The sequence below is a fragment of the Mycobacterium vicinigordonae genome, assembly GCF_013466425.1.
Taxonomy (GTDB): Bacteria; Actinomycetota; Actinomycetes; order Mycobacteriales; family Mycobacteriaceae; genus Mycobacterium; species Mycobacterium vicinigordonae.
Genome location: NZ_CP059165.1, coordinates 2,752,662 through 2,868,004 on the forward strand (window position 1 = coordinate 2,752,662; position 115,343 = coordinate 2,868,004).

The 115,343-nt window shown below is 66.5% G+C and carries 93 protein-coding genes, 3 pseudogenes and 1 riboswitch (1 of these 97 only partly in view); of the genes and pseudogenes, 53 read left to right on the forward strand and 43 right to left on the reverse strand.

Translation table 11 applies throughout. The features are described from left to right. Positions 1 to 42 precede the first annotated feature (42 nt). On the reverse strand, positions 43 to 6,252 hold the full coding sequence (gene pks2, locus H0P51_RS12620; RefSeq protein WP_246398797.1) for a sulfolipid-1 biosynthesis phthioceranic/hydroxyphthioceranic acid synthase: 6,210 nt from the start codon (positions 6,250 to 6,252) through the stop codon (positions 43 to 45). Between the two features lie 168 nt (positions 6,253 to 6,420). Then, positions 6,421 to 6,789 (reverse strand): SpoIIAA family protein, encoded by a 369-nt coding sequence (locus H0P51_RS12625; protein WP_180918377.1) that lies wholly within the window; start codon positions 6,787 to 6,789, stop codon positions 6,421 to 6,423. Positions 6,790 to 6,861: 72 nt separating this feature from the next. Between H0P51_RS12625 and H0P51_RS12630 the strand changes: the two genes are divergently transcribed. The 5 genes from H0P51_RS12630 to H0P51_RS12650 all read left to right on the forward strand — a co-directional run bounded on the left by H0P51_RS12630 (position 6,862) and on the right by H0P51_RS12650 (position 14,217). Beyond that, positions 6,862 to 7,449 (forward strand): carboxymuconolactone decarboxylase family protein, encoded by a 588-nt coding sequence (locus H0P51_RS12630; RefSeq protein WP_180918378.1) that lies wholly within the window; start codon positions 6,862 to 6,864, stop codon positions 7,447 to 7,449. Positions 7,450 to 7,569: 120 nt separating this feature from the next. Continuing rightward, positions 7,570 to 8,688: an NAD(P)H-dependent flavin oxidoreductase gene (locus H0P51_RS12635; protein WP_180918379.1), complete on the forward strand. Its 1,119-nt coding sequence runs from the start codon at positions 7,570 to 7,572 to the stop codon at positions 8,686 to 8,688. A gap of 164 nt (positions 8,689 to 8,852) precedes the next feature. Beyond that, positions 8,853 to 9,023: riboswitch (M-box (ykoK) riboswitch) on the forward strand. A gap of 267 nt (positions 9,024 to 9,290) precedes the next feature. Continuing rightward, the gene (locus tag H0P51_RS12640) at positions 9,291 to 9,521 is read left to right on the forward strand and encodes an Rv1535 family protein (protein WP_180918380.1); all 231 of its coding nucleotides are present in this window, start codon (positions 9,291 to 9,293) and stop codon (positions 9,519 to 9,521) included. A gap of 304 nt (positions 9,522 to 9,825) precedes the next feature. Continuing rightward, positions 9,826 to 12,936, forward strand: a complete 3,111-nt coding sequence (ileS, locus tag H0P51_RS12645; protein ID WP_180918381.1) for an isoleucine--tRNA ligase — start codon at positions 9,826 to 9,828, stop codon at positions 12,934 to 12,936. Positions 12,937 to 13,002: 66 nt separating this feature from the next. Further along, a complete protein-coding gene (locus H0P51_RS12650; RefSeq protein WP_180918382.1) occupies positions 13,003 to 14,217 on the forward strand; it encodes a peptidoglycan DD-metalloendopeptidase family protein in 1,215 nt (404 codons plus the stop codon). On the opposite strand, the gene H0P51_RS12655 is transcribed toward H0P51_RS12650, so the two are convergent. Further along, positions 14,207 to 15,172, reverse strand: coding sequence for a hypothetical protein (locus H0P51_RS12655; RefSeq protein ID WP_180918383.1), 966 nt, complete (start codon positions 15,170 to 15,172; stop codon positions 14,207 to 14,209). The genes H0P51_RS12650 and H0P51_RS12655 overlap by 11 nt on opposite strands. 122 nt (positions 15,173 to 15,294) lie before the next feature. Here H0P51_RS12655 and H0P51_RS12660 point away from each other — a divergent pair, with 122 nt between their 5' ends. Both H0P51_RS12660 and H0P51_RS12665 read left to right on the forward strand, forming a co-directional pair. Then, on the forward strand, positions 15,295 to 16,248 hold the full coding sequence (locus tag H0P51_RS12660) for a dTDP-glucose 4,6-dehydratase (RefSeq protein WP_180918384.1): 954 nt from the start codon (positions 15,295 to 15,297) through the stop codon (positions 16,246 to 16,248). Positions 16,249 to 16,298: 50 nt separating this feature from the next. Then, positions 16,299 to 17,711, forward strand: coding sequence for a DNA polymerase IV (locus tag H0P51_RS12665; RefSeq protein WP_484549466.1), 1,413 nt, complete (start codon positions 16,299 to 16,301; stop codon positions 17,709 to 17,711). Here the strand turns inward: H0P51_RS12665 and H0P51_RS12670 are convergent. Further along, positions 17,676 to 18,602, reverse strand: a complete 927-nt coding sequence (locus tag H0P51_RS12670) for an asparaginase domain-containing protein (protein WP_246398600.1) — start codon at positions 18,600 to 18,602, stop codon at positions 17,676 to 17,678. The genes H0P51_RS12665 and H0P51_RS12670 overlap by 36 nt on opposite strands. 76 nt (positions 18,603 to 18,678) lie before the next feature. Between H0P51_RS12670 and lspA the strand changes: the two genes are divergently transcribed. Next, positions 18,679 to 19,287, forward strand: coding sequence for a signal peptidase II (gene lspA, locus H0P51_RS12675; RefSeq protein WP_180918929.1), 609 nt, complete (start codon positions 18,679 to 18,681; stop codon positions 19,285 to 19,287). Further along, positions 19,284 to 20,210 carry an RluA family pseudouridine synthase gene (locus tag H0P51_RS12680; protein WP_180918386.1) on the forward strand — a complete coding sequence of 309 codons (927 nt, stop codon included), beginning with the start codon at positions 19,284 to 19,286 and terminating at the stop codon, positions 20,208 to 20,210. The genes lspA and H0P51_RS12680 overlap by 4 nt, the downstream gene beginning before the upstream one ends. Here H0P51_RS12680 and H0P51_RS12685 read toward each other — a convergent pair. The 3 genes from H0P51_RS12685 to H0P51_RS12695 form a co-directional block, all read right to left on the reverse strand. Next, positions 20,193 to 20,969 (reverse strand): class I SAM-dependent methyltransferase, encoded by a 777-nt coding sequence (locus tag H0P51_RS12685; RefSeq protein WP_180918387.1) that lies wholly within the window; start codon positions 20,967 to 20,969, stop codon positions 20,193 to 20,195. The genes H0P51_RS12680 and H0P51_RS12685 overlap by 18 nt on opposite strands. Continuing rightward, positions 20,966 to 21,724 (reverse strand): class I SAM-dependent methyltransferase, encoded by a 759-nt coding sequence (locus tag H0P51_RS12690; RefSeq protein WP_180918388.1) that lies wholly within the window; start codon positions 21,722 to 21,724, stop codon positions 20,966 to 20,968. The genes H0P51_RS12685 and H0P51_RS12690 overlap by 4 nt, the downstream gene beginning before the upstream one ends. 137 nt (positions 21,725 to 21,861) lie before the next feature. After that, entirely contained in the window at positions 21,862 to 22,518 is a 657-nt protein-coding gene (locus H0P51_RS12695; protein WP_180918389.1) for an MliC family protein, read from the reverse strand. A 192-nt stretch (positions 22,519 to 22,710) separates the two neighbouring features. Between H0P51_RS12695 and H0P51_RS12700 the strand changes: the two genes are divergently transcribed. Together H0P51_RS12700 and H0P51_RS12705 are read left to right on the forward strand one after the other, a co-directional pair. After that, positions 22,711 to 23,727: an SDR family NAD(P)-dependent oxidoreductase gene (locus tag H0P51_RS12700; protein WP_180918390.1), complete on the forward strand. Its 1,017-nt coding sequence runs from the start codon at positions 22,711 to 22,713 to the stop codon at positions 23,725 to 23,727. A gap of 4 nt (positions 23,728 to 23,731) precedes the next feature. After that, positions 23,732 to 24,535, forward strand: coding sequence for an SDR family NAD(P)-dependent oxidoreductase (locus tag H0P51_RS12705; protein WP_180918391.1), 804 nt, complete (start codon positions 23,732 to 23,734; stop codon positions 24,533 to 24,535). A 39-nt stretch (positions 24,536 to 24,574) separates the two neighbouring features. On the opposite strand, the gene H0P51_RS12710 is transcribed toward H0P51_RS12705, so the two are convergent. The 8 genes from H0P51_RS12710 to H0P51_RS12745 are packed head-to-tail and all read right to left on the reverse strand — an operon-like array spanning position 24,575 to position 37,901. Continuing rightward, positions 24,575 to 26,245 (reverse strand): hypothetical protein, encoded by a 1,671-nt coding sequence (locus H0P51_RS12710; RefSeq protein WP_180918392.1) that lies wholly within the window; start codon positions 26,243 to 26,245, stop codon positions 24,575 to 24,577. Further along, positions 26,242 to 26,961, reverse strand: coding sequence for a hypothetical protein (locus H0P51_RS12715; protein WP_180918393.1), 720 nt, complete (start codon positions 26,959 to 26,961; stop codon positions 26,242 to 26,244). Before H0P51_RS12715 ends, H0P51_RS12710 begins: the two co-directional genes overlap by 4 nt. Before the next feature lie 59 nt (positions 26,962 to 27,020). Further along, positions 27,021 to 28,712 carry a serine/threonine-protein kinase gene (locus H0P51_RS12720; protein ID WP_180918394.1) on the reverse strand — a complete coding sequence of 564 codons (1,692 nt, stop codon included), beginning with the start codon at positions 28,710 to 28,712 and terminating at the stop codon, positions 27,021 to 27,023. Positions 28,713 to 28,740: 28 nt separating this feature from the next. Then, on the reverse strand, positions 28,741 to 30,573 hold the full coding sequence (locus H0P51_RS12725; RefSeq protein ID WP_180918395.1) for a serine/threonine-protein kinase: 1,833 nt from the start codon (positions 30,571 to 30,573) through the stop codon (positions 28,741 to 28,743). Positions 30,574 to 30,594: 21 nt separating this feature from the next. Then, positions 30,595 to 32,487: a serine/threonine-protein kinase gene (locus tag H0P51_RS28945; protein WP_281374008.1), complete on the reverse strand. Its 1,893-nt coding sequence runs from the start codon at positions 32,485 to 32,487 to the stop codon at positions 30,595 to 30,597. A 22-nt stretch (positions 32,488 to 32,509) separates the two neighbouring features. Then, positions 32,510 to 34,180 carry a hypothetical protein gene (locus H0P51_RS12735; protein WP_180918396.1) on the reverse strand — a complete coding sequence of 557 codons (1,671 nt, stop codon included), beginning with the start codon at positions 34,178 to 34,180 and terminating at the stop codon, positions 32,510 to 32,512. After that, positions 34,177 to 36,042, reverse strand: coding sequence for a serine/threonine-protein kinase (locus tag H0P51_RS28950; RefSeq protein ID WP_180918397.1), 1,866 nt, complete (start codon positions 36,040 to 36,042; stop codon positions 34,177 to 34,179). The genes H0P51_RS12735 and H0P51_RS28950 overlap by 4 nt, the downstream gene beginning before the upstream one ends. Next, entirely contained in the window at positions 36,039 to 37,901 is a 1,863-nt protein-coding gene (locus H0P51_RS12745; RefSeq protein ID WP_180918398.1) for a serine/threonine-protein kinase, read from the reverse strand. The genes H0P51_RS28950 and H0P51_RS12745 overlap by 4 nt, the downstream gene beginning before the upstream one ends. A gap of 58 nt (positions 37,902 to 37,959) precedes the next feature. Between H0P51_RS12745 and H0P51_RS12750 the strand changes: the two genes are divergently transcribed. Next, the gene (locus H0P51_RS12750; protein ID WP_180918399.1) at positions 37,960 to 38,391 is read left to right on the forward strand and encodes a type II toxin-antitoxin system Rv0910 family toxin; all 432 of its coding nucleotides are present in this window, start codon (positions 37,960 to 37,962) and stop codon (positions 38,389 to 38,391) included. Between the two features lie 121 nt (positions 38,392 to 38,512). Next, positions 38,513 to 42,052: a DNA polymerase III subunit alpha gene (gene dnaE / locus H0P51_RS12755; protein WP_180918400.1), complete on the forward strand. Its 3,540-nt coding sequence runs from the start codon at positions 38,513 to 38,515 to the stop codon at positions 42,050 to 42,052. Here the strand turns inward: dnaE and H0P51_RS12760 are convergent. After that, complete coding sequence (locus tag H0P51_RS12760; RefSeq protein ID WP_180918401.1) at positions 42,049 to 42,489, reverse strand: PPOX class F420-dependent oxidoreductase; 441 nt, start codon at positions 42,487 to 42,489, stop codon at positions 42,049 to 42,051. The genes dnaE and H0P51_RS12760 overlap by 4 nt on opposite strands. Before the next feature lie 56 nt (positions 42,490 to 42,545). On the opposite strand from H0P51_RS12760, the gene H0P51_RS12765 reads away from it, so the two are divergent. The 5 genes from H0P51_RS12765 (at position 42,546) to ilvA (ending at position 48,575) form a co-directional block, all read left to right on the forward strand. Continuing rightward, positions 42,546 to 43,016 (forward strand): MerR family transcriptional regulator, encoded by a 471-nt coding sequence (locus H0P51_RS12765; protein ID WP_180918931.1) that lies wholly within the window; start codon positions 42,546 to 42,548, stop codon positions 43,014 to 43,016. Beyond that, positions 43,013 to 44,842 (forward strand): fatty acid--CoA ligase FadD11, encoded by a 1,830-nt coding sequence (gene fadD11, locus H0P51_RS12770; protein ID WP_180918402.1) that lies wholly within the window; start codon positions 43,013 to 43,015, stop codon positions 44,840 to 44,842. Before H0P51_RS12765 ends, fadD11 begins: the two co-directional genes overlap by 4 nt. 13 nt (positions 44,843 to 44,855) lie before the next feature. Beyond that, on the forward strand, positions 44,856 to 46,733 hold the full coding sequence (locus tag H0P51_RS12775) for a lysophospholipid acyltransferase (protein WP_246398602.1): 1,878 nt from the start codon (positions 44,856 to 44,858) through the stop codon (positions 46,731 to 46,733). Positions 46,734 to 46,760: 27 nt separating this feature from the next. Next, entirely contained in the window at positions 46,761 to 47,198 is a 438-nt protein-coding gene (locus tag H0P51_RS12780) for a nitroreductase family deazaflavin-dependent oxidoreductase (RefSeq protein WP_180918404.1), read from the forward strand. A gap of 93 nt (positions 47,199 to 47,291) precedes the next feature. Then, on the forward strand, positions 47,292 to 48,575 hold the full coding sequence (gene ilvA, locus H0P51_RS12785; RefSeq protein WP_180918405.1) for a threonine ammonia-lyase: 1,284 nt from the start codon (positions 47,292 to 47,294) through the stop codon (positions 48,573 to 48,575). Positions 48,576 to 48,579: 4 nt separating this feature from the next. Here the strand turns inward: ilvA and H0P51_RS12790 are convergent, their stop codons facing one another. Next, the gene (locus H0P51_RS12790; protein WP_180918406.1) at positions 48,580 to 49,215 is read right to left on the reverse strand and encodes a pyridoxamine 5'-phosphate oxidase family protein; all 636 of its coding nucleotides are present in this window, start codon (positions 49,213 to 49,215) and stop codon (positions 48,580 to 48,582) included. Positions 49,216 to 49,254: 39 nt separating this feature from the next. Here H0P51_RS12790 and H0P51_RS12795 point away from each other — a divergent pair, with 39 nt between their 5' ends. After that, positions 49,255 to 50,580, forward strand: a complete 1,326-nt coding sequence (locus H0P51_RS12795) for an aminotransferase class I/II-fold pyridoxal phosphate-dependent enzyme (protein WP_180918407.1) — start codon at positions 49,255 to 49,257, stop codon at positions 50,578 to 50,580. Position 50,581: 1 nt separating this feature from the next. On the opposite strand, the gene H0P51_RS12800 is transcribed toward H0P51_RS12795, so the two are convergent. The 5 genes and pseudogenes from H0P51_RS12800 to H0P51_RS12815 form a co-directional block, all read right to left on the reverse strand. Continuing rightward, positions 50,582 to 50,866, reverse strand: a complete 285-nt coding sequence (locus H0P51_RS12800; protein WP_180918408.1) for a DUF4190 domain-containing protein — start codon at positions 50,864 to 50,866, stop codon at positions 50,582 to 50,584. A gap of 134 nt (positions 50,867 to 51,000) precedes the next feature. Continuing rightward, positions 51,001 to 51,099 (reverse strand): annotated as a pseudogene (locus tag H0P51_RS29230) (cytochrome); the annotation flags it as partial. Positions 51,100 to 51,117: 18 nt separating this feature from the next. Then, entirely contained in the window at positions 51,118 to 52,038 is a 921-nt protein-coding gene (locus tag H0P51_RS12805; protein WP_180918409.1) for a TIGR03619 family F420-dependent LLM class oxidoreductase, read from the reverse strand. Continuing rightward, positions 52,035 to 52,283 (reverse strand): SDR family NAD(P)-dependent oxidoreductase, encoded by a 249-nt coding sequence (locus H0P51_RS12810; RefSeq protein WP_180918410.1) that lies wholly within the window; start codon positions 52,281 to 52,283, stop codon positions 52,035 to 52,037. Before H0P51_RS12810 ends, H0P51_RS12805 begins: the two co-directional genes overlap by 4 nt. Beyond that, entirely contained in the window at positions 52,280 to 52,999 is a 720-nt protein-coding gene (locus tag H0P51_RS12815) for a hypothetical protein (RefSeq protein WP_180918411.1), read from the reverse strand. Before H0P51_RS12815 ends, H0P51_RS12810 begins: the two co-directional genes overlap by 4 nt. 698 nt (positions 53,000 to 53,697) lie before the next feature. On the opposite strand from H0P51_RS12815, the gene H0P51_RS12820 reads away from it, so the two are divergent. Next, positions 53,698 to 54,447, forward strand: coding sequence for an SDR family NAD(P)-dependent oxidoreductase (locus H0P51_RS12820; protein ID WP_213016738.1), 750 nt, complete (start codon positions 53,698 to 53,700; stop codon positions 54,445 to 54,447). 246 nt (positions 54,448 to 54,693) lie between these two features. On the opposite strand, the gene H0P51_RS12825 is transcribed toward H0P51_RS12820, so the two are convergent. From H0P51_RS12825 to H0P51_RS12855, 7 genes and pseudogenes are all read right to left on the reverse strand, one after another. Next, entirely contained in the window at positions 54,694 to 55,788 is a 1,095-nt protein-coding gene (locus H0P51_RS12825) for an alpha/beta hydrolase (RefSeq protein ID WP_180918413.1), read from the reverse strand. Positions 55,789 to 55,935: 147 nt separating this feature from the next. After that, positions 55,936 to 57,660: a malto-oligosyltrehalose trehalohydrolase gene (gene treZ, locus H0P51_RS12830; RefSeq protein WP_180918414.1), complete on the reverse strand. Its 1,725-nt coding sequence runs from the start codon at positions 57,658 to 57,660 to the stop codon at positions 55,936 to 55,938. Beyond that, positions 57,653 to 59,953: a malto-oligosyltrehalose synthase gene (gene treY / locus H0P51_RS12835; protein ID WP_180918415.1), complete on the reverse strand. Its 2,301-nt coding sequence runs from the start codon at positions 59,951 to 59,953 to the stop codon at positions 57,653 to 57,655. The genes treZ and treY overlap by 8 nt, the downstream gene beginning before the upstream one ends. A 3-nt stretch (positions 59,954 to 59,956) precedes the next feature. Then, positions 59,957 to 62,149 (reverse strand): glycogen debranching protein GlgX, encoded by a 2,193-nt coding sequence (glgX, locus tag H0P51_RS12840; protein WP_180918416.1) that lies wholly within the window; start codon positions 62,147 to 62,149, stop codon positions 59,957 to 59,959. 95 nt (positions 62,150 to 62,244) lie between these two features. After that, positions 62,245 to 64,401 (reverse strand): acyltransferase family protein, encoded by a 2,157-nt coding sequence (locus H0P51_RS12845; protein ID WP_180918417.1) that lies wholly within the window; start codon positions 64,399 to 64,401, stop codon positions 62,245 to 62,247. A 333-nt stretch (positions 64,402 to 64,734) separates the two neighbouring features. Next, positions 64,735 to 65,400 (reverse strand): annotated as a pseudogene (gene ripD / locus H0P51_RS12850) (NlpC/P60 family peptidoglycan-binding protein RipD); the annotation flags it as partial. Between the two features lie 321 nt (positions 65,401 to 65,721). Further along, on the reverse strand, positions 65,722 to 66,234 hold the full coding sequence (locus H0P51_RS12855) for a hypothetical protein (protein ID WP_180918419.1): 513 nt from the start codon (positions 66,232 to 66,234) through the stop codon (positions 65,722 to 65,724). A 154-nt stretch (positions 66,235 to 66,388) separates the two neighbouring features. Here H0P51_RS12855 and H0P51_RS12860 point away from each other — a divergent pair, with 154 nt between their 5' ends. Genes H0P51_RS12860 through H0P51_RS12875 form a run of 4 tightly spaced genes read left to right on the forward strand, consistent with a single transcriptional unit; the run spans position 66,389 to position 70,007 of the window. After that, complete coding sequence (locus H0P51_RS12860) at positions 66,389 to 67,690, forward strand: adenosylmethionine--8-amino-7-oxononanoate transaminase (protein ID WP_180918420.1); 1,302 nt, start codon at positions 66,389 to 66,391, stop codon at positions 67,688 to 67,690. Positions 67,691 to 67,696: 6 nt separating this feature from the next. Next, entirely contained in the window at positions 67,697 to 68,839 is a 1,143-nt protein-coding gene (locus H0P51_RS12865; RefSeq protein ID WP_180918421.1) for an 8-amino-7-oxononanoate synthase, read from the forward strand. After that, complete coding sequence (gene bioD, locus H0P51_RS12870; RefSeq protein ID WP_180918422.1) at positions 68,836 to 69,510, forward strand: dethiobiotin synthase; 675 nt, start codon at positions 68,836 to 68,838, stop codon at positions 69,508 to 69,510. Before H0P51_RS12865 ends, bioD begins: the two co-directional genes overlap by 4 nt. Then, positions 69,510 to 70,007 carry a 2'-5' RNA ligase family protein gene (locus H0P51_RS12875; protein WP_180918423.1) on the forward strand — a complete coding sequence of 166 codons (498 nt, stop codon included), beginning with the start codon at positions 69,510 to 69,512 and terminating at the stop codon, positions 70,005 to 70,007. The genes bioD and H0P51_RS12875 overlap by 1 nt, the downstream gene beginning before the upstream one ends. 6 nt (positions 70,008 to 70,013) lie before the next feature. Here the strand turns inward: H0P51_RS12875 and H0P51_RS12880 are convergent, their stop codons facing one another. The 5 genes and pseudogenes from H0P51_RS12880 to H0P51_RS12900 form a co-directional block, all read right to left on the reverse strand. Then, complete coding sequence (locus H0P51_RS12880; protein WP_180918424.1) at positions 70,014 to 71,393, reverse strand: mechanosensitive ion channel family protein; 1,380 nt, start codon at positions 71,391 to 71,393, stop codon at positions 70,014 to 70,016. After that, positions 71,390 to 73,528, reverse strand: a complete 2,139-nt coding sequence (locus tag H0P51_RS12885; protein WP_246398799.1) for an adenylate/guanylate cyclase domain-containing protein — start codon at positions 73,526 to 73,528, stop codon at positions 71,390 to 71,392. The genes H0P51_RS12880 and H0P51_RS12885 overlap by 4 nt, the downstream gene beginning before the upstream one ends. An 86-nt stretch (positions 73,529 to 73,614) precedes the next feature. Next, positions 73,615 to 74,928 carry a hypothetical protein gene (locus H0P51_RS12890; RefSeq protein WP_180918933.1) on the reverse strand — a complete coding sequence of 438 codons (1,314 nt, stop codon included), beginning with the start codon at positions 74,926 to 74,928 and terminating at the stop codon, positions 73,615 to 73,617. After that, the gene (locus H0P51_RS12895; protein ID WP_180918425.1) at positions 74,922 to 75,284 is read right to left on the reverse strand and encodes a hypothetical protein; all 363 of its coding nucleotides are present in this window, start codon (positions 75,282 to 75,284) and stop codon (positions 74,922 to 74,924) included. Before H0P51_RS12895 ends, H0P51_RS12890 begins: the two co-directional genes overlap by 7 nt. Before the next feature lie 2 nt (positions 75,285 to 75,286). Further along, positions 75,287 to 77,090 (reverse strand): annotated as a pseudogene (locus H0P51_RS12900) (hypothetical protein). A gap of 568 nt (positions 77,091 to 77,658) precedes the next feature. On the opposite strand from H0P51_RS12900, the gene H0P51_RS12905 reads away from it, so the two are divergent. Together H0P51_RS12905 and H0P51_RS12910 are read left to right on the forward strand one after the other, a co-directional pair. Further along, positions 77,659 to 78,843 carry a PPE family protein gene (locus H0P51_RS12905; RefSeq protein WP_180918426.1) on the forward strand — a complete coding sequence of 395 codons (1,185 nt, stop codon included), beginning with the start codon at positions 77,659 to 77,661 and terminating at the stop codon, positions 78,841 to 78,843. Between the two features lie 51 nt (positions 78,844 to 78,894). Continuing rightward, the gene (locus H0P51_RS12910; protein WP_180918427.1) at positions 78,895 to 80,022 is read left to right on the forward strand and encodes a PPE family protein; all 1,128 of its coding nucleotides are present in this window, start codon (positions 78,895 to 78,897) and stop codon (positions 80,020 to 80,022) included. Positions 80,023 to 80,220: 198 nt separating this feature from the next. On the opposite strand, the gene H0P51_RS12915 is transcribed toward H0P51_RS12910, so the two are convergent. Further along, the gene (locus tag H0P51_RS12915) at positions 80,221 to 80,451 is read right to left on the reverse strand and encodes a hypothetical protein (RefSeq protein ID WP_425489000.1); all 231 of its coding nucleotides are present in this window, start codon (positions 80,449 to 80,451) and stop codon (positions 80,221 to 80,223) included. 110 nt (positions 80,452 to 80,561) lie between these two features. On the opposite strand from H0P51_RS12915, the gene bioB reads away from it, so the two are divergent. The 3 genes from bioB to H0P51_RS12930 all read left to right on the forward strand — a co-directional run bounded on the left by bioB (position 80,562) and on the right by H0P51_RS12930 (position 82,648). Beyond that, positions 80,562 to 81,611 (forward strand): biotin synthase BioB, encoded by a 1,050-nt coding sequence (bioB, locus tag H0P51_RS12920; RefSeq protein WP_180918428.1) that lies wholly within the window; start codon positions 80,562 to 80,564, stop codon positions 81,609 to 81,611. After that, a complete protein-coding gene (gene bsaP / locus H0P51_RS12925; protein ID WP_180918429.1) occupies positions 81,611 to 81,838 on the forward strand; it encodes a biotin synthase auxiliary protein BsaP in 228 nt (75 codons plus the stop codon). Before bioB ends, bsaP begins: the two co-directional genes overlap by 1 nt. 138 nt (positions 81,839 to 81,976) lie before the next feature. Next, entirely contained in the window at positions 81,977 to 82,648 is a 672-nt protein-coding gene (locus H0P51_RS12930; RefSeq protein WP_180918935.1) for a DUF2567 domain-containing protein, read from the forward strand. A 28-nt stretch (positions 82,649 to 82,676) separates the two neighbouring features. Here the strand turns inward: H0P51_RS12930 and H0P51_RS12935 are convergent, their stop codons facing one another. After that, positions 82,677 to 84,026, reverse strand: a complete 1,350-nt coding sequence (locus H0P51_RS12935; protein WP_180918936.1) for a lipase family protein — start codon at positions 84,024 to 84,026, stop codon at positions 82,677 to 82,679. A gap of 196 nt (positions 84,027 to 84,222) precedes the next feature. After that, positions 84,223 to 84,927: an NUDIX hydrolase gene (locus tag H0P51_RS12940; RefSeq protein ID WP_180918430.1), complete on the reverse strand. Its 705-nt coding sequence runs from the start codon at positions 84,925 to 84,927 to the stop codon at positions 84,223 to 84,225. A gap of 46 nt (positions 84,928 to 84,973) precedes the next feature. Between H0P51_RS12940 and nadA the strand changes: the two genes are divergently transcribed. From nadA to nadC, 3 genes are read left to right on the forward strand one after another with little or no spacing between them, the layout of a single operon-like run. Then, entirely contained in the window at positions 84,974 to 86,023 is a 1,050-nt protein-coding gene (nadA, locus tag H0P51_RS12945) for a quinolinate synthase NadA (RefSeq protein ID WP_180918431.1), read from the forward strand. Next, positions 86,020 to 87,597, forward strand: coding sequence for an L-aspartate oxidase (locus tag H0P51_RS12950; RefSeq protein WP_180918432.1), 1,578 nt, complete (start codon positions 86,020 to 86,022; stop codon positions 87,595 to 87,597). Before nadA ends, H0P51_RS12950 begins: the two co-directional genes overlap by 4 nt. Next, entirely contained in the window at positions 87,597 to 88,454 is an 858-nt protein-coding gene (nadC, locus tag H0P51_RS12955; RefSeq protein ID WP_180918433.1) for a carboxylating nicotinate-nucleotide diphosphorylase, read from the forward strand. The genes H0P51_RS12950 and nadC overlap by 1 nt, the downstream gene beginning before the upstream one ends. Positions 88,455 to 88,473: 19 nt before the next feature. On the opposite strand, the gene H0P51_RS12960 is transcribed toward nadC, so the two are convergent. Continuing rightward, positions 88,474 to 89,046, reverse strand: coding sequence for a TetR/AcrR family transcriptional regulator (locus H0P51_RS12960; protein WP_180918434.1), 573 nt, complete (start codon positions 89,044 to 89,046; stop codon positions 88,474 to 88,476). Positions 89,047 to 89,086: 40 nt separating this feature from the next. Here H0P51_RS12960 and H0P51_RS12965 point away from each other — a divergent pair, with 40 nt between their 5' ends. Then, a complete protein-coding gene (locus H0P51_RS12965) occupies positions 89,087 to 90,115 on the forward strand; it encodes a zinc-dependent alcohol dehydrogenase (protein WP_180918435.1) in 1,029 nt (342 codons plus the stop codon). A gap of 24 nt (positions 90,116 to 90,139) precedes the next feature. Here H0P51_RS12965 and H0P51_RS12970 read toward each other — a convergent pair whose 3' ends face one another. Further along, a complete protein-coding gene (locus H0P51_RS12970; protein ID WP_180918436.1) occupies positions 90,140 to 90,553 on the reverse strand; it encodes a nitroreductase family deazaflavin-dependent oxidoreductase in 414 nt (137 codons plus the stop codon). A 101-nt stretch (positions 90,554 to 90,654) separates the two neighbouring features. Between H0P51_RS12970 and hisD the strand changes: the two genes are divergently transcribed. Genes hisD through hisI form a run of 8 tightly spaced genes read left to right on the forward strand, consistent with a single transcriptional unit; the run spans position 90,655 to position 97,131 of the window. Beyond that, positions 90,655 to 91,965 carry a histidinol dehydrogenase gene (gene hisD, locus H0P51_RS12975; protein WP_180918937.1) on the forward strand — a complete coding sequence of 437 codons (1,311 nt, stop codon included), beginning with the start codon at positions 90,655 to 90,657 and terminating at the stop codon, positions 91,963 to 91,965. Then, positions 91,962 to 93,182 (forward strand): histidinol-phosphate transaminase, encoded by a 1,221-nt coding sequence (locus H0P51_RS12980; protein ID WP_180918437.1) that lies wholly within the window; start codon positions 91,962 to 91,964, stop codon positions 93,180 to 93,182. Before hisD ends, H0P51_RS12980 begins: the two co-directional genes overlap by 4 nt. Next, the gene (gene hisB / locus H0P51_RS12985; protein WP_180918438.1) at positions 93,179 to 93,799 is read left to right on the forward strand and encodes an imidazoleglycerol-phosphate dehydratase HisB; all 621 of its coding nucleotides are present in this window, start codon (positions 93,179 to 93,181) and stop codon (positions 93,797 to 93,799) included. Before H0P51_RS12980 ends, hisB begins: the two co-directional genes overlap by 4 nt. After that, on the forward strand, positions 93,796 to 94,416 hold the full coding sequence (gene hisH / locus H0P51_RS12990) for an imidazole glycerol phosphate synthase subunit HisH (RefSeq protein ID WP_180918439.1): 621 nt from the start codon (positions 93,796 to 93,798) through the stop codon (positions 94,414 to 94,416). Before hisB ends, hisH begins: the two co-directional genes overlap by 4 nt. A gap of 3 nt (positions 94,417 to 94,419) precedes the next feature. Continuing rightward, on the forward strand, positions 94,420 to 95,154 hold the full coding sequence (priA, locus tag H0P51_RS12995; RefSeq protein ID WP_180918440.1) for a bifunctional 1-(5-phosphoribosyl)-5-((5-phosphoribosylamino)methylideneamino)imidazole-4-carboxamide isomerase/phosphoribosylanthranilate isomerase PriA: 735 nt from the start codon (positions 94,420 to 94,422) through the stop codon (positions 95,152 to 95,154). 14 nt (positions 95,155 to 95,168) lie between these two features. Further along, positions 95,169 to 95,981 carry an inositol monophosphatase family protein gene (locus H0P51_RS13000; RefSeq protein ID WP_180918441.1) on the forward strand — a complete coding sequence of 271 codons (813 nt, stop codon included), beginning with the start codon at positions 95,169 to 95,171 and terminating at the stop codon, positions 95,979 to 95,981. Further along, positions 95,981 to 96,778 carry an imidazole glycerol phosphate synthase subunit HisF gene (gene hisF / locus H0P51_RS13005; protein WP_180918442.1) on the forward strand — a complete coding sequence of 266 codons (798 nt, stop codon included), beginning with the start codon at positions 95,981 to 95,983 and terminating at the stop codon, positions 96,776 to 96,778. The genes H0P51_RS13000 and hisF overlap by 1 nt, the downstream gene beginning before the upstream one ends. Next, positions 96,775 to 97,131 (forward strand): phosphoribosyl-AMP cyclohydrolase, encoded by a 357-nt coding sequence (gene hisI / locus H0P51_RS13010; RefSeq protein ID WP_180918443.1) that lies wholly within the window; start codon positions 96,775 to 96,777, stop codon positions 97,129 to 97,131. The genes hisF and hisI overlap by 4 nt, the downstream gene beginning before the upstream one ends. A 6-nt stretch (positions 97,132 to 97,137) precedes the next feature. On the opposite strand, the gene H0P51_RS13015 is transcribed toward hisI, so the two are convergent. After that, complete coding sequence (locus H0P51_RS13015; protein WP_180918444.1) at positions 97,138 to 98,640, reverse strand: serine/threonine-protein kinase; 1,503 nt, start codon at positions 98,638 to 98,640, stop codon at positions 97,138 to 97,140. A gap of 304 nt (positions 98,641 to 98,944) precedes the next feature. Here H0P51_RS13015 and H0P51_RS13020 point away from each other — a divergent pair, with 304 nt between their 5' ends. Next, the gene (locus H0P51_RS13020) at positions 98,945 to 100,033 is read left to right on the forward strand and encodes a calcium:cation antiporter (protein ID WP_180918445.1); all 1,089 of its coding nucleotides are present in this window, start codon (positions 98,945 to 98,947) and stop codon (positions 100,031 to 100,033) included. On the opposite strand, the gene H0P51_RS13025 is transcribed toward H0P51_RS13020, so the two are convergent. Beyond that, entirely contained in the window at positions 100,030 to 100,485 is a 456-nt protein-coding gene (locus H0P51_RS13025) for a peroxiredoxin (RefSeq protein WP_180918446.1), read from the reverse strand. The genes H0P51_RS13020 and H0P51_RS13025 overlap by 4 nt on opposite strands. Before the next feature lie 129 nt (positions 100,486 to 100,614). On the opposite strand from H0P51_RS13025, the gene H0P51_RS13030 reads away from it, so the two are divergent. The 10 genes from H0P51_RS13030 to H0P51_RS13075 all read left to right on the forward strand — a co-directional run bounded on the left by H0P51_RS13030 (position 100,615) and on the right by H0P51_RS13075 (position 113,356). After that, entirely contained in the window at positions 100,615 to 102,162 is a 1,548-nt protein-coding gene (locus H0P51_RS13030) for an anthranilate synthase component I (RefSeq protein WP_180918447.1), read from the forward strand. Continuing rightward, positions 102,155 to 102,802, forward strand: a complete 648-nt coding sequence (locus tag H0P51_RS13035) for a TIGR02234 family membrane protein (RefSeq protein WP_180918448.1) — start codon at positions 102,155 to 102,157, stop codon at positions 102,800 to 102,802. The genes H0P51_RS13030 and H0P51_RS13035 overlap by 8 nt, the downstream gene beginning before the upstream one ends. A gap of 89 nt (positions 102,803 to 102,891) precedes the next feature. Beyond that, complete coding sequence (gene trpC, locus H0P51_RS13040; protein ID WP_180918449.1) at positions 102,892 to 103,710, forward strand: indole-3-glycerol phosphate synthase TrpC; 819 nt, start codon at positions 102,892 to 102,894, stop codon at positions 103,708 to 103,710. Between the two features lie 35 nt (positions 103,711 to 103,745). After that, entirely contained in the window at positions 103,746 to 104,999 is a 1,254-nt protein-coding gene (gene trpB, locus H0P51_RS13045) for a tryptophan synthase subunit beta (RefSeq protein WP_180918450.1), read from the forward strand. After that, the gene (trpA, locus tag H0P51_RS13050) at positions 104,999 to 105,808 is read left to right on the forward strand and encodes a tryptophan synthase subunit alpha (RefSeq protein ID WP_425489001.1); all 810 of its coding nucleotides are present in this window, start codon (positions 104,999 to 105,001) and stop codon (positions 105,806 to 105,808) included. Before trpB ends, trpA begins: the two co-directional genes overlap by 1 nt. After that, positions 105,805 to 107,658, forward strand: a complete 1,854-nt coding sequence (gene lgt / locus H0P51_RS13055; protein WP_246398608.1) for a prolipoprotein diacylglyceryl transferase — start codon at positions 105,805 to 105,807, stop codon at positions 107,656 to 107,658. Before trpA ends, lgt begins: the two co-directional genes overlap by 4 nt. Positions 107,659 to 107,749: 91 nt before the next feature. Then, the gene (locus H0P51_RS13060; RefSeq protein ID WP_180918940.1) at positions 107,750 to 108,175 is read left to right on the forward strand and encodes a DUF2752 domain-containing protein; all 426 of its coding nucleotides are present in this window, start codon (positions 107,750 to 107,752) and stop codon (positions 108,173 to 108,175) included. 106 nt (positions 108,176 to 108,281) lie between these two features. Beyond that, the gene (pyk, locus tag H0P51_RS13065) at positions 108,282 to 109,700 is read left to right on the forward strand and encodes a pyruvate kinase (RefSeq protein WP_180918451.1); all 1,419 of its coding nucleotides are present in this window, start codon (positions 108,282 to 108,284) and stop codon (positions 109,698 to 109,700) included. Positions 109,701 to 109,720: 20 nt separating this feature from the next. Continuing rightward, positions 109,721 to 110,587, forward strand: coding sequence for an acyl-CoA thioesterase II (locus H0P51_RS13070; protein WP_180918452.1), 867 nt, complete (start codon positions 109,721 to 109,723; stop codon positions 110,585 to 110,587). 3 nt (positions 110,588 to 110,590) lie between these two features. After that, the gene (locus H0P51_RS13075) at positions 110,591 to 113,356 is read left to right on the forward strand and encodes a TIR domain-containing protein (RefSeq protein WP_180918453.1); all 2,766 of its coding nucleotides are present in this window, start codon (positions 110,591 to 110,593) and stop codon (positions 113,354 to 113,356) included. Here the strand turns inward: H0P51_RS13075 and H0P51_RS13080 are convergent. Beyond that, on the reverse strand, positions 113,353 to 113,841 hold the full coding sequence (locus H0P51_RS13080) for an MTB12 family secreted protein (RefSeq protein WP_180918454.1): 489 nt from the start codon (positions 113,839 to 113,841) through the stop codon (positions 113,353 to 113,355). The two genes, H0P51_RS13075 and H0P51_RS13080, sit on opposite strands and share 4 nt — an antisense overlap. 109 nt (positions 113,842 to 113,950) lie before the next feature. On the opposite strand from H0P51_RS13080, the gene H0P51_RS13085 reads away from it, so the two are divergent. Then, complete coding sequence (locus H0P51_RS13085; RefSeq protein WP_180918455.1) at positions 113,951 to 115,339, forward strand: bifunctional lysylphosphatidylglycerol flippase/synthetase MprF; 1,389 nt, start codon at positions 113,951 to 113,953, stop codon at positions 115,337 to 115,339. Here H0P51_RS13085 and cydC read toward each other — a convergent pair. Beyond that, positions 115,314 to 115,343, reverse strand: the end of a protein-coding gene (gene cydC, locus H0P51_RS13090) for a thiol reductant ABC exporter subunit CydC (protein ID WP_180918456.1). The gene runs 1,626 nt beyond the window's last position; only the last 30 of its 1,656 coding nucleotides appear in the window; its start codon lies off the right edge, out of view; its stop codon occupies positions 115,314 to 115,316. The genes H0P51_RS13085 and cydC overlap by 26 nt on opposite strands.

Below are 115,343 nucleotides of genomic sequence, written 5' to 3' on the forward strand. Positions count from 1 at the left end.
ATACCGCGTGCAATCAGGGTATTTGCTGTGGCCGTCAGATCGTCACATTGAGACCGGAGCGTCTTGGGTGGGTGTGAGTTTCTGGCACAGTTGGTCGGCCAGGTCGCGCACGGTGGTGATGTCGGTGGAACTACAGCGGATTCCGGTCTCCGTCTCAAGGCGGGTGCGCAACTCGAGGTTGCCCAGCGAATCGAGGCCGTAGTCCGACAGCGGCCGGTCCGGGTCGACGCCGCGCCGCAGGATCTGGCTGACCTGATCGGAGATCAGACGTCTGAGCAAACTCGGCCGTTCGTGTCCCGGCAGCTTAATCAGTTCGTCGTGCAGTTGGGACCCGTTATGGCGGGATCCGGTGTTCAGCCCGGCACGGAACATTTCGGCAAACGGGCTGCGTTCGGCCAGTGCCTGTAGCCACGGCGAGCCTCGGCTGGGCGTGTAGCCCGTGTAGCAACGGGTGTGGCGCAGCAGGGCTTGGAAAGCGTACGCACCCTCGTCCGGGGTGATCATCGTAGTGTCACCGGTGTCGGCCAGGATCGCGCCGCGGCCGATCTCGGCCCAAGCGCCCCAGGCGATCACAGTAGCCGGCCAACCCTGAGCGCGCCGCCAGTGGGCGAAGCTGTCCAGCCAACTGTTGGCCGCCGCGTAGGCGCCCTGCCCGGGGGACCCGAACAAGGCTGCCGCGGAGGAGAACAAGCAGAACCAGTCCAGCGGTGCGGAAGCGGTGGCGTGGTGCAGATTCCACGCGCCATGCGTCTTGGCGGTCCAGTCCCTTTCCAGCAGTTCGTCGGTGATGTTGGGCAGGGTCGCGTCCTCGACGACCGCGGCCGCATGCAGGACGCCCTTGAGCGGCAGGCCCGTTGCCGTCGCTACGGCTACCAGACGCTGCGCGGTTCCGCGGTGGGCGATGTCCCCGCACGCGACCACCACGTCGGCGCCTGTGGTGCGAACGAGTTCAATTGTCTCCAGGTTTTTTTGGCTGGGCTTCGTGCGTGAGCTGAGCACGATTCGGCCAGCGCCGGCGGCGGCAAGCTGTTCGGCGAGGAACAGTCCGAGTCCGCCTAGGCCGCCGGTGATGAGGTAGGAACCGTCGGGGCGACACACCGGCAGCTGCTCCGGCGGGACCACCACCTCCGCCGCGGCGCCGGGGGAAATGTCCAGGATGAGCTTTCCGCTGTGTTCGGCGGCGCTCATCGCGCGAACCGCGGCGGCCGCGTCGGTAACCGGGTAGTGGGTGCGCTGCGGTGCGGGCAGGGTGCCGTCGGCAGTGAGCCGGTACACCTCATCCAGCAGTGCGCGGACCCGCCGCGGATGGGTGCGGGCCATTAGCGCCAGGTCCACCACGTGTAGCGAGATGTTGCGCCGCAGCGCGAACAGTCCCAGTTGAGTGTCTCCGTAGATGTCGCGCTTACCGATCTCGATGAACCGGCCGCCGAAAGCCAACACGTCGATTCCGGCGCGCTGGGCCGCACCGGTGAGTGAATTCAGGACGATATCGACGCCGCAGCCGTCGGTGTCGTGCCGGATCTGCTCGGCGAATTCGGTGCTGCGTGAATCGTATACATGATGGATTCCTATGTCGCGCAGTTTTTCTCGACGCCATGGGCTGCCTGCGGTGGCATAGACCCTAGCGCCGAAGGCGCGGGCGATCGCGATCGCCGCCTGGCCGACACCGCCGGTGGCGGAGTGCACGAGCACCCTGTCGTCGGCGCGGATCTGGGCCAGGTTATTCAGGGCGTACCAGGCGGTGGCCGCCGCGGTGGTGACAGCCGCGGCGGCAGCGTCGCTCAGTTCTTTCGGAAGTGGCGCGGCCAGCGCGGCGTCACAGGTGACATAGCTGCCCCAGCAGCCGCCGGGCGTCATGCCGCCGACGCGGCTGCCTATCCGGTGTTCGTCGACATCGGGCCCGACCGCGCTCACCACTCCGGCGAAGTCGAGCCCCAGCTCCGGCCGCCGACCGTCGAAGTCGGGGTAGCGGTCGAATGCGGCCAGCACATCGGCGAAGTTCACGCTGGACGCGTTGACAGCAACCTCGATCTGCCCGCGGCCCGGCGGTGTGCGGTCAACCTTGACGCACTCGATGGACTGCAGGTCGCCGGGCGTGCGGATGCGCAGCCGCAGGCCCGCCGTGCAACCGTGCACGGTGGTGGTGGCGCGTTCCTCGGGCCGCAGCGGGGCCGGGCGCAAGCGGGCCGTCCACCACTGGTCGTTGCGCCACGCGGTCTCGTCTTCTCTTGTGCCGGAGAGCAGCTGGTGGGCGACCATGGCGGAGTTCGTCTGATTGTCGACGTCGATCTGAGTGGGATGCAGGTAGGGGTGCTCGGCGCCGATCACCCGCAACAGTCCGCGCAGGGCCCCGTGGCTGACGTTGACGGCGTCACCGTCGGTGACCTGTAGGGCGTTGCGGGTCACGAGATAGAGCCGGGGCGCTGCGCCGCGGACATGGGGCAGTTCGCGGGCGATGTGGATTAGGTCGCGGATCTGCCCAGTGCCCAGCGGATCCTCGATGTCGGGCGCGGCGACGACCACCACGCCGTCGAAAGCTTTTTCGGCGAGCCGGGAACGCAGGTCCGCCGGATCGCCGGGCCAGGAGAGGGTGGTGCACTGGGTGTCGAGTCGGCACAACTCGCCGGACAGCCCGGCGGTGAACGGCTCGTCATGATCGGGGGAAAGGCTTACCAGCAACCAGTTTTGAGCTGTTGCTGCGACCTGGACTAGTTCGCGTCGGTTCCATTCGATTTCCAGTAGACGCTCACTGAGGAGGCGCTCACGATCATCGGCCTCGGATCGGCCCGTGCCCATCAGAAGTCCACGCACGGTCAGCAGCGTGTTCCCGCGATCGTCGAGGACGTCGATGTCGGCTTGAACGTCGGTGCCACACGCCGTCACCGTGGTGCGGCAGTAGCGGGCTGTGTTGGTGGGGGCGTGGACCCGCAGCCTGCGCACTCGCAGTGGCAACAACAAACCCGCGTGTTGTCGGCCTCGGAGCGCGGGATGCGCGGCGACCGATTGGAAGCAGGCGTCCAGCAGCGCGGGGTGCATCATGTAGCAGGCTTGCTGGGTGCGAATCGGACGAGGGGGTGTCAGCTCGGCCAGAACTGTGTTGGTCAGCCCGTCGGCAACATGCGCGGCCTTTAGACCTGCGAAACCGGGGCCGAACTGAATTCCTCGGTTGCTGAACCACCCTCGCACTTGTTCACCGTCGATGCGGCAGGGGTGCCTGGCCAACAAGATGTTCGTGTCAAGGGCACGCGGCGGGCTGTCATCTTCACTGCGATGCAGGGTGGCGGTGGCCCGCCTGATTTTCTCGCCGTCGAAGTCGGTCTCGACGGCGAACCTGGCGGTGCCGTCAGGTTCGACGACGGCGACGGCTCCGACTGGTGTTTCTTCGTCTAACAACAACATCTTGTCGAAGCTGATGTCGTGGACCTCGCTACGATCGCCGAATACCGCCGCGGCCGCAGCCAGGGCCATCTCGCAGAACGCCGCGCCCGGGACGGCGGCGACATCGTTGATCCGGTGATCGGCCAGCCACGGCAACGCTGCGGTGCCGATGTCGGCCTGCCAGGCGTGCCGCGGCGGCTCCTCCCTGAGCCGGACATGCGCACCGAGAAGCGGGTGTGCTGCGACGGTATTGGCGTTTTGCGTGGTCTTTCGTACGTCGAGCAACAAAGGACGGTTCGCCCACGCCGGAAGCGGCGCATCGACTAGTCGGCCGTTCGCATGCAGCACCGCGAAATCGACAGCGGCACCCGCGGAGTGCAGTTCACCCACCAGATCACACAGCCCGTGCCGCTGCTCGCGGCGCATGGCGGCGATGGCGGCCACCGGCACGTCCAGGCTGGCCGCTGTCTGCTCGACGGCGCGCACCAACAAGGGGTGCGGTGACAACTCGCCGAACACCCGGTGGCCATCCTCGCACGCCGCCTTGACGGCCGCGGAGAACCGCACCGCGTGCCGTAGGTTGTCCACCCAGTAGCCCGCGTCGCACCGCGGCTGCTCGCGCGGATCGAACAGGGTCGCCGAATAGTAGCGGAGTTGCGGCGTCTGCGGTTTCAGGTCGGCCAGCGCCTCGGCCAGCTCGTCGAGAATCGGGTTTACCTGCGGGGTGTGCGACGCGACATCCACGGCGACTTCGCGGGCGAGGACGTCGCGCTCTGTCCAGGTGGTCACGAGTCGGCGAACCGACTCGGTCGCGCCGCCGATCACCGTGGACTGCGGCGCGGCGACCACGGCGATCACGACGTCCTTGACGCCGCTGCGCGTGAGTTCCTCGCGGACCTGCGGGGCGGGCAATTCCACCGCCGCCATCGCGCCGGCACCGGCCAGCCTGGTGCACAATCGGGACCGGCGGCATATTACCTTGACGCCGTCCGCGAGCGAAAGCGCGCCCGCCACAACGGCTGCCGATACTTCGCCCAGCGAATGACCGATCACCGCGCCGGGCCGAACCCCGTATGCCTGCAACGCCTCGGCCAGCGCGACCTGCATGGCAAACAGGGTCGGTTGCACCCGATCGATGCCTGTGACGGTCTGTGGCGCTGTCATGGCCTCGGCGACTGAGAAGCCGGATTCGGCAGCGACCAGGGGTTCGGTGGCGGCGACGGTGGCGGCGAAGACCGGTTCGGTGGCCAGCAGGTGTGCGCCCATCGCCGCCCACTGCGAGCCCTGCCCGGAGAACACCCACACCGGTCCGTGGTGGTCGAGCCCGACGGCGGTGCGAAGCGGATCGTCGCTGTCGGCGAATTGGATTAGTGCGCTTGTGAATTCGTTGCTATCCCTAGCGATCAAGGTTTTGCGCACCGGCCGGTGGGCGCGCCTGCGAGCCAGTGTGTACGCGAGATCGGTTGCTGACGGTTGGTTTTCGTCGACCCAGGCCGCAAGTCGGCGAGCGGTCTCGCGCAGCGCGCAAGCTGAGCTGGCGGAGATGGTGAACACCCGCTGGTTCTCCGACCCCAAGCGTGACTGGGCTGCGCGCATTCGCGGTTGGGTTGCCTTCGCTGAAAAAGAGACCGGAGCCTGCTCGAGGATGGCATGCGCGTTGGTCCCCGACATTCCGTAGGACGACACCGCAGCGCGGCGCGGGCCGGCGCCGGGCCATGGTGTGATTGACCGCGGCACAAACAGCCCGGTGTCCAGCGCGGTGAGTTCCTCGGGTAGCTGGGTGAAGTGCGCCACTGCCGGAAACACGCCATGCTGCAGCGACAGCACGGCTTTGATAATCCCGACCACACCGGCCGCGGCCTCAGTGTGGCCGAGGTTGCTCTTGGCCGAACCCAGCGCGCATGCCCTGTTGAGTCCGTAAACCCTTGCCAAACTGCGGAATTCGATTGGATCACCAACCGGCGTGCCGGTACCGTGCGCCTCGACGAGGCCGACGGTGTCGGCGTCGACCCCGGCCGCCGTCAACGCCGCGCGATAGACGGCGACCTGCGCGTCCAGCGATGGGGTGGTGATGGTGTCAGTGCGGCCGTCCTGATTGGTCGCGGTGCCGCGCAATACGGCCAGGATCCGGTCGCCGTCGCGTACCGCGTCGGGCAGTCGCTTCAGCAGCAGCACGGCGCAGCCTTCGGAACGGACGAAGCCATCGGCGTCGGCGTCGAAGCTGCGGCACCGCCCGGTGGCCGAGAGCATGCCCTGACCAGAGGCGGACGCGAACAGCTGAGGCTCCAGCATCACCATGCAGCCGCCGGCCAGCGCCAGGTCGCTCTCCTTTTCATGCAGACTGCGACACGCCATGTGTACCGCGACCAAGCTGGACGAACATGCGGTGTCCACTGTGAGTGACGGCCCGCTCAGTCCCAGGGCATAGGACACCCGCCCCGACGCCATGCTCATTGCGGTGCCGGTGAACCCATACGCGTCACCCAGCGCACCCGCGGCGTTCGTGACGTGTGTGTAGTCGTCGTGGCACAGTCCGACGAACACTGCGGTCGATGAGCCTTCCAGCGACTTCGGTGGTATGCCGGCGTGCTCGACGGCTTCCCACGAGGTTTGCATCAGCAACCGGTGCTGCGGGTCGATCGCGGTGGCCTCGCGCTCACTGATACCGAAGAATTCGGGATCGAACCCGGTGACGTCGTCCAGAAAGCCGCCCCAGCGCGACACCGATCGGCACGGCATGCCCGGCTCGGGGTCGTAGAGTTCGTCGGCGTCCCAGCGATCCGGCGGAATGTCGGTGACCAGGTCGTCGCCACGCAGCAGTGCCCGCCAGAACTTCTCGGGCGAATCGACACCACCCGGAAGGCGGCAGGCCATGCCGATAACGGCTACCGGCGTGGCCGGGCTGTGGTCCAACACTGTCGCTCACCTCGTCGTAGCCGGGCGCAGCACCCGGCTTCGAGGTCATCTTTCCTGTTCAGTCGCGCTCGGCGGCGGATCAACGCGCCGGAAAAGGCCGGCCGTCGCAGGTTGGCAGGGCTGGTCTCAGCCCGTCACCCAAATCTTCGCGCTCGCCAATTCGTCGAGGCCGAACACCTTGAGCTCGCCAGGCACCATCCACGCCAGCGCGTGCAGCGTGTGGGTGACCCACTCCTTGTCGGTGACGACCGCGATGCGTTTGAAGGCCGAATGGTGCGGTATGACGAGGCCCAGGCCGAGCTTCACGTCCTCGGCGAACCCACCGGGGCCGAACCCCTCGTAGTCGGACTCGATAACCTCGAGGATCCGAACATCACCGGTTTTCAGCCGCTCCTCGATCGCCGGGCGGGCGTCGCGCAGTTCGTTGCCGCTGAGCCGGCCCGACACTCGCACACCCGTCACGCCGTCCGGCATGTCCGACAGCAGTTCGATCATCAAGGTCACCTTCTCTTCGCTGGCTACCATTGCGGTGAATACGACGGCGTCGTCAACCGAGAGTCCTACACCATGACCCAGTCCAGCAAGGCCCGTATACCGCTGCTACCCGTGGACGAGGCCAAGGCCGCAGCAGACGAAGCGGGCGTTCCCGACTATATGGCCGAACTCAGCATCTTTCAGACGCTGTTGAACCATCCGCCGCTGGCGCGGGTGGTCAACGACCTGCTGGCCATGATGCTGTGGCACGGCGCCCTAGACCGGCGGCTACGTGAGTTGGTAATCATGCGTATCGGCTGGCTCACCGAATGCGATTACGAGTGGACCCAGCATTGGCGCGTCGCATCGCGGTTGGGCGTGTCGGCCGAAGACCTACTGGGGGTGCGGGACTGGCCGGCTTACGACGGGTTCGGTCCCGCCGAGCGGGCCGTGCTCGCCGCCACTGACGACGTGGTGCGCGATGGCGTACTCAGTGATGCGAACTGGGCAGCCTGTGAACGCGAATTAGGTGCTGACAGAACAATTTTGATTGAATTGGTAACGGCGATCGGGGCGTGGCGGATGGTTGCGTCGTTGCTGCGAAGCCTGCGGGTGCCGCTGGAGGACGGTGTGGACAGCTGGCCGCCTGACGGCGTGGGGCCATCGGCCCCGTCCGCCTAGCTCTCCTCGGCAGCCTTTTCTCGTCTCGACGAACGTCGCGCAGCGCGAGGGCACGAAGGCCGAAGGGGAGTGGGACGTTCGGCGCAAAGGGTAAAGGCGCGAGGGCGTAGCGTCGGCGACATGCGAACCAGGGTTGCCGAGATGCTCGGCGTCGAGTTTCCGATCTGCGCTTTCAGCCATTGCCGCGACGTGGTCGCCGCGGTGACCAACGCCGGTGGATTCGGGGTCCTCGGCGCCGTCGCCCACAGTCCGAAACGCCTGGAAAGCGAACTGGCCTGGATCGAGCAGGAGACCGGCGGCAAGCCTTACGGCGTGGATTTGCTGTTGCCGCCCAAGTACGTTGGCGCCGACACCGGCGGGATCAACTCGCGGCAGGCACAGGACCTACTGCCCGAAGAGCATCGTGCGTTCCTCGACGAACTGATGAACCGCTACGGCGTTGCCCCCCACGCCGAGGACGAAGAAGCGATCAGAGGCGGCCTCAACATCTCACCCAAGGGCTATGAACCGTTGCTGGAAGTGGCCTTCGGCCACAATATTCGGCTGATCGCCAGCGCGCTCGGACCGCCGCCGCATGATCTGGTCGAACGCGCCCACAGCCAGGACGTGTTGGTGGCCGCTCTAGCCGGAACCACCAAGCATGCGCAGCGCCATGCCGCGGCCGGCGTGGACTTGATCGTCGCCCAGGGCACCGAGGCGGGCGGGCACACCGGTGAGGTGTCCACCATGGTGCTGGTTCCCGAAGTGGTCGACGCGGTGGCGCCGACGCCGGTCCTGGCGGCCGGCGGGATCGCCCGGGGGCGCCAGATCGCCGCGGCGCTGGCGTTGGGTGCCGAGGGCGTGTGGTGCGGGTCGGTGTGGCTGACCACCGAGGAAGCCGAAACCGTGCCGGTGGTCCGGGACAAATTCCTGGCCGCGACTTCGTCGGACACCGTGCGGTCCCGGTCGCTGACCGGCAAGCCGGCGCGCATGCTGCGCACCGCCTGGACCGACGAATGGGCACGATCCGACACCCCCGACCCGCTCGGCATGCCACTGCAGACCGCACTGGTCACCGACTCGCAGCTGCGGATCAACCAGGCTGCTAACCAGCCAGGCGCCAAGGCCCGCGAGCTGGCGACCTACTTCGTCGGCCAAGTCGTGGGCTCGCTCGACCGGGTACGGCCGACCCGGGCAGTCGTGCTCGACATGGTCGAGGAATACATCGACACCATCGGAAGACTCGACCGTCTGACATAGCGAACTCAAATGAAAATGTGACTTCGCACATACGCATGTTTTCGCAGCTCACGAGGCCTGAAGCTGGACAAACGCTGTCCGCGTCCGTAGCAGAAGCATAAAGATCACGAAACGGGGGTACGGCGCGTTGACCCAGCCCGCCCGGTGGTGCATCATCGGTCAGGCAAGCACCTCGTTAGGTGAGGCGGCTACACCGAACACAGGCCACTGACCCCGAACGTCGAAAGACGCCCCGGGTCAGGACAGCTCCTCCCGGCTTAAGGGTTGAGCCCAGGTGGCTTCCGGCTAACCGGACACGTCGGGTAGTGCCAAAGCTCTGACGAGAGGGGTGCGGATTTCCGGCGATCGCCGGATTCTGTCCTCCTTTTTGTGCGCGTAGGTCACGCGGAACGCCGCGTGACAGGTGACCGAGAGGAGGTGAGGGACGCATGAGTTCCAGTGGCAGTCCGGGTCGATATCCGGGCTTTGTTTCGTCCCTGACCGGTCTCCGGCACGACGCTCGCGGTTGAGCCGTTTGACTCGGAACCGTTGCGGGTCGGGACCTCCCAAGAAAGTTTCAAGCTCCCCCTGTCAACGTGTGATTTCCAACCGAGGAGGCGATCATGACCGCTGCACTGTACGACGAAGTTGTTACCTTCCCCAGTGCTCCCACGCTGCGCGTTGTGCGCGATGTTCCGGTGACGCCGGCCGCCAAGAAGACGCCGCGCGTCGACGCAGTCGCCGCCGCCGGCAGCGACCCGCTGATCGAAGGCGCCGCCCGGCTGCTCAGCATCCCGCTGCGGCACGTGTACGCCGCGCTGTGGCGCATCGGCGTACTCGAAGTTCAGGCGTAACGCCGTGGTTAGTGCGCTACCGGGGACTCCGAGGAGCTAACCGACTGCAGGCCCAGCCCTGTGGCCGGTTAGCTCCTCGGAGTCCTTTAAAATCGACACATTGGCGTAGATCCGGCTATCCCCGGGGAGCCTTCGGAAGAACAGCCGATCCGGCCCAGTAGAACCGAACGGGTAGGCCCGTCACAGCCGTCACGAGCGGTCACGCGGATTGCGTGGCAAGCGGGGTGGTACCGCGGCGTTCGCGCACCAGCGCATTCGTCGTCCCCGTGCCTGAAGCACCAGGGCACAACGGGAGCGCCGCAAGATGACTGAGAACTATCCGAAGCTGGCCGCAGGGACACCCGACTTCCCGGCGCTCGAACTGGAGGTGCTCGACTACTGGTTCCACGACGATACCTTCCGCGCCAGCATCGCCAACCGCGACGGTGCCCCCGAGTACGTCTTCTACGACGGGCCCCCGTTCGCTAACGGCCTGCCGCATTACGGGCACCTGCTGACCGGCTACGTCAAGGACATCGTGCCGCGGTATCGGACCATGCGCGGCGACAAGGTAGAGCGCCGATTCGGTTGGGACACTCACGGTTTGCCCGCCGAGCTCGAGGTCGAGCGCCAGTTGGGCATCACCGACAAATCCCAGATCGACTCGATGGGAATCGCCGCGTTCAACGATGCCTGCCGCGCTTCGGTGCTGCGCTACACCGATGAATGGCAGCAGTACGTCACCCGTCAGGCGCGCTGGGTCGATTTCGACAACGACTACAAGACGCTCGATCTGCCCTACATGGAGTCGGTGATCTGGGCGTTCAAGCAGTTGTGGGACAAAGGCCTGGCCTACGAGGGCTACCGCGTGCTGCCGTACTGCTGGCGCGACGAAACCCCGCTGTCCAACCACGAGCTGCGCATGGACGACGACGTCTACCAGAGCCGTCAAGACCCAGCCCTGACGGTCGGTTTCAAGATCAACGGCGGCAACCTGGACGGAGCGTACCTGCTGATCTGGACGACCACACCCTGGACGCTGCCGTCCAACCTCGCCGTCGCTGTGCACCCGGACGTGACGTATGTGCATGTTGCCGTGGGGGATCGGCGCTTCGTGTTGGCCGAGGCGCGGCTGGGCGCCTACGCGCGCGAGCTTGGTGACGACCCCGCGGTGCTGGGCACCTATCGCGGCGCGGATCTGGTAGGGGTACGGTATCTGCCGCCGTTCCCGTATTTTATGGACTCGCCCAACGCTTTTCGGGTGCTGCCCGCCGACTTCGTCACCACCGAGGACGGCACCGGCCTGGTGCATCTGGCGCCGGCCTACGGCGAGGATGACATGACCGTCGGCGACGCGGCCGGAATCGTGCCGGTCACGCCGGTGGACGCAGCGGGTCGCTTTGACTCGTCCGTGCCGGACTATCACGGCCAGCATGTCTTTGACGCCAATCCGCACATCATCCGGGACCTGAAGAACGGTGGCGGTGCGGTGGCGGTCAACGGCGCGGTGCTGCTGCGCCACGAAACTTACGAGCACCCCTACCCGCACTGCTGGCGCTGCCGAAACCCGCTGATCTATCGGGCGGTGTCGTCGTGGTTCGTGCGGGTGACCCAGTTCCGCGACCGGATGGTGGAACTCAACCAACAGATCACCTGGTATCCCGAACACGTCAAGGACGGCCAGTTCGGCAAATGGCTGCAGGGTGCCCGCGACTGGTCGATCTCCCGAAACAGGTATTGGGGCACCCCGATTCCGGTGTGGAAGTCCGACGACCCGGCCTACCCGCGGATCGATGTCTACGGCAGCGTCGACGAACTCGAACGCGATTTCGGGGTGCGGCCGGACAACTTGCACCGGCCCTTCATCGACGAACTCACCCGGCCCAACCCTGACGACCCGACCGGCTCCTGCACGATGCGGCGCATTCCCGACGTGCTCGACGTGTGGTTCGACTCCGGCTCCATGCCGTACGCGCAGGTTCACTACCCGTTCGAGAATCGCGACTGGTTCGACAGTCATTACCCGGGTGACTTCATCGTCGAGTACATCGGGCAGACCCGCGGCTGGTTCTACACCCTGCATGTACTGGCCACCGCTTTGTTCGACCGGCCGTCATTCAAAACCTGTGTCGCACATGGCATCGTGCTCGGTTCCGACGGGCAGAAGATGAGCAAGTCGTTGCGCAACTACCCCGATGTCACCGAGGTATTCGACCGCGACGGCTCCGACGCCATGCGCTGGTTCCTAATGGCCTCGCCGATCTTGCGCGGCGGCAACCTGATCGTCACCGAGCAGGGTATCCGCGACGGCGTGCGCCAGGTGCTGCTGCCGTTCTGGAACGCCTACAGCTTCCTGGCGCTGTATGCGCCGAAAGTCGGTACCTGGCGGGTTGATTCGACCAATGTGCTGGACCGCTACATCCTGGCTAAGCTGGCGGTGCTACGCGACGACCTGACCGCTTCGCTGGATGTATGCGACATCTCCGGGGCCTGTGAACAGTTGCGCCAATTCACCGAGGCGCTGACGAATTGGTATGTGCGGCGGTCGCGTTCCCGGTTCTGGGTGGAAGACGCCGAGGCGATCGACACCCTGCACACCGTGCTGGAGGTCACCGCGCGCCTTGCCGCGCCGCTGCTTCCGTTGATCACCGAGCTGATCTGGCGTGGTTTGACCGGCGCGCGCTCGGTGCATCTGACCGACTGGCCCCAGGCCGCCGAACTACCGGCGGATCCGGACTTGGTCGCCGCGATGGACCAGGCGCGTGAAGTGTGTTCGGCGGCGTCGTCGCTGCGTAAGGCCAAGAAGCTGCGGGTGCGGCTGCCTCTGCCGAAACTCACCGTGGCAGTGGAGAATCCCGGACAGCTTGAACAATTCATCGGGTTGATCGCCGACGAGCTCAACGTCAAGTCGGTCGAGCTGACCGACGCGATCGACACCTACGGCCGGTTCGAACTCACCGTCAACGCGAGGGTGGCCGGTCCGCGGCTGGGTAAGGACGTCCAAGCCGCGATCAAGGCCGTCAAGGCCGGTGCAGGAGTGGTCAACCCCGACGGCACCCTGACGGCAGGCCCCGCGGTGTTGCAGCCCGAGGAGTACAGCTCGCGGCTTGTCGCCGCCGACCCCGAGTTCACCGCGGCACTGCCCGGCGGCGCCGGGCTGGTGGTGCTGGACGGCACCGTGACTCCCGAACTGGAGGCCGAGGGCTGGGCCAAGGACCGCATCCGCGAGCTGCAGGAGCTGCGTAAGTCCAGCGGACTGGAGGTGTCCGACCGGATCAGCGTGGTGATCGCGGTACCCGCCGAACGTGCCGAGTGGGCGCGGACGCACCGCGATCTCATCGCCGGCGAAATCCTGGCCACCAGTTTCGAATTCGGCGAACCGGTGGACGGCACGGAGATCGGCGACGGGGTGCGCGTGCATATCGCCAAAGCCTGAACGGCTTCGGCGCGGTCCAGGCAACGGTAGGCTCCGGCCAGGCACCGCGGAAGAGACGGAGGTGGGATGCGGGTTCTCGGCCTGTTCCGCGTGCACAACGGCGAGGACATCTTGCCCCGCGTACTCGACTCTCTGTCTTGTTGGTGCGACGACATCTACGTGATCGACGACCGCAGCACCGACAGCACCCCTGAGATACTGGCGGGCCATCCGGCGGTGACTAATCTGGTGCGCGCGCGCCACGACCTGCCCGCCACGCCGTGGCTGATCCCTGAACCACCCGGGCTCGAATTGCTCTACCGCATGGCCGATTTCTGCCGCCCCGATTGGATCGCGATGATTGACTCTGATCAGGTGGTGCAGGCGGACGTCGACGTCCGAAGCGTGCTGGAAAACACCCCATCCGACATCGCGGCCCTGATGTGCCCGATGATCCCCACCTGGAACGACCCCGACTACCCGGAAATGATCCCGGTGATGGGACCCGCGGAGTCGGTGCGCGGACCGTTCTGGCGCTGGCGTCCCGGCCTGCGCGCCGGAACCAGGCTGATCCACAACCCGCACTGGCCGGCCAATATCACCGACCACGGACGCATCGGGCTGGTCAACGAGATCCATTTGGTGCACAACGGCTGGTCCACGCTGGCCGAACGCATAGCCAAGGTCGACCACTACGCCAAGATCGACCCGGACTGTCAGCTGAACTACGGTGTCCCGTACGACCGGGCGTTGCTGTTCGGCTACGCGCGCGACGAAGTCGATCTGCTCGTAGCCGACTATCGCCGCCGCTTCCGTAGTGATTTCGACCCGGCCGAACGCGGCGCGCGACTCCCGATCGATCGTGAGCAGCTCGCCGTTGGCGCCGGCTACGGATCCCGGGCCGGCGCCTTTCACCCCGGCGTCGACTTTGCCGCACTGCCGGGCACGCCCGTCTATGCCGTAACCTCCGGAACCGTCAGTCGCACCGAGGTTCTCGACGGCAGCGGCCTGCATTCGGTGACGATATCCAACGCGAATTTGGACCTCGTCTACGTGTTGCGGTCCGACGAAGCCCACGCGCTCGGTGCGCAGGTCGGCGCGGGCTCCCAGATCGGCACGGTCGGCCGCGAAGCCGAATCATCGGATGGCTACTTACATTTCGAAGTCCACCAAAATGGCGCGCACATCAGCCCGGTGCGCTACCTGGCCAACATGGGCCTGCACCCGTGGCCACCGCGGGGGCGTCCACGGCCGGTGTCGGGAACATACCCCGCGGTCACACCGTGCACCATCACGGTGTGACCAGGGCACGCGCCGACCGGATCGCCGAGCGCACCTCCTGCAAGATCTTGGCCGGATGCTGCTCGTCGAACACGCCTAGCCGGTTGTAGCGGTCGACACCGAAACCCGCGGACTGCAAGTGAATTCCGAACGGCAGTGCCAGCGTTCTCAGCGCTTCGAAGTGCAGGTAGGGCAGTACCGGCTGGCCGGCCACCTGCAGGCAGGTGCAGTGCTGCATGCCGACCGTCTGGGCGGCGAAGGTGTACGTGTCGGCGGAGTTGGCGCGCCGATGACCCGGCTCGGGTGACGCTGTTTCCAGCAGGGTGATCGGCACGCCCAAGTTGTTGCTGTCCGGGGAAACCCGCCACACTGCCTGGTCTCGCGGCGGCTGGGATCGGCGGCTGCGCACAACGGCGCGCAGGTCCGCGGCATCGATCCCGAACGATTCGGCGGCCGCGGCGACCACCAGGTCGAACTCGGTGCGGGCCCAGGGCGCGCAAACCTCGATGGCGTCGCGCTCGGAATCCATTACCGCCCGTGACGCCGCCGCCAGCACCACGTGCCCAATGCGTCGACCTATCGCCAGCTCACGCGCGTATCCGATCCGCAGGCGATTGGTGTAGCGGCCGCCGCCGATCACCAGCAGAAAGTCGAAATCCGTTCCGGTGGGTGCGAATTCATCGACCAGCCCGAGGTCGGCGCTCAGCGCCTGGATCCGTTGCAGCTGTGCCTGGGGTCGATCCAGGCGAGGAATCAGCCACCGGACCGCTCCGGCGGCGTCCTGGGTATCCACCCGACCGGCGGTGCGGGCCCGGCCGCGGTAGTCCCACACGGCGCTGAACTCGTCGAGCCACGCCAACCGCGCCACCAGGTCGAGGCCCGCAGGGACGCTGGCTCCGAACATGCGCACCAGCTCAGCCAGGGCCGGACGCGTGCACCAGAATTCCACCTCGCGGCGAACATCGGTCGCAAGCAACCCGGATTCCTCCTTTTGTACGCGCGCAACGCTGTCGGCTAACTAAAATTGTCGTGGAATGACATTAAGGTGTTGGCCGGGTATCCACCCGACAACGACACGATGGGCGGGAGTTTGTTGCGGTGAGAATTCTGGTGACCGGTGGGGCGGGGTTTCAGGGGAGCCATCTCGTCGAAGCCCTGCTCGCCGCGGGTCACCAACTGACCGTACTAAATACGTTGTCAAGCGTGGCCAAGAGAAACCTCCGCAATATCGAGACGCACCCGCACGCGGACGTGGTATTCGGCTCGGTTACCGATCCCGAACTTGCCGTGAAAACTGTGCCCGAACACGACGTCATCTTTCACCTTGCGGCAAATGTCAACGTCGACAAATCGTTGAGCGATCCGAAAAGCTTTCTGGACACCAACGTCATGGGCACCTACAACATTCTCGAGGCTGCGCGGACCTGCGACGCCCGCGTCATCTATGCCTCGACCTGCGAGGTCTACGGAGACGGACAAAGCCTCGGGGCGCACGAATTGTTGCACGAGAGCGCCGAATTGATGCCGAACAGTCCCTATGGCGCTTCCAAAGCCGCCGCTGACCGGCTCTGCTACTCGTACTACAAGTCTTACGACATGGATATTACGATCGTGCGTCCGTTCAACATTTTCGGCGAACGACAGAAAAGCGGCGCGTTCGGGGCGCTGATCCCGATCCTGGTCCGCCATGCGCTGTCCGGCAGAAATCTCACGATATTCGGCAAGGGCACCGCGACCCGGGACTACTTGCACGTCTGTGACGTCGTCCGGGCATACCAACTGGTTTTGGACACTCCCACATTGCAAGGCCGGTCCATCAACTTCGCCAGCGGCGCCAATACCAGCGTGCGCGATATCGCCCATTACATCGCCGACAAGTTCGGTGTTCGAGTATTCGAAGGTCCGGCGCGACCGGGGGAAGTTACTCGCTACCCGGCCGATATCTCGTTGGCACGCGATATCGGGTTCGAGCCGCACGTCGATATCTGGACCGGGATAGACCGCTACATCGACTGGGCAAAAGGGCAGCCGGACAACGATTTTCAGCACTGAACACCCGGCCGTCCGGCATGGCCGAGAGCATGCCAATAGCATCAAGACCTGTGGATCCCCGTTGGGTGCTGCACCTGGACATGGATGCGTTCTTCGCGTCCGTCGAGCAGCTGACCCGTCCGACGCTGCGGGGTCGTCCCGTGCTGGTCGGTGGGCTGGGGGGCCGGGGAGTGGTGGCCGGGGCCAGCTACGAAGCGCGGGTGTTCGGGGCTCGTTCAGCGATGCCGATGCACCAGGCACGCCGACTCGTCGGCGTGTCGGCGGTGGTGTTGCCGCCGCGCGGCGTGGTGTACGGCGTCGCCAGCCGCCGCGTTTTCGACACCGTGCGCAGCCTGGTCCCCATCGTGGAACAGCTGTCCTTCGACGAGGCGTTCGGCGAGCCGGCCGAACTGGCCGGCGCGTCCTCCGACGACGTCGAGAAGTTCTGTGAACACCTGCGACGACGGGTGCGTGACGAGACCGGACTGACCGCCTCGGTGGGCGCCGGCTCGGGCAAACAGATCGCCAAGATAGCCTCCGGTCTGGCCAAGCCGGACGGAATCCGGGTGGTCCGCCGCGACGAGGAACGCGTCATGCTCGACGCCCTGCCGGTGCGGCGGCTGTGGGGGATCGGGCCCGTCGCCGAAGATAAGCTGCACCGCCTCGGGATCGACACCATCGGACAGTTGGCCGCGCTCACCGACGCCGAAGTAGCCGACATCCTCGGCGCCACCGTCGGACCCGCGCTGCACCGGCTGGCCCGCGGCGTCGACGACCGCCCAGTCGCCGAACGCGCGGAAGCCAAACAGATCAGCGCAGAATCCACCTTCGCCACCGACCTGACCACACTGGATCAACTGCGCGAGTCGATCGAGCCGATCGCCGAACACGCCCATCGCCGCCTCCTTAAAGATGGTCGCGGCGCCCGCACGGTCACGGTCAAACTCAAGAAATCCGACATGAGTACCCTGACCCGCTCGGCGACCTTGCCCTATGCGACCACCGAGCTGGGCGCACTGGCGGCCCTGGCCCGCAGGCTGCTGCTGGACCCGCTCCAGATCGGGCCGATTCGGCTGCTGGGGGTCGGGTTTTCGGGTCTGAGTGACGTCCGCCAAGAATCGTTGTTTCCCGACCTGGACCTGGGACCGGAGACGGCCGAGGAAACGCATCAGGATTTCGAGACGATGCGTGCGGCGTTATTGACCGGCCAGGGCGGCACGTCGTGGCGGATCGGGGACGACGTCGCGCACCACGATCTCGGGCACGGTTGGGTGCAAGGCGCCGGGCACGGCGTGGTCACCGTCCGCTTCGAGACCCGCAGCTCCGGCGCGGGCCCGGCCAAGACATTCCCGATCGAGACGCCCGAGCTGGCCACCGCGAACCCGGTAGACAGCTTGGACTGGCCGGACTACGTCGGCGAACTGCTCGTCCGGCGGAATCCGGAGAATTCAGCCCCAGCGGTCGAGGACGTCGGCGACCGCTAGGTTCGCCGCCAGCGCTGCCATCACCAGCACCCGGGCCTGCGACGGTGCCAACCGCGGCACCATCAGCGCGCCCGCCCGCACCAGGTCGTGGCCCGGGCCGTAGCCCGCGCTGACCCGGCCGCTGGGAACCCGGGTGGACACTGCGACCACGACACCGTCGCGGCATACGCGGCGGACTCCGTCGACAACCGCGGCGCCTGCGTTGCCCGATCCCAATGCCTCCAGCACCAGCCCACGCGCACCGGCCGCGGCGAAGGCGTCCAGCGCCACGGCGTCACTACCCAGGTAGGCGGCGACAATGTCTACCCGCGGGGCGTCGGAGGCGCTGACCTCACCCACGAACGGGCGCACCTTGGGTCCGGTGAGGGCGAGGCTGCCGCGCACCGTCCCCAGCAACTGGCCAGCGAATCCGCTCAGGTCCTGGGTGGCGACCTTGCGCATGCCCAGCGGCTGCAATACCCGGCCGGCAAAACAGACCAGCACCCCGAGGTCCCGGGCCGCCGGGCTGGACGCCACCGCCAGCGCGTCCCGCAGGTTGGCCGGGCCGTCGGCGTCGGGGGCGTCGGCGCTGCGCATTGCCCCAGTCAGCACAATCGGGACGCTGCCCCCATAGGTCAGCTCGAGCCACAGGGCGCTCTCTTCCATGGTGTCGGTGCCGTGCGCGATGACGATCCCGGCGGCACCGCCATCCAATGCGGCCCGCACCGCCGCGCTGACCCGGTCCCAGTCGTCGGGCACCAGTTCGGAGCTGTCCACCGCCATCACGTCCACGACGTCGACGTCGAGGCCGGCCGTCAGCTGCGCACCACTGTGCGCGGGCCGGCGCACCCCGTCAGGGCTGGTGCTCGTCGAGATCGTTCCCCCAGTGGTGATGACGGTGACGCGACCCATGCGGAAATCATTGCGCATGAGCGCCCGTTCCCATGTGGCTGCCGGGTACCGACCGTCGCTAGTGGATGATGGTGGGGTGCCCGAGGAACCCACCGGATCCGCTGAACCGCTGACATCAGCCGGTGACGCCGGGGCAGCCCCCGAACCCGGGGCTCCCGCGCCGAAGCCGCCGGCCAAGCGGCTGCGCATGCTGTTGTCGATCGCGGCGGTGGTACTCGCGCTGGACGTGATCACCAAGGTATTGGCAGTCAGGCTGCTGCCGCCCGGGCAGCCGGTGTCGATCATCGGCGACACGGTGACCTGGACGTTGGTACGCAACTCCGGCGCCGCATTCTCGATGGCAACGGGATACACCTGGGTCCTGACGCTGATCGCGACCGGCGTGGTGGTCGGCATCTTCTGGATGGGGCGACGGCTGGTCTCGCCATGGTGGGCGCTGGGGTTGGGGATGATCCTGGGCGGCGCGATGGGCAACCTGGTCGACCGCTTCTTCCGGGCCCCCGGACCGCTGCGCGGGCACGTCGTGGACTTCCTGTCGGTGGGCTGGTGGCCGGTGTTCAACGTCGCTGACCCGTCCGTGGTGGGCGGTGCGATCCTGCTCGTCGTGCTGTCGATCTTCGGCTACGACTTCGACACTGTGGGGAGGCGCAACGCCGACGGGGACGACAGCGACCCGACCGGATGACTGAGCGATCGATGCCGGTCCCGGAAGGACTGGCAGGCATGCGCGTGGACGCCGGACTGGCTCGCCTGCTCGGGCTGTCTCGCAGCGCCGCGGCGGCCATTGCCGAAGAGGGTGGCGTAGAACTGGATGGCGCGAGGGCCGGCAAATCGGACAAGCTGCACCCCGGCGCCTGGCTGCAGGTGCGGTTACCCGAACCGCCGAAGCCACCTGAGAACACGCCCGTCGACATCGAGGGCATGACGATCCTGTACTCCGACGACGACATCGTCGCCGTTGACAAACCGGCGGCGGTGGCCGCGCACGCCTCGGTGGGCTGGACCGGGCCGACGGTACTCGGCGGGCTCGCCGCCGTGGGCTATCGCATCACCACGTCGGGTGTGCATGAGCGGCAGGGGATCGTGCACCGCCTAGACGTCGGCACCTCCGGGGTGATGGTGGTGGCGCGCTCCGAACGCGCCTACACCGCGCTCAAACGGGCCTTCAAGCAACGCACGGTCGACAAGCGTTATCACGCGCTGGTGCAAGGACATCCGGACCCCTCCAGCGGGACGATCGACGCCCCGATCGGCCGGCACCACGGCCCGGAATGGAAGTTCGCGGTGACCTCCGACGGTCGCCACAGCATCACCCACTACGACACCGTAGAGGCATTCGTCGCGGCCAGCCTGCTCGATGTGCACCTGGAAACCGGCCGCACCCACCAGATCCGGGTGCACTTCTCGGCGTTGCATCATCCGTGCTGCGGCGACCTGGTTTACGGTGCAGATCCGAAGTTGGCGAAAAGGCTTGGTCTGCAACGCCAATGGCTGCATGCCCGGTCGCTGGCGTTTGCGCATCCGGCCGACGGGCGGCGCATCGAGATCGTCAGCCCCTATCCGCAAGACCTGCAGCACGCACTGGACGTGCTACGCGCCGAGCACTGACGGCTTGCGGGCCTCGATGAGCACCCGGGTGGGGTGGGTGACGAAGCGCCCGTCAGCCACGATCCGCTCGTGCAGCTCGCGGAGCCGGGCCAAGTAGGGCTCGGCGGTGAAGTCGGGCACGGTCCAGATCAGCTTGCGCAGGAAGTACACCACAGCGCCGATGTCGAAGAATTCCGCGCGCAGCTTCTCCATGCGCATATCGACGATCTGCAGCCCGGCGGCTTGCGCCTCGGCCCGCTGGGTGTGCGGCTCCCACCGTGCCCACAGTTGCGGTTGGGGCCCGAGGATCTGGGTCACCAGTTCCGCCACCGTCGCCGGTCCGGGGTGCTGTGCGAAGTAGCTGCCCCCGGGGCGCAGCACCCGGGCGATCTCGTTCCACCACACCGTAATCGGGTGTCGACTGGTCACCAGGTCGAAGGCCTCGGCGGCGAACGGCAGCGGCGGCTGGTCGCCGGTGGCGACCACCACGACGCCGCGCGGATGCAGCCTGGCGGTGGCTAAGGCCGCATTCGGGGGCCAGGATTCGGTGGCCACCATGGTCGGCGGAAACTTCGGGACCCCGGCCAGTACCTCGCCGCCGCCGGTGTGGATGTCCAGGGCCGCCGACACCGATGCCAGCCGTCGGCCGATCAGCCGTTGATAGCCCCACGACGGCCGCTGCTCGGTGGCCCGGCCATGCAGCCAGGAAAAGTCCCAGCCCTCGACCGAGACCGAAACTGCCTCTGCCACATAGTCTTCAAAGGTATGGTTCGGCGTCATTCGGGTTTTCGTGCCTCGACGAGGACCCGTGCGGCGTGCGCGATGAACGGCCCCTCGGTTTCGATGCGGTCGTGCAGTTCGCGCAACCGCGTGTGGTAACGCTCGATGGTGAAGTCGGGCACCACCCAGATCACTTTGCGCAGGAAATGCACCACCGCCCCGATGTCGAAAAACTCCTGTCGGAGCCGCTCGTGGCGCATCTGCACGATCTGCAGGCCCGCATTCTGCGCCTGAGCGCGTTCATTGTCTGGATGGCGCCGCGCCCAGGCCTGCGGCTGCGGTCCGATGAAGTATTCGACCAACTCGGACACGGTGGCCGGGCCGATGTGCTGCGCCAGATAGGTGCCGCCGGGGCGCAACACCCGGGCGATCTCGGGCCAGTCCACGGTGTTCGGGTGTCGACTGGTCACCAGGTCGAACGCCTCGTCGGCGAACGGCAGTGGCGACTCGGGAGGCGTGACCACCACAACCACACCGCGCGGATGCAACCGCTGGGTGGCCAGCGCCGCGTTCGGCGGCCAGGACTCGACGGCGGCCATTGTCGGCGGGAATTGCTGCGCTCCGGCCAGCACCTCGCCCCCGCCGGTTTGCAGATCGACCGCCGCCGTCGCGGTGGCCAACCGGTCGCTCATCAGCCGCTGATAACCCCAGGACGGTCGCTGCTCGGTGGCGCGGCCCTCAAACCACGAGAAGTCCCAGCCGTCAACCGGCGCCGAGGCGGCTTCGGCTAGAAGGTCCGCGAAGCTGCGATGCATACGGGCATTCTTGTATGTCGACTGGAGAGGACTTCGGGCATCCGGCAGCTCTTAGGCAGCTCTGATTGATTCCTCATGCAACTATTGCGTAGCGCTATTGTCTGCGTAATGCGCGAGCCTTTCGCGATGAGCGTGAATCACTTTGTGTGACATACGAACTGCGTCCCGCCCAGGTTGAGAGAGACCTCGCCCTGATGCTCCCAATACTCCGAGCCCTGACGGCCATACCTGGCGCCGCTGGCGGACTGCTGCAGGAAGAGGATCACCCGATTGCCCTTCCAGTCCAGTACCGCGGTCTTGGGGTCGAAGTCGTTGTAGAAGCGGGCGCTCAGCGTTCCGGCATCGGCGGGGCAGTCATAGCTGACGACCGGCGGGGAGACCGTCGCCGGGTCGGTGATAGTCAGTTCAACGAGGCGGGTTTGGTAGGCCTCGATCACGCAGGTCCGTAGGTCGGGGGCGTCGGCGCAGGCGTCCCGCGTCGTCGCGAACGCGCTCTGCGCCGTGGTGAGAGCGGGCTGGTCGGCACCCGGACGGTTCAGCGCCTGCTGGTACGCGGTTTGCACACGGCGGTCCAGTTCGGTCAATTGCCCGTCGCCGCAAACCAATTGCTGCGCCGTGTTCGCCGGCTTGGCGCAATCGAAAGTCGCAGGCGCCTTGCTGGGCGAGGCGGTTGAGGTGGAGTTGGATGCGGGGCTGGTGTTCGGCGCCGAAGGAGTTGACGGCGCCGGGTGAGTCGGCTTTGCGCCGCAGGCGCCGACCAACAATATGGCCAGCAGGGCCGCAATCAGTCTCATACCTGCTGATTACCGGTTGAGGTTCCGACCCGCCCGTGCGACACGCCAGCGACGCCGGACAAACTTCGATTACCCGGGGTCGACCTCGTAGAGCCGGCGCAAGCCCGGCATTCGGTACCCAATGACCGCGGTGATGTCCTAGGTTGGCTCCATGACCTATGTCACACCGTCCGCCCTCAGGAGCAACTATCAATGAACCTCGGTGACCTCACGAACCTGGTCGAAAAACCGTTCGCGGCCGTGTCCAACATCCTCAACACGCCGAACTCGGCCGGACGGTACCGGCCGTTTTATTTGCGGAACCTGCTCGACGCGGTACAAGGTCGCAAGCTCAGCGACGCGGTCGACGGCAGGACCGTCCTGATCACCGGCGGTTCGTCCGGCATCGGTGAAGCGGCCGCGCACAAGATCGCCGAGTCCGGTGGCACCGTCGTGCTGGTCGCCCGCACTCTGGAAAACCTGGAGAAGGTCGCTGATGATGTCCGCGGCAACGGTGGCGCGGCGCACGTGTACCCGTGCGACCTCTCGGACATGGATGCCATCGCCGCCATGGCCGATCAGGTACTCGAAGATCTCGGTGGGGTCGACATCCTGATCAACAATGCGGGCCGTTCGATCCGGCGATCGCTGGCGCTGTCCTACGATCGGATCCACGACTACCAGCGGACCATCCAGCTCAACTACCTGGGCGCGGTCCAGCTGATCCTGAAGTTCATCCCCGGCATGCGGGAACGCGGATACGGGCACATCGTCAATGTCTCCTCGGTGGGCGTGCAGACCCGAGCGCCTCGGTTTGGCGCCTATATCGCCAGCAAGGCCGCACTGGACAGCCTGTGTGACGCATTGCAGGCCGAGACGGTGAGCGACAACGTACGGTTCACCACCGTGCACATGGCGCTGGTACGCACACCGATGATCAGCCCCACCACCATGTACGACAACTTCCCGACGCTGACCCCGGACCAGGCCGCCGGCGTCATCACCGACGCATTGATCCACCGGCCGCGTCGGGCCAGTTCGCCGTTCGGGCAGTTCGCTGCGCTCGCCGACGCCGTCAACCCGGCGGTGATGGACCGGGTGCGCAACCGGGCGTTCACCATGTTCGACGACTCATCCGCCGCTAAAGGTAGTGAAAAGTCCTCGGACACAACTGATCTCGACCGACGAAGTGAGACCTTCCTGCAGGCGACCCGAGGGATACATTGGTGATCTCATGAGTCTTCCGAAACCGAATAAGACCGCGACCGTCGTCATCACGGGTGCCTCCTCGGGCATCGGCACCGAGCTCGCCAAAGGCCTTGCCCAGCGCGGCTTCCCGCTGATGCTGGTCGCCCGCCGTCGCGAGCGTCTCGACGAACTGGCCGCGAAGCTTCGCGCCGAGCACCAGGTCGAGGTCGAAGTTTTCCCACTCGACCTGGCCGACAAGGACTCCCGCGCCAAGCTGGCTGACCGGTTGCGCAACGAGCCGATCGCGGGGCTATGCAACAGCGCCGGATTCGGTACCAGCGGCCGGTTTTACGAGCTGCCCGAGGACCGCGAAAGCGAAGAGGTCACCCTCAACGCGCTGGCGCTGATGGAGCTGACGCGTGCGGTGCTGCCCGGAATGGTCAAGCGCGGTGCCGGAGCGGTGCTCAACATCGCCTCGATCGCCGGTTTCCAACCGCTACCGTTCATGGCGGTGTACTCGGCGAGCAAAGCATTTGTGCTGACATTCTCCGAGGCAGTGCAAGAGGAGTTGCACGGGACGGGCGTGTCCGTCACCGCGCTGTGTCCCGGGCCGGTGCCCACCGAGTGGGCCGAGATCGCCAGCGCAGAACGGTTCAGCATCCCGATCGCACAGGTGTCGCCGCGGGAGGTCGCCGAACAGGCCATCGGGGGAATGCTGTCCGGCAAACGTGGGGTGGTCCCCGGGCTGGTTCCCAAGATCGTCAGCCAGGGCGGTCGGTTGCTACCGCGCAGCGTGCTGTTGCCGGGGATCCGGATCGGCAACAAACTGCGCGGGGGACCCAGCCACTAGCTGCTCTGGCCGGATTCCTGGCCGCGAGTGCCTGGCGGCTTAGGCGCGGCGCCAGGGATGATCGTCGAGCATCGCGGCGACAACCGAGATGGCCTCGGCGTTCGCATCCGAGTCGAATTGCCGCAACTGCTCGACCACCGCTGAAACCCGTTGCAGCAGAGCGCCATAGGCGGCGGCCGCAGCGGCCGCGTAGTCGTTGGCGGCCTCGACCTGCCACTGTTCGGAGTAGCGGGACGGCAGGTTGTGCAACAACTCGGCCAGATCGCGCGCTTCCTCGTGCGCGGTGTCGACCAGGTTGCGCACCGTCTCGACGTCGATCGGGCGCCGCGCGGGGCCGCCTTCGCTGGCGCCGGCCTCCAAAATGCGGTCGAGTTCGCGCACCGTGGACACCGCCAGTTCGATTGGCCCGGTGTGCGCCGACAAACCCAGCGGCGGAATCGGCAATGTCAGCAGATGCGGCGAGGCGTCGGCAGATGGTGTCGCCTGAGTCGACTGGGCCTCCAACGCGGCCTGGGCGGCTTCAGCCGCCACGGCGCGAGCCTCGGCGACCTCGGCCTGCGCCGCCTCGCGCGTCTTGGTCAACTCGGCGGCGGAATCGGCGCGGAGCTGCTCGATCTCCGCGTGCGCATGGGCGACGGCCGCCGCCGCGTCCTCGGCCTGGGTGCGGGCGTGCTTTACCTCGGCCTCAGCTGCTTTGCGAACAGCCGTCAGCTGGGCGTCGGCCTGTTCGCGCGCGGCGGCCAGCTCGGTGGCTGAGGCCTGGCGGAGCTGCTCGAGCTCGGCTCTGACCCGGGCCACCTCGGTCTCGGCCGCCCGGTGCGCGGAGGTGATTTGCGCGGTGGCCTGCCCGCGCGCGGCGGCCACTTCGGCAGCGGCGTCAGCACGAATGCGTTCGAGTTCGGCTCGCACCTGTTCTAGCGCGCGCTGCGCGGTCCCTTTGGCGGCGGCCCGTTCGGCGATGCGCTGTTCGGCACGGGCTTCGGCGGCGCTGGCTTGTTCTTTGGCGGCGGCAACTTCGGCTTTCGCGTCCGCGCGGACCTTTTCCAGTTCCGCGCGGACCTGCTCGAAAGCCTCACGCGCGGTGGCTCGTTCGGTGGCACGTTCGCCCATCCGTTGTTCGGCGCGGGCTTCGGCCGCATTGAACTGCTCTTTGGCCGCCGCGAGTTCGGCCTTCGCGTCGGCGCGGACCTTCACCAGTTCGGCGCGCACCTGTTCCAGGGCTCGTTGGGCGCTGGCGCGTTCGGCTGCCCGTTCCGCTTCGCGCTGCTCGGCGGCCTTCGCCGCGGCCTCCCGCTCGGTGGCCCACTGTGCCTCTTTCAGTGCGGCCTGCGCCTGCACTTCACGCACCCGCTCACGTGCGGCAGAGGCCGCGCGCGCAGACTGCTCGGCCTCCGCACGCGCCATCGCCGCGGCGGCCTCGGCGTCTTTGCGGCCCTGCTGAGCCTCTTGGGTCTGCTGCTCGGCCAAGACCCGCATGTGGTCGGCCTCCACCAGCCGCATCGCCGGTGACAACCGCTTGCGCCCCGGCCCGAAGCGGTTGCGCTGCTCGACAAGCTCGCGCTCGCTCATCGCCGCGAGCGCGACCAGCTCTGTCGGGGGCCGCTGTCCGAGTCGCTGCGCCGCCGCGACCGAATCGGCTGCGGCGCTCTTGACCAGCGCCGCCCACGCGGCGGGGTCCTGGTCGTCGATGTGTTGCCTGGTCGTGCTCACCTGCGTCGGCGCCGTCCCTCGGCGGCGGATTCGGCAGGCGCAGCAGCGGCGTTGTCGGTGGGTGTGGTTTGCTCGTCGGTAGCTGTCGCAGTTGGCACCGGGAGCGGCTGGTTGGGCTGCTCGCGGCGTCCCTCCCGCCCCGTCGCGGATTCCCTGGCGGGCGGAGCCTGCCGGGCAGCAGGAGCTTCGCGCGGACCCTGGGGTTCACGCCGCTGCGACGACGCAGCCGCGAGTTGCGAAAGCGGACCTGCCTGCTGGGCCAACACTAGGGAGAACTGGTTGAGGTAGACCGACGCCGACTTGGCCAGCGTTTCGTCCCCCAATTGCTCGGCATCGCGCAGTAGACCGCGTAGCAGCTCAAGAGCAAGCTCGGGGCCGAGACCGAGCGTGGCATGTTCATTAGCCGCAGGCTCCAAACCCGCGGTCTCTACCACCCAGACCAGCCGCTGCCAGCACCGGTCGATCGCCGCGGCGCGCTGCTCGTCTTCGCGAGTTTCTTGGTGATGGCGCTCTTGCTGCTCTGACTGCAGCTCGTCGCGCTGCGCTCGCCGGCGCGCGGCGAAGTAGGCGATCAGCGCCAGAATGATGGCGGCCACGACGGCGGCCGAGCCGCCGAAGCCTGCGGACGTCAGGAAGTCACGCGCGGTCGGCAGCGTCGGCATGCTCTGCGGGATCGAATAGCCTTCCGCAGCGGGACGCAGCTCGTGCAAGGTCATGGATCGGACCGTACCAAACTGCCACGTGGAAAAAGCCCGGCAAGCTGGGCCTTGAAACGCTAGGAATCGGGTGCGTACTTCAGCACCTGTCCTGGCAGCACCATCTGCTCGCCTTCCGTTTTGGTCATTGTGGTGCATACGTAGACATTCCCCGCTGCGTCAACCGACACCGCGGTTGCCTTCGTAAGCTGTGGCAGCGCCGCGGGGTCAGTCGCTCCCGGTTGTAGTTCGAATACCTTTCCTGCCCACATATCGGCGACGAAGAGGCCGCCGGCCCCGTCGACGGCGAGTGACGAAGGATCTTTGAGGCCAGCCAGGGGTACCTCAGTCGGGTTGCCGGCGCCGGCAGCCAGCTTGAGTATCTTGCGTTGACCTTTGTCCGCGCTGTTGATGACGTAGATATCGCCCTTGTGGTCGACTGTGATGGCGCGTGGCAATTGCAAGTTAAAGGGCAGGCGTGCGGGCCTGGCGTCGCCCGGGATCAGTTTCAGGGCTAGGTAGTTCACGCCATTACCACCGCCAGTGCCGACAATGTAGACATTGTCGGCGGAGTCGACTGCTATCGACGCGACACTGATGAGATCCCGAAACGGCAGCCGTATTGGCCTGGCAGTTCCCAACGCGAATCGCCAGACATTCTTGTCCTGGGCGATATAGATGTTGTTCCCAGCGTCCACCGCTATTGCCGACGCCAAACTGATGTCGAGGCCCGGGATTTCGATCGTGCTCGGGCCGGCGGCTCCCGGTGCCAGCTTGAACAAGCGCTTCGGCGAGCCGGCGTACTGCTCAGTGGGGGGTTCCCCGCTGACCGAGCTCAGCAAATATAAAGTGCCGTCGCGGCCGACCGCCATGGCTTTCGGCGAATCGAGCACAGGGAATGGCAACGCTGTTGGCTGCGAGCTGTAGGTGTGCGTAGTCGCGGTGCCCGCAGACTGGCTAGTGGTGTGGTGCCGGGTGAGCCGCGGTATCGCGATGACGCCTGCGGTCACCGCGGCAATTACGAGCAACCCGGCCGCCACGGGCAGAGCCCACCGGCGTCGACGTGCGTTGTTGGCCGATGGTGACGGCAAGGTTGGGAGGTCCGGGTATGTCGTTGGCTGTTCGAGAAGGGGGTCCCGCTTCGGTTGCTGGGGGGCGGTCGAGGGCAGGGTCAGCTCGACGGTGGCCGAATCCGCGGGGGTTTGCCTGGTTGGTTTGCTGGGTGTGTTGCTAGTGGGTGCACCGGTCAATGCCTGCTGGGCCGCTGCGGCTAGTTCTGCGGCGCTGGGGTAGCGCTCAGCAGGATTCTTGGCCAGACCCCGCGCGATCACCGCATCGAATCCGGCCGGAAGGTCCTTCCGGTGTTGACTCGGTTGCGGGATTGGCGCATCCAGTCGGGCGGCGATGAGGGCTGCGGTGTCCCCGGTCACCGAGCGATATGGGGGCACCCCGGTCAGGCATTCGTAGAGCACCGCGGTCAAGGCAAAAATGTCGGCGCGGTAGGTCACCGTGTTGTTGGTGACCAACTCGGGTGCTTGGTAGGTCAGGGGTTCGAGGCCGACGGATTTTGTGCCGCCCTCAGCGAGGTATGCGTAGTCGGCTCCGGAAACCAGGATGGTTGCGGGGCGCACGTCTTGGTGGATCGTCTGATGCGAGTGCGCGTCGTCGATCGCGGCGGCGACCTGGCGTACCACGTTGACTGCCCGCGTCGGGTCCAGCGGACCGCCCTCCGCCAGCAGGGTTTTGAGGCTGGTGTCCTGGCCGAGACTCACAGTCCAGACCCTATCCGCTTACGTGGGATTAACTGGCCGGCACTTTCAGGAGCCGGTTGTTCTGCGTCAGGTAAATGTTGGCCGCCGCGTCGACCGCAATCCCGGCGAATTCCTGCATCTCCGGCGCGCCCTGTGGCGTCGAGGTGTCGGCACCGACAGCGAGTTTGACCAACTGGCCCTTGCCGCCGGCGTTGTCGGTGACATAGACGGTGCCGCGCTGATCGACTGCGACGCCTTGGGCGGCGCCGAGCTGAGCGAACGGCAGCTGGGTCGGGGCGGCGGCACCCGGGGCGAGTTTGAGCACACTGCCCTGCTGTGCGACGTAGACGTTGCCGGTGCCGTCTACCGCGATGCCGTGAAATAGCCCGCTGCCGAACGGAAGGATCGTGGGGGCAGTGGCCCCGACGCTGACTTCGAGCACTTTGTCGGAGGTCGATACATAGACGTTGCCGCCGGAGTCGACGGCGACACCGCTCGCGAAGATCGGACCGAAGGGCAACTCAGTGGCGGCACCGCCCCCGGGCGCCAACTTGAGCAATTTGGTTCCGCGGCCTCCGGCGCTTCGGTCCGCGACATACACATTGCCTGGGCCATCAACTGCCACCCACTCTGGATTGGCCAGCTTGGGGAAGGGCACTTCGGTGGCCGCACTGGCACCGGCGGTCAGTTTCAGGACATGCATGGCCGTGCTGTCGACGACGTAGATGCTGCCGGCAGCGTCTACCGCGACGCCCTTGAGGTAGTCCGTCCCGATGATCGGCAAGGGCGTTGCATTGAGTTTCGGAGCAGCTGCAGACGGTGTGGTAGCTAACCCGCGCGATGGCGCGCTGCCCGGCCCTGCGGCGTGCCGGTTGCCGGCCTGGACAAGTCCGATGATCGTGGCCGTTGCGGCGAAGACACCGGCGACGGCGATGGCGGTGGCGAGGCGCCGTCGTCGCGTATTGGTGCGCAAGGGTGCCTTCGCGGGTTGCGGTGCTGACCAGGGCTGCGTCATCGGCGCAGGTCGCCCTGCGGGTGCGGGTTGCCCCGCCGGGGGACTGTTAAGGGCGTTTTGGGCGGCGGCGGCCAGTGCGCCGGCGCTGGGGTAGCGCTGGGTGGGATCTTTGGCCATGCCGCGGGTGATGACGTCGTCGAATCCGACGGGGATGTCGGGTCGTTGCTGGCTGGGCCGTGGTGGTGGGGAGCTTAGGTGCGCGGCGATGATGCCTGGTATCTCGGTTCGGTCGGCGTAGGGCGCTGATCCGGTGAGGCATTCGTAGAGTACGCAGGCCAAGGCGTAGATGTCGGCGCCTGGTGTGATGTGGCCGGAGGCGAGGCGTTCGGGGGCGAGGTAGGCGAAGGAGCCGATGGTGGTGCCTTCGCTGGTGAGTTTGGTGTCGGTGGCGGCGCTGGCTAGGCCGAAGTCGACTAGGCAGGCGAAGTCGTGACCGCTGAGCAGGATGTTGGCTGGTTTGACGTCGCGGTGGATTACGGTTTCGGCGTGGGCGGCGTCGAGGGCGGAGGCGATCTGGCGCACGATGTGGACTGCTCGTGGCGGGGGTAGGGCGCCGTGGTGTTCCAGGATGGTTTGCAGGTCGGTGCCGTCGATGAGCCGCATGTCGATGTAGAGCTGGCCGTCGATTTCGCCGCAGCCGTGGATGGGCACCACGTGCGGGTCGTGCAGTCGTCCGGCGGTGCGGGCCTCGCGGAAGAGTCGTTCGCGGAATGCGGGGTTGTGCGAGTAGCTGCTGGTTAGCACCTTCAAGGCCACCACTCGGTGCATGACGGTGTCTTCAGCGGCGTACACCTCACCAAATCCGCCTGCGCCCAGTAGTCGCTTGAGTAGATATGGCCCGAAGCGCGTACCGGCACGGTCAGTCACGCGACCGCCTGCCTTCCGCCCTCACGAGGGCGAACCCAGCATCAGAACGCGTCCGTTCACACAATGGTCCGCTCTCTCGCAGTCGACGACATAGACGTTGTCATCCTCGTCGGTCGCGACGCCGAACGGATAATGCAGTCCGGGAAAGGGCAGCTCGGTCGAAGAGTTGGCACCGGCGGCCAACCTCAGCACCCGATGCTTGCCCGGGTCGGTGACGTAGACGCTGCCATTTTTGTCGACCGCGACCATGTATGCCCTATCGAGGCCGGCGAAAGGAAGCTCGGTTGGTGTGGTGGCCTCCGGTGAAAGCTTGAGTACGTTGCGGGCATCATTGGCGACCACGTAAACGTTTCGCTGCCGATCCACCGCCACACCCAACGGGTTCTCCAGCGGTGTGGTCGGCATCAGTTGCTTGGGGCCGCTTGCGCCGCTGCGCAACCTCACCAACTGCTTGAGACCCATGTCGACAACGTAGACAGTGCCCTCGTCGTCGACGGCTACATCCATCGGGTCCTGCAGATGCCCGAACGGCAGCATCGCCGGGCCGTGTCCACCTGGCGCCAGCATCCATACCCCGCGGGCATTGATGTCGGCTACATAGACATTGCCGAACTTGTCCGTTGCCACGCCAGACGCGTACAGCTCGCCGAAGGGGAGTTCGCGGGGGGAATTCTCGCTCGGGGTTAGTTTCAGAATGCGGCCTTGCGGCGCATTTCTACCGAGCTCGGCGACGTAGACAGTGCCGCCTTTGTCCACTGTCACGCCCCGGGGTTCGGCCAGCGGGGGAAAGGGCAACGTGGTCGGGGTGGCGGTCGACGGCCGCGGCCGGCTGGCTGTCGTATGAGGGCCGTCGCCGCGCCATGGGGCAATCCAGGCGATCACCGCGGCGATGGCGAGCGCAGTGACCACGCCGACTGCGGCGGCCGCGATCAGCCTGCGGCGAGGTTTGCCCCGTCGCCGTTGTTGAATTGGCTGGCGCTGCCAGGGTGCGGGCGGCGGCAGAGCGCTGCTGAGTGGCTGCGCGGCGGGCGGTTCGGGTGACCACGGCCGGGTCGTCGCGGCGGGCTGGAGCACACGCTGGGCAGCGGCGGCGAACTCGCCGGCACTGAAGAAGCGAGCGTCGGGGTTCTTGGCCATGCCGCGCGCGATCACTTCGTCGAACTCGGCCGGGATGCCGGCCCGCTGGTGGCTGGCTCGGGGGATCGGGGCGCTCAGCTGTGCGGTCATCAGGGCCGACAGGTCGCCGGAGTCGGCGTAGGGAGTCTTACCGGTCAACAGTTCGTAGAGCACGCAGGCCAGCGCGTACACATCGCAGCGATGGTCGACCGGGGTGTTATTGAGGCGCTCCGGCGCGACATAGTCGAAGGTGCCGACGGCTTTGCCGGTTTTGGTCAGCCGGGCATCGCCGGCGGCGTTAGCCAGGCCGAAGTCGACCAGGCTGGCGAAGTCGTCGCCGGAGAGCAGGACATTGGCCGGTTTGACGTCGCGGTGGATCACCGTTTCGGCGTGCGCGGCGTCCAGCGCGCCGGCGACCTGCAGCACGATGGCGACCGCGCGCGCGGGTTCCAATGGCCCTTCGCGCTGCAGCACGGTATCCAGGTCCACGCCGCGCACCAGTCGCATATCGATGTAGACCTGGCCGTCGATCTCCCCGCAACTGTGGATCGGCAGCACGTGGGGCTCGCGTAGTCGCCCGGCGGTGCGGGCCTCGCGAAACAGTCGTTCGCGGAAGACCGGGTCTCGCGAATAGGTGGCGCTTAGCAGTTTCAACGCCACCACACGGTGCATCGCGGTGTCCTCAGCCTCGTACACCTCGCCGAATCCGCCACTGCCCAGCAGCCGCATCAGCCGGTACGGTCCGAACATTGTGCCTACTCGCGCGTCGGGCACATCTTTCGGCGGATCCTCGATCACGTCGCCGAGCGTAGCGTGGCTCTCAGTGGTCGGGTACGAGCTTGAGTGCCTGTCCCGGCCGTGTGAATTGGCCGGACCTGTTGGATTGCGCTGTGGTGAGCACGTACACCGCGTCCCCGGGACCCACGGCCACGGCGTTGGTGTTGGCGCCTAGGGGCACTTTGACCGGGATGCCGCCGCGGGCGGGCAGCATGAAGAACCCCTTGCCGAAGCCGTCGCCGACGAAGACGTTCCCGTCGCTGTCGATTGCGATTCGGTTCGGTTCGATGACACCCGGGATCGCCACCGGTTCGGATGCCGTCGCGCCCGCGGCGAGCTTGACGAGCTGACCTTTACCGGAGTTCTCAAACGAGGTGGAGACGTAGATTGTGCCGGTCTTGTCGACCGCGATCCCGCGCGGCAGGCGCAGACCTCGGAATGGAAGATCGACCGGCCGACTATCCCCGAACCTGAGCTTCGCGGCCTTGTATTCGAGCCGAAGACCAACCCCCGACGTACTCCCTACCGCGTAGGTGTTGTTGGACGAGTCAGTGGCGATCGCTCGGATGGTGGTGAATCCCCGGAATGGCAATCGCATGGGGCCGGACTTGCCGGCCTCTAACACATACACATCTGCGCCGTCGCTGTAGTAAAGATTGCCCGCGGTATCGACAGTGATATCAGATGCCCCGCGAAATTCCGCGCCGGGGAAGTCGACAACGGTGGCAGCCGTTGCGCCCGCGGCGAGTTTGTACAGATTCGTAGCCGCGATGTCGAACACACCGGTGTCCCCGGACTGTAGCGGCGCCGCCAGCACGTAGACGTTGCCGGCCTTGTCGACGGCCACGCTTTTGGAGTCCTTGAAGGCGGGAAACGGAAGTTCGATCGGTTTTGCGGTGTAGCTGCGCCCCTTCGTAACGGTCGGGTGATCGCTGGGTCGGGTGTGGCCGACGAGGCGCGGGATGGCGATGGCGCCGGCCACGACCACACCGATGATGGCGATCGCGGCGATGACGGGAGCGATCCGGCGGTGCCGGCGTGGCTGCGGCGGAGCAGGCAGCGGAACCGGATGCGGATGCGGCATTGCCATGGCGGGCCGGTGAGCAGGCGTGCGCGGTGGGGCATTGACGGTGGCCGAATCGGGTGGAAGTTGCAACGTTCGAGTGGCCGCATCGGAAGGGACGGCGGGCGCGGCAGCCTGAATGGTGGACTTGCTGCTCGGCGTTGCGACGAGCGCGCGGTGGGCGGCGTCGGTCAGCTCGGCGGCGCTGCGGTAGCGGTCATCAGAATTGGCGGCCAGCCCGCGGGCCAGTACGTCATCGAAGGCGGTGGTAAGCCCGGCGCGCCGCTCACTTGCGCGCGGGACCGCGCCGCCGGGGAGTATGGGGTTGGGCGGCTGGCCCGTCAGACACTCGTACAACACGGCGGCCAGCGCGTAGATGTCGGCGCGGTAGGCCGCCTCGGTGTTGACCATCAGTGCGCGAGTGTGGTCGGTGGAGGGCGTGGCGCCGCTGCTGTCGGCTAGATAGACCGAGCCGTCACCGGCAAGCAAGATGGTGGCCGTCGTGATGCCGCGGTGTACGCGGTGATTGGCGTGGGCGTCGTCAACTGCTGCGGCAATGCGGCGCAGGAGGTCGACCGCGCGCCGCGGTTCCAGTGGCCCACCCTGGACCAGTACGGTTTTCAGATCGCTGGTGTGGCCGCCGGTTGTCATTGTCCCGCTCCAAGCTTGAGCACCCGGTTGTATTCGGTCAGGTACACGAAGTGGGCCTTGTCCACTGCCACGCCGCCGAACGGCTGGATCTCCGGCGCGGCCATCAGTTTGGGCGCCGAGGCGCCGGCCGCGAACGTGTAGAGGCGGCCCATGTTGTCGGCGTTGTCAATGACATAGAGGGTGCCCTGGTCGTCCACTGCGATGCCTTGCGCCAGGCCGAGCTGCCCGAACGGCAGCTGCGCGGGGCTGGTCGCGCCGGCAACCAGTTTGAGCACCCGACCTGGCTGCACGGCGAACACGGTTCCGGTTCCGTCGACGGCGACTCCCTCGAACGGTCCCACGCCGAACGGAAGCACCGCGGGAGTTGTCGCTCCGACGGCGAGCTCGAGTATCTGGTCGACAGCGGCGACGTAGACATTCCCGGCGGCGTCCACCGCGATGCCCGTCGGATTGATGCGGCCTAAAGGCAGCTCGACCGCAGCGGTAGCACCGCGATCGAGCTTGACGATTCTGCCGGTGCCCGTGCTCACCATGTCCGAGACGTACACCGCACCAGCCGAATCCACACTCAAGTACTTGGGCTTGGTGAGGCTCCGGATAGGTACCTCGACCGGCGCGGCGGCGTTGGCCGTTAACTCAAAGACCTTGGCGTCATTCGAATTGACGAAATACACCTCGCCGCCCGGACCGATCGCCACACCGACGAGTTCGCCCGTCCCGACGACCGGTAGCCGGGTGGCGTTCAACGGCGGCACGGCATTGCTCTGCTGGGGTGGCGCGGTGCTGGTCCGCGAGGTTGGGCTGGTGGAGTGCTCGGGTGATCGGGTGGCCACCACTACGACCACGGCGACGACGACGGCGGCAACGGTCGCCAGGGCCGCAAGGACCAGGGCGGTGCGGCGGTGCGGTTTTCCGCTGGCCGGCCGTCCGAGGTCCGCCGGCGTCGTCTGTGCCGACGGTCGGTGGCGTTGCGTCACCGCGGCAGGTTTTGCCGTCGGCGTGTCGAGGGCGTTTTGGGCGGCGGCGGCCAGTGCGCCGGCGCTGGGGTAGCGCTGGGTGGGATCTTTGGCCATGCCGCGGGTGATGACGTCGTCGAATCCGACGGGGATGTCGGGTCGTTGCTGGCTGGGCCGTGGTGGTGGGGAGCTTAGGTGCGCGGCGATGATGCCTGGTATCTCGGTTCGGTCGGCGTAGGGCGCTGATCCGGTGAGGCATTCGTAGAGTACGCAGGCCAAGGCGTAGATGTCGGCGCCTGGTGTGATGTGGCCGGAGGCGAGGCGTTCGGGGGCGAGGTAGGCGAAGGAGCCGATGGTGGTGCCTTCGCTGGTGAGTTTGGTGTCGGTGGCGGCGCTGGCTAGGCCGAAGTCGACTAGGCAGGCGAAGTCGTGACCGCTGAGCAGGATGTTGGCTGGTTTGACGTCGCGGTGGATTACGGTTTCGGCGTGGGCGGCGTCGAGGGCGGAGGCGATCTGGCGCACGATGTGGACTGCTCGTGGCGGGGGTAGGGCGCCGTGGTGTTCCAGGATGGTTTGCAGGTCGGTGCCGTCGATGAGCCGCATGTCGATGTAGAGCTGGCCGTCGATTTCGCCGCAGCCGTGGATGGGCACCACGTGCGGGTCGTGCAGTCGTCCGGCGGTGCGGGCCTCGCGGAAGAGTCGTTCGCGGAATGCGGGGTTGTGCGAGTAGCTGCTGGTTAGCACCTTCAAGGCCACCACTCGGTGCATGACGGTGTCTTCAGCGGCGTACACCTCACCAAATCCGCCGCTGCCCAGCAACCGGCGCAACACGTAGGGCCCAAATCGAGAGCCTGCGCGTGGCCACGACGAATTCGGAGCGCCGTGGCTGCCTTTCGACCCCGTCACGGCGCGGCTCCCAATTCCAGAACTTTGCCGTTCGCGCAGTCGTCGCTGCGATGACAGTCCGCGACGTAAAGGTCGCCGTCCCGGTCGACCGCGACACCGAACGGATAGTTCAGCGAGGCGAACGGGACCGGCGCGGCCTGTGTCGTGCCGACAGCCAACTTGAGGACTTTGCGGCCCATCGTGTCGGTGACGTACACGTTGCCCTTACTGTCCACCGCGACGCCGTACGGTTCCTGCAGCCCGGGGAAGGCTAGTTCCGCCGGGGTGTCCGAGCCTGAAGGCAGCTTCAGCACGCGCCGGTCAGCGCTGTCGACGAGGTAGACGTTGCCACCATTGTCCACCGCGATTCCTAGTGGCGTGTTCACCGGTGTGGTCGGCATCAGCACCGTGGGGCTGGTGGCCCCGGGCGGCAGCTTGAGCACCTGCCGCGAACCCGCGTCGGTGACGTAGACGCTGCCGTCGTTGCCGATCGCCACATCCCTTGGGGTGTCGAGGTGCCCGAATGGCAGCTTGATCGGCCCGCGCGCGCCGGGTTCCAGTTTCCACACCGCGTGGCCGTGCAGGTCTGCGATGTACACGTTGCCGGCCGCGTCGACGGACACGCCCTCGGCGTAGACCTCTCCGAAAGTCAGCTCAGAGGGAGCGGGCTGGCCGGGCGGCAGTTTGAGGATGCGGCCCTCGGGGGAGTGGTGGCCAAGCTCGGCGGCATACACGTTGCCGCCGCCGTCGACCGCCACCCCGCGGACTGCCGCCAGCGCTGGGAAGTTCAGGGTGACCGGAACCGTCGACGAGGGATGGGGTGTGGTGGCAACCGGGCGGGTGGGAGCATGCCGGTGCATCACCCCGATCACCGCGACCGCGACAGCGGCGGCGACCACGACCGCAGCAACGGCGATCATGTTGCGGCGGCGCCGCTTTCGCTCGACGGGATGGGCGGGACTTGGCAGCGGGCGAGGCGGAACCGGGCTATTCCACGGCTGGGTGACCGGGGCGGGCGCGGCAGCCCATTGGCGGCCGGCCGGGGCCGGGCCCAGCGCACGCCGGGCATCTGCGGCCAGGTCCCCGGCGCTCGGGTAGCGCGCCTCGGGATTTTTCGCCATGCCGCGCGCGATCACCTCGTCGAGTTCGAGCGGCAGGCCGGCGCGCCGCTGGCCCAGGCGGGGGATTGGGGCGCTCAACTGGGCGTTCATCAGTGCGGGCAGATCGTCGGAGTCGCCGTAGGGCGTTGTGCCCGTCAGCAGTTCGTACAAAACGCAGGCCAGCGCATAGACGTCGCAGCGATGGTCGACGGGGGAGCCATTGAGCCGTTCGGGCGCGACGTAGTCGAAGGTGCCGACGGCTTTTCCGGGCCTGGTCAGTCGCGCGTCGCCGGCGGCGTTAGCCAGGCCGAAGTCGACCAGGCTGGCGAAGTCGTCGCCGGAGAGCAGGATATTGGCCGGTTTGACGTCGCGGTGAATCACCGATTCGGCGTGCGCGGCGTCCAGCGCGCCGGCGACCTGTTCGACAATGGCGACGGCGCGTGTGGGCTGCATCGGGCCTTCCCGCCGCAGCACCGTCTCCAGGTCCACGCCGCGCACCAGTCGCATGTCGAGGTAGACCTGGCCGGCGATCTCTCCGCAACTGTGGATCGGCAGCACGTGGGGCTCACGCAGCCGGCCCGCGGTGCGGGCCTCGCGGAACAGCCGTTCGCGGAATACCGGGTTCTGGGAGTAGGTGCTACTCAACAGTTTTAATGCAACCGCGCGGTGCATGGTGGTGTCCTCGGCCTCGTAGACCTCGCCGTAGCCACCGCTGCCCAACAGCCGGATCAGTCGGTAAGGGCCGAATTGCGTACCCGCCCGATCCTGTTCCACAGCCATCCCTCCACTTTGCCGCAGAGCGTATCGGGGTTCGCCTCGACGCGGTTAGGGTGATGCGATGGCTTCCGTTGAGCTCAGTTCCGACGTCCCGATGACCCCCCAAGACATGTGGTTGCACGTTTCGGATCTGTCCAAGCTGAACGAGTGGCTCATCATGCACGAGGGCTGGCGCAGCGACGTGCCCGAGGAGATCACCGAAGGCACCCAGGTCATCGGCGTGGCGAAATCCAAGGGTCTGCGCAACCGGGTGACCTGGACAGTGACGAAGTGGGACCCGCCGCACGAAGTCGCGATGTCCGGGGACGGCAAGGGCGGAGCAAAATACGGTGTGCGCGTCACTGTGACTCCGAGCAACGACGGCTCGACCATGGGGCTGCGTCTTGAGCTGGGTGGGCGAGCGTTGTTCGGTCCGGTCGGCTCCGCGGCTGCGCGCGCCGTCAGAGGGGACGTGGAAAAGTCGCTCCGTAACTTCGTCGAGAAGTACGCGTAGGTTCGCGGGTTCGGGCCGCCGAGCCGTGTGTGGCCATTGTTTCTGGTGTGAACAACTGGTCGGGACACGCTTTGCGACACGCCCGGAGCCTGTCGGTGGACCGTCCTAGACTTGCGTCCCTATGAGCCAGTCATCCTTCGTGCACCTGCACAACCACACCGAGTACTCGATGCTCGATGGTGCCGCGAAGATCAGCCCCATGCTGGCCGAAGCGCAGCGCCTGGAAATGCCCGCAATCGGCATGACCGATCACGGAAACATGTTTGGCGCCAGCGAGTTCTACAACTCGGCCACCAAAGTCGGGATCAAGCCGATCATCGGCGTCGAGGCATACATAGCTCCCGCCTCTCGCTTCGACACCCGCCGCATCACCTGGGGTGATCCGAGCCAGAAATCCGATGACGTGTCCGGCAGTGGCTCCTACACACATATGACGATGGTGGCCGAGAACGCCACCGGTCTGCGCAACCTGTTCAAGCTGTCGTCGTTGGCTTCCTTCGAAGGTCAGCTGGGCAAGTGGTCGCGGATGGATGCCGAACTCATCGCCGAACACGCCGAGGGAATCATTGCCACCACGGGCTGCCCGTCCGGCGAAGTGCAGACCAGGCTGCGGCTGGGCCACGAGCGCGAGGCGCTGGAGGCGGCTGCCAAGTGGCGCGAGATCTTCGGCCCAGACAATTTCTTCCTGGAGCTGATGGACCATGGTCTGTCCATCGAGCAGCGGGTCCGCGAGGGCCTGCTCGACATCGGGCACAAGCTCGGCATACCGCCGCTGGCCACCAACGACTGCCACTACGTCACCCGCGATGCTTCGCACAACCACGAGGCGCTGCTGTGCGTGCAGACCGGCAAGACGCTCTCGGACCCCAACCGGTTCAAGTTCGACGGCGACGGCTACTACCTCAAGTCCGCTGCCGATATGCGTGAGCTCTGGGACGGCGAGGTACCCGGCGCGTGCGACTCGACGCTGCTGATCGCCGAGCGGGTGCAGTCCTACGCCGATGTGTGGACGCCGCGCGACCGGATGCCTATCTTCCCGGTGCCCGAGGGCCACGACCAGGCGTCATGGTTGCACCACGAGGTGATGGCAGGACTGCAGCGGCGATTTCCGTCCGGGGTGGGCCAGGCGTACCTCGACCGGGCCGAATATGAGATCAAAGTCATCTGCGACAAGGGTTTTCCGGCGTACTTCCTGATCGTCGCCGACCTGATCAACCATGCGAAGTCCATCGACATCCGGGTCGGACCGGGACGAGGTTCGGCGGCCGGCTCACTGGTCGCCTACGCGATGGGCATCACCAACATCGACCCCATCCCACACGGTCTGCTGTTCGAGCGCTTCCTCAACCCGGAGCGGCCGTCGGCCCCCGATATCGACATCGACTTCGACGACCGGCGACGCGGCGAGATGGTGCGTTACGCCGCGGAGAAGTGGGGCTCTGACCGGGTAGCCCAGGTCATCACCTTCGGCACCATCAAGACCAAAGCCGCGCTCAAGGATTCCGCACGGATCCACTACGGCCAGCCTGGGTTCGCGATCGCCGACCGGATCACCAAGGCGCTGCCCCCGCCGATCATGGCCAAGGACATCCCGTTGTCGGGCATCACCGACCCGGCCCACGAGCGGTACAAGGAAGCCGCCGAGGTCCGCGGCCTGATCGAGACCGATCCCGACGTGCGCACCATTTACCAGACTGCGCGCGGTCTGGAGGGGCTGATCCGTAACGCCGGCGTGCACGCGTGCGCGGTGATCATGAGCAGCGAGCCGCTCACCGAGGCGATCCCGCTGTGGAAGCGGCCGCAGGACGGCGCGATCATCACCGGCTGGGATTACCCCTCCTGCGAGGCCATCGGCCTGTTGAAGATGGACTTTCTTGGCCTGCGGAACCTGACGATCATCGGTGACGCGATCGAGAACATCAGGGCAAACCGGGGCATCGATCTCGACCTGGAATCGCTGCCGCTGGATGACAAGCCCACCTACGAATTGTTGGGCCGCGGAGACACACTCGGTGTGTTCCAGCTCGACGGCGGGCCGATGCGCGACCTGCTGCGCCGCATGCAACCCACCGAGTTCAACGACATCGTCGCCGTACTGGCGCTGTACCGGCCGGGTCCGATGGGCATGAACGCGCACAACGACTACGCCGACCGCAAGAACGCGCGCCAGTCGATCAAGCCCATCCATCCCGAACTCGAGGAGCCGCTGCGCGAAATCCTCTCCGAGACTTACGGTCTGATCGTCTACCAAGAGCAGATCATGTTCATCGCCCAGAAGGTCGCCTCCTACACCATGGGCAAGGCCGACGCGCTGCGCAAAGCGATGGGCAAGAAAAAGCTCGAGGTGCTCGAGGCGGAGTACAAGGGTTTCTACGAAGGCATGACCAATAACGGTTTCTCCGAGAAAGCGGTGAAGGCGCTGTGGGACACCATCCTTCCGTTCGCGGGGTACGCGTTCAACAAGTCGCACGCGGCGGGCTACGGGCTGGTGTCCTATTGGACGGCCTACCTGAAGGCCAACTATCCAGGCGAGTACATGGCGGGCCTGCTGACCTCGGTGGGCGACGACAAGGACAAGGCCGCCGTATACCTAGCGGACTGCCGCCGGCTCGGCATCACAGTGCTGCCGCCCGACGTCAACGAATCGGTGCAGAACTTCGCCTCGGTGGGTAATGACATCCGCTTCGGCCTCGGTGCGGTCCGCAACGTCGGCGCCAACGTCGTTGCCTCGCTGATCGGCACCCGCAACGACAAGGGCAAGTACACCGACTTCTCGGACTACCTCAACAAAATCGACATCTCGGCCTGCAACAAGAAGGTCACCGAGTCGCTGATCAAAGCCGGGGCGTTCGACTCGCTCGGCCACCCCCGCAAAGGACTGTTCCTGGTGCACACCGACGCCGTGGACTCGGTGCTGGGCACCAAGAAGGCCGAGGCGATGGGGCAATTCGACCTGTTCGGCGGCTCCGACGGGGAGGGTGGCGGGGACGCCGTCTTCACCATCAAAGTGCCTGAGGACGAGTGGGAGGACAAGCACAAGCTCGCGCTGGAGCGAGAGATGCTGGGCCTGTACGTGTCGGGTCATCCGCTCAACGGGGTGGCTCATCTGCTGGCCACCCAGGTCGACACCGCAATCCCAGCGATCCTGGATGGCGACGTGTCCAACGACACGCAGGTGCGCGTCGGCGGCATCCTGGCTTCGGTGAACCGCCGGGTCAACAAGAACGGGATGCCTTGGGCATCAGCGCAATTGGAAGACTTAACCGGCGGCATCGAGGTGATGTTCTTCCCGCACACCTACTCCACATTCGGAGGGGACATCGCCGACGACGCGGTGGTGCTGGTCAACGCCAAGGTCGCGATCCGCGACGACCGCATCAGCCTGATCGCCAATGAGCTTGTGGTGCCCGATTTTTCCAACGCGCAGCCGAACCGGCCGCTAGCGGTCAGCCTGCCCACCCGGCAGTGCACCGTCGACAAGGTCAGTGCCCTCAAGCAGGTGCTGGCCCGTCACCCAGGCACCTCGCAGGTGCATCTGCGGTTGATCAGCGGCGACCGGATTACCACGCTGGAGCTAGATCAGTCGCTGCGGGTGACGCCATCACCGGCGCTGATGGGGGACCTCAAGGAACTGCTCGGTCCAGGGTGCTTGGGCGCTTAGCCCAGATCAACACGCATGATCGCGCTGTCGGGCCAGACGCGGACGGTGCGTGCGCGCCGCAGCTTCTCCCGGAGCGGCAGGTCCCGGTGCACGTTGGTTATGCCCGGGATCTTAAGCAACGGTATGATGTTCCACTGCCAGCCATACCTCTTGTGCAACAACCTGTTTCCGCGCTCGGCATCAGCGCCGGATAGGACAACGGCGCGGCCGGCCAGTCTTGGCGCGTTCGGTTCCACTCGCCCGCGGTAATCGCAGGCGACTAGTTCGACGTCGGGTCGCGCGGTCAATCGCTTGGTCTTGGGGCCGATTTTTGTGCGAAACACCAGCGCGTCGCCGTCGTAGGCGAACCAGATGGGGGTGTCGACGGGGCTGCCGTCGCGGCGGAAGGACCGCAGCTGCGCGTAGCGGGCGGTGCCCAACTTCTCGAGTGTGTGCATTCAGATAGTCAACGACTTAGAGTTGACTCTAAGTCAAGCTGCGGGAGGTCGTGTTGCTGCTGACCATCGGAGAGGTGGCCCGGCGAGCGGGGATCGCCGCTACCACGCTGCGCTACTACGAACAGATCGGCCTAATCGCTTCGCCCGCCCGCCGGGGCGGTCAACGCCGCTACGAAGACGCGGTTTTGGCGCGTCTCGAGGTGATCCGGCTCTGCAAATCGGCCGGGTTCACCCTGGAGGAGATTCAGCTGCTGTTCGCCGACGATGAGGCTGGGCGGCCGGCCAGCCGCGCCTTGGGGCAGGCCAAGCTTGCCGAGATCGACGCGCAGATGGCTTCGTTGGTCCGTGCCCGGGAGGTTATCGAGTGGGGGATGCGGTGTACGTGTCCTTCGATTGACGCGTGCACGTGTGGAATTCATACCGCGGCCGCGCCGCCGAGCGCAATTGAGGCGACGGCCAACCGGAGTGGCGCGTCGCAGGATTCACCCTCGGCGGGAGGACGCGAAAGACGTAGGCTCACGGAATGACCTCATCCGAGCGTCCGGCCACCATGTGTGAGGCATTCCAGCGCACGGCGGCCATCGACCCCGACGTGATAGCGCTCAGGACCCCTGGCAACACGGTGACCCTAACCTGGGGGGAGTACGCGGAACAGGTTCGCAAGGTCACCGGCGGCCTTCGCGGCTTGGGCGTCAAGCGCGGTGACACCGTTTCGCTGATGATGGCCAACCGAGTCGAGTTCTACCCGCTCGAGGTGGGCGCGCAACATGTTGGGGCTACCTCGTTTTCGATCTACAACACCCTGCCTGCCGAGCAGCTGACCTACGTCTTCGGTAACGCCGGCACCAAGGTGGTGATCTGCGAGGGGCAGTACGTCGACCGGATTCGCGCCAGCGGTGCGCCGATCGAGCACATCGTGTGCATCGACGGAAAGCCGGCCGGAACTCTGTGCGTCGAGGACCTCTACGCCGCGGCACCGAACGGCTTTGACTTCGAATCGACTTGGCGCGCCGTGCAACCCGACGACATTGTCACCCTCATCTACACCTCCGGCACCACTGGAAATCCCAAGGGCGTGGAGATGACGCATACCAACCTGCTGTTCGAGGGGTACGCGCTCGACGACGTGTTGGGGATAGAGCGGGGCGACCGGATCATGTCGTTCCTGCCGTCGGCGCACATCGCCGACCGGATGACAGGTCTGTACTCACAGCAGATGTTCGGCACCCAGGTGACCTCGGTGTCCGACGCCCGTGCGATCGCTGCGGCGCTCGCCGACACCAGGCCGACCGTGTTCGGCGCGGTACCGCGGGTCTGGGAAAAGCTTAGGGCCGGAATCGAATTCGCGGTCGCCAACGAAAGCGACGAGATGAAGCGGGCCGCGCTGCAGTGGGCAATGGCGGTGGCCGCTCGTCGCGCGCAGGTGCTGCTGGCCGAGGCGGACATGCCAGAGGACCTTGCCACCGAATGGGCTAAGGCCGACGAATTGGTGCTATCCAAGCTGCGCGAGAAGGTCGGCCTCGGCGAGCTGCGCTGGGCGGTGTCGGGTGCGGCGCCGATACCACGGGAGACACTGGCCTTCTACATCAGCATCGGTATCCCCATCTCCGAGGTGTGGGGGATGTCGGAGCTAAGTTGCGTAGCCGCCACCTGTCACCCCAGCCAGACGCGGCTGGGCACCGTCGGCAAACTGCTGCCCGGGCTGGAAGGCAAGGTCGCCGACGACGGCGAGTTTCTGGTCCGTGGTCCACTGGTGATGAAGGGCTACCGTCGCGACCCGGCCAAGACCGCTGAAGCGATCGACGAGGAAGGCTGGCTGCACACCGGCGACATCTTCGAGGTCGACGCCGACGGCTACTTGCGGGTGGTGGACCGCAAGAAGGAGCTGATCATCAATGCGGCCGGAAAGAACATGTCCCCGGCCAATATCGAGAACACCATTGTGGCGGCGTGCCCGATGGTCGGGGTGATGATCACCATCGGCGACGGACGCCCGTACAACACAGCCCTGTTGGTCTTCGACGTCGACTCGGTCGCTCCGTACGCGGCCCGCCATGGCGTAGACCCCACGCCGCAGGCCCTGGCCGCGCACCCCGAGGTGATTGCGACCATTGCCGCTGGAGTGGCAGAGGGCAACGCGCGACTGGCGCGAGTGGAGCAGATCAAGCGGTTCCGAATCCTGCCCACGATGTGGGAGCCCGGCGGCGACGAGATCACGCTGACGATGAAGCTCAAGCGCAAACCGATCCACGCCAAATATGCCGCCGAGATCGACGAACTCTACGAGACTGAACCGGGTCCGCACATCCACGAGCCCGCTGCCGCGATTACGCCGGCGGCGCAATCAGCCTAAGGGGGAACAGCCGGTGAATCCAGGCGAAGCCAGTCGAGCCGGGGTGCGAAAGTTGTTGCAGCGCACCGGGATCGTCGATGAGTCGACAGCACCGCTGGCTACCGACCCGGACGCGGTCACCCGCCTACTGACGGCGCAGTGGTTCGAGCAGCGCCTCGATGCCCTCGCCGACGAACTGGGCCGCGATCCCGAAAGTGTGCGGGTGGAGGCGGCCGGCTACCTGCGCGAAGTGGCGGCCTCGCTGGACGATCGCGCGGTGCACGCCTGGCGCCGGTTCAGCCGGTGGCTGATGCGGGCCTACGACGTGCTGGTCGACGAAGACCAGATCGCCGGCCTGCGCAAACTGGACCGCAAGGCCACGCTGGCGTTCGCGTTCTCGCACCGCTCGTATCTGGACGGCATGCTGCTGCCCGAAGAGATCTCGGCCAATCGGCTGTCGGCGGCGTTCACCTTCGGCGGTGCCAATCTGAACTTCTTCCCAATGGGCGGCTTCGCCAAGCGCACCGGAACGATCTTCATTCGCCGCCAAACCAAAGACATCCCGATCTACCGGTTCGTGTTGCGCGCGTACACCGCGCAACTGGTGCAGGACCACACCAACCTCACCTGGTCGATCGAGGGTGGCCGAACCCGCACCGGCAAACTGCGTCCCCCGGTGTTCGGCATCCTGCGTTACCTCACCGATGCCGTCGACGAAATCGACGGTCCTGAAGTCTATTTGGTGCCAACCTCCATCGTGTACGACCAACTGCACGAGGTGGAGGCGATGACCACCGAAGCGTACGGAGCAACGAAGCGGCCGGAAGACCTTCGGTTCCTGGTCCGGCTGTCCCGCCAACAGGGCGAGCGGCTGGGCCGCGCGTATCTCGACTTCGGCGAGCCGCTGCCGCTGCGCAAGCGCCTCGAGGAACTGCGGGCAGATCCCTCGGGGACCGAGACCGTCGTGGAACGCATCGCGCTCGATGTCGAACACCGGATCAACCGCGCCACCCCGGTGACGCCCACCGCGGTGGTGAGCCTGGCGCTGCTGGGTGCCGACCGTTCGCTGTCCATCAGCGAGGTGCTGGCCACGGTACGGCCGCTGGCCAGCTATATCGCCGCCCGCGACTGGGCGGTGGCGGGGGCGGCGGACCTGACGAACAAGTCGCTGATCCGGTGGACGCTGCACCAGATGGTGGCTTCCGGTGTGGTCAGCGTGTACGACGCCGGCACCGAGGCGGTGTGGGGAATCGGCGCCGACCAGCATCTGGTCGCGGCGTTCTACCGCAACACCGCGATCCACATCTTGGTCGATCGCGCCATTGCCGAGCTGGCGCTGTTGGCGGCCTCGGAAGATTCAGCCGATGGCGTGGTGGCCCCCTCCGCGGTGCGTGACGAGGCGCTGCGGCTGCGGGAGTTGCTGAAGTTCGAATTCCTGTTTTCCGGGCGTGCGCAGTTCGAGCGCGAACTCGCCGACGAGGTGCGTTTGATCGGGCCGGTGGAAGACACCACCAAGGAGGTGAGCGCGGCCGAAGTGGGTCGCCTCCTCGAGTCGGCCGATCTGCTGCTGGCGCATCTCGTGTTGCGGCCGTTCCTGGACGCGTACCACATCGTCGCCGACCGGCTGGCCGCCCTCGAGGACGAGCCGCTGGAGGAGGACAGGTTCCTGGCCGAATGCCTCGAGGTGGGCAAGCAGTGGGAGCTGCAGCGCCGCATTGCCAACGCCGAATCCCGGTCGATGGAGTTGTTCAAGACCGCGTTGCGGCTGGCGCGGCACCGCGACCTGGTCGACGGTCCCGATCAAGCCGACCTGGCCAAGCGGCGGCAGGAGTTCGCCGACGAGATCGCCACCGCGACCCGACGGGTCAACGTGATCGCCGAAATCGACCGCCGCCGCACCCTCGGGGCGTAGCGCGGTGCACGCCCTACAGTGGTTGGCATGCCATTAGAAGGTGAGTACGCGCCCAGCCCATGGGATTGGTCCAGGGAACAGGCCGAGAAATACATGGAATCCGGCGGATCCGAAGCCGGGGACATGAAGGGCATGCCGATCATCGTGTTGACCAGCGTCGGGGCCAAATCCGGCAAGCTGCGCAAGACGCCGCTGATGCGCGTCGAACACGACGGCGAGTACGCGGTCGTCGCCTCGCTTGGCGGCGCCCCGAAGAACCCGGTCTGGTACTACAACGTCAAGAAGAATCCCAAGGTCGAGTTGCAGGACGGTTCTGTCACCCGCGACTACGACGCTCGCGAGGTGTTTGGCGATGAGAAGGCCGTCTGGTGGGAGCGCGCGGTGCAGGCCTATCCCGAGTACGCCGATTACCAGACCAAGACGGACCGCCAGATACCGGTGTTCGTGTTGACACCCGCCAGCTGACCCTTCGGACAAGAATTGGCGACCGTAGCCGGGGACTTCACATCGTGATCCCTGGTGAGCGACTGACTCGACCTGGCGTGGCACCATTGACCGGTGTCCGCCGAACTGAGCACCAGCCCGTCGTTGCCGCCGCTTGCTGCGGCCGACATCGAGGCGGCGGCGAAGCGCATCGCGCCGGTGGTGACGCCCACCCCGCTGCAGCTCAGCGACCGGCTCTCGGAGATCACCGGCGCCGAGGTCTTCCTCAAGCGCGAAGACCTGCAGGTCGTGCGTTCCTACAAGCTGCGCGGGGCTTACAACCTGCTGGTTCAGCTGTCCGACGCTGAGCTGGCCGCCGGTGTGGTGTGCTCTTCGGCCGGTAACCACGCGCAGGGTTTCGCCTACGCGTGTCGGGCACTGCAGGTGCACGGCCGCGTCTATGTGCCGGCCAAGACGCCGAAGCAGAAGCGGGACCGGATCCGCTACCACGGCGGGGACTTCATCGAGTTGATCGTTGGTGGGTCCACCTACGACCTGGCCGCCGAAGCCGCGCGCGACGACGTGGCGCGCACCGGCGCTACGCTGGTGCCGCCCTACGACGATCTGCGCACCATGGCCGGCCAGGGCACCATCGCCGTCGAGATCCTCGATGCACTCGACGTCGAGCCCGATTTGGTGGTGGTGCCGGTCGGCGGAGGTGGCTGCATCTCCGGTATCACTACCTACCTAGCTGAACGGACCACTGGCACTTCGGTTTTGGGCATCGAGCCGGCCGGAGCTGCCGCGATGATGGCCGCGCTGGCCGCCGGTGAGACGGTGACGCTGGATCACGTCGACCAGTTCGTCGACGGCGCGGCGGTGGCCCGCGCTGGCGCGTTGCCCTATGCAGCGCTGGCGGCCGCCGGGGACATGGTGTCGATCACGACGGTCGACGAGGGCGCGGTGTGCACCGCGATGCTCGACCTCTATCAGAACGAGGGCATCATCGCCGAGCCGGCCGGCGCGCTGGCGGTGGCGGGCCTGCTGGAAGCGGAGGTCGAGCCCGGCTCCACGGTGGTGTGCCTGATCTCGGGCGGCAACAACGACGTATCCCGGTACGGGGAGGTGCAGGAGCGTTCGCTGGTTCACCTGGGTCTCAAGCACTACTTCCTGGTTGACTTCCCGCAGGAACCCGGCGCGCTGCGGCGTTTCCTCGGCGAGGTGCTGGGGCCCAACGACGACATCACCCTGTTCGAGTACGTCAAGCGCAATAACCGCGAGACCGGGGAGGCGCTGGTCGGTATCCAGCTGGGGTCGGCCGCCGATCTCGATGGGCTGCTGGACCGCATGCGGACCACCGAAATGCACGTGGAAGCGCTGCTACCGGGCTCGCCCGCCTACCGGTATCTGCTGCTCTAGCCGGTCAGCGCAGGTACGCGGGCAGCGGGACCTCGACGTTGCGGTCGGGGATTGGCGTCCCGGGCGTCAGCGTCAGCGGCACCACGCCGGCCCAGTGCGGAAGGTCCAGGTCCTCGGTGTCGTCGGCGACGCCCCCGTCTCGCACCTTGGCCGACACCTCGACCAGGTTGAGCGCGAGCACCGCGGTAGCCGCCAACTCACGTGCGTTCGGTGGCCGGCAATCCGCGGCGCGGCCAAGCCAGATGTGGTCGAGCAGCGCGTTGAACGCTCGCGCCTTCTCGGCCGGGTCGTCGACGACGCGGGCGGTCCCGAGCGCAACGACCGAGCGGTAGTTCAGCGAGTGGTGCATCGCCGAGCGGGCCAGCACCAACGCGTCGACCAGCGTGACGGTGACGCAGACAGGCAGCCCGGATAGGCGTGCGGCCAGCATTGGGCCGCTGCCTGTCGAGCCATGGATGTAGAGGGTGTCGTCGACGCGGGCATGGGTGGTCGGCAGCACCACCGGTCGACCGTCGTGGACGTAGCCGAGGTGGCAGACCAGGGACTCATCGAGGATGCGATGGACGGTCTGGCGGTCGTAGCGTGCGCGCTCCCGGTACCGGGTGGGCGTTGTTTGGGGGGTGGGTGGATAAGCGGCCATGCCTTGCCCTTTAATTTGTACTAGTACATAATAACCAGTGTGCCAGTACAATACAGCATATCCGGGACGGGGGCGGAGTCGATAGCCGCCAGCGTCGAAGATGGCATCTCGCAAGGCGCCCTGGCTCCCGGTGACGCCCTGCCGTCGATCCGCGAAGCCGCCAGCGACCTCGGGGTGAACGCCAACACCGTGGCCGCCGCCTACCGACTGCTGCGCGATCGCGGGGCGATCGAGACCGCGGGACGTCGCGGCACCCGGGTGCGCCATCGGCCGGCAACGACGTCCCGGTCGCTGCTGGGCATCGACGTGCCCGATGGCGCGCGCGACCTGTCCAGTGGCAACCCCGACCCCAAGTTGCTGCCGATTGCCGCCACACACGTAGCGCCGCCGCCCACTGATGCGGTGTTGTACGGGAAACCGGCGATGTCAACCGAGCTGGTCGACCACGCCCGCGCGATGTTGACCGCCGACGGCGTTCCTGCTGATCATCTGGCGGTGACCAGCGGTGCCCTGGACGGCATCGAACGTGTGCTCACCGCACATCTGCGGCCGGGGGACCGCGTCGCTGTCGAGGACCCCGGTTGGGCGAACTTGCTCGATCTCATTGCGGCCCTGGGTCTTTCGGCCGAGCCGGTGCAGGTCGACGATGACGGGCCGGTGGTCCTGAGCATGGCGCGCGCATTGCGCCGCGGGGTGCGCGCGGTCATCGTCACCAGTCGCGCCCAGAACCCGACCGGAGCCGCGCTGTCCAAGGACCGCGCCCGGGCGCTGCGCAGCCTGTTGGCCGGCAAGGCCGACGACGTGCTGGTGGTCGAGGACGACCATTGCGCCGGTATCGCCGGCGTTGCGTTGCATTCGCTGGCCGGCGCGACCCGACGCTGGGCGTTCGTGCGCTCGTCGTCGAAGGCGTACGGACCCGATCTGCGGCTGGCCGTGGTAGCCGGGGACCGTCGCACGATCGACCGGGTGCACGGGAGGCTGCGACTGGGGCCCGGGTGGGTGAGTCATCTGCTGCAAGATCTCTCGGTGCGCCTGTGGTTGGATCCCGAGGTGACCCAGCTGGTGCGCGCGGCGGGGGATCGGTATGCGAATCGTCGCCACGCCTTGCGCGATGCCTTGGCCGATCGCGACGTGGCCGCACACGGCCGTTCTGGACTCAACCTGTGGATCCCGGTGCCCGACGAAACCGCCACCATCACCCGGTTGCTGCAGGCGGGATGGGCCGCCGCGGCGGGCACCCGGTTCCGTATCGACGCACCGCCGGGAGTGCGGGTCACGATCGCAGATCTGACCGTCGAGGAGATCGAACCCCTGGCCGACGCCATCGCCGAGGCCGTGCACGGCACCGGACGTCCCAGCGTGTGACTCACCGCGTGGTGAGCAGCCAGACGAACACGAAGGCGTAGATGGCGAAGTGGGTCAGCGACAGCGTCAGGCCGGCGATCGCGATCCGGCGACCGGTGTCGTCCCGCGTCTGCTGCAGGGCATTGATTCCGACCGGAATCGTGACCAGCCAGCAGGGCAGGAACAGGACGAAGTACTGCAGGATACCGCAGATTAGGCTGACGACGGCAAGGCCGTTGATCTTGGCGGGCTTGGGGCGCCCGAACGAGTAGGCGGGTGCTGTCCGTTGCGGGGCGATCGTCGTCATGCCGGTAGCGTCGCGTACCCCGCTTGGTAGATCCTTGGTGAAACCTCTCGGTTCGAACGGGCTAGCGCCTGCATACGTAGGCCGCCGTGGGAAGCCAAGCGGCGCGGGGGCGACCGTTTGCGACCGAGGCAGCCGGAATTTTCTGCGGCAGAGGACACGTCGCTGCGCAGCGACACTTCTCTGACGTCTCTGTGCTTGGTGACGAGCCAAAATCCACTGTCGCCAAACCCACCCGGGTCAAGCTCCGGTGGCTATTGCAGTTTCGGTTTGATGTCTTTGATGACCCACTGTGCGTAGTCCAGATAGGCATTGACGTCGGCTACGGGTGGGACAGGCAGTCCGCTCATAGTCACGCCCAGCTGTGCGAGCCAACCGATCTGGTCGATGATTTCCTGCGCGCTCATCCCGGGCCGCTGCGTGGGGTCGTCGATGACGACGTGCCCTTCGCCGACGCGTGAGGTGCCAAGACCGTAGACCACCTCGAAGTCGCGACCGTCGTAGGTGGGCTGGGATTTGATGAAGTCGAGTTTGGCTGGAATGTCCACTGGCTTGGTGAGGAACGGGGACCAGCCCGACGCGAAGCGGGCGGCGCGCTCGAGCACCGGTCTTGCATCCCCGCCGATCCAGATGGGCAGATGCGGCTTTTGCACCGGCTTTGGTTCGAACGCCACGTCGTGGAACGAGACGTAGCGGCCGTCGAAGCTTGGCGAATCGCTCGTCCACAGCTCCAGGATGGCGGCGAGGTATTCATCGGCCATGCGGCCACGTTCGCCGAAGGGCACCCCGAGGATGTTGAATTCTTCGGCGTCCCAACCAACTCCGAATGTCACCGTGATCCGGCCGTCGCTCATCCAGTCCGCGGTCGAGAGCGCCTTGGCCATAACGACCGGGTGCTGCAGGGGGAGCACGGTGACGAACGAATTCACCCGAATGCGTTGGGTAGCACCGGCGATGAAGGCCTGCGCCACCGTGGAGTGAAAATAATGCGGGCCAGATAGCTCGACATGGGACTTGGGGACGATGAAGTGTTCAGGCACGACGATCATGTCGTAGCCGAGTTCGTCGACGCGTTTGGCCATGACCGTTTGATCGACCCCGGTCACCGTGAGTTCCCAAGGTTGTGCGAGCGCCTTGACGCGCACCGAGTTGGGCAAGGCGAGTGAAAACTTCATGGGACAGCAAGCCTTTCGGCGCGTGGGCGCGGTGTGGGCCAGTCGCACCCGGTCAGTTCGGCGGATAGTTCCCACAGCTGGCGGGCCACCACCGGGTTGCGCGCCTTCTGACGCAGATTGGTTGCCTTGGGCTTGCCCCACTGGCTAAACCGAGGTGCCAGATAGGTTCCCGCGGGTAGGTCGGAAACCACTGCCTCGATGCTGGCTCGTGCCGCGTTGGCTGGGCTCTGCATGTGAAACGTCACGAATTTGTGCTCGCCAGGGTGAAGTGGTCATCTCGTCGTGGCGTGCCGAAAGGCAGGCCCGCCGACGTGCCTTCCACTCGTCCCTGGTGAGCGAAGGTGAACGCAATCCCGGCCGGGGTGACAAGTGCTGCGGCCCAAGCGTATTGGATGGTGTCGAACCCGCTGTCGTGCGCGTGTCCGGTCAGCGTGTAGGCACCGTTGCTCTGACACGCCAGGTGCGCCGATCCGCCCAGCGGCAGCCCACAGGTGAGCGGGCCCGCGTCGAATGTCTTGACGCTATCGTGCTTGAGGACGAAGACGAAGCCTTCGGCCGCATGGCCACCGCCGCCCGGGCAGACCCCCTTGTCGGGATATCCGTCGAAAAACATTGCGTGGCATTTCCCGCAATAGCGCCACCCACCCTGGTCGAGTGGCGAATCGGGAACGTCGTGGGGCAGGCGAAATTCCCAGCCGCTGGCCCCGTGGCCGCCGCCGGCCGGGCAATGACCCTTGTACGGGTACCCGTCGAAGAACATTGCGTGGCATTTCCCGCAGTAGCGCCACCCCCGCTGATGGTTCGCATCCTCGGGATCGTCCCCCCAAGGCAGACTAAAGTTGTAGCTGTAACCGACCACCGCATGACCGACGCCACTCGCGCAGTGGCCTTTATCCGGGTAGCCGTCGTAGAACATTGCGTGGCATTTCCCGCAGTAGCGCCACCCGTCTTGCATCGGCATCGCGTGCCCCTTCCGAGATGGGAATACATAGTTCCCAGAACCGACCACCGCGGCACCGGATACGGCATCGCATCCGTACGCGATTAGTACAAGCACTGGCATCACGAATGTCCGCTTTTCCGCGGTCGCTGCGTGGAGTACTTGCCTACTCGACTTTGCCTTAACGACTCCACAGATTTTGCATTGCAGCCCCCAGCGTCGAGGAGGCCCCGATGGTTCACGACCTCCTCGACCCACGCGCCGACGGATGGACGAGTTCCAATCCCTGATGCGCACGCGGGTGGTTCGATCCCGCCGCGGTTCGGGCCGATCGCAAGTCTTCCGGCCGACGGCGACACTCATTGTCCGGCAACACTGTCGAAGGTTGAGGTGCAATGCACCCAGTCTTACGGTGCCGCGCGGCCGGTGCACACGCGGTGTGGTGCCAGCGGCGACGCTGGCCGAATCCGCAGGTCTCAAAATGCTACGCGCGCTGTAGAAAAGGTTAACCGAGACGCGGACCGCACCCGCGCTGCGGTCGCCTAGCTGCGCTTTCATACTAAGTACTATATCGAATAGAATGATGATATATTCATTCTAATAGAACGTAGACAATGCTTGTGGTGTCTTGGTGCGGGTGTCTTGGGATCGAGTCGGAAAGGACGGCAGTCGCGGGCATGAATCGTGTTGGGGCAGGCTCGGGAGAAGGCCGATCTGCCGTGCGTGTCGCGGTGTTGACCGGCGGTAGCCGGGGGATCGGTCGTTCGGCCGTGCTCAGGCTGGCTGCCCGTGGTGTGGACGTCATCTTCACCTATCGCGTGGATGCGAGTGCCGCTGAAGCAGTTGTACAAGAGGCCAGTGCGTACGACGCGCGGGTCACGGCGGTAAAACTCGATGTGGCGAAGACCGACTCGCTCGACGGTTTCGTCGACCGTGTTCGGTCAGAATTGGCCACCCGGGGTTTGGCGCGGTTCGATTATTTGGTGAATAACGCCGGGATCTGGCACACCGCTTCATTTGCCGAGACCACGGTCGCCGATCTCGATCGACTCTACGCGGTCAATGTGCGCGGCGTCTTCTTCGTTACGCAGAAGCTGGCTCCGCTGATCGTCGACGGCGGACGAATTCTGAATCTGTCGTCGGGTCTGACCCGCTTTGTGTTTCCTCAGAAGATCGCGTACGGCGCGATCAAGGGCGCGATCGAACCGCTGACGCGCTATCTCGCCGCCGAGTTCGCGCCGCGGGGCATCACCGTCAATACCCTCGCGCCGGGAGCGACGGCCACCGACTTCAGCGGCGGCGTCATTCGTGACGATCCCGATTACCGTGACCGGGTTGCCGACGTCACCGCCTTGGGTCGACCGGCTGACCCCGACGACATCGGGCGCGTGATTGTGTCGCTGCTTTCCGACGACATGGGGTGGGTCAACGGTGAGCGGATCGAAGCCTCCGGCGGAATGAAGCTCTAGCCAGCATCAGCGGCTGCCAAACCTATGCACGCGGCCATCGGCGCGAGCTCAAGGCATCCCGCGATTTCGCGCGCAGCTCAAGTTATGGCCGCGTTGACTGCCGAGCTGGGAAGAGAGGCTTTGCGGGAAGTCCTCCAGCCGTCTTGGTAGCAGCATTGTGGATCATGGCAGGAATTTAGCTATACGCTTGGAGCCCAGGCGAAGTGAACTGACGATCGTCGTTACTGTGGGATGGCATGGCGCTACTCAGGGGTCGGGCCAGGGTTGCGCGGCGGCTAGCCGGGTTTTGAGCTCGCCGACCACGGTGCTGATGGCCGCGGCGCTGCCGCCGCCCAGCGGGGCCAGGCTGGCGAAACCATGGGGCAACGCATCGAACTGCCGGTGATGCACGTCGACGCCGGCGCCACGCAGGGCTTCTGCGTATGCATTGCCCTCGTCGCGCAGCGGATCGAAGCCGGCGGTGAATACTAGAGCGGGTGCCAGTCCGGAGAGGTCCGCAGCCTGCAGCGGTGACACCCGGGCATCGTCGGCGCTGAGGTCGGCGCCGCCCACATACAACTCGGTGAACCAGTCCACTTCGGCCTTTGAGATGAAGTACCCGTCGGCGAACAACGAACGCGATCGGGTCTGCGTGGACAGGTCGAGTGCCGGATAGAGCAGCACCTGCAGCGCCGGTTGCGGTAGGCCTTCGTCGCGGCATCGCTGAGCGACGAGTGCCGCGAGATTGCCGCCTGCGCTGTCGCCTCCGACGCCGATCCGGGCCGGGTCCGCGCCCAACTCGGCCGCATGTTCACATGCCCACCGGTAGGCGGCGACGCAGTCGTCGACGGCGGCCGGTGCTTTATGTTCGGGTGCGAGCCGGTAGTCCACTGACAGCACCTGAATTGCGGCGTCCCGGCATATTATTCGGCACAGGCCGTCGTGAGATTCGATGTCGCCCACGACGAAACCGCCGCCGTGGAAAAACACCAGCAGTGCTGAGGTTTGCGCGCTTGCCGGCCGGTAGTGCCGGATGCGCAGCGGGCCCGCGGGGCCGGGTATCTCCGCGTCCGTTGTCGCAACGTCGATCTCGGGGGCCATCGCGATGTGCGAGTCCCGCATTAGCGCGCGGGCGGCTTCCGGATCCCCAGATGCCCCGAGGCCGCCGGTACCGGTACGTCGTTGTGCGGCCAATACCAATTGGACGGTGGGGTCGAGGGTGTTCCCGTCGAGAGTGATCCGTTTGCCGCCGGACAGCAGAATCTTCAGCCGATCCGGGATCCGCGGCACGATCCGGACGCTCAGGCGCAGCGCGGCGTTGGTGAGCGCAACTGGGCGGGCTTTGAGACGCCGTTGTGTCATGACGGCTCCTTTCGCTTTGATGCTTTCTCCACCCCGTAGCGACATTATGCGGAACATATATTTGGTTCAAGGGGGCGCCACGATCATGTCCGGCAGTCCGGCTGAATCAATCCAACTCGCCGGTTTCCCGCCCGGGGCGCCGTCCCGTTATCCGCAGCGCAGGATCGCCACCGAATGTCCGGGTAGCCGGATCGCTTGAATTCCGACTTCGGGCGCGTCCCATGCCAGCACCGATTCGCCGTTCACCGGCACCTGCGCCGGCGCGGTCCCGAGATTGCAGGCGATCGCCAGGGTGTTGCGCCGCAGCACAATCCAGCGCTGCTCTTCGTCATAGTCGACGAGCAGATGGTCAAGCCAAGGATCGCAAAGGTCAGGCTCGTTGTGCCGCAATGCAATAAGTTCCCGGTAGAACTGCAAGAGCCTCGCGTGCTCGCCGGTACCGAGTTCAGACCAGTCCAATTTGGAACGCTGGAAGGTCTGCGGGTCCTGTGGGTCGGGGATGTCGTCGGCGTTCCAGCCGTGTTCGGCGAACTCCGCTCGGCGTCCGTCCCGGGTGGCCTGGGCCAGCTCGGGCTCTGGATGGGAACTGAAGAATTGGAACGGGCTCGAGGCCCCCCACTCCTCACCCATGAAAAGCATTGTAGTGTAGGGTGATCCGAGCACCAGAGCAGCTTTGATGGCGAGTTGCCCGGCCGCTAGGTTTTGCGACGGACGATCTCCTAGCGCGCGATTGCCGACTTGGTCGTGGGTGCAGGTATAAGCCAGTAGCCTGGTCGCTGGCACCAGCCTGGTGTTGAGGGGGCGGCCGTGGCGGCGGCGCCGGAACGACGAATAGGTTCCGGCGTGGAAGAAGCCGTGGCGCAGCGTCTCCGCGAGTACGGCGAGCGACCCGAAATCGCGGTAGTAGCCTTGCCGCTCGCCGGATACGGCGGTATGGACGGCGTGGTGGATGTCATCGTCCCATTGCGCGGTGAGACCGAAGCCGCCCGCATCACGCGGCAGGATCAGGCGCTGGTCGTTGAGGTCGCTCTCGGCAATCAGCGCCAGTGGACGGTCCAATTGCTGTGCTAGCCACTCGGTCTCGGTGGCCAGCTCTTCGAGAATGTGTACGGCGGTGGTGTCCACCAGTGCGTGCACCGCATCCAGTCGCAGGCCGTCGGCGTGGAAGTCGCGCATCCAGCGCAACGCGCAGCCGATGATGTAGCGGCGCACCTCGTCGGAGTCGGCGTCGGCGATGTTGATGCCTTCACCCCAGGGGTTGCTGGCCGAGGACAGGTACGGGCCGAACCGGGGCAGGTAGCTGCCCGAGGGGCCAAGGTGGTTGAAGACCGCGTCGATCAACACGGCCAAACCCTTTGCGTGGCAAGCGTCGACGAATTCCACGAGGCCGTCGGGACCGCCGTAGGGTTCGTGCACGCTGTACCACAGCACCCCGTCGTACCCCCAGCCGTGGCTGCCGGCGAAGGAGTTGACGGGCATCAGCTCGATGACGTCGACGCCGAGATCGACCAAGTAATCCAGCTTTTCGATGGCGGCAGCGAAGGTACCGGCCGGCGTAAAGGTGCCGACATGCAATTCATAGATCACCGCGCCCTCGACGGATCTGCCCACCCAGTCGGCGTCGGTCCAGGTGGCAGCGCCTGGATCCCACAACTGTGAGCGCTCGTGGACGCCGTCGGGCTGCCGTGCCGAGCGCGGGTCGGGCAACACGGTGGGGTCGTCGTCGAGCAGGAATCCGTAGCGCGCAGCGGTCGGCGCGTCGATGGTCGCGTGCCACCAGCCGTCGTCGGCGCGGGTCATGGCGTGCACGTTGCCCTCGACGTCGAGGCGAACCACCTCGGGTCTGGGCGCCCACACCCGGAACTCAGCCACGATCGCGCTCCATCAGCACTACCGGCAGGTCGGAGAACAACTGCGCGGCCGAGGTGGGTCCGCTTGCCATGGCACCGGTCAACCGGTCGGTCCAGGAACCCTCGGGCAGTGGCAACACCGTGTCGCCCCAACCCGCGTCGGCCAGGCGCACCGTCCACCGGGTGACCGCAACCAGGATGTCGGGGCCGCGCCGGAACGCCACGACATGATCGGCGGACCGCCCAGCGGCTGGCACTGGCACGTAATCGCCGTGTAGGAAGTCGTTCGGACGGGTGCGCCGCAGCCGCAACGCAGTGGTGACAACCCGAATCTTGGGATGCCGCAGTTCTTCTAGCGCCTTCCTCCGGGCCGAGTAGTCGACGTTGCGGCGGTTGTCCGGGTCCACCAAGCTGTCATCCCACAACTCGGTGCCCTGATAGACATCAGGGATACCGGGCACCGTCAGCGCAAGTAGTTTCTGACCCAGCGCGTCACTGGCGGCGTGCGGGTTGAGCTGGCCCACAAGCTTGGTCAGCTCGCCGGCAACCGGACCGTCCAGCACGGCGTCGATCCAGCGGTGCACTGCGTCCTCGAACTCGGTGTCCGGGTCGTTCCACGTGGTGTGCCACGCGGCTTCCCGGATGGCCTTCTCGGCGTAGCCATGTAGCCGTTGCCGCAGCTCACCGCTGACTTCACCGCTGACCGGCCAGACACCGAAGATGTTCTGCCACAGGAACTGTCCGGTGGCGGGGTCGGGCGAGGGTGCGTGATTCTCCCAACGGGAGACGAACTCCGTCCACAACGACGGCACCTGCGAGAGCACCCCGATGCGGGCGCGCACGTCCTCGGCGCGCTTGGTGTCGTGAGTGGTCAATGTCGTCATGGCCGCGGGCCACAGTCGGGCGCGGGTGGCTGCCCTCTGATGGAACTCCGCGGCCCCGACGCCGAACCGGTGCGGTTCGCCACCGACCTCGTTGAGCGACACCAGTCGCGCGTCGCGGTAGAACAGGCAGTCCTCTACCGCCTTGGCGGTCACCGCCCCGCAGAGTTGCTGCAGCCGGGTAGCGGGCTCGCCGCCACGGGCCAGCGCGGTGGTCAACACCTCGAGGGCGGGCCCGTATTCTGGTTGCGCCGCCTCAGTTTTCGCCAAGGCAGTGGGTAGGATCGCGGCCAGACCGCGGTAGTCGCAGCGGTAGACGTCGATGTGTGTCAACAAGGCCGCGATCGCCTCCGGCAGCAACGGGTCGTCGGTGCCGGCGGTGGCCACGATGCTGCGGCGCAGCCGGGCCAGCTCGCTGGCGAGCGTGTCGGTCGCGGCACGGATCTTGAGCTCGGACAACATATTCGGCATCGCCGCATAGTCCAGGCCGGTGGATTCCACCAGCGCTGTGAGTGTTGGTGCGCCAGCGGGGTCGACGAACAGCCCGCCCACCTCCCGCAGCACGTCGTAGCCGGTGGTCCCGGCGACCAGCAGGGTGGGTTCCAGGGCCTCGTCGACGGCCAGGATCTTTTCGATCACGATCCAGGCCTGTGGTCCCACAAGTTCGCGTAGCCACGCCAAATATCCTGCCGGATCGGATAATCCGTCCGGATGATCGATCCGGACACCGTCGACCAGCTCCTCGCGTACCCAGCGGGCTACCTCGGCGTGGCTGGCGTCGAAGACCGCGCGGTCTTCCTGACGCAACCCCGCCAGCGAGGTGATGGAGAAGAATCGACGATAACCGCATACACCGTTGCGCCAGCCCACCAGCCGGTAATGCTGGCGGTCATGCACTTGCGGTCCGCTGCCGCCCCCGGTGCCGGGCGCGATCGGCAGCGCCAGGTCACCCAGCCGCAGCAGGTCACCGTCCGCGTCCAGATCGGCGACGTCGTCGTCGGAACCCAACAGCGGCAGCACGATTCGCCCCGCATCGTCCAGTGACCAGTCGATGTCGAAGAACTCCGCGTACGATGACTCCCGCCCGTGCCGCAGTACATCCCACCACCAGGCGTTCTGCGCGGGCTTGTCGATGCCGACATGATTGGGCACCACGTCGACGACCAGGCCCATGCCGCGGTCTCGCGCCGCGGCCGCCAACCGCGCCAGCGCGTCAGGGCCGCCGAGTTCGTCTGACACTGTGGTGGGGTCGGTAACGTCGTAACCGTGCGAGGATCCCTCAACCGCGGTCAGGATGGGGGACAGGTACAAATGCGACACCCCGAGGCGGTCAAGGTAGTCCAGTAGGTTCTCGGCGTTAGCGAGAGTGAATGCGAAACCGCTGGATGCGCCACGAAGCTGCAACCGGTAGGTTGACGTTATCGGAAAAACCATGCGTCACAAAGTCTTACGAAGTAAGAATACAGAGCGGCCCGGTACGGCGAGTTTCTCGCCGTGCTTGACGAACCGCTCCTCGCCGCCGGTGGGGTGGGTGGTGTCCAGCTCCACGGTCCACGTTGTCGCGTAGTCCTCGCGCGGCATGACGAAGACGACCTCCCCGTCGTGGGCGTTGAAGCATAGTAGGAACGAGTCGTCGACCACGCGTTCGCCGCGTCGGTTGGGTTCGGCCAGTGCCTGACCGTCCAGGAACACCGCGATCGACTTGCCGAAGTAATTGTCCCAATCTTGCGCGGTCATCTCCGCACCCGCAGGTGTCAGCCAGGCGACGTCGTGCACCTCGGTGGTGCCCGGGACCGGTTGCCCTTTGAGGAAGCGCCGGCGCCGAAACACCGGATGCTTCTTACGCAGCGCGGTGACTTTGCGCGCGAAGGCCAGCTGGTCTGAATTCTTCTCGACCAAAGACCAATCCATCCAAGATAATTCGGAGTCTTGGCAGTACACATTGTTGTTGCCCAGCTGGGTGCGCCCAATCTCGTCGCCGTGGGAGATCATCGGGGTGCCCTGGCTAACCATCAGTGTCGTCCAGAAGTTGCGCATCTGCCGGCAACGCAGCTCCTTGATGTCCGGGTCGTCGGTGGGTCCTTCGACGCCGCAATTCCAGGATCGGTTGTGGCTTTCGCCGTCGCGGTTGTCCTCGCCGTTGGCGGCATTGTGTTTCTCGTTGTAAGACACCAGGTCCTGCATGGTGAAGCCGTCGTGAGCGGTGACGAAGTTGATGCTGGCGCTGGGGCGGCGGCCGGTGGCGGCATACAAGTCCGACGACCCGGTCAACCGGGACGCGAACTCGCCCAGGGTCGCGGGCTCACCCCGCCAGTAATCGCGCACAGTGTCGCGGTATTTCCCATTCCACTCGGTCCACAAACCTGGGAAGTTGCCGACCTGGTAGCCGCCTTCACCCACATCCCACGGCTCGGCGATCAGCTTGACCTGGCTGACCACCGGGTCCTGTTGCACCAGGTCGAAAAATGCCGACAAGCGGTCGACGTCGTAGAACTCGCGGGCCAGGGTGGCGGCCAGATCGAAACGGAATCCGTCGACGTGCATATCGAGCACCCAGTAGCGCAGCGAGTCCATGATTAGCTGCAAGGTGTGCGGGTGCCGGACGTTAAGGCTGTTGCCGGTGCCGGTGAAGTCCTTGTAGTGCCGCAGATCTCCGTCGACAAGCCGGTAGTAGGCGGCGTTGTCGATGCCGCGGAAGTTGATGGTCGGGCCGAGGTGGTTTCCCTCGGCGGTGTGGTTGTAAACCACGTCCAGGATCACCTCGATGCCGGCCTCGTGGAAGGAGCGCACCATCGCCTTGAACTCGGCAACCGCACCACCCGGTTTGCGCGTGGCGGCGTACTGGTAATGCGGTGCGAGGAAGCCGAATGTGTTGTAACCCCAGTAGTTTCGCAGACCGAGGTCGACGAGCCGATGATCGTGCATGAACTGATGCACGGGCATCAGTTCGATGGCGGTGACGTTCAACGACTTGAGGTGGTCGACGATGACCGGATGCGCCAGCCCCGCGTAGGTGCCGCGCAGTTCGTGCGGCACGCCCGGGTGTGTTTGCGTCATGCCCTTGACGTGGGCCTCGTAGATTATGGTCTCGTGATACGGCGTGCAGGGTGCGCGGTCTGAGGCCCAGTCGAAGAACGGGTTGATCACCACGCTGGTCATCGTGTGTCCCAGGGAGTCCACCATCGGTGGGATTCCGGTCTCCGAAGGGTCCTGGGCCGCAACCTCCAGGTCGTAGGAGAACAGCGCCTGAGTGAATTGGAAGTCGCCGACGAAGGACTTGCCGTACGGGTCGAGCAGCAGCTTGCTCGGATCACAACGGTGCCCGGCAGCCGGGTCGAACGGGCCGTGCACCCGAAACCCGTAGCGCTGCCCTGGGGTAACTGCTGGCAGATAGCAATGCCATAGGTAGCCGTCGACCTCGTCGAGGTTGATTCGGGTCTCGGTGCCGTCGCGGGCGATCAGGCACAACTCCACCTTGTCGGCAACCTCGGAGAACAGCGAAAAGTTGGTACCGGCACCGTCATACGTGGCCCCCATCGGAAACGGCGCGCCGGGCCACACCGCAGCCACCGAGGGCGAGTCCTCGGCACCGTCGAATGCTTTGTCGGTCCCTTGCTCGGTCCCAGCCATCACTCGACCTTAACGGTGCGCCTGCCGTGCCGTCGCCGAGAGCGACGGCGCCGCCGAATTGGAGCCGGATCTCACAGTCCCCTTACCCGGCCGGCCTACCACCAGCCGGTGGCTGCCGCGATCTGCCGACCCAGCTCGGGCGCCAGGGTGCGCATGTACGTCGGAGTCAGGTGATGCGGGTCACGGTAGATCAAAACATTCCCCTCGGCCGCCTGGCAGAGGTCGGGCCGGCAGATGGCATCGGACAGGTCAAGCGGCTTGAGCAGCGGAAACTGCCCGACGAAATCCAACGTGGTGTTGTGATCGGAGAGCAGGTCGGACCGCTTGATCCCGCAGGATGCCGGAGTGCCGTCCTTGGCCAGGCAGTCGGCCGGGTTGAACGGCTGGCCGTCCTTGACCAGCCACGGCGTGTCCCGGACACCCAGAATTGGAATATTGTTGTCGGACAACGTTTTCCAAATCCCGATGTAGGTCGCCGGCATCACGTCGCCGGGCTTGATGTTCCACGGCCGCGTGGTGGTGGTGAACACGTAGTCGGGACGGTCGGCGACCAGCTTGGCCATCGTTGTCTCCACCCACTGCCGGCATTGTGGATAAGGCGCGTTGTTGCCCATGATCAGCGGCACCTGTTCGGTGGATAGCGCGCAGCCCATCTTCAGGTAGGTCACCACCCGGAAGTGGTGCAGGCGGCCAAGCAGATCGAGGGCGGTTAGCCAGTGCTCGGCGTGTGAACCGCCGGCCAGCGCTATGGTGCGCGGCGCGTCGGTATCTCCGTAGGTGCAGTTCACCACCGCCGGGTTAACGAAATCGCTGATGCAGCCGTCCCGGGTGGAGGCCGGCAGGTCCTCTTTGACTTCGAGCACGGTCGGCCGCATGCGCAGGCTGGGCACCCGTACGTGTTGGGTGAGTGCGCGGGCACCGGGGTAGTCGACGGCGCTGAGGCCGCTGAGTTCTTTGCCCGAGGCGCGTTCGACGATGAGGTGCTCACGCCAGGTGAAGGAGGTCGCGGTCAACGTCACGGCCAGCAACGCGACCGCCGACCCCAGCGCGATCGTCGGCCGGCGCAGCCGCTGCCGCCAGGGGATCGGTGTGGCCGGTTGTGCGGAGGCGCGATAGCGCAGCGGGTCCTCGACCTGACGGGTGGTCACGTAGGCGAGCACTCCGGACACCAGCAGGACGCCCATGCCCTCGACGAAATTGACGTGCTTGTGGCCGGTGTAGGACAGCCAGAAGATGAGTAACGGCCAATGCCACAAATACAGCGAGTAGGCGATTGCCCCGAGGGTGAATAGCGGGCCGACGGCAAGCAGCCGGTTGGGCAGCGGCATGCGGTCGCGGGTGTCGGCCCGGGCCGCCATGTTGGCCCCGGCCAGGATCATCAGCATGGTGGCGCCCACCGGCACCAGCGCCCACGGGCCCGGGAACTCTTCGACGCCGTCGATCAACGCGCCGCAGGACAGGATCGCCGCCAACGCCACCGTGGCGAGAATCGTCCGAAGCCACATCGGCCAGCGGATGTAGGGCACCAAGGCGCCCACCAGCGCGCCCAGCAACAACTCCCAGCCGCGGGCGAAGGTGTTGTAGTACGCAGTCGGCTGATAGTTCTGGTGAGCGACGATCGCGTAGCAGAAGGACGCCACCGTCAGCGCGCTCAGCAGCACCACGAACAGTGTCCTCAGGTGCCTGCCCAGCACGTCCCGGAACAAGTAGGCGCAGCCGCCGACTAGGACCAGGAACGCGACGTAGAACTGGCCTTGTACCGACATAGACCAGATGTGCTGTAGCGGGCTGACAGCTTCGCCGGCGCGCAGATAATCCGCTGCCGAGTTGGCCAGTTCCCAATTCTGGTAGTAGCCCAGACTCGCCAGGCTCTGATCGGCGAACGTCTCCCACCGGGTCTCGGGCTGTACCAGCACAGTCAGCAGCGCGCATCCGGCGAGCACCACGATGAGGGCGGGCAACAGCCGGCGGACCAGCCGGACGAACTCGGTCGGCACCGACAGCGAACCACCGAGACCAGCGCGCAGGATCTTGCCGCCGAAGAAGAAGCCGGACAACGCCAGGAAGACGTCCACGCCACCGGACACCCGACCGAACCAGATGTGGAAGACGGCCACGAGCAGGATCGCGATACCGCGCAGGCCGTCGAGATCGTGTCGGTAGAAGCCCGACGCGCGCGTGCCCATCCCACCCGGATCCCGCAGGCTGGGCCGGGTCTCGCTAGCTGGTGAAGGCGGTGGTGAGGTCGTCATGGTCACCGCCAACTTACCCAAAACCGCCACCCGCTCCGCGTTGTCCGCGCCGGAGCAAGTGGCGGTCGGGGGATTACCGTGCAGCGACTACCTCCCCGTGCCGGCCGCGGGAGCCGGCTGAACTGGAACCAACTGCAGGGGCGCCTGTGGAGCGGGTACCGCCTGTACCGGCGCCTGAGGTGCGGGCACGGCCTGCAGTGGCGCTTGCTGGGTGGTGATGGTTTGCAGCGGTGCCTGCTGGGTGGGCAGGGTCTGCAGCGGGGCTTGTTGCAGCGGCGCCTGTTGGCCCGGAACCTGCTGAACCGGGGACTGTTGGCCCGGAACTTGCTGCAGCGGCGCCTGTTGGCCCGGAACCTGCTGAACCGGGGACTGTTGGCCCGGAACCTGCTGAGCCGGGGCCTGCTGGCCGGGCACTTGCTGTGCCGGGGCCTGCTGGCCCGGCAGCTGCTGAGTCGGCGCTTGCTGGGCCGGTGCTTGCTGGGCCGGCGCGGCCGGGGCGTTCTGGGTCCCCAGGATCCGGACCAGATACGGCGCCATGTTGGTGCTGCGCACCGGCGATACCTGGACCACATCGCCGACCTCAACCATCTGCCCGTTACCGAGGTACATCGCCACCGCCTGAGTGCCCTCGGGGCCATAGAAGATCAGGTCGCCTTTGCGGGCTTGCGCCGGCGACACCCGCTGGCCGACCTTGTACATCTGGCCGGAGGAGCGGGGCAGCTTGAGTCCGGCGCCGGCGTAGGCGTACTGCATCAGACCCGAAGCATCGAACCCGACGGTGTTGATTCCGCTGCCCGTGCCGCGGGTGGGTCCGGTGACGCCGCCGCCCGCCCAGGAGAACGGCACCCCGCGCTGCGACAGCGCACGAGCGACGACCACATCGGTGGCCTGCTGATAGTCCATCGGCTTGGTGGCCGGGTCTGCGGCCGCTATGCCCGTGGCGGCGATCGGCGCCACCATCATGACCAAACCGATCGCGAGGGCGTAGACGCGCTTCATGTGATTCCTCACCTTCCGGGGCCGTTCGGCCCTTCTGTGCCTAAGCGCGGTGACTGCGCGCGGTCGGCCGCCGTTCCAGGCGGGCAAGGGCCGCATCGTCGTGGCCTCGCGCCGCTGGATGACTCTTGGTAGGTGAACCAGTCGGTTAGCCCGAGTTATTCACACCAGTCACTGCAGTCACTTTGGCAACAGAAGAGAGTGGGCGCCAGATCCCCTCGACATTTTTTGTCGTAACGTGACCGGAGGGTGATTAGCGCGGCCAATCTTGTGATGACAGTTGTGATTTCGGTCTCACGAGCGTTGCCGCGGCGTGACCTTGGCTCAATGCCAGTACTGCGCGCTGAAGTCGGTGAGAGCGTGCGCCACGAACGACGTGACCACCAGAACCAATACCGCGATCGCGGGCCAGAAGGACATGAACCAGCCCTTCAGCAGCGACACGAACGGTCCGATACCGCACGCGGCCAGGGCCGCACCGATTCCACCCCACATCACCGGATAGATGTAGTAGTTCAGGCCGAACGGAACCGGCTCGCACGTATCCTGCGGACAGATGTCACTGGTGAAGCCGTAAAGCCTTGTGGGCCAACTGGTTGCGGTCGCGAGCACGACCAGCGCGCCGATCAGCACCACGGTGCAAATTACGTCCAGCGGGGATATCCGCAGCCGCAGTACCGGCTGCGGGGCAGCGTCGAAGTGTTCACCCGGCTCTGTGGGAAAGTCGATCGCGTCGGGGACGTTGGTCGCTGCCGGGACGTCCGCCGCGGCATCGGCGTTGGTCCAGGCCGCGGCGCCACTAGCCGGCGATGGGTCGGGCTCGTGCGGTGCGGCCATATCGGTCAATGCTTCCCGATGAGCGCCCATTGTGCGACTCGGACGTCGATAGGGCGGCGTTCATTGGAGAACGGCGCACGGCATTCGTTCGAAACCCCCCGCGCCTCATGCGCACGGAAGGGCCGGAACACCGGCTGGGCTACTGTCGAACCCCGTGGCGGCACCGCGGCCCGGGTTGACCCCCGAGCAGATCAGCGCAATCGACGCGGCCCATCTGTGGCATCCGTACAGCAGCATCGGCAGCGAGGCCATACCCCCCGTGGTCGCGGTCGCCGCCCGCGGCGCCAAACTGACCCTGATCCGCGACGGCCGGCCCATTGAGGTGCTCGACGCCATGAGCTCCTGGTGGACCGCGATCCACGGGCACGGTCACCCGGCGCTGGACGCCGCGATGACCGCCCAGCTGGCCACCATGAACCACGTGATGTTCGGCGGCCTGACCCACGAGCCGGCGACCCGGCTGGCGCAGCTGCTGGTGGAGATCACCCCGCCGGGCCTCGAGACGGTCTTCTTCAGCGACTCGGGATCGGTGTCGGTGGAGGTCGCGGTCAAGATGGCGCTGCAGTACTGGCGCAGCTTGGGCCAACCGGCCAAACACCGCCTGATGACCTGGCGCGGCGGCTACCACGGCGACACCTTCACACCGATGAGCGTCTGCGACCCCGACGGCGGCATGCACTCGCTGTGGACCGACATCCTGGCCGCTCAGGTGTTCGCTCCCCAGGTACCGCGCGGCTACGACCCGGCCTACAGCGCGGCCTTCGAAACGCAGCTCGCCGCCCATGCCGCCGAGCTGGCGACCGTAATAGTCGAACCCGTTGTGCAGGGCGCTGGCGGGATGCGCTTTCACGACCCCCGCTACCTGGCCGACCTGCGCGACATGTGCACCCGCCACCGGGTGTTGCTGGTCTTCGACGAGATCGCTACCGGCTTCGGCCGCACCGGCGAGCTGTTCGCCGCCGACCACGCCGGGGTGAGTCCGGACATCATGTGCGTCGGCAAGGCGCTCACGGGCGGATACCTCAGCCTGGCCGCCACCCTGTGCACCCGCGACATTGCGCACACCATCAGCGCCGGGCACGGCGCCCTGATGCACGGCCCCACGTTCATGGCCAACCCGCTGGCCTGTGCGGTGTCGGTGGCCAGCGTGGAACTGCTGCTGGCACAGAACTGGAAGTCCCGCGTCGCCGAAATCGGCGCCCAGCTGACTGCCGGACTGCAACCTGCCCGCGCGTTACCGCAGGTGACCGACGTTCGGGTGTGCGGCGGCATCGGCGTCATCGAATGCGACCGCACCGTCGACCTGGCCGTCGCCACTCCCGCGGCGTTGGACTGCGGAGTGTGGTTGCGCCCGTTTCGCAACCTGGTCTACGCCATGCCGCCCTACATCTGCGGGCCGGCCGACATCGCACAGATCACCTCGGCGATGGTGCGCGTGGCCAGCCTCGTAGGCTAATCGTCGATGAAAGCACCGATCGAGGCGTCGCCGCTGGCCTGGCTGGATACCGTCGCGGCCCAGCGCCGCGACGCCGGGCTGCGGCGCGCGCTGCGGCCACGACCGCCGGTGAGCACCGAACTCGACCTCGCTTCCAACGACTACCTTGGGCTGTCCCAGCACCCCGACGTCATCGAGGGCGGCGTGCAGGCATTGCGGGTGTGGGGTGCCGGTTCCACCGGATCGCGGCTGGTGACCGGGGACACCGCGCTGCACGCGCAATTCGAGACCGAGCTCGCCGAATACATCGGTGCCGCCGCGGGGCTGGTGTTCTCGTCGGGCTACACCGCCAACCTGGGCGCCGTGGTGAGCCTGTCCGGACCGGGTTCGCTGCTCGTCTCCGACGCGTACTCGCACGCCTCGCTTGTCGATGCCTGCCGGTTGTCCCGGGCGCGCGTAGTGGTGACGCCCAACCGCGACGTCGATGCCGTAGCCGCAGCGCTGGAATCGCGCCGGGAGGAGCGCGCCGTCGTGGTCACCGACTCGGTGTTCAGCGCCGACGGGTCGCTGGCACCGCTGCGCGAGCTGCACGACGTGTGCCGCAGACACCGCGCACTGCTGATCGTCGACGAGGCCCACGGCCTGGGTGTGCGCGGCGCGGGCCGCGGGCTGTTGCACGAAGTCGGTCTGGCCGGAGCACCCGACGTAGTGGTGACCACGACGCTGTCCAAGGCGCTGGGCAGCCAGGGCGGAGTGGTGCTGGGTCCGGCCGAGGTGCGTGCCCACCTGATCGACGCGGCGCGGCCGTTCATCTTCGACACTGGGTTGGCGCCCGCCGCGGTCGGCGCCGCGCTCGCTGCGCTCCACGTGCTGCAGGACGAGCCATGGCGGCCGGCTGCCGTGCTCTCCCATGCCGCCGAATTGGCCCGTGTCTGCGACGTCCCGCAGGTCCCGGACGCTGCGGTGGTGTCGGTGATCCTGGGCGAGCCCGAGGTGGCGCTGGCCGCAGCGACGGCGTGCCTGGAGGCTGGGGTCAAGGTCGGCTGCTTCCGACCGCCGACGGTTCCGGCCGGGACGTCCCGCCTGCGGCTGACCGCCCGAGCCTCGCTGAGCGCTGAGGAACTGCAGCTGGCCAGCCGAGTACTCGCCGACGTCCTTTCCGGCACTTGACCGTCCTCGTCGTCACCGGTACCGACACCGGCGTCGGCAAGACCGTTGTGACTGCCGCTCTGGCCAGCCACGCTCGCCAACTCGGCGTAGATGTCGCGGTGTGCAAGCCCGCCCAGACCGGCATCGCGGAAGGCGACGACGATCTGGCCGAGGTAGGCCGGCTGTCCGGGGTGACCGCGCTGGCCGGTTTGGCCCGCTACCCGCTGCCGATGGCGCCGGCGGCCGCCGCCGCGCAGGCCGGGTTGTCGCTGCCGACCTGCGACGAGGTGACGGCGCTGATCCGCGGCCTGGAGCGGCCCGGCAGACTGACGCTGGTGGAGGGTGCTGGGGGATTGCTGGTCGAAATCGCCCGCGACGGTGTCACGTTGCGTGATGTCGCCATCGACCTCGGCGCGGCGGCCCTGGTAGTGGTGAGGGCCGGTTTGGGCACCCTGAATCATTCCGCCCTGACCCTGGAAGCCCTTGCAGTAAAAGGTGTTTCGTGCGCTGGTCTGGTGATCGGCAGCTGGTCGGCCAGCGCAGGGCTGGTAGAGACGTCGAACCGGGCAGCGCTGGAACGCCTGGCTGCGGTGCGCGCGGTGCTGCCGGCCGGGGCGGCGTCAGCGACCGATTTCGCCGACATCAGCGCAGCGGCGTTCGACTCCGACTGGGTACGTACGCTGGCCGGCTGATGGCCCACTCGTTGGAACTGCTCTTCGAGCCGGATACCGAGGCCGCGATCCGTGGCATTTGGGACAAGCTGGCCGCCGCCCAACTTGCCGGCCGGGCAGCGGCCGGCCGCCCGCACGTGACACTGATCGCCGCCGAACACATCGAGCCCGCGGTTGACCAGCAGCTGACCCCGATCACCGGACAGCTTCCGCTGCCTTGTGCAATCGGCGCTCCGGTGATTTTCGGGCGCGGCACCTTGGTGTTGGCCCGGCTGGTGGTCCCCACCCGTGAGTTACTGGACCTGCACGCCGAGGTGCACCGGCTCAGCTCCGGGCACCTCACGCCCATGCCCAACAGCCGACCCGGCCAGTGGACCGCCCACGTCACGCTGGCCCGACGGGTTCCAGAAAGCCAGCTCGGTCGTGCAGTGCGCATCGCCGGACCGCCGATGGTAGGCAGCTTTGCCGGTTTGCGCCGTTGGGACGGTGACCAGCGCGTCGAGTACCCGCTCGGCTGAACGCGGCTAGGCCTGCTGCACCCGGGCGCGTCGTTCGTCGATGGCTCGACCTAGCTCCTGCAGCAGCATCGGTTTACCCATCACCAGCTGGGCGATGTGCTCGCGGCCGATCTGCAGCGCAGTCACCTCGTCGATGGCCCGCGCGTCGGTTAGGTTGGGCTGCCGAGTCAGGGCGGTGACACCCAGGAAGGAACTTTCGTCCAGGGTGCCGATCACCACTTCGGACCCGTCCGCCGTTACCGCAGTCAAGCGGACGCTGCCGGCGATCAGGAACGTCATCGCAGTCGGAACCTGATTGGCATGTTCGACGATTTCACCCGCCCCGTAGCGGACAATCCTGGCGTGCGCTGCCAGCGACCGTTGATCCTCCTGGTTGAGCCGCAGCGCCGGCGCCACCAAGGTGCGCAAGGCGCCCTCGATGCGCTGCGGCGTGGAAAAGTCGTCGTCCTGCTCGTCGAGGTGCAAACCCTCGCGCCGAGTCGCGTACCAGAGCCAGCGCAGAAAAGTGGCCTGTGCGGACGAGTCGTCGGCAGGCGAATTCAAAGCGATGGTGACGTGGTATTTGCCGGCGCCCGCTGGCAACGCCGTGGTGGGCACATTCGCCCTGCGCTGCGGCAGCGCGTCGCCGATGCGCGACAATACCGCGCATACTCGGTCCGGAGGGTCGGCGGCCGCGAACGTCGTCGTGACCTTCAGCCGGTGCCCGCCCGGCGGGCGGCTCAAATTGGTGAACGACGTGGTGGCCAGCACCGAGTTCGGGGTGATCTGCAGGCCCCGTCCGGTTTGGATGTGGACCGCGCGCCAGTTCGCCTCCACGATCCGGCCTCGCGCCGCGGGGGTGTCCAGCCAGTCGCCGATGCGGAACGGCTGCTCGAACAACATGAACAGACCGGAAACTATCTGGCCGACCGAGTTCTGCAACATCAGGCCGATGACAACGGACGTGACACCCAGCGCGGTGAAGATGCCGCCGACGCGCACTCCCCAGATATAGGACAGGATCACGGCCAGGCCGACGCCGATCAGCAGGAACCGGGTGACGTCCAGGAAGATTGCCGGCACTCGCTTGCGCCAGGAACCATCCGGTGCGTCCTCGAACACGGTGGCGCTCAGGCCGGACAGCAGCAGCACCAGCATGACGAAGCCGAACACCGTCGCGAGCACCCGCACCGAGGTGAACTGAGCGGGCACATCGGCCACCTGGACGAGTAGCACCCATAACGCGCCCAGCGGCACCACGTAGTTGCGCAACAGCAGCACGGGCGGGCCCAGGCTGCTGTGCTTGCGGCCCAGGATGTGGTGCCATTCGGTCAGGCCGATCAGCAGCAGCGGTAGGCCCAGCACCACGGCCGCGGCCCACCCGAACGACGACCAGTCCTCGCTCACGGTGTCTCCAACAGTCGCCAGATCTGCTGTTCGGCGCCGCCGACGGTGATGGTGCCAGCCGGCTCGAACTTTCGAAGGTCGCCGACGGCATCATGCACGCCGGTGGTCACATAGATTCCGGATTGCCTTGCGCTGCTGCGTATTTGGTGGGCGATATTGACCGCCGCGCCCCACATGTCGTACACGATGCTCGACCTGCCCACCAGCCCGCTGACAACGTTGCCGGTATTGATCCCGGCCCGCAGCGACAGGTGGTAGCCGGTGCGGCCGTTGAATCGTTCGATGATCTGCTGCATCTCGACGGCGAACTCGACCGTGCGGTGCACGCTGTCCAGACGGGGGAAGTTCAGCCCACAGCTGGCCAGGTAACCGTTGTGCAGCGTGCGGATCGGTTCGACGCCAAGGGCTTCGGCGGCGGAGTCGAGTTCCTGGATCAGATCGTCGACTGTGGCCACCAGGTCGTGTCCGGTCAGGTGATTCGAAATATCATCCAGCCCAATGAAATCGGCGAAGATGACGGTGACGTCCTGGTGTTCCTGGGCGATGGTCTGCTCGCCGTCCCGGTACCGTTGCGCGACCGGTTCGGGCATCATCGAACCCAGCAGGCGGTCGTTCTCCTTGCGCTGCTCTTTGAGCAGTTCTTCCTTGATCTGCAGGTTACGGCTCATGTCGTTGAAAGCGACTGTCAGTTCCCCGATTTCGTCTCGTGACGTCACTGGGATCGAGACTTCGTAATTGCCGGCACTGATCTCCTGGGTGCCTGCCTGCAGGCGCCGCAAGGGGCGCACGAACGTCTGCGCGACCAACAACGCCGCCACACAGATCACGAAAACCATTGTCGCCGTGGTCAACAGGAACGTGTGGGCGATCGATGCGACCTGCGCGTTGGCTTCGTCGGTCTCTCTGGTGGCCAGCACTGACCAGTGCAGATCGGAATTGGGCAGTGTCAGTGGCGCGTAGGCGACCAGTTCCCGGCGGCCCAGATAGCTAGTGTCGATCATAGTTCCGGTCTCGCCACGCTGGGCGGCGCGCACCGCCGGGGTCGCGACCGGCTGAACCAGTGTGGTGCCCTTCCAGCGCAGCGCTTGTTCGACGGTGGTCCGTGGAGTGCCCGCCGCCACCGCCTCGGCCTGGTATCGCTGTGGATCTTCCACGAACAACCGTGAGTCAGAACGCATCAGGTTGTCCGGGCCAGCGAGGTAGGTCTCGGCCGTCCTGCCCATCCCCGCGGCTTCCCAGCGCTTGTCGGCGGTCATGATGCGGTTGACCTTGGCGATGGGTAGCGGCAGTGCCAGTACTCCGGCCGGCTTGCCCGGTGGGCCGACGGGTGCCACCAGCCACGCGATCGGAGCACCGAGTTGCGGCTGGTAAGGCTGGAAATCGGTAATCCACACGAAGTTTGTGCTGTTGGCGGCCATTGCCTTCTCGTAGGCGCCGCGCAGGTTGGAAGAGCGGTACGGACCGGTGAGGATATTGGTGCCCAGCGACGGACTCTTCCGCACGGTGTAGACGACGTTGCCGCGGGAGTCGAGCAGCATCGCGTCGCGGTATTCGAATCGAGTGGCGATCTCGCGGAAATAATCGTTGAACCGCGCATTGGCGGCCGACCAAGCGCTGCCGTCGCCGGCGTCTTCGGGGGTGGGGGAGGACCCGCCCGCGGCGACCGTGTAGTGCGCCTGCAGGTATTTTTGCGGGTTGCTGCTCGGCAGCAAGGCATTGAGGTCCAGCTTGGTGCCGGTGTACTGCTCGACGGGTTTAATCAGCTTGTCGTTGTAGTAGTTCACCAGCGCCTGTTGCTGGGCGGGGTCGATGGGCGCATTCGCCAGTTGGTCGAAGCCGGCGGTGAAGGCCTCGACCGCCTCGGCTGCCGTCGTGCCGCGGCTGTAGATAACCAGCGAGTTGCTCAGATCCGCAAACAGCGTCTCCACCGCCCGCTGCTGGGACTCGCGCAGCTGGATCATCCGCTCGGACGCGGTGGGCAACATGGCGTTGCGGGCGGTCACATATCCGACCACCCCGATCACGCCCAGCGAGGTCAGGCTGGCTACCAGCAACATCGCCAGGACCTTGGATTGGATGCTGACTCTAGTCACTGCGCGCAGCCGATGCCGGCGCCGCGGCCGCTCGGTGTTCACGTCGACGGAGTTCGGCTCGGTTGCGTGCCGTGCTGCCAATTCGCTTCCTTTCGCCCGCGGTCGGGAAGCGCGACCGCGCGTTCCACCTAACCACCGAACAGCAGGTACAGACCGGTGAAGGTGTACCCAACCATCACGAGCATCATCGTTAGCTGACCGGTGAGTTGATGGCCGGCCGGCAGCAACCGTAACGCCTTATCGTGTGCCGCGATCACCGCCACGATATGCCCGGTCACCACGCAGGCCACCTTGATGGTGGCCAGCACAGGCGGGTGCATCGACAACACGTAGGCCACCTGCCAGCCGCGACTGAGGGGGTCGGCCACGGCGATCGCGGCCTGCTGTCCGCGCTCCACCAGATAGGTCAGGTAATGCGCGAAGACGTAGCCCACCACTATCGGGATCAGCGAGTGCGCCATCTCGCCGGGTAACGCCCGGCGCCGTGGGGCGTCCAGGCCGCCGGTCGCGCGCGCCGCGAACGAAAACGTCAGCGCGACGACCGAAATGAACACCACCAGACCCAAGCTGCGCAGCGCCGACGAGGCTAGCGGGTCGGCATGGGTCACGCTGTCGGAGAAGTTGCGCCAGGTCGGCGAGGCCGAGAAACTGTCGAATGCCGTGGAGCCGAGCAGTGCCGCTAACACCATCACCAGGCCCGGGCGCACCGGCATCGACGGCAGGTGGTCGAAGGGATTGCCGATGACGATGCGACCGTCGTGTCGGCGAAACGGCGAGAGCCGCGACACCGCCATGCTGTAGACGCCGAATGGGTCGGCCCGTGTCAGACAGCGCCGACCGCACAGCCACGCGCCGCTCAGCAGTGCCACCGTATAGACCAGTAGCCACGCCTTCACACCGCTCAGCGACGCCGAATTCGGGCTCGCCAGTTCCATCCATACGAACGCGAATAACCCGGCCGCCGCCGGCCGGTACCCCCAGCTTTCCGGGTAGGCGAGCCGCGGCTCAGCCAGCCGGTCAGGCAGAGCGCGCCGCAGCAGCAAGTACAGCGTCTGCACCGGTGAGATCACCCGCCACACCGGCCCGAACATCAGCGACAGTGCCACCAATCCCACCCACAACAGCACGTAGAACGCACCGAGCAGGCCGTTGGCCGGGCTCTGCGGCCCCCACATCCCGACCAGGATCACCCACACCGCGAAGGCGAAGGCAAGACCAGCGGCCGTCGCGCGAGCAAAAGGGGAGTCGACCAGCTGGGTCAATACCGCGGGCAGCGGGCGACCGGGTTTGTCAGGGTCGAACCGGGGCCGTTTCCATGCGAACGCCACCAGCGCGAATGTGAATGTCAGCGCCCAGGCCGCACCCACCATGGCGTAGGCGTAGGGGACCGGTAGATCGCCCGAGCCGCCGAGGCCGTGGGCCAGCAGCGACGAGCTCACGATTGCACTTGGATGGTGGCGATCGTCCGGTGCAGGTGGTGCAGTTCGACGTCGACGCTGCCCGGTACGTCGACAGTGAACTGGAAGGTCTGGTCGGGGGTGGCGGCCACGTGAAACTTGTGGTCGGGCGTCGAATGCACGTGCAGTTCGTCGGTGACATCGCTGCTGACACGCAGGTTGATCTGTTGGCCGACCGAGGCATGCAAGGTGGCGTTGGTCGGCGTCACCTGCCCGTTGGCGATGACAACGTCGACGATCAGGGCTTGCGACCTCGGCTTGCTCGGCGACTTACCGCCGCAGCCCACCAACGTCGCGGTCAGTGCGACTACGGCGAGGACTAAACCAAGGACGCGAGCCACAGTTAAGCCGCCCGGGGAAGCGGAGTTTCCTCTTCTTCGGTCAGCCTGGGTTCGCTGGTCCCGCCGTTGATTCGCCCCGCGCCCCAGGTGATTCCCGCGATCACCATCAGTGTGAGGATCAGCACCACGATCGAACCGGCGTTGAACAGCCAAACCGGGGCGTTCTGATCGCGTTCGCGCTGCAGGATGGTGATCTCCTGGACGAACGGTCGTGTGCTGTTGGCCAGTGCCGGCACCTCAGCGGCGGGAATGGCCTCGTCGGCCGGCTCCCAGATCGGCACGGCGGTCATCGTGTAGCCGTCCTGCGCCCGAAGCAACGTCTTCCACTTGCCCCAGACGGGGATCGGCTGGGTGGAGCGGTAGTGGCCGGGACCGACCTTCTCGAGGCGGTCGATCACCAAGCCGCGATTGTTCTCCATGCCGCCCTGCCAGGACAGGATCGTCAGCCAGTTGGGATTGTCGCCGACCACGTTGGCCGGGTTGAGCTGCACGTCGGCCGACACCATGCGTTTGCCCGGTTCGCTCGGCAGGTCGGTCAAGGCGATGGTGGCGCTGTCCTGCTTGGGCACCACGATGTGCAGGCCATTGGCCACCGTTGTACCGATCACCAGCACTGCCAGCACCACCACCGAGATTCCGATCGAGCGGCGCGGTAGGCGCTGCCCGGTGAGCACCATGCCCAGCAGCGCACCGCAAATGCCCATCAGCACCGCCACCGGCACCGCCATGGCCAGCGCTTCACCCCACATTCCCGTCGGCCACGGGTAGTGGTAGACGGTGCCGATCCACAGCGACTCCAGCCAGAGCCCGATAGTGCCGACACCGAGACCGGCCGTCGCGCCGAACACGATTGGACGCGTATATAGGGGTGTCAACGCCACCACCTCGACCACCAGCGCCGGCCCCAGGTAGAGCGGGAACCAGCTGATCGGTGCCCCCAACACGGGACCCACCAGGAGCGCGACACCGCCGCGTAAAGCGATCGCGAACAGCGCGGCGACGATCGCGGCGCCTTTTCCCAGCGTCATACGCGCAACCACCAGACCCAGCGCCGCAACTCCGGCAATCATCATCGGCTGCAGCACCAGGCGGAATTGCTCGACCCCGAAGTCGTACTCGATCTGATATGAAGTCGTACTCGATCTGATATACCGACAGCCCGATCAGCAGGCCACCGCAGGACAGGTAGCGCAGAAATCGGACGAACGGCCGTTCGGTGGGCGCGTCCGGCAGGGCCCGTCCGCCCTCGTATTCCAGCATCAGCACCGCGAACAGGGAGAAGCACGCGCCGCCGATCATCATCAGGTGCGTTGGGCCCCACAGGGTCACGTCCTGGCCGAACAGGCGGTGCCAAATGTCGTCGAGCGGGAATCCGATCAGCGCATACAGACCACACCCGGCCATCAGCACCCCACCCACGGGTGCGTGCCAGGTCTTGGTGATGCGCACCGCCGCTGGACCGGGCTTGTCGAACGGCAGTACCACCGCGATCATTCCCGCCAGGAATATCCCGAACAGGCCGATGATGATGAAGTAGTGCGCGGGATTGGCCAGCGGACCAGGGTCACGGCCTTCGCCGATGTGCCAGCTCACGTCCCAGATGAATCCGAACAGCGCGCAGATGATGAAGGTGGTGAAGACCAGCACCGGTAGCGCCACCCACGGCGGCCGGTTGAACTTGACGCCCAGCCAGTCTGCGAAACGGCCGAACCAGGCTATGCGGTGAGTGCGGTGGCAATAGCCGATCCACAGCATCGCCAAGGCGATCACCATCGCGGCAATGGAAAGCCCGATGACCTGATCCAAACCTGCGCCTCGAGCCGGCGCGTCTTCTGCAACAACTGACAGAACCACCGCTATCGCCTCCCAGTTCGCCGAACCACGGAAACCCCGAAACACGCGTCATCGACCGCCGCCAACTTTTAATTGTGAACCATTGATGCCCATTTGCCGCCTCCGCTAATCCCCGTTTCAACGGGTCTGATGCCGAGGTCCGGAGCGATGTTGGTTGGGGGTAAGTCGTCGCCTGATCCAATGTTTCGCTCACGCAGATCAGAATGGTGCCGGGAGTTTGCACGGCATCGCTTATGTCCGCGGTCATTTGTGGTTCACCGCGACCTAACCCTCAATTTGCCAACTGCTTACGTTTTGCTGCTGCCGCGGCAGCGTGGTGCTGCGCGCGACTCGGTGGCTTTTCTGTGAAGGACTGTCAGCTGGGTCGCATACGTTTCCGGCGGGTTCGCGGCCAGATGCTCGGTCTCGGGTCGATTGAAATTGTTGTCGCCCGACCGCACGGGGGCGTTGGACGTGCTGTTGCCACACCGCAACAGTGCCCGGCGAACCGCAGCGGTCCACTGCAGGAGGGGAGCCGACCTTGCTCGATTTCGGGGCGCTGTCGCCGGAGGTCAACTCGAGCAGGATGTATGCGGGGCCAGGTTCGCTGCCGCTGATGGCTTCGGCATCGGCGTGGCAGGCGCTGGCCGGCCAGCTGGAGTCGGTGCGGCGCGGGTATACCGCGACGATTTCGGAGCTGGAGGGCCAAGCCTGGTCCGGCGATGCATCTGCCAGCATGGCCGGCGCGGTGCAACCGTATCTCGACTGGATCGCCGAGACAGCGGCGCAAGCCGACGAAGCCGCCACAAGAGCGCGCGCGGCGATAGCCGCCTACGAGGCGGCGTTTACTGCGACGGTGCCGCCGGCCGTGGTGGCTGCCAACCGCGCGCAGTATCAGGCGCTGGTACGGGCAAATCTGTTCGGCCAGTACACGGCAGCGGTGGCGGCAATCGAGTCCGACTACGCGGAGATGTGGGCGCAGGACGCTCAAGCGATGTACGGCTACGCGCGGGCCTCCTCGGCGGCGACGGCACTGACACCGTTCACCGAGCCGCCGCAAACCACGAGTGCCGCGGCCCAGGCGAACCAGGGTGCCGCCCTGGCCGCAGTCGCCGCCAGCACGAGCGCGTCGAACTCGCAGTCGACCCTTGCGCAGCTCGTCAACGTCATTCCTCGCGAGCTGGGGAGCCTCGCGGGAGTCAGTTCGACCTCGTCGTCGTCATCGTTGCTCAGCACCGTTAGTGAGTTCAACACGCTTTCGTCGCCATCCAATCTCGGTGCCGGCTTTGCCCGCACGATCTTTAGCGGGGCCAGCTTCCTTGCCGGTGCGTACCGAAGTTTGCTGCAGGCCAAGGACCTGCCTCAGATCGCCAGCGAGGACGCGGCGGCGGCCGCTGCCGCCGGCAGGGGCGCGGTCAAGGCGGCGGCGCTCGCACCGGCCGGGTCGGTAATTGCCGGCGCAGGCCGGGCCGCGCCGATCGGCGGGTTGTCGGTACCGCCCTCCTGGGCTTCCAGCGCGCCGGTGGCCAGCGTCGTCGAAGAACCACATTGGTTGTCGGAAGCGGAGCTGAGTGCGACCCCCGCCGGACTGTCCCACACGCCCGGAGCCGGCCCGATGATGGGCACGAGCGCGTCGGGGAGTCGCTGGGGGCATGCCACGGTCAACAACGTGCTGCGCGTCCCGTCGCGCGGCTTCAAGATGCCGCGCCCGGTCCTTGGCGGATAGTTCTGCGCAGCGTTCCGGCACCAGGGTCTCGCTGTTGTGGAAGGGGCCGTGATGTTTGATTTCGGGGCGCTGCCGCCCGAGATCAACTCGACCCGGATTTATGCGGGTCCGGGCTCGTATCCGATGCTGGCGGCCGCCGCGGCATGGGACGCTCTGGCGGCGCAACTTGAACTCTTCGGTACCGGATACTGCGCCGCGATCGCGACGTTGCAAGGCCAGAGCTGGTCCGGTGCGGCGTCGGCGGCGATGGCCGCGGCTGTCGCACCGTACCTGGCGTGGGTGGCGACGACGGCGCAGCAAGCTGAGCACAGTGCCAATCAGGCGCGTGCAGCGGCGACTGCTTTCGAGGCGGCCTTCGCCGCGACGGTGCCTCCTACGGAGGTCGCGGCCAACCGGGCTCTGCTGGCAGCGCTGGTCGCGACGAATTTTTTCGGACAAAACACGGCGGCGATCGCGGCCGTCGAAGCGGCATATGCCGAAATGTGGGCACAGGACGCCGCGGCAATGTACAACTACGCCGCGTCGTCGTCGACGGCGGTTGTGCTCACACCGTTCTCCGAGCCGCCGCAGACAGCCGGCAATTCGCAGGTCGCCACGTCGCAGTTGATATCGGCGCTACCCCAGCACCTGGAGACCCTCGCGACCGAGGGGGCCGCGCCGTCGGCGACCTCGACCCCTGCGCTGACCATCGTGAGTGAGCTAAACACCCTGACCGGGCCGCTCACCTTGGCGTATCAGATGCCGTACACCACCTTCAGCGGCGGGAGCTTCTTCAACGGCCTCACGCAGTCGAAGATCCAGGCCAGTACCTTCGGGGGCATCGAGCAAGCGGAAACGGAGATCGCCCACGACGTCGAGGGCGAAGCCGCCGCAACGGCTGGCGTTCCGACACCGGTGGCGGCCGGTCTCGGCCAGGGGAAGGCGATTGGCGATCTGACTGTTCCGCAGGGTTGGGCAGGGATCGGCGCGACAACCCCCGGGGCCGAACCCGCGATCGGGTCGTCGGCACCGCAGTCACGGTTGCTGCCGCCGTGGGCGGGCCACCCGGGCGCCAGATCCTGGGCTGACGTGACGGGCGTCGGGCGTCTGGCCGACGGCGGGGAGCGGCGCGGCGCCAACACCGCCTTCCGGATGCGAGACCGCCGCTACCGGATACCGCGGCCCGCACTCGGCGGGTGAGTGCGCGAGTCACCCGGTTCATTGGGCGGTCCCAGCTTCGCCTCGCCTTCGCCGGTCCGCAGACCAACTCCGCCGAGCCTCGCTGAACCACCCGGTTCATTGGGCGGTCCCAGCTTCGCCTCGCCTTCGCCGGTCCGCAGACCAACTCCGCCGAGCCTCGCTGAACCACCCGGTTCGGGCAGTCGGCCCGAGCGACCGCTAATCCCCGTTGGGCGCCGACTTGTCGTCCGACTTTTCACCATGGTCGGCACGCCGATCTCGGATGGCGATATAGGAAATCACACCGACGACGATCACCGCCGGAAAGAACGCCGGAATGGCCAGCAGCAAAGCGTGATGGGCAGAAACCTGGGTTTGGCACTCGACGACGAAGTGATTCATGGCGGTCGGGTGACCCTCCAAACCGGCAACCAAGACGAATCGGTGCATAGGCCGCCCGCTACCCTAACCTGAACGACATTCGCTCAGGCTGCCCGAGGCGCGCGGCTCAGAAACGCGTCCACACAGAGAACATCTACAGATTTCAGGGGAGTAACCCGGTGACTCAAGCGCCAGTTCGACCGACCAGTGCTGCCGGCCAGGATGGCATGGAGGCTTCGGACATTCTCGCGGTCGCCCGCCAGCAGGTGCTGGAGCGCGGCGAGGGTCTGACCAAGGATCAGGTGTTGCAGGTGCTGCTGCTGTCCGACGACCGGCTGGAGGAGCTGCTGGCCCTGGCGCACGAGGTACGGATGCGCTGGTGTGGCCCAGAGGTAGAGGTCGAGGGCATCATCAGCCTCAAGACCGGCGGCTGTCCTGAGGACTGTCACTTCTGTTCCCAGTCGGGGCTGTTCAAATCCCCGGTGCGCAGCGCGTGGCTGGACATCCCCAGCCTGGTCGAGGCGGCCAAGCAGACCGCAAAGTCCGGCGCGACCGAGTTCTGCATCGTTGCCGCGGTGCGCGGGCCCGACGAGCGGCTGCTCGCCCAGGTCGCGGCGGGCATCGAAGCGATCCGCAACGAGGTCGAGATTCAGATCGCCTGCTCGCTGGGGATGCTGACCGCCGAACAGGTGGAACGACTGGCGGCGATGGGGGTACACCGCTACAACCACAACCTGGAGACCGCGCGGTCGTTCTTCACCAACGTCGTCACCACCCACACCTGGGAAGAGCGCTGGCAGACGCTGTCGATGGTGCGCGATGCCGGCATGGAGGTGTGCTGCGGCGGCATCCTGGGCATGGGCGAGACGCTGGAGCAGCGCGCCGAATTCGCGGCCGACCTAGCCGAGCTGGATCCCCACGAGGTGCCGCTGAACTTCCTCAACCCGCGCCCCGGAACGCCTTTCGGCGACCTCGAGGTGCTGCCCGCTAGCGAAGCGCTCAAAGCGGTGGGTGCGTTCCGGCTGGCGTTGCCGCGCACCATGTTGCGCTTCGCCGGCGGCCGCGAGATCACGCTCGGCGATCTGGGCGCCAAGCAGGGCATCCTGGGCGGCATCAACGCCGTGATCGTCGGCAACTACTTGACCACGTTGGGGCGTCCTGCCGAAGCTGATCTGGAGTTGCTCAACGACCTGCAGATGCCGCTGAAGGCACTGAACGCCAGCCTGTAATGACCGGCGATCTGCCGGGCCCGGTGGGTGCCGGCGCCTACAACGTCTATACCGGCGACCAAGCGGGAACCGCGGTGCCTACCGCGGCCCAGCTGGGTCTGGAGCCGCCCCGGTTCTGCGCCGAGTGCGGGCGGCGGATGATCGTGCAGGTCCGGCCCGACGGCTGGTGGGCGAAGTGTTCGCGGCACGGACAGGTGGACTCAGCCGATCTGGACGTGCAGCGCTGATCAAGTCACGCAGCGCCCTGCGAAGGGCAACTAGAGGTCCTTGCCTCATGCCTACGCTCGGTGCCGGGGGCGCAGCGACTATATGCTCGCGAGGGCCATGGAATCGGAGGTGAGTGCGGCGTGACGGATGGGTTGTCGATGACCCAGGAGCAGCCGGTAGGGGCAGAGCCCAGCCCGGCCAGACCGCGGACATCTCGCAAGCGCGCATACCTCGTCGTGATCGCCGCGCTGGCGGTGTGCGGAGTGTTGGTGGGCGCGTTGTGGGCGTGGATTGCTCCGTCAATTCACGCGGTGGTGGCGGTCAGCCGCAAGGGCGAGCGCGTGCACGAATACCTGGGCAGCGAATCGCAGAACTTTTTCGTCGCGCCCGTACTGCTGGCGGGCCTGCTGGGCGTGGTCGCTGTGGTGGCGGCCGTGGCGGTCTGGCAATGGCGCGACCATCGGGGGCCGCACATGGTCGCGGCACTGACGGCAGGCTTGATCGCTGCCGCCGCGCTGGCCGCCACGGTGGGCGCGCTGCTGGTTCGGATGCGTTATGGCGCAGTGGATTTCAACACAGTACCGCTCGCTTCGGGTGAGCACTCGTTGACCTATGTCGAACTGGCGCCGCCGGTGTTGGTGGGCCACTCGCAGATCTTGATAGCGGCCACCTTGATTTCGCCGGCCGGAATCGCGGCGCTGGTCTACGCCATGGTTGCCACCGGCTCGGTGCGCGACGACCTAGGTGGTTACCCGCCGCAGCGTCGGCAAGCTATTTCGTCGATAGTGCTTCCGCCGGTGCCGCCAGCGCCCCCGACACCGGTCCCTTAGCGGCCGCGGCGTCAGAGGGGACAGAGTCTCAGAGCGGGCGGCGGCGGATCCTGCGGCCCAGGACGACCTTCGCTGCGATCACACCCAGCCGTGCCATCCCCGCATATGTCATCGGGTTGAACGCGGTGGGCCAGGTGGTCCGCACCAGGTTGTCGGTCAGCGGGCGGCCGGCGAATCGGTCGATGAGCCAGCGCAGCGTCATCGGAGCCGACAGCGGATGCAGGACCATGTGCTCATTGAACGCGTCCCGGTGGTAGGTGACGCTGGCGCCGCCGGCGATGTACGTCTCGGCGAGCTCGTCGATGTCGTCGACGTCGATGAGGTAGTCGTGGACGGCCTGCACGATCAACACCGGTGGGGACGGGATTGCGGACCCGAGTTTGATGCTGTCGAAGACGTGCACCACTGCGGGCCGCGAGAGCGTCTGCTCGAGCGGTTCGTCGAGGTAGTCGCCCATGTTCTTGTGGGCCATCTTGATGACGGCCTCGGCGGTGGTCATCGTCTCGAGGCTGTCGAGCAGGGCACGGCCCTCTTCGTTGGTGTGCTCCTTGATGACCTCGTCCAGGCCGGGGTAGCTGTGGGTAAGTGCGGCCACCACCAGCGCGGGCAGGCCGGCGAACAACCCGCCGTTGAGGCGGCGGAAGGTGTGGCCCAGGTCGCCGACGGGCGAGCCCAGCACCGCTCCGACGATGTCCAACTCGGGGGCGTACTGACCGCACAACTCGGCTGCCCAAGCGCTGGCCAGACCGCCACCGGAGTAACCCCACAGCCCCACCTTCGCCGACGGCGACAATCCGAGTCGCTCGTAACTCAGCGACGCCCGGATTCCGTCCAGGATGCGGTAGCCGGGCTCGATCGGGGTGCCCCACAGCCCCTGCAGGCCCTCGTGGTCGGGCACCGACACCGCCCACCCCTCCGCGACGGCGGCGGCGACCAGCACCAGCTCCAGCTGGGCCAACGAGCCGACCGCTTTGGCGCGGCGCCGCATCGCGTAGGAGGGAAAGCAGCGCGACGACACCGCGTCAATGGCGCACTGATAGGACAGCAGCGGGATGGTTTTGCCGGGTGCCACCTCCGCGGGCACGATCACCGTCGTGACCGAGGCCTCGGGATTGCCATGCTTGTCCATCGTCCGGAACAGCAATTGGGTGGCCTGCAGGGTCTGCGGAATCAAGCCCATGAATGCCAGCTCGACGTCGCGGGAGCGCAACACCGTCCCGGGCTCGGCATGTTGAAAGCCCGCCGGCGGTTGGTAGAACGGGTCGTCGGTCGGCAGCAACGGCCGGACCTTGCGCTGCAGCTCCTCATGCGGAGCGGCGCCGATCCATCGCAGCCCCTCGGGCCCCGTCGCGCCAGCCAGATTGCCCAGCTCCACCATCAACATTCCCTTCACGTCCACTCGGTTCGCGCGGTGCGCACCGTCGATCCCGGATCAAGTGCAGTGCTGTCAGCCGGAAGAATCCGCCGCGGGCGCGTGGCATGCGTCCGCCGCTTCTTAAATATCTCTTAGACAATGTACAGGCGGTGTACGCCGAACCGAAACCAGCGTGTCGCGTGGCGCCGCCCACAGTTGATCAGCCGGGCGGGCGCAGCGCGGCGAACTCGTCGGTCACCCTCAGTTGGGAGTCGGTGAAACGGTAGAGCGCGGCCGGGCGGCCACCGCTGCGGCCGGACTGGGCGATGGTGCCAGTCTGGGTAATGACCTTGCGGCGGGCCAGCACGCGCTGCAGATTGGTGGCGTCGACCTGATAGCCGAGCGCCGCACCGTAGATGTCGCGCAACGTCGATAGCGCGAATTCCTTTGGTGCCAAAGCGAATCCAATGTTCGTGTAGGACAGTTTGGCCACCAGGCGGGCGTGGGCGTGGGTAACCATCGGCCCGTGGTCGAACGCCATCTCTGGCAGCGTGTCCACCGGATGCCACCGGGTATCGGCCGGTAGTTCGGGCGTCGCGGGGGAGGGCACCAGCCCCAGGAATGTGGACGCGATCACCCGGCTACCCGGTACGCGATGCGGATCGGAGAACACAGCGAGCTGTTCCAGATGGGCCAACTCGCGCAAATCGACCTTTTCTGCCAGCTGGCGCCGCACCGATGTGATCATGTCTTCGTCGGCGCGCAACCGACCGCCCGGCAGCGACCACGCGCCCCGCTGCGGATCCTGGGCACGCTGCCATAACAGCACGTTAAGCTGCGGTTTCCCAGACGGTGTGGGCGCGGTTTCCAGCTGAACCTGGAACACGACCGCAAGCACTTCATGCAGAGTGCTACCATTAGGCATGTTTTCGATTATAAGTCGAAAACCTCCTGGTGCGAAAGGAGCCCCCATGACGGTCGCGAATCGCATGGACACGCTCGCCGACGAATTGGCAGCCCGCATCGTCAGTACGCCTACCGGGTACACCGGCGTCCAAGGCGACGCGCGGTGGGCTGCCGAGGTTCGCCGCCTGGCGCGGCTACGCGGCGCCACCGTGCTGGCGCACAACTACCAGTTGCCCGCGATCCAGGACGTGGCCGATCACGTAGGGGACTCGCTGGCGCTGTCGCGAATCGCCGCCGAGGCGCCCGAGGACACCATCGTGTTTTGCGGGGTGCACTTCATGGCCGAGACCGCCAAGATTCTCAGTCCGGAGAAGACAGTGCTGATTCCCGATCAGCGGGCCGGCTGCTCGCTGGCCGACTCGATCACTCCCGACGAACTGCGGGCCTGGAAGGACGAGCACCCCGGCGCCATCGTCGTCTCCTACGTCAACACCACCGCGGACGTAAAGGCGCTTACCGACATCTGCTGCACGTCGTCCAACGCGGTCGACGTGGTGGCCTCCATCGATCCCGAGCGCGAGGTTCTGTTCTGCCCCGACCAGTTCCTCGGTGCCCACGTACGTCGAGTGACCGGCCGTAAGAACCTGCACGTGTGGGCCGGCGAATGTCACGTGCATGCCGGGATCAACGGCGACGAACTCACCGACCAGGCGCGGGCGAATCCCGATGCCGAACTGTTCGTCCATCCCGAATGCGGTTGCGCCACTTCAGCGTTATATTTGGCGGGAGAGGGCGCCTTCCCCGCTGACCGGGTCAAGATCTTGTCCACCGGCGGCATGCTGGACGCGGCGCACGCCACCCGCGCCCGCAAGGTTCTGGTCGCCACTGAGGTCGGGATGCTGCACCAATTACGCAGGGCCGCACCGGATGTCGACTTTCAGGCGGTCAACGACCGAGCGTCGTGCAAGTACATGAAGATGATCACCCCGGCCGCGCTGCTGCGTTGCCTGCTCGACGGCGCCGACGAGGTGCAAGTCGACCCCGTCACCGCCGCCGCGGGCCGGCGCAGCGTGCAGCGGATGATCGAAATCGGCCAGCCCGGCGGTGGCGAATGACGACCGCCGCGGTCTGGCAGGATCGCGCCGACGTCGTCGTGATCGGGATGGGGGTGGCGGGGCTGGCCGCGGCGCTGGCCGCACATCGCTCCGGTCGCCGGGTGGTCGTCCTCAATAAATCATCCCAGCTGCACGGGGCGACGGCCACGCACTACGCGCAGGGCGGCATCGCGGTGGTGTTGCCGGACAACGACGATTCGGTCGACGCGCATGTCGCGGACACCCTGGCTGCCGGCGCCGGACTGTGCGACCCCGACGCGGTCTACTCGATCGTCGCCGACGGCTACCGCGCGGTGACCGAATTGGTCAGCCAGGGAGCGCGATTCGACGAATCGATGTCGGGCGGGTGGGACGTGACGCGCGAAGGCGGGCACTCGCGGCGCCGCGTCGTGCATGCCGGAGGCGACGCCACCGGCGCCGAGGTGCAGCGGACCCTGGACCACGCTGCCCGCGCGCTGGACATCCGCGGCTCCCACGTCGCGCTTCGGGTGCTGCACGATTCCGCGGTGACCGGGGTACTGGTTACCCGGCCCGACGGCTGCGGCATCATCCACGCCCCGGCGGTGATCCTGGCCACCGGCGGACTCGGCCACTTGTACTCGGCGACGACCAATCCGAGCGGTTCCACTGGCGACGGCATCGCGCTGGGGTTGTGGGCCGGCCTCGCGATCGCCGACCTGGAATTCATCCAGTTTCACCCGACCATGCTCTATTCCGCGGGCAGTGGCGGTCGGCGTCCGTTGATCACCGAGGCGATCCGCGGTGAAGGTGCGATATTGGTTGATCGGCAAGGTAATTCGATCACCGCGGGAGTGCATCCGATGGGTGATTTGGCTCCCCGTGACGTGGTCGCCGCCGCCATCGACGCGCGACTGAAGGCCACCGGCGATCCATGCGCCTACCTCGACGCCCGCCGCATCTCCGGATTCGCGGCTCGGTTCCCGACCGTTACCGCCTCCTGCCTGGCGGCCGGCATCGACCCTGTCCGCCAACCGATTCCGATTGTGCCGGGCGCGCACTATAGCTGCGGCGGCGTGGTCACCGACGTGTGTGGCCAGACCGAGTTGCCCGGGTTGTACGCGGCGGGCGAGGTGGCGCGAACCGGCATGCACGGCGCCAACCGGCTAGCCTCCAACAGCCTGCTGGAGGGTCTGGTGGTCGGCGGGCGGGCCGGGAAACTCGCCGCCGCGCACGCCGCTGCCGCGGGACGTATCCGGGCGGCGATGCCCGAGCCAATCGCCCACACCGCGCCGCCGCGCAGCGATTTGCAATGGGCGATGAGCCGGGACGCCTCGGTGGTGCGCGACGCCGCCGGACTGCTCCGGTTGGCCCAGACGCTGGACGCCGCGCCGGTGCGAGAGGTCTCGGAGCGTTTCGGAGCCGAGGACGTCGCGCTGGCCACCGCGGCCCGAGCTGTGGCGGCGGCCGCCCTCGCCCGCACCGAGAGCCGTGGATGCCACCACCGCGCCGAATACCCGGCCACGAGCATTGAGCAGGGCCGCAGCATTTTGGTCCGGCTGGCCGCCGGATCCTGCGATGCCGTCCAGGCGGAGGCGCTGGCGGCGGTGGGCTGATGATCCTGGACGACGACGAGCGGGCCGACGCCCGCGAAGTGATTCGCCGCGGTCTGGTCGAGGACCTCCGTTACGGACCGGACGCCACCACCTTGGCGACGGTGGCCGCAGGCACGGTGACCACCGCGTCGATGGTGCCGCGGGAGGCCGGCGTGGCCGGCGGGGTGGAGGTCGCGTTGCTCGTGCTCGACGAGGTGATCGGCAGCCACGGCTATCAGGTGCTGCACCGCGTCGAGGACGGCACTCGCCTGCAGCCCGGCCAACCGTTGCTGACCGTGCAAGCCGAGACCCAGGGCCTCTTGACCGCCGAGCGGACCATGCTGAACCTGGTATGCCACCTGTCCGGGATCGCCACCATGACCGCGGCCTGGGTGGAAGCGGTGAGCGGCACCAAAGCCAAAATCCGCGACACGCGCAAGACCCTGCCAGGGCTGCGCGCGCTGCAGAAGTACGCGGTGCGGGTCGGCGGCGGCGTCAACCACCGCCTGGGCCTGGGCGATGCAGCCTTGATCAAGGACAACCACGTGGCCGCGGCCGGATCGGTGGTCGAGGCGCTGCGCGCAGTGCGGGCACACGCACCCGAGCTGTCCTGCGAGGTCGAGGTGGACTCCCTAGAACAACTCGACGAGGTGCTGCCGGAGAAGCCCGAGTTGATCTTGTTGGACAACTTTCCGGTGTGGCAGACACAGATCGCCGTGCAGCGTCGGGACGCGCGGGCGCCGGCAGTGCTGCTGGAGTCGTCCGGCGGACTCAGCCTGGACACCGCGAAGACGTATGCCGACACGGGGGTGGACTACCTTGCCGTGGGTGCGCTGACGCATTCGGTGCGAGTTCTGGACGTCGGCCTCGACATGTGATTGCCGGCCTATTCGTACGTTAAACGGCTTCGGCCAATAGCGCGCGTGCCGCGCTTTTTGCGGCCTGCAGGGCAGCGGTCTCCCCGGCCGTACGGGACAGGATCAGCGCTCCTTCGATGAGAGAGATCACAGCCAGCGCAACATCTCTCGCGGGTTGCGCGGACCAACCTTCGACGCGAAGTCGTTCTTCGATGGCGGCACACCATCCGTGGAAGGCACGCGCGCAGGCGTCGCGGACCAGCGGGCTGGCGTGTACCGCCTCGGTGGCTAGCGGTTCGACGGGGCAGCCATCGCGGTGGTCGCCGGCCAGGCCGGCGACCAGCACGTCGATCCAGCGGTCGATGATGTCGGCGATCGGGGTTCCGGTGCCCAGCAGCCGGCGCAGCAGTTGTTCGATGCCGGCTCCGGTGGTTTCGACGACCGTGGCGGCCAGCTGCTGTTTGCCACGGGGGAAGTGGTGATACAGCGATCCGGGTTTGACGTGGGCCTCGTCAAGGATTTGGTTCAATCCCGTTGCCGCATAACCCTGTCGGCGGAACAGGGCAGCGGCTGTGTCGACGAGCGCCGCACGACTGCGATCCGGACGAGGCATGGCCTTGACCATACTTGAAAGATCACTCAATAATTTGGTGATGAGGCAGCTGTGGCACGTAGAGACCGGACGCTACGCGTGGAGCGAGGTTCGCGATCCGGTGATCTCTGAGCCCGAGCAGGCCTTGGTCCGGCCGCTCTCGGTGGCCTGCTGCGATCTCGACGTGGGTGTTTGTGCAGGCCGGTTGCCGATGCCGCCGGGATACGCGGTCGGTCATGAGGGGGTGGCCGAGGTCGTTGCGGTCGGCGAAGGCGTGCACAGCGTACGGGTTGGGGACATGGTGATCGTGCCGTTTCAACTCAGCTGCGGCAGCTGCCGCGAGTGCCGGCGCGGTGTTACCGGCTCGTGCGGCTCACTGCCGTCGATGGCGATGTACGGGATGGGTCCTATCGCTGGAATGGACGGCGGCGGTTTCATGGCGGACCTCGTGTTGGTGCCCTTCGCCGACGCCATGTTGATCCCGGTGCCCCCCGGCGTCGATCCGGTGGCAATCGCGTCGTTGTCGGACAACATTCCCGACGGCTGGCGCGCCGTGGGGCCGTTCGCGCATGAGTTGGCTGGCCTCGACAAGATCGACCGTCGCGTGCTGGTGGTGGGTCGGCTCTCGATCGGGTTGTACGCGGCGGCCTTCGGCGTTGCGCTGGGCACCCACGTCGACTACGTCGATACCGACCCGCTGCGGCTATCGGTCGCCGAGAAGCTCGGCGCGACGGTCCACGATCAGCCGAAACCCGCCAAAGAGTGGGAGCCATACCCGGTCACGGTGAACACCTCGGCGGACCCTCCGCTCCTGGCCGCGACGCTGCGTGCGACGTGGCCCGACGGTGTCTGCACCGATACCGGCATCTACTTCCAGCCGGGCATCGAAATGGCGCTGCTGCGCCTCTACACCCGCGGCGTCCGGTTCGTCACCGGTCGGGTCAATGCGCGTCCTGCGATTCCGCAGGTTCTTGACTTGATCGCCGCTGGATGCGACCTGTCGCCCGTCGTCGACCGCGTCGTGGCCTGGAACGACGCCCCATCGGTGTGGCCGATGATGACCGGCAAAACCGTATTCACCCGCTCCTGACGGACTATTTCGGGATGCGGCCGGTCAGGTGACGTCGCCGACCAGCACAGCCATGCGCGGCAGCTGCAGCTTCGCCAACCGCGGCAGGCCTTTCCCGTCGGAGCCGGCCGGCAGAATCCGAGGATTTCTGATGTGCACCCGACGGCGGGCGTAGCGCAGGTCCGCCTCGCCGGCGGCCAGCACATTCTTCACCCAGTCGGTTTTGCCGTGGCCCAGCGCGATCGCAAGTGTGTTGCCCGTGCGATAGGTGGTGACGACAGTCTGGTAAGGCTTTCCGGACTTGCGGCCGCGGTGCTCGATAGTCGCGGTGCCGGGGAGGAAGCGAGCGATCGGCTTGACTACCGGGTTGAGGTACTTGACCTGGATGTTCTCGAACCACACCGGATAGACCATCGGGATACCGGGGGCATTGTTTGGGTGCTGATCACGTGCGGACATGGCTGGCTCCTTGTTTCTACCCTGGCTCAGGAGCGACTGTACCGGTGGAATATCGAGTTGAGCTGCTCTGGGACAATGGTCAGGTGACCACATCGCTCCCGCTGCTGTCCCGCATCGATTTGCGGGGCGTCGAGCTGACGGCGGCGCGGTTGCGGGCCGCCTTGCCGCGCGGCGGCGTCGACGTGGAGTCAGTGCTGCCCAAGGTGCGTCCCATCGTCGAGGCGGTCTCCGAGCGGGGCGCCGAGGCCGCCCTGGAATACGGCGAATCGTTCGACGGGGTGCGGCCGGCCACTGTGCGGGTACCGGCCACCGCGCTGGACGAGGCGCTGGCCGGGCTGCAACCGGAGGTCCGCGACGCGCTGCAGGTGATGATCGAGCGCACACGCGCGGTGCACGCCGATCAACGCCGCGCCGACGTGACGACCTCACTTGGCCCGGGCGCCACTGTCACCGAACGCTGGGTGCCTGTCGAGCGGGTCGGCCTGTACGTGCCCGGCGGTAACGCCGTGTACCCGTCGAGCGTGGTGATGAACGTGGTGCCCGCCCAGGCCGCCGGGGTGGAGTCGCTGGTGGTGGCCAGCCCGCCACAAGCGCAGTTCGGCGGTTTGCCGCACCCGACCATTCTGGCGGCGGCAAAGCTGCTCGGCGTGGACGAGGTTTGGGCGGTTGGTGGCGCGCAAGCGGTGGCGTTGCTGGCCTACGGCAGCACCGCCGGGGAAGAACTCGGCTCCGTCGACATGATCACCGGTCCGGGCAACATCTATGTGACCGCGGCCAAGCGCCTGTGTCGCTCGCAGGTGGGCATCGACGCCGAGGCTGGTCCCACCGAGATAGCCATTCTGGCTGACCACACCGCCGATCCCGCGCACGTGGCCGCCGACTTGATCAGCCAGGCCGAACACGACGAGATGGCCGCCAGTGTCCTCGTCACCCCGAGCCCTGAGCTGGCCGACGCCACCGACGCCGAATTGGCCGCCCAGTTGCAGACCACGGTGCACCGCGAGCGGGTGCGGGTGGCGCTGTCGGGTCCGCAGTCGAAGATCATCCTGACCGACGACCTCGACGCCGCCATCAAGGTCGCTAACGCATATGCCGCGGAGCATCTGGAGATCCAGACCGTCGAGGCGGCTCAGGTGGCCGGCCGGATCCGTTCGGCCGGAGCCATTTTCGTCGGCCCATACGCACCGGTCAGCCTCGGTGATTACTGCGCCGGCTCCAATCACGTGCTGCCCACTGCTGGTTCGGCCCGTCACTCAAGCGGTCTGTCGGTGCAGACCTTCCTGCGCGGCATTCACGTTGTGGACTACACCGAGGCTGCGCTCAAAGACGTGTCCGGACACGTGGTGACGCTCGCCGAAGCCGAAGACCTGCCCTCGCACGGCGAGGCGGTACGCCGGAGGTTCGAGCGATGACCCGGCCCACCCTCGACGACCTGCCGCTGCGCGACGACCTACGCGATAAATCACCTTACGGGGCACCACAATTGGATGTTCCGGTGCGGCTCAACACCAATGAGAACCCGCACCCACCCACTGCGGCCCTGGTCGACGATGTCGTGCGTTCGGTGCGCGATGCGGCTGCGGATTTGCACCGTTATCCCGACCGCGACGCCGTAGCGCTGCGCGCCGACCTGGCCGCTTACCTCACCGTTCAGACCGGGGTTCGGGTCGGGGTTGAAAGCGTCTGGGCGGCAAACGGTTCCAACGAGATCCTGCAGCAGCTGCTGCAGGCGTTCGGCGGTCCCGGGCGCAGCGCGATCGGGTTCGTGCCGTCGTACTCGATGCACCCGATCATCTCCGATGCGACACGCACTGAGTGGCTTGAGGCCGTTCGCGCCGACGACTTCAGCCTCGACATAGCCGCCGCCGTCACCGCTGTCGCCGAACGCCGGCCCGACGTGGTGTTCGTCGCCAGTCCAAACAACCCTTCCGGACAGAGTGTTTCGCTACCGGAGCTCCGCCGGCTACTGGACGTGGTGCCGGGCATCCTGATCGTCGACGAGGCTTATGGCGAGTTCTCGTCGCAGCCCAGCGCGGTCACGCTGGTTCAGGAGTACCCGACAAAGCTGATCGTGACCCGGACCATGAGCAAGGCCTTCGCCTTTGCCGGCGGCCGGCTCGGCTACCTGGTGGCCACGCCCGCCCTGGTCGATGCCATGCTGCTGGTGCGGCTGCCCTACCACCTGTCGTCGGTCACCCAGGCGGCCGCCCGAGCCGCGCTGCGCCACGCCGATGACACCCTGGGCAGCGTGGCCACCCTGATCGCTGAACGCGAGCGGGTGTCGGCAGCCTTGGCGGCCATGGGTTTTCGGGTCATCCCGAGCGACGCCAACTTCGTGCTGTTCGGTGAATTCGCCGATGCGCCGGCGGCCTGGCAGCATTACCTGGATGCCGGGGTACTGATCCGCGACGTCGGTATTCCCGGTTACCTGCGCGTCACCACCGGGCTGGCTGAGGAGAACGATGCCTTCCTGCGGGCGAGCGCTCAGATTGCAGCCACCCATAGTTTAGGAGCGATCGCGAGCGCGGCGGAGCCGGGTGAAGCGGGTCGCGACCATAGTTTAGGAGCGATCGCGAGCGCGGCGGAGCCGGGTGAAGCGGGTCGCGACCACAATTTAGGAGCACCGTGACAGCCATCGAGACGCGGCGCGCGCGCATCGAACGCCGCACCAAGGAATCCGACATCGTCATCGAACTCGACCTCGACGGCACCGGTCAGGTCGACATCGACACGGGCGTCCCGTATTTCGACCACATGCTCACGGCGCTGGGCAGTCACGCCAGCTTCGACCTGACCGTGCACACCAAAGGTGACGTCGAGATCGAGGCGCACCACACGGTCGAGGACACCGCAATCGCACTCGGCCAGGCGCTGGGCGAGGCGTTGGGCGACAAAAAGGGTATCCGCCGTTTCGGCGACGCGTTCATCCCGATGGACGAGACGCTGGCGCACGCCGCCGTCGACGTATCCGGTCGTCCGTACTGCGTGCACACCGGGGAGCCGGATCACTTGCAGCACTTCACGATCACCGGGAACTCGGTGCCCTATCACACCGTCATCAACCGGCACGTGTTCGAGTCGTTGGCGATGAACGCTCGCATTGCGCTGCACGTGCGGGTGCTCTACGGCCGCGACCCGCACCACATCACCGAGGCGGAATACAAAGCGGTGGCCCGCGCGTTGCGTCACGCTGTCGAGTTCGATCCCCGGGTCTCAGGAGTACCGTCTACCAAAGGTGTTCTGTGACAGCTAGATCGGTCGTGGTTCTGGACTACGGGTCGGGTAATCTACGGTCTGCCCAGCGTGCGCTAGAGCGGGTTGGTGCCGAGGTCGAGGTGACCGCCGACGCCGACAAGGCCCTGGCAGCCGATGGACTGGTGGTGCCGGGCGTCGGGGCCTTCGAGGCTTGCATGAGCGGACTGCGCAAGATCGGCGGCGAACGGATCATCGCTGAGCGGGTCAGCGGCCGGCGACCCGTGCTGGGTGTCTGTGTGGGCATGCAGATCCTGTTCGCGCACGGCGTCGAATTCGGCGTTGACACAATGGGTTGCGGCCAGTGGCCGGGAGCGGTGACCCGGCTGGATGCGCCGGTGATCCCGCACATGGGCTGGAACGTGGTGCAGGCCGCGCCCGGCAGCGTGCTCTTCAAAGGGTTGAGCGCCGACACCCGTTTTTATTTCGTACACTCCTACGCCGCGCAGCGGTGGGAAGGTTCAGCTGAGGCGATGTTGACGTGGGCGACACATCAGGTGCCGTTTCTGGCGGCAGTCGAGGACGGGCCGTTGTCGGCGACCCAGTTTCACCCGGAGAAGAGCGGGGATGCCGGCGCGGCCGTGTTACACAACTGGATCGAGGGCCTGTAAGCCATGTCGCTGATTTTGTTGCCGGCGGTCGACGTGGTCGAGGGGCGTGCCGTGCGTCTGGTGCAGGGCAAGGCCGGTAGTGAAACCGAGTATGGGTCGGCGCTTGATGCCGCGTTGGGTTGGCAGCGCGACGGCACCGACTGGATACACCTGGTCGATCTAGACGCCGCGTTCGGGCGTGGCTCCAACCGCGAACTGCTCGCCGAGGTGGTGGGCAAGCTCGACGTCCAGGTGGAATTGTCCGGCGGCATCCGCGACGACGACTCGCTGGCCGCCGCGCTGGCCACCGGGTGCGCCCGGGTCAACCTGGGCACCGCAGCGCTGGAGAACCCGCAGTGGTGCGCCCGCGCGATCGCCGAGCACGGCGAGAAGGTCGCCGTCGGTCTGGACGTCCAGATCGTCGACGGCCAACACCGGTTGCGTGGACGCGGCTGGGAGACCGACGGTGGCGACTTGTGGCAGGTACTGGACCGCCTCAACGGCGAAGGCTGCTCGCGCTACGTCGTGACCGACGTGACCAAGGACGGCACCCTGGGGGGTCCCAATCTGGACCTGCTGGCGGCCGTCGCCGAGCGCGCCGAGGCGCCGGTGATTGCCTCCGGCGGGGTGTCCAGCCTGGATGACCTGCGGGCCATCGCGACACTGACCGACCGTGGCGTCGAGGGCGCCATTGTCGGCAAGGCGCTCTACGCCGGGCGCTTCACCTTGCCTCAGGCGCTGGCCGCGGTGCGGGAATAGGGAACCGCCGCACGATGACGCAGAATCTTTCGGTGGACTCGCTTGTCGAACGGGCAGCGGCAGTCCTCGACGAGGCCGTCGAACCGTTCTTGGCCGGCCACCGTGCTGATTCGGCGGTTGCCAAGAAGGGCAACGACTTTGCCACCGAGGTGGATCTGGCGATCGAGCGCCAGGTCGTCGATGCATTGGTTGCGGCCACCGGAATCCAGGTGCATGGCGAAGAATTCGGTGGCGCCGACTTCGACTCGCCTTGGGTGTGGGTGCTGGACCCGATCGACGGTACGTTCAATTATGCTGCCGGTTCACCGCTGGCCGGAATCCTCCTCGGGCTGCTGCGCGACGGCGAACCGGTGGCTGGGCTGACGTGGCTGCCGTTCACCAACCAGCGTTATACCGCCGTGACCGGTGGCCCACTAATCAAAAACGGTGTGCCGCAGCCTAAGCTGGCGCGAACCGAGTTGTCGGACGCGCTGGTGGCCGCCGGATCGTTCAGCGCGGACTCGCGCGGCCGGTTCCCCGGCCAGTACCGCTTGGCGGTGTTGGAGAACCTCAGCCGGATGTCGTCGCGATTACGGATGCACGGATCCACCGGGCTGGATCTCGCCTATGTCGCTGACGGAATACTCGGTGGTGCAATCAGTTTCGGCAGCCATGTGTGGGATCATGCCGCCGGGGTCGCCTTGGTGCGGGCCGCGGGTGGCACCGTCACGGATCTGGCTGGCCGGCCATGGAGTCCGGCGTCGCGGTCGGCGTTGGCGGCCGCGCCCGGGGTGCACGACGAGATGCTGGAGATCCTGCGCAGCACGGGCGATCCGGAGGACTTCTGATGCTAAACGACGTCAATGACCTTGCGGTGCGGGTGATCCCGTGCCTGGACGTCGACGCGGGACGTGTAGTCAAGGGTGTCAACTTCGAAAATCTCAGGGATGCAGGTGATCCCGTCGAACTTGCTGCTGCCTACGACGCCGAGGGCGCCGACGAGCTCACCTTCCTGGATGTCACCGCTTCCTCCTCTGGCCGCGACACCATGCTCGACGTGGTGCGCCGCACCGCCGAGCAGGTATTCATCCCGTTGACTGTGGGCGGCGGGGTACGCACCGTGGCCGACGTCGATGTCCTGCTGCGCGCGGGCGCCGACAAGGTCTCGGTGAACACCGCCGCGATCGCGCGCCCGGAGCTGCTGGCCGAGATGGCAAGAAAGTTCGGGTCGCAGTGCATTGTGCTGTCGGTCGACGCGCGCACGGTGCCAATCAGGCCCGGCGGGCCTAAGCCGACGCCGTCCGGCTGGGAGGTCACTACCCACGGCGGTCGGCGCGGAACCGGCATCGATGCGGTCCAGTGGGCGGCGCGCGGCGCCGAGCTGGGGGTGGGGGAGATCCTGCTCAACTCGATGGACGCCGACGGCACCAAAGCCGGCTTCGACCTGCCGATGCTGCGGGCAGTGCGCGCAGCGGTGACGGTGCCGGTGATCGCCAGCGGCGGGGCGGGGGCCGTCGAGCACTTCGCGCCCGCCGTTGACTCGGGGGCCGATGCGGTGTTGGCAGCCAGCGTCTTTCACTTCCGTGAGCTGACCATCGGGCAGGTGAAGGCCGCCATGGCGGCCGAGGGGATCACGGTGCGATGAGACTGGACCCGCACATCGCTGCGCGGCTGAAGCGCAACGCTGACGGATTGATCGCCGCAGTGGTGCAGGAGCGCGGCACCGGCGACGTGCTGATGGTTGCCTGGATGGACGACGACGCGCTGGCGCGAACGCTGGAAACGCGTGAAGCTACCTATTTTTCGCGATCCCGCAGCGAGCAGTGGATCAAGGGCGCAACGTCGGGGCACACCCAGTACGTGCACTCGGTGCGTCTGGACTGCGACGGCGACACGGTGCTGTTGACCGTCGACCAGGTGGGGGGAGCCTGCCACACCGGTGACCACAGCTGCTTTGATGGCGCGGTGCTGCTCGACGACCCGGGCGCGCCAGCCTGACTCTGGCTAATCGACGTCCAGGCCGTTCGTGGCGGCAAGCGCGGCCTTGACCCAATCGCGTTTGGCCACCGCGGGGGCTATGTGTTCGTGGCCGATCTCCTCGACATCGATGGGCCGACCCGTGGTGATCGCGGTAGCCACCTGGAAGATGAAGGTGCGGCTATCGGTGGCGATTCCGAGCAAGGCGTCGTTGTCGCTGAACTCGTTGTCGTGAATCTCGCGGTCGGCCCAGCGGGCCGGGTTCAGGCCGCCGAAGTTCTTGACGTACACCACCCATAATCGGATGCCGCGCCGCTGGCGGAGGTTGTCGACGGCCGCGTCGACCGCGTCACGCTCGGCGGGCTTGAGGACGTGCGCTTCGTCAGTCAAGTACGGGTTCAGCCGCAGCCCGGGTGGGGGCGAGGCCGAGGCGCTGCTGCCGGGTGGTTCGGCAGACCGCGAGGTGGTGCTGACTGGACTCGACGGCCCGGCCGCCCGGTCACTGGTGTTGGTGCTCATCGCCACCACCCCGAGAATCACCGCAACGCCCACCAGTGCGATGGCCGCCAGCGTCGCGATCAACGTCGCGTGACCGCCGCCGGACGCGGGCGGCGGCGGCACGGGAATGACCCGGGTAGGGCCGGCTACCACCAGGGGCGGTCCTGGAACCAGACCGGGCGGCGCGGCCAGAGCCGCCGCGAACTCCGTGCACGACGCAAACCGCGCCGCCGGGTCTTTGGCGAGGGCACGGGCCATGACCGGGTCGAGGTGCGGCAGGTCGGGGCGGCGGCCGCTGAGCAACGGTGGTGGCGCCGATAGGTGCTGGGTGACGATCGCCGCCGGGCTGGAGTGGTCGAATGGCGCCACGCCGGTGAGCAGCTGGTAGGTGGTACATGCCAGCGCGTACTGGTCGACCCGTCCGTCCAGGACGGAGCCCAGCAACTGCTCGGGTGCGCAGTAGGCGGTGGTGCCCATCGTCATGTTCGTGGCGGTCAGGCCACTGGTCTGGTCTAGCTCGCGGGCGACGCCGAAATCGGCGAGCACTATGCGCCGTCGCGGCCCCGCCTCACCCAACAGGATGTTGGCTGGCTTGATATCGCGGTGCAGCAGGCCGCGGGAGTGCGCGTAGTCCAGTGCGTCAGCGACTGCGGCCACGATCTGCACCACGTCCGGCAGCGGCATTCCGGACGGGAAATGCTCCTGGACCAGTCGGGCGGCGTCGGTGCCCTCCACGTAGTCCATCGAAAGCCACAGCTGTCCGTGGTACTCGCCGCGGTCGTGAATGCCGACGATGTGCTCGTGGTACAGGGTGGCGGCCAGTTCGGCTTCGCGGTTGAAGCGCTGGCGGTACTCCTGATTCACCGTGAGTTCGGCCGGCAGGATCTTCAGAGCATCGCGCCGCGGCAGCCGTGGATGCTGGGCTAGGTACACCTCGCCCATGCCGCCGACACCCAATCGCCGGACGATGGTGTACCCGGCGAACAGCTCGCCCGCCCGCAAGCCGTCGTCCTGACTCTCGCTTGTCGGCATGTGAGCATGCTACTGGCGGTGGTCGTTGATCGGTGCACGAACGGGCCCAGCTAACCGCGCTGCTACACTTAGAAAACTGAAAGGTTCACCGACGGGAACGACCTGGCCGGCTGCAATCCACCAATTTGAGTAGAGCCATCGAGCGAAACCTGTTCTGGCTAAATGTGATCGGGAGATATCGAATCGGTCCTCGTTGCGTCAACGCTGCGCCCCAAGGTGATTGCCAGGTAACCGACTGCGGCTGTAGCGCAATCACTATGTGTGGAAAGCGCTTTGGCGGCAGGGTCGAGGAAGGGAGCGGGTGGTGCTAAAGCGCGTGTCCTGGAACCTGCTGGCCCCCGTCATCGCGGTCATCTCGCTCGCATTCACCTGGGGCGAGGACATCGGGCTGGTGGTCGGTGCGATCGAAGCGGTGCTGCTGGCCGGTGCCGTGCTGGCCGCGGTCCATCACGCCGAGGTGGTCGCGCACCGGGTCGGGGAGCCGTTGGGTTCCCTGGTGCTCGCCGTAGCGGTAACGGTCATCGAGGTTGCACTGATCGTCACGTTGATGACTTCCGGCGGCGAGAAGGCCGCCACGCTGGCCCGCGACACCGTCTTCTCCGCGGTGATGATCACCACCAACGGGATCGCCGGGTTGGCGCTGCTGGTTGGTTCCCGCCGTTACGGCGTCACGCACTTCAACGCGGAGGGCAGCGGGTCAGCGCTGGCCACCATCGCGACGTTGGCCACGTTGGGCCTGGTGTTGCCCGCGTTCACCACCAGCCACCCCGGCCCGCAATTCTCCCCGGGCCAGCTGGCGTTCGCCGCCGTCGCTTCCCTGGCGCTGTACTTGATGTTCGTCTTCACCCAGACCGTGCGGCACCGAAACTTCTTTCTGCCGGTCAAACAGCAGGGCGCCAAGGACCCCGATTCCGAGGACCACGCCGACCCGCCGGGCAACCGGGAGACGCTGCTCAGTCTCGGGTTGCTGCTGGTGGCCCTGGTGGCGGTGGTAGGCCTGGCGAAAGTGGAGTCCCCGATCATCGAGCGCGGGGTAGCCGCCGCTGGCTTCCCGCATGCATTCGTGGGCGTGGTGATCGCCACGCTGGTGCTGCTGCCGGAGACGGTTGCCGCGGTGCGCGCCGCGCACCGGGGCCGCATGCAGATCAGCCTGAACCTGGCCTACGGCTCGGCGATGGCCAGCATTGGGCTCACCATCCCCACCATCGCGCTGGCCTCGATCTGGATTCGCGGGCCACTGAGCCTGGGTTTGGGCCCCACTCAGCTGGTGTTGCTGGCGCTGACTGTCGTGGTAAGCACGCTCACCGTCGTGCCCGGCCGGGCGACCCGGCTGCAGGGCGAGGTGCATCTGGTGCTGCTGGCCGCGTGCTTCTTCCTAGCGATGAGCCCCTAGCGGTTGCGCAGTACTTGCAGCGCCTTGTCGGCATGGGTGTCCATGCTGAACTCGCTGGAGATCACATCGAGCACTCGGCGGTCTTGATCGATGACGAACGTGGTGCGCTTAACCGGCATCAGCTTGCCCAGCAGGCCGCGCTTGACGCCGAACTGGGTGGCCACCGTCCCCTCGGCGTCCGACAGCAGCGGATAGTCGAATTTCTGGGCATCGGCGAACTTGGCCTGCTTCTCTACGGCGTCGGTGCTGATACCGACCCGGTTCGCCCCCACGGCAGCGAATTCGGCGGCCAGGTCGCGGAAGTGGCAGGCCTCCTTGGTGCAGCCCGGGGTCATGGCCGCCGGGTAGAAGAACAGCACCACAGGCCCGTCAGCAAGCAGGTCGCTGAGTTTGCGTGGTGTACCCATCTGGTCGGGAAGCTCGAAGTCGGCCACGGTGTCGCCAGTTTTCATGGCGGCCACGCTACGCCAGTTCCGCCGAGCCGCCACGAGCGTGACCGTGCCGTGGAAAATCAGCGCCAACAACGCACCCTGGTTCTGCTCGCGAGCGCCCTCTGTCGGGCCGTCTGCGAGGATGTGTCGGTGCACGCCAACCTTGCAGCCACGACCACCCGGGAGGATTTCCGGGCACTGGCGGCAGAGCACCGGGTGGTCCCGGTGACTCGCAAAGTCTTGGCCGACAGCGAAACTCCACTGTCGGCGTACCGCAAGCTCGCCGCCAATCGCCCCGGAACCTTCCTGCTCGAATCGGCCGAGAACGGCCGCTCGTGGTCACGCTGGTCCTTTATCGGCGCGGGAGCGCCGACGGCGCTGACAGTGCGCGGCGGCCACGCCGTGTGGCTCGGTGCCGCGCCCAAGGACGCACCCACCGGCGGCGACCCGTTGGACGCGCTGCGCGCCACTCTGGCGGTGCTCGCGACCGCCGCACCCCAGGAGTCCCGGCCCGGGCTGCCGCCGCTGTCCGGTGGCATGGTCGGCTTCTTCGCCTACGACATGGTGCGACGCCTTGAGCGCTTGCCGGAACTGGCCGTCGACGACCTGCAGCTACCGGACATGCTGTTGCTACTGGCCACCGACCTTGCGGCCGTCGACCATCACGAGGGCACCATCACCCTGATCGCCAACGCGGTGAACTGGAACGGCACCGACGATCGGGTCGACTGGGCCTACGACGACGCGGTCGCGAGGCTCGACGTGATGACTGCGGCGCTCGGACAGCCGCTGCCGTCAACGGTGTCGACGTTCAGCAAACCCCAGCCGCGCTATCGCTCGCAGCGCACCGTGGACGAATACAGCAAGATCGTCGACTACCTCGTCGAGCAGATTGCTGCTGGCGAAGCCTTTCAGGTGGTGCCTTCACAGCGCTTCGAGATGGATACCGACGTCGACCCCATCGACGTCTACCGGATGCTGCGGGTGACCAACCCGAGCCCCTACATGTATCTATTGCAGATCCCCGATGGTGATGGTGCACTGGACTTTTCGATCGTCGGTTCGAGTCCGGAGGCGTTGGTCACCGTGCAGGACCGCCGGGCCACTACGCATCCGATCGCCGGAACGCGCTGGCGTGGGGAGACCGACGAGGAAGACGTCCTGCTGGAAAAAGAGCTGCTCGCCGACGACAAGGAATTGGCCGAGCACCTCATGCTGGTCGATCTGGGCCGCAACGATCTGGGCCGGGTCTGCACCCCAGGCACGGTGCGCGTCGAGGACTACAGCCACATCGAGCGCTACAGCCATGTCATGCACCTGGTATCCACCGTGACGGGGCTGCTGGCAGACGGCCAGACCGCATTGGACGCGGTCACCGCCTGTTTCCCGGCCGGCACGCTGTCGGGAGCGCCCAAGGTGCGGGCCATGGAGCTGATCGAGGAGGTCGAGAAAACCCGGCGCGGGCTCTACGGGGGCGTGGTGGGCTACCTGGACTTCGCCGGCAACGCCGACTTCGCGATCGCGATCCGGACCGCATTGATGCGTGGTGGCACCGCGTATGTGCAGGCCGGCGGCGGCGTGGTCGCCGATTCCAACGGGCCCTACGAGTACAACGAAGCCAGGAACAAGGCACGGGCGGTGCTCAACGCGATCGCGGCCGCTCAGACGTTGACCACCCCGGACGTGGGCAGTGGCTGACGCCGCACGCCGCGTCCGGCTGACCGTGGGGCTCGCCCAGCTGCTGCTGGTGGTTGCCGCCGGCACGCTGTGGGCGGCGTCGCGGCTGACGTGGGTGACCGTCCGGTCGTTCGACGGCCTTGGGCAGCCCAAAGAGGTGGCGCTATCCGGCGTCACTTGGTCGACGGCGCTGCTGCCGCTGGCGATCGTGAACCTGGCCGCCGCAATCGCTGCCCTGGCCGTGCGCGGCTGGCAGCTGCGCGCGTTGGCAGTGCTGCTGGCGGCGTCGAGCTTCGCCGTCGGCTATCTGGGTGTCAGCCTGTGGGCGGTGCCGGACGTGGCTGCCCGCGGCGCCGACCTGGCGCATGTCCCGGTGGCGACGCTGGTGGGAAGTGGGCGCCAGTACACCGGTGCGGTGATCACGGTGGTGGCTGCGGTGTGCACGCTGCTTGCCGCGACGTTGTTGATGCGCGCCTCGACCGCCGCCCCGGCACGCTCGCGCAGCACGAAGTATCTGGCGCCCGGAGCACGGCGGTCGATGGCGCGCGATGACACCCCGTCGGGCGAACCCAAGCTGTCAGAGCGCACGATTTGGGATGCTCTCGACGCGGGCCGGGACCCTACGGATGGGTCGCCCGAGGCGGACACCGAGGGGCGGTGACGGACCCTGTCCCGACAGTCGCTACCCTTCTTGCACGTCGGTGAATCCGGCTGGTGAGCGTTGGGTCACGGGAAAGGAACACGGAAGGCATGAGTCCGGCATCCGTGCTTGACTCCATTCTCGAGGGAGTCCGCGCCGACGTTGCCGCGCGCGAAGCCAGCGTGAGCCTGTCCGAAATCAAGGCCGCCGCGGCCGCCGCGCCGCCACCTTTGGACGTCATGGCCGCGCTGCGTGAACCAGGCATCGGCGTTATCGCGGAGGTCAAGCGCGCCAGCCCGTCCAAGGGTGCGCTAGCACCCATTTCCGACCCGGCGAAACTGGCCCGTGCCTACGAGGATGGCGGCGCCCGGATCATCAGCGTACTTACCGAGGAACGACGGTTCCAAGGCTCCCTCGACGACCTCGACGCGGTGCGCGCCGCTGTTTCGATTCCGGTGTTACGCAAAGACTTTGTGGTGCAGCCCTACCAGATTCACGAGGCTCGCGCACACGGTGCGGACATGCTGCTGCTGATCGTAGCGGCGCTGGACCAATCGGCGCTGGTGTCCATGCTCGACCGCACCGAATCCCTCGGCATGACCGCGCTCGTCGAGGTCCACACCGAGGAAGAAGCGGACCGCGCACTCAAGGCCGGTGCCAACGTGATCGGGGTCAACGCCCGCGATCTGGCAACGCTGGAGGTCGACCGGGATTGCTTCGCGCGCATAGCTCCCGGGCTGCCCAGCAAGGTGATCCGGATCGCCGAATCCGGTGTACGTCACACCGGCGACCTGCTGGCGTATGCCGGTGCGGGAGCCGACGCCGTCCTGGTCGGTGAGGGTTTGGTCAAAAGCGGTGACCCCCGCGCGGCGGTCGCCGATCTGGTTACCGCCGGCACTCATCCGTCCTGTCCGAAACCGGCTCGCTAGCTCTTGATGTGCCGCACGCGCGCTGAGTATTTGTGATGGCAGATCTTTCCAACCCGGACCTTCCGCGTACCAGCGCCGCCGTCGTCGAACGAACTCATCACGACCCCGACCAGGGTGGGCATTTCGGTTCCTATGGTGGCCGCTACGTTCCCGAGGCGCTAATGGCGGTGATCGAGGAGGTCACTGTCGCCTACGAAAAAGAGCGCGTGAACCAGGATTTCCTCGACACCCTGGACAAGCTGCAGGCCAATTACGCCGGCCGTCCCTCGCCGCTGTATGAGACGACGCGACTCGGCCGACATGCCGGTTCGGCGCGGATCTTCCTCAAGCGAGAAGATTTGAACCACACCGGTTCTCACAAGATCAACAATGTTCTGGGTCAAGCGCTGCTGGCCCGCCGGATGGGCAAAACCCGCGTGATCGCCGAAACCGGCGCGGGCCAGCACGGCGTGGCCACCGCCACCGCGTGCGCGCTGTTCGGCCTGGAGTGTGTCATCTACATGGGCGCGGTCGACACCGCACGCCAGGCGCTCAATGTGGCGCGGATGCGGTTGCTCGGCGCCAAGGTAGTTTCCGTGGAGACCGGGTCGCGGACCCTCAAAGACGCCATTAACGAAGCATTCCGGGACTGGGTTACCAACGCAGACAACACTTATTACTGCTTCGGCACGGCCGCGGGTCCGCACCCGTTTCCGACTATGGTGCGTGACTTCCAGCGGATCATCGGTCTGGAGGCACGGGCGCAGATCCAGCAGCAGATTGGCCGGTTGCCCGACGCGGTGGTGGCCTGCGTCGGCGGGGGATCCAACGCGATCGGCATCTTCCACGCTTTCCTCGACGACCCTTCGGTGAAGTTGGTGGGATACGAGGCCGCCGGCGACGGTGTCGAGACCGGGCGGCACGCCGCGACTTTCGCTGGTGGCTCACCCGGGGCGTTCCAGGGTTCCTACTCGTATCTGTTGCAGGACGAAGACGGCCAGACCATCGAATCGCACTCGATTTCAGCGGGTTTGGACTACCCCGGTGTGGGTCCCGAACACGCGTGGCTCAAAGACATCGGACGCGTCCAGTACGAACCCATCAACGATACCGAGGCGATGGACGCATTTGGCCTGCTGAGCCGTTCCGAAGGCATCATCCCGGCCATCGAGTCAGCGCACGCGGTGGCCGGCGCCCTGAAGTTGGGTGCCGAATTGGGAAGGGGGGCGATCATTGTGGTGAACCTGTCTGGCCGCGGCGACAAGGATGTGGAGACCGCCGCGAAATGGTTCGGCCTGTTGGACAAGTGATGACGGTGCACAAGAGCGGAACCAGCAGGCTCAAGCCGGTGTTCGGCTCGTGCCGCTCGGAGGGACGGGCGGCGCTGATCGGCTATCTGCCGACGGGTTATCCCGATGTGCCGTCGTCGGTGCAGGCGATGACCACTTTGGTCGAATCCGGTTGCGACATCATCGAAGTTGGTGTGCCGTACTCGGACCCGGGGATGGATGGCCCGACCATTCAGCGGGCCACCGAACAGGCGCTCAGCGGGGGAGTGCGGGTTCGGGACACACTGGCCGCGGTCGAGGCGATCAGCGCGGCCGGTGGACGTGCCGTGGTAATGACCTATTGGAATCCGGTGCTGCGCTACGGGATTGACGCGTTCGCGCGGGATCTCGCCGCGGCCGGAGGCCAGGGGTTGATCACCCCCGACTTGATTCCCGACGAGGCGCAGTCCTGGTTCGCGGCATCCGTTGAGCACGGCTTGGACCGCATCTTTCTGGTGGCGCCGTCGTCGACGTCCGAGCGGCTCGCGGCCACCGTCGAAGCATCACGCGGATTCGTCTATGCCGCGTCGACGATGGGTGTGACGGGGGCGCGTGATGTGGTGTCCCAGGCGGCACCCGACCTGGTGGGGAGGGTGAGGGCAGTGTCGGACATACCCGTCGGTGTCGGTTTGGGGGTGCGCTCGGCGCAGCAGGCCGCGCAGATCGGCAGCTACGCCGATGGTGTGATCGTGGGGTCAGCGCTGGTTTCGGCGCTGGCTGAGGGACTGCCGCGGCTGCGCGCGCTGACCGAGGAACTCGCCGCCGGCGTGCGACAAAGGGTGTCGGCATGACTTTGGCTGCCTCGCAGATGTGGCTCGCATCATTTCCTAGCCCGCCGCGTGGGGTCTGGCACTTGGGGCCGTTGCCGATTCGCGCGTACGCGTTCTTCATTATCACCGGGATCCTGATTGCGTTGGTGATCTCCGATCGGCGCTGGGTGGCCCGCGGCGGTGAGCGCGGTTTGGTCTACGACATCGCGCTGTGGATGGTGCCCTTCGGTTTGGTTGGTGGCCGTTTGTACCACCTGGCGACGGACTGGCGTACGTACTGGGGTCCCGGCGGCGCCGGAACCACTGCCGCGCTACGGATCTGGGACGGCGGGCTGGGCATCTGGGGCGCGGTGGCACTTGGGGTGGTTGGTGCGTGGATCGGCTGCAGGCGCAATGGCGTTCCGCTGCCGGCCTTCGTCGACGCGGTTGCCCCCGGCGTGGTGCTGGCGCAGGCGATCGGCCGGCTCGGCAACTACTTCAACCAAGAGTTATATGGGCGCGAGACCACGCTCCCGTGGGGTTTGGAGATCTTCTACCGTCGCGACCCGTCGGGGATTCTAAGCGAGCATTCCCTCGACGGCGTATCGACGGGGCAGGTTTTTGCCATTGTGCAGCCCACGTTTCTTTACGAATTGATTTGGAATCTGCTGGTATTCGCCGCCCTGCTCTACCTGGACCGGCGGTTCGTGTTCGGCCACGGAAGGCTGTTTGCGGCCTACGTCGCGCTGTACTGCGTCGGACGGTTCGGCGTCGAGTTGCTACGCGACGATACGGCCACCCACATCGCCGGCATCCGGATCAATACGTTCACATCCACTTTCGTGTTCCTCGGCGCCGTGGTTTACATGATCCTGGCGCCTAAAGGGCGCGAGGATCCGGCACTGCTGCGCAGCCGCTTCGCCGACGACGAGACCGAGGACGAGGCGGAGGAGGCCGAGGAGCTTGCGGCTGTCAACACGGGATCGGCGGTCGCCGGTGCCGCCGGCGACGGCGGTGCTGATGCAGAGCCGGTGGATGCCGGGGCTGTCGAGGAACCCGCGGAGGAGGCCGCCTCGGAGCAGGAGGTCTCGGACGAGGCAGTCGCCCAGGTCGGTGAGCCCGTGGTACTCGAGGGAGTTGCGGTCGTAGCGGGCGAGGTGGAGGAGCCCGCGGACGAGTCTGCTGAGCCCGGGGTTGCCGAGGTTGCCGAGGTGGAGCCTGAGGCTGAGGCTGAGGTAGTTGACGGGGCGGAGGTGGCTGAGGCCGAGTCCGCGAACGAGGTGACTGCCGAGGTCGAGACCGCCGACGACTCTGCGGAGGAAACCGAAACTCAGGAGGTGACGGCCCAGGCGGAGGAGCCCGCTGAGCCGGAGGTTACCGAGGTTACTGAGGTTGCCGGGGTGGAGTCCGAGGCCGAGGCTGCTGACGCCGTGGTTTCGGAGGGCGAGGCTGAGGCTGAGGTAGTTGACGGGGCGGAGGTGGCTGAGGCCGAGCCCGGGCCCGAGGTAACGCCGGCACAAGAAGCAGAAGCCGAAGCGGCCGACGCGGCGGAGCCGGAAACTACCGAGGCCGCCGACGCGGTGGCCGAGGTCGCCGAGCCCGATGGGTCCGAGATCGAGCCCGTTGATGCTGCCGCCGATGACGCTGAAACTGCAGAACCCGAAGCCGAATTGTTGCCGGCAGAACCCGAGACCGCGCAACTTGAAGCTGAAACCGAACCCACGGAGGCGGACACCGAGGCGGCGATGCCGGCGGAATCCGAGCCGGCGAAAATCGACGTGCCCTCCGACGAAGCCAGCCTGTCCAGTCTGGAGACGGCGGAAGCGCAAGAGGCGACCGGCGACGACGAGCGCAAGAGATTCAGGCTCCGATTGCGCCGCCGACGCCCGTAAGCGCTGCCGTGATGAACCGGTGATCGCTCGCGCGCGGTAACCGATCTGGCATTCTGAAACGGTGAATGAGCAGCCGCGGCTCTCTGCCAACGTGCGGCCGTCACGGCCCGGCGACGACGAGCACAGCCCGACCCGCAATCGCCTTGCCGTAGCCGGTTCGGCGGTGCTGCTGACCGGTGCCCTGGCTTACATCGGAGTCGCCGACCCGCACAACCCGGACTCCGCCTACCCGCAGTGCCCGTTCAAGTGGCTCACCGGCTGGAACTGCCCGGCCTGCGGAGGTTTGCGAATGACCCACGACCTGCTGCACGGACACTTCGCGGCGAGCGTGCACGACAACGTTTTCTTGCTGCTCACCATCCCGTTGCTGGCGGCATGGATCCTGCTCCGGCGCCACCGCGCAAAGTCCTGGCTGCCGGTCACCACCCTCGTCACCGTCGTGGTGTTAGCCACCGCCTGGACGGTGGTGCGCAACCTTCCCGGCTTTCCTTTGGTGCCAACGGTTCTCGGCGGTTGACCGGTGAAAGCCGCGCATCGATGCCAGGGCCGCGGGGCAACAGCGTTACGCGCGTCGTACGTGTGAGACGCCCCGAATACTTCGACCGCGACTATGCTTTGTCGTCGTGACTAGACGCGGAAAGATCGTCTGCACTCTCGGACCCGCCACGCGGCAGGATGATTTGCTCAAGGCGCTGGTCGAAGCGGGAATGGACGTCGCCCGCATGAACTTCAGCCACGGCGATTACAGCGACCACCAGGCTGCCTACGAGCGGGTCCGGAAAGCCTCGGACGCCACCGGTAGAGCGGTCGGCGTCCTCTGCGACCTGCAGGGCCCGAAGATCCGGCTGGGCCGTTTCGCGTCCGGTCCCACCTACTGGGCCGACGGTGAAACGGTTCGCATCACCGTCGCAGACTGCGAGGGAACCCACGACAGGGTCTCTACCACCTACAAGAGGCTGGCCAAGGACGCCATGGCGGGCGACCGGGTACTCGTCGACGACGGCAAGGTGGGTCTGATCGTCGAGCGCGTCGAGGACGATGACGTGGTCTGCAAGGTCGTCGAGGGCGGCCCGGTCAGCAACAACAAGGGGATCTCGCTACCCGGCATGAACGTGTCGGCGCCTGCCCTGTCGAGCAAGGACATCGACGATCTGACGTTCGCGTTGAAGCTGGGCGTCGACCTGGTGGCCTTGTCCTTCGTGCGCTCACCCTCCGACGTCGAGCTGGTTCACGAGGTGATGGACAAGGTCGGGCGGCGGGTACCGGTGATCGCCAAGCTAGAGAAGCCCGAAGCCATCGACAACCTCGAGGCCATCGTGCTGGCCTTCGACGCTGTCATGGTGGCGCGCGGCGACCTGGGCGTCGAGTTGCCCCTGGAAGAGGTCCCGCTGGTGCAGAAGCGGGCTATCCAGATGGCCCGGGAGAACGCCAAGCCGGTGATCGTGGCGACCCAGATGCTGGACTCGATGATCGAGAACTCGCGGCCGACCCGGGCCGAAGCCTCCGACGTCGCCAACGCCGTGCTCGACGGCGCAGACGCGCTGATGCTGTCCGGCGAGACCTCGGTGGGCAAATACCCCCTGCAGGCGGTCCAAACGATGTCCCGAATCGTCTGCGCAGTCGAGCAGAATTCGACAGCCGCGCCGCCGTTGACGCATGTGCCGCGCACCAAGCGCGGCGTCATTTCCTACGCGGCCCGCGATATCGGTGAGCGGCTCGACGCCAAGGCCCTGGTGGCGTTCACGCAATCCGGCGACACCGTGCGGCGGCTGGCCCGCCTGCACACCCCGCTGCCACTGTTGGCATTCACCGACCTGCCCGAGGTGCGCAGCCAGCTGGCGATGACCTGGGGGACGGAGACGTTCATCGTTCCGCACATGAAGTCGACCGACGGCATGATCCGCGAGGTCGACAGGTCGCTGCTCGAACTCGGCCGCTACAAGCGCGGTGACCTGGTCGTCATTGTCGCCGGTGCGCCTCCCGGAACGGTCGGCTCAACCAACCTGATCCACGTGCACCGCATCGGCGAGGACGACGTCTGAGCGCTCCTTTAGGGTGAGGCGTGTCGGATTTTGACGAACTGTTGGCGGTTCTGGACCTCGATCGCGTCACCGACGACCGGTTCGTCGGAGCCCATCCCAGCAAGAACCCGATGCGCACCTTCGGTGGATTGCTGGTCGCACAGTCCTTTGTCGCGAGTACTCGCACACTGGCCCGCGACGACTTGCCGCCCAGCAACGTGTCAGTGCATTTCGTCAACGGCGGCGACACCGCTAAGGACATCGAATTCCAGGTGGTCGCGTTGCGCGACGAGCGTCGGTTCGCCAACCGGCGCGTCGACGCGGTGCAGGACGGCGTGCTGTTGTCCACCACGATGGTCTCCTACATGGCCGGCGGCCCCGGACTTGACCACAGTGTCGAGCCCCCGCACGTCCCGGAGCCCGAAACGCTGCCGACGATCGGCGAGCTGCTGCTCGGCTACGAGGAGACCGTCCCGCATTTCGTCAACGCGCTACAGCCGGTCGAGTGGCGCTACACCAACGACCCGGCCTGGGTGATGCGCGACAAGGGCGACCGGCTGGACTACAACCGAGTTTGGATCAAAGCCAAGGGCAAGCTGCCCGACGACCCGGTGCTGCACACGGCCACCATGCTGTACTCCTCGGACACGACCGTGCTGGATTCGGTGATCACCACCCACGGACTGTCCTGGGGCTACGACCGGATCTTCGCAGCGTCGGCCAACCACACGGTGTGGTTTCACCGGCAGGTCGATTACAACGACTGGGTGCTGTACTCGACGTCGTCACCGGTTGCCGCCGAGTCCCGCGGTCTGGGTACCGGACATTTCTTCGATCGCTCCGGCCAGGTGATTGCCACGGTCGTCCAAGAGGGCGTGCTGAAATACTTTCCCACTGCGAAAAGATAAGTGGTGCAGCGAGATTACGACGCATTCCTGTCGTACACGCGTCGCGATCGCCAGGCCACTGCCGGCATCCAGCACGGTCTGCACCGGATCGGGCGGAAGGTGGGACAGCTGCGTGCGCTGCGTGTGTTCCGCGACGACACTGATTTGGCTGCCAGCCCTGACCTGTGGGGCAAGATCACCGAGGCGCTCGACCGCTCCCGTTACCTGGTTGCCGTGCTGTCACCGCAGGCTGCCGAATCGTATTGGGTCAATCGGGAAATCAGCTACTGGCTCGAGCACGACGGCCGGGAGCGGCTGCTGCTGGTGCTCGCCGGCGGGCGCCTCCAGTGGGACGCCGTGCACCAGCGATTCGATCCCGAGTCGTCTAGCGCGACGCCGCCAGCACTTGCCAAGCCGGGGACGCTGCCGGCGGAGCCGTTCTTCGTCGACGTCAGCGGTGACGCGCCGTGGGACGCGCAGGCTCCGGCGCTGCGGGAGAAGATCACCGCGCTGGCCGCCCCGATCCACGGTCTGCCCAAAGACCAACTGGCCAGCGATGACCTGCGCGAACGCCGCCGGTCACGCCGCCTGCGTGCGACGGCTGTGGCGGGGTTGGTGATGTTGACCGTGGTGGCGGTGGTGGCCGCGCTGTTCGCCCTCGTGCAGCAGCGTGAGGCGGTCCATCAGCGGCAGGAAGCGCTGCGCCAGCGTGACCAGGCGGTTGCGGTGAAGTTGGCCTCGCAGGGCCGCGCGATGCTCGCCGGGATCCAGCCGGGCGGCGACCTGCGCGCCATTCAGCAGATCCTGGCAGCCCCGGTGATCGCGCCGGGCACCGAGATGGGCGCCTTGCTGAACACCCTGGTCGTGCGCCAGTGGACCGTCAAGATGTTCCCGCTGGCCCAGGCGTCGCTGGGGGTCACGGCGCTAAGCCCGGACGGGCGACGCATCGTCTCGGCCAGCGACAAGGCCTTGCGGATGTGGGACGCCGAAACCGGCGCGCCGATTGGTGGGCCACTGATCGGCCACACCGAGGCCGTATCGAGCGTGGCGTTCAGTCCGGACGGGGCACGCATCGTCTCCGGCGGCCGCGACGACGTGGTGCGGCTGTGGGACGCCGCGACCGGTACGCCGATCGGCGCCCCGCTGACTGGGCACACCGATGCGGTATCGGCCGTGGTGTTCAGTCCGGACGGGGCACGCATCGTCTCCGGCAGTTGGGACAAGACGTTGCGGCTGTGGGATGCCCGGACCGGCGCACCGATCGGCGTGCCGCTGACCGGCCACACGGGCCAGGTGACCGACGTGGATATCAGTTCCGACGGCGGCCGCGTTGTCTCGGGAAGCACCGACAACACGGTGCGGTTATGGGATGCGCGAAGCGGCGCTGCGTTGGGGGGCCCGCTGACCGGGCACACCGACGACGTCTCCAGCGTGGCGTTCAGTCCCGACGGACAACGCGTCGTGTCCGGCAGTTGGGACAACACGTTGCGGCTGTGGGATGCCCGGACCGGCGCACCGATCGGGGCGCCGCTGATCGGCCACACCGATCAGGTAACCAGCGTGGCGTTCAGCCCGGACGGGCAACGGATCGTGTCCGGCAGTGCCGACAAGACGCTGCGGCTGTGGAGCGCAGCATCCGGAGCGGCCCTGGGGGAACCGCTGGCCGGGCACACCGGCCAGGTGACCAGTGTGGCGTTTGGCCCCGGTGGGCGGCGCATCGTCTCCGGTGGCGCCGACGACATGCTGCGGGTGTGGGATCCCGACGCGACATTGAGCACGGTGCTGACCGGGCACACGGCGCCCGTCGAAACCGTGGCGTTCAGCCCCGACGCGAGCCGCATCGTCTCCGGTGGCAGCGACAACACGTTGCGGCTATGGGACGCCGCGACAGGTGCCCCGATCGGCGCCCCGCTCGCGGGACACACCAACCAGGTCAACAGCGTGGCGTTCAGTCCCGACGGGAGCCGCATCGTCTCCGGTTCCAGCGATACGACGTTGCGGTTGTGGGACGCCGCGACGGGTGCCCCGATCGGCGCCCCGCTGCAGGGTCACACCAGTGGGGTGACCAGCGTGGCGTTCAGTCCGGACGGTCTGCGGATAGTTTCCGGAAGCGCGGATAAGACGCTGCGGTTGTGGGACGCACGCAGCGGCGCACCCGTCGGCGCGCCGCTGACCGGGCACACCGGTTTCGTGGAATGCGTGGCGTTCAGTCCCGACGGGCGGCGAATCGCCTCTGGCGGCTGGGACAACACGCTGCGGCTCTGGGATGCGAGCACCGGCGCGCCCGTCGGCAAGCCGCTGGTCGGCCACTCGCGGGCGGTTCGCGATCTGGCTTACAGTCCCGATGGGCGGCGTATCGTCACCGCGAGTTGGGACACCACCCTGCGGATCTGGGATGCGGTGACCGGCACACCGATCGGCGCTCCGCTGACCGGACACACCGCCGTGGTGCGCGCCGTCGCCTACAGCCACGACGGGATCTACATCGTGTCCGGTAGCGCCGACACCACGTTGCGGCTGTGGGACGCTGGCACCGGCGCGCCGGTCGGTGTCCCGCTCACCGGGCACGACGAGGTTCTCACCGGTGTGGCGTTCAGTCCCGACGGTCACCGCATCGTCTCGGCTTCCCAAGACCAGACTCTGAGGCTATGGCCGGGTCCGTCGGCATGGCCAGAATTGTTGTGCAACAAGATCACTGCCAACATGAGCCGGGGACAATGGCGCGACTGGGTATCTCCGGACATCGGTTACCGCGCGGTGTGCCCGGGGCTGCCGATCGCGTCCGGTTAACTTCTGGCCGCGCCCGATTCCTCGAGCAGGGACACCGCGGAGGCGCGGCTGATCTTCCAGTCGCCCTGGTTGATGAAAGTCAGGTTCTGGGTCACCGGCGTCAGCTTCGGACCCGAAATTGTGACATCCGCCGAGGCCTGATTGGGTCCCGCCGGCGCGATGTTGGTCACGGTGGCCGTCAGCGGTAGTTCGCCGTGTGCGAGAGCCTGTTTCATCCGTGCGTCGGCGAGGTGAGCCTCGGTTGGACTGATGCCGCCTTCGACGAGGTAGCTCTTGTCGACGAACGGTACGTTTGGGTCTTGCAACGCATTGAGCAACACCAGCAATTCGCCGGCCGTAGGCAGGCTGGCGCTCGGATCCAGGGGCAGCGGTGAACCGAAGACGAGGAGATGCGCCTGCCTGTCCAGCGCGTGAGCGGGCACCTGCTGGACCGCTCCGGCGATTGCGCTCAAGACCACCGCGATGGCCAGGAGTTTCGTCATCATCCGCTGTCCTCTCAACACAATCCGGTGCCGATGTTAGACCCCATCAGCGGCAAATTCGCCCGGATCAGGCGTAACGTTTTCGGGTAGTGCGCAGTTCGAGGAGACGTGAGTGAGAGTGCCGTCAGTTGGACTGACCCAGCGCATTCGGGCCCACGAACGCGTTGTGGTTCAAGTCGATTCGCTGGCGCTGCGCTGTGCCGGCGCAGCAGCCCTAGTTGGCGCGGCGGCCTGGCTGGTGATCGTGCTCACCCAACACCACCGGGACGCCGAGTTTGCGGGACGCCTGCACTGGTCGCTGACCGTGCTAGCCGCCGTGACGTTCATCGCGCGCGGCATCTTCCTGGGCCGTCCGGTCACGGTCATGCATGCGGTGGCCGCGATACTGACCCTGTTTGCCGGACTGAGCGCGCATGTGCTGGGATTCGCACTTCTCGGCGGGGTACTGATCGCGGGCTCCGGACTGGTTCTGATGTGGCCGATGACTGCGCACCCGCGTCCCGAAGATTTGCCGCGGGTATGGACGCTGATCGAGCGAACGCACCGAGATCCGTTGGCGCCCTTCGCGATGCAAACGGGCAAGTGTTATCACTTCGACCAGACCGGCACGGCGGCCCTGGCGTACCGGACCCGGATGGGCTTCGCTGTGGTCAGCGGCGATCCGATAGGTGCTGAGCAGCAGTTCCCAGCGTTGGTCGCCGACTTCACTGCGCTCTGCCGCTCCTACGGGTGGCGGATTGTGGTGTTGGCCTGCAGCGAGCGGCGCCTTGGTCTGTGGACCGCTGGCGCCGTGCTCGGTCAGTCCTTGACGGCGGTGCCGATCGGGCGGGACGTCGTGATCGACGTCCCGACTTTTTCGATGTCCGGACGCAAGTTCCGTAACCTGCGCCAGACCGTCAGACACACTCACAACCGGGGTATCACCACCGAGATCCTGGCCGAGCAGGCGCTCAGCGATGCGCAGCGGGCGGAGCTGGCCGACGTGCTGCGAGCTTCACCTAAGGGCGCCCACTTCGATCGCGGTTTCTGCATGAGCCTCGACGGTGTGCTCGAGGGCCGCTTCCCGGGGGTGCGGTTGATCATCGCGCGCGACGGGGCGGGGCGAGTACAAGGATTCGACCGGTTCACCACCGCGGGTGCGGGGAGCGAGATTTCCCTCGACGTGCCTTGGCGCCGGCGGGACGCCCCAAACGGGATCGACGAGCGGCTCAGTGTTGACATGATCGAGGCCGCGAGAAAGGCTGGGGCACAACGTCTCTCACTCGCTTTTGCGGCATTTCCCGAACTCTTTGAGTACCATCAGCGCGGTGTGCTGCGGGTGTGTTATCTCCTTGTCCACCTGCTGGACCCATGGATCGCGCTGGAATCATTGTGCCGGTATCTGCAGAAGTACCACGCGATGGAAGCGCGCCGTTATGCCGTGGTTTCGCTGACGCAGGTGGTGCCGCTGCTGTTCGTGTTGCTATCGCTGGAGTTCATGCCGCGTCGGCGTCGCTTATGAGTTT

What these genes read in the sequence shown, in the direction of transcription:
- H0P51_RS12815 (WP_180918411.1), bottom strand. Translation starts at nt 52,999, where the DNA reads ATGCCGATGCAAGACGGGTGGCGCTACTGCGGGAAATGCCACGCAATG.
- H0P51_RS12735 (WP_180918396.1), bottom strand. Translation starts at nt 34,180, where the DNA reads ATGACAACCGGCGGCCACACCAGCGATCTGAAAACCGTACTGGTCCAG.
- glgX (WP_180918416.1), bottom strand. Translation starts at nt 62,149, where the DNA reads ATGGCTGGGACCGAGCAAGGGACCGACAAAGCATTCGACGGTGCCGAG.
- trpA (WP_425489001.1), top strand. Translation starts at nt 104,999, where the DNA reads ATGACGGTGCACAAGAGCGGAACCAGCAGGCTCAAGCCGGTGTTCGGC.
- H0P51_RS12650 (WP_180918382.1), top strand. Translation starts at nt 13,003, where the DNA reads ATGCGGGTTCTCGGCCTGTTCCGCGTGCACAACGGCGAGGACATCTTG.
- H0P51_RS12965 (WP_180918435.1), top strand. Translation starts at nt 89,087, where the DNA reads ATGAGGCAGCTGTGGCACGTAGAGACCGGACGCTACGCGTGGAGCGAG.
- H0P51_RS12805 (WP_180918409.1), bottom strand. Translation starts at nt 52,038, where the DNA reads ATGAAGTTTTCACTCGCCTTGCCCAACTCGGTGCGCGTCAAGGCGCTC.
- H0P51_RS12745 (WP_180918398.1), bottom strand. Translation starts at nt 37,901, where the DNA reads ATGGCTGTGGAACAGGATCGGGCGGGTACGCAATTCGGCCCTTACCGA.
- H0P51_RS12970 (WP_180918436.1), bottom strand. Translation starts at nt 90,553, where the DNA reads ATGTCCGCACGTGATCAGCACCCAAACAATGCCCCCGGTATCCCGATG.
- H0P51_RS12960 (WP_180918434.1), bottom strand. Translation starts at nt 89,046, where the DNA reads ATGCCTCGTCCGGATCGCAGTCGTGCGGCGCTCGTCGACACAGCCGCT.
- hisI (WP_180918443.1), top strand. Translation starts at nt 96,775, where the DNA reads ATGAGACTGGACCCGCACATCGCTGCGCGGCTGAAGCGCAACGCTGAC.
- H0P51_RS13000 (WP_180918441.1), top strand. Translation starts at nt 95,169, where the DNA reads ATGACGCAGAATCTTTCGGTGGACTCGCTTGTCGAACGGGCAGCGGCA.
- H0P51_RS12875 (WP_180918423.1), top strand. Translation starts at nt 69,510, where the DNA reads ATGGCCCACTCGTTGGAACTGCTCTTCGAGCCGGATACCGAGGCCGCG.
- H0P51_RS12800 (WP_180918408.1), bottom strand. Translation starts at nt 50,866, where the DNA reads ATGACGACGATCGCCCCGCAACGGACAGCACCCGCCTACTCGTTCGGG.
- pks2 (WP_246398797.1), bottom strand. Translation starts at nt 6,252, where the DNA reads ATGGCCTGCCGCCTTCCGGGTGGTGTCGATTCGCCCGAGAAGTTCTGG.
- lgt (WP_246398608.1), top strand. Translation starts at nt 105,805, where the DNA reads ATGACTTTGGCTGCCTCGCAGATGTGGCTCGCATCATTTCCTAGCCCG.
- H0P51_RS12865 (WP_180918421.1), top strand. Translation starts at nt 67,697, where the DNA reads ATGAAAGCACCGATCGAGGCGTCGCCGCTGGCCTGGCTGGATACCGTC.
- H0P51_RS12715 (WP_180918393.1), bottom strand. Translation starts at nt 26,961, where the DNA reads ATGACCTTGCACGAGCTGCGTCCCGCTGCGGAAGGCTATTCGATCCCG.
- H0P51_RS12825 (WP_180918413.1), bottom strand. Translation starts at nt 55,788, where the DNA reads ATGACACAACGGCGTCTCAAAGCCCGCCCAGTTGCGCTCACCAACGCC.
- treY (WP_180918415.1), bottom strand. Translation starts at nt 59,953, where the DNA reads ATGGTTTTTCCGATAACGTCAACCTACCGGTTGCAGCTTCGTGGCGCA.
- priA (WP_180918440.1), top strand. Translation starts at nt 94,420, where the DNA reads ATGTCGCTGATTTTGTTGCCGGCGGTCGACGTGGTCGAGGGGCGTGCC.
- H0P51_RS12780 (WP_180918404.1), top strand. Translation starts at nt 46,761, where the DNA reads ATGCCATTAGAAGGTGAGTACGCGCCCAGCCCATGGGATTGGTCCAGG.
- H0P51_RS12690 (WP_180918388.1), bottom strand. Translation starts at nt 21,724, where the DNA reads ATGCATCGCAGCTTCGCGGACCTTCTAGCCGAAGCCGCCTCGGCGCCG.
- H0P51_RS12940 (WP_180918430.1), bottom strand. Translation starts at nt 84,927, where the DNA reads ATGCCTAATGGTAGCACTCTGCATGAAGTGCTTGCGGTCGTGTTCCAG.
- H0P51_RS12915 (WP_425489000.1), bottom strand. Translation starts at nt 80,451, where the DNA reads ATGCACCGATTCGTCTTGGTTGCCGGTTTGGAGGGTCACCCGACCGCC.
- bsaP (WP_180918429.1), top strand. Translation starts at nt 81,611, where the DNA reads ATGACCGGCGATCTGCCGGGCCCGGTGGGTGCCGGCGCCTACAACGTC.
- H0P51_RS12630 (WP_180918378.1), top strand. Translation starts at nt 6,862, where the DNA reads ATGACCCAGTCCAGCAAGGCCCGTATACCGCTGCTACCCGTGGACGAG.
- H0P51_RS12670 (WP_246398600.1), bottom strand. Translation starts at nt 18,602, where the DNA reads ATGGGTCGCGTCACCGTCATCACCACTGGGGGAACGATCTCGACGAGC.
- trpC (WP_180918449.1), top strand. Translation starts at nt 102,892, where the DNA reads ATGAGTCCGGCATCCGTGCTTGACTCCATTCTCGAGGGAGTCCGCGCC.
- H0P51_RS12760 (WP_180918401.1), bottom strand. Translation starts at nt 42,489, where the DNA reads ATGCACACACTCGAGAAGTTGGGCACCGCCCGCTACGCGCAGCTGCGG.
- H0P51_RS12625 (WP_180918377.1), bottom strand. Translation starts at nt 6,789, where the DNA reads ATGATCGAACTGCTGTCGGACATGCCGGACGGCGTGACGGGTGTGCGA.
- nadC (WP_180918433.1), top strand. Translation starts at nt 87,597, where the DNA reads ATGATCCTGGACGACGACGAGCGGGCCGACGCCCGCGAAGTGATTCGC.
- H0P51_RS13025 (WP_180918446.1), bottom strand. Translation starts at nt 100,485, where the DNA reads ATGAAAACTGGCGACACCGTGGCCGACTTCGAGCTTCCCGACCAGATG.
- H0P51_RS12910 (WP_180918427.1), top strand. Translation starts at nt 78,895, where the DNA reads ATGTTTGATTTCGGGGCGCTGCCGCCCGAGATCAACTCGACCCGGATT.
- H0P51_RS12635 (WP_180918379.1), top strand. Translation starts at nt 7,570, where the DNA reads ATGCGAACCAGGGTTGCCGAGATGCTCGGCGTCGAGTTTCCGATCTGC.
- H0P51_RS12685 (WP_180918387.1), bottom strand. Translation starts at nt 20,969, where the DNA reads ATGACGCCGAACCATACCTTTGAAGACTATGTGGCAGAGGCAGTTTCG.
- H0P51_RS12980 (WP_180918437.1), top strand. Translation starts at nt 91,962, where the DNA reads ATGACCCGGCCCACCCTCGACGACCTGCCGCTGCGCGACGACCTACGC.
- H0P51_RS12640 (WP_180918380.1), top strand. Translation starts at nt 9,291, where the DNA reads ATGACCGCTGCACTGTACGACGAAGTTGTTACCTTCCCCAGTGCTCCC.
- H0P51_RS12790 (WP_180918406.1), bottom strand. Translation starts at nt 49,215, where the DNA reads ATGGCCGCTTATCCACCCACCCCCCAAACAACGCCCACCCGGTACCGG.
- H0P51_RS12845 (WP_180918417.1), bottom strand. Translation starts at nt 64,401, where the DNA reads ATGACGACCTCACCACCGCCTTCACCAGCTAGCGAGACCCGGCCCAGC.
- H0P51_RS12700 (WP_180918390.1), top strand. Translation starts at nt 22,711, where the DNA reads ATGAACCTCGGTGACCTCACGAACCTGGTCGAAAAACCGTTCGCGGCC.
- H0P51_RS12930 (WP_180918935.1), top strand. Translation starts at nt 81,977, where the DNA reads ATGACCCAGGAGCAGCCGGTAGGGGCAGAGCCCAGCCCGGCCAGACCG.
- H0P51_RS12950 (WP_180918432.1), top strand. Translation starts at nt 86,020, where the DNA reads ATGACGACCGCCGCGGTCTGGCAGGATCGCGCCGACGTCGTCGTGATC.
- H0P51_RS12705 (WP_180918391.1), top strand. Translation starts at nt 23,732, where the DNA reads ATGAGTCTTCCGAAACCGAATAAGACCGCGACCGTCGTCATCACGGGT.
- ileS (WP_180918381.1), top strand. Translation starts at nt 9,826, where the DNA reads ATGACTGAGAACTATCCGAAGCTGGCCGCAGGGACACCCGACTTCCCG.
- H0P51_RS13015 (WP_180918444.1), bottom strand. Translation starts at nt 98,640, where the DNA reads ATGCCGACAAGCGAGAGTCAGGACGACGGCTTGCGGGCGGGCGAGCTG.
- fadD11 (WP_180918402.1), top strand. Translation starts at nt 43,013, where the DNA reads ATGACCTCATCCGAGCGTCCGGCCACCATGTGTGAGGCATTCCAGCGC.
- H0P51_RS12935 (WP_180918936.1), bottom strand. Translation starts at nt 84,026, where the DNA reads ATGGTGGAGCTGGGCAATCTGGCTGGCGCGACGGGGCCCGAGGGGCTG.
- H0P51_RS12695 (WP_180918389.1), bottom strand. Translation starts at nt 22,518, where the DNA reads ATGAGACTGATTGCGGCCCTGCTGGCCATATTGTTGGTCGGCGCCTGC.
- H0P51_RS13080 (WP_180918454.1), bottom strand. Translation starts at nt 113,841, where the DNA reads ATGATGACGAAACTCCTGGCCATCGCGGTGGTCTTGAGCGCAATCGCC.
- H0P51_RS12680 (WP_180918386.1), top strand. Translation starts at nt 19,284, where the DNA reads ATGACTGAGCGATCGATGCCGGTCCCGGAAGGACTGGCAGGCATGCGC.
- trpB (WP_180918450.1), top strand. Translation starts at nt 103,746, where the DNA reads ATGGCAGATCTTTCCAACCCGGACCTTCCGCGTACCAGCGCCGCCGTC.
- nadA (WP_180918431.1), top strand. Translation starts at nt 84,974, where the DNA reads ATGACGGTCGCGAATCGCATGGACACGCTCGCCGACGAATTGGCAGCC.
- hisF (WP_180918442.1), top strand. Translation starts at nt 95,981, where the DNA reads ATGCTAAACGACGTCAATGACCTTGCGGTGCGGGTGATCCCGTGCCTG.
- H0P51_RS12750 (WP_180918399.1), top strand. Translation starts at nt 37,960, where the DNA reads ATGGCTTCCGTTGAGCTCAGTTCCGACGTCCCGATGACCCCCCAAGAC.
- H0P51_RS12855 (WP_180918419.1), bottom strand. Translation starts at nt 66,234, where the DNA reads ATGGCCGCACCGCACGAGCCCGACCCATCGCCGGCTAGTGGCGCCGCG.
- dnaE (WP_180918400.1), top strand. Translation starts at nt 38,513, where the DNA reads ATGAGCCAGTCATCCTTCGTGCACCTGCACAACCACACCGAGTACTCG.